This is a genomic window from Streptomyces sp. NPDC046349 (assembly GCF_055587885.1).
Genome location: NZ_JBVJFK010000010.1, coordinates 1 through 113103, shown reverse-complemented (window position 1 = coordinate 113103; position 113103 = coordinate 1). Strand labels below are relative to the sequence as shown.

Sequence of the window (113103 nt, the reverse complement as noted above, 5' to 3'; positions counted from 1 at the left end):
CCGCCACGCGCTCGTCGGGATCGCCGCCGCAGTCGCCCTCGCCGCGCTCATGCGGCCCTCGGACGCGGTATGGCTCGTCCTCCCCACGGCCTGCGCGGCGGCCCTGCTGCCCGGCCCGAACAAGCCCGGCCGCCTGGTGGCGCTCGCGACGGGAGCCGTACTCGGCACCGCTCCCTGGGTGGTGGAGGCCCGGCTCGACTACGGCGGCCTCCTGACCCGCCTGCACCGCGCCGGCGAGATCCAGGGCGGCCTCGGCTGGAATCCCTCGTTCGGCAACCACCTGCGCGCTCTCGGCGGCCGCACCCTGTGCCGCCCCTGCGACATCCCCTGGACCCAGCCGGTCACCTCCCTGTGGTGGCTGGCCCTGCCCCTGCTCGCCACCGCAGGCGTGGCCCTCGCCCACCGGAGCGGCCGGACGCAGGGCCGCGCGGCGGCCGCGGCCGCCGCGACCGGGCTGTCGATGGCGGCGCCCTACCTGCTGTTCGTGGGGTACGCCGCTCCCCGGTTCCTCCTCCCCACGTACGCGCTGCTCTCGCTGCCGGTGGCCGTGGCCCTCATCCGGCTGTTCGAGGCCGCCCGCCCCAGGCCCGTCCTCCTCGGCACCCTCTGCCTCGCGATGGCCGCGCACCTCACACTCCAGCTGATGGTCACCGCCCAACTGGCCGCCCGCAGCCGCACGACCCACACGGCCTTCGGCGCCGTGGCGGAGGCGCTGCGCGGCCAGGGCCTGCGTGCGCCGTGCGTGATCAGCGGTGAGGAGGCCGTCCGGGTCGCCTTCCGCACGGGGTGCGCCTCCCGCCAGCTCTACGGCGGCCACGACGGCAGTATCAGCGCCGCCGCCCTGGCCGCCCTCGCGCGTACCCGGCCGACCGCCGTGCTGGTCGCGGGTGGCGCGCCGGTACCCGCGTGGGCCCGCACCTGGCGCCCGTACGAGCTGCCGGAGCTGCCGGGGAGGGACGGCTACCGCGCCTACCTGGGGCCCGCCGCACGCCCCGGGACCCCGGCGACCGACCGGCCGCCCGGCACCGCCCCCGGCGGCCGCTCGGGACGTGCGGCCGGGCAGCACTCCGAGAGCCCGGGGTCCCGGCACTGACCGTCCCGGCCGGGATCCCTGGCGCACGCCCGGACCGGGTGCCGTCCTCGTCCTGCTCCCGCCCGTCCTGCGGGCCCGGCCGGCGCCTGCGGGGACCCTGTAGCGTGCAAGTGTCACGTGACCAAGATCGGGCAGGGGCGGGTTCCATGGGAAAGCGCAAGATCCAGGACGAGTCGGAGGTGATCCGATGGTTCGAGGAAGGGCGCACGTACCAGTGGATGATCGAGGAGTACCGGCGCAAATACAACATCGAGACCGTCGTGTCGATGTGGGGCAACTTCCGGCGCCGGCGAGGACTCGACCGGCGCATCGTGCGGGACGACGACCTCATCCCCTGGTTCGTGAAGGAGGAACACCGCTGGGCCTACCCGCTGACGATGCTCCGGGCCGAGGGCCGGCGCCGCGCCGGCAAGGAGCTGACCGACACGGATGAGGCCCGGCTGGCCTCCTGGCAGGACATGCTGCGAAGGAACGGCTCGGTCGTTCGCTATGACCCGGACACCGGTGAGGGATTCTCCTACGTCCCCCGCCGGGCAGGCGACGACGACATCATCCGTCGGCCTGACACGAAGACCACGCCGCGCCCCAATGCCGACAGAGGATGGACCGGGCCGGCCCCCGACGGATCCCGGGCACTGCTGCGCCCCACGCACGCCGAGGTGGGCGAGGGCGGCGAGCCGGGCCGGGCCGAGCCTGCCGGGCCGGTCGCCGGTGCTCCGTGACGGTGGGCTCGCGGCCTCGATGAAGGGTCGGATCAACGGCTGCTGCCGCCTCCAGGGCCACGCCGCCACGCCCCGGCTGGGCGGCGTGTCGCTCAGCGGCACTACGGCCAACTCCGCGGACAGGTGGTGTCCGAGCGGGGCCAGGCCCACCGTGCCGTCCCGCAGCACCGCCTGCACGCACTCCCGGACGGCACGCACCACCGAGGCCTCGCGCGGCCTGCCGCCGTTCCGGTAGCACTGCCGGACAGGGGCCTGCCCCGCGGGAACTGCAACCGGCGTGGTCACCCAGGGGGCCGGTCGCAAGCCCTCGCGGGGGCCGGCGCACCGTCGGCGCGCAGGACCCCGCCCACCCGCATCGGTCTGGCTTCGATCACTTCCTGCGACAGCTCTGCCCTGGCCGAGACCCGTGGGGGAGACACCAGGCCGGGGGCATGGACAGCGACACGCTCCATCGTCCCGCCAACCGACCGGAGCCCTGCGGGATACCGGCTCTACGGCCACCCGGAACGCCGAGGACGCGACCCGATGCCGTCCTCGCGGACCGCGCGTACTCATCGCGCGCGGAGTCGCCTCCGCCGACGCGGTATCCGCGCAGTCATCCCATCCCCCGGCCCTGCGACCAGGCCGGCCACCGGCTGCGGCGCGGCCGCGCCGGCGGCCGCCCGCCCGCTTTCGACGCCGAGGCATACAAGCAGCGCAACCCGGTCGACCGATGCATCGACCGGCTCGAGCAGTGGCGCGGTCTGGCCACGCCGACGACAGGCTCGCCATCGCCTATCAGGCCGCACTCCACCTCGCTGCCGTCCTGATGTGGACCCGACGCTGATGAGCGACGAGGAACTAACCGCAGGTGCTGGGCAGCCAGCTGGTAGCGCCCAGCACCTCGCGCGCTATGTCCACCACTGAACGCCCGTCGGTCGCCACCCGCACCGTGTCCAGAGGCGTCTGCTCATCCAGAATCCGCGCCTTACGGGCGCTGCTCTCCAGCTCCTGCTCCAGCTCCGAGCCCAGTTCCCGACCGGTCAGCCGCTCACGAGCGGTGGTGTCGGAGGCGGTGAGCACAACCCGCACGATCCTGACATCCGCACCCATGGCGCGCTGGAACATGTGCTCGTTCTCAGCCAGCACGCTCACCGTGTGCGTGTAGATCAAGCGCCGGTACCCGAGCTCGGCGTAGTTCGACCAGAGTGCCGTCAGATTGCGCTCCGCGATCTTTCTGCGCCGGGGGTCCCCCTCCGGCGCAGGATGTGCCTGCCCCATGAAGTCGCCTTCGACGACGCAGTGAGCAACTCTCGCGGCGCGCAGAAGCGCCGAGACCTCCCACCCCACTGTCGTCTTGCCGACGCCCGCGCGTCCTCCGATGAGCAATACCTCTGCTTGATCCATAACGGCACCCTGCCACCGGGGGTCGAACTGCGCGAACCAGATGTGCGCGGATCAAGGAGCCAGGCCCTGGCCGTCAGCGCTGGGCGGATCGTCACCGCCCGACGGGGTGACGCCAACGTCCAGGTGCGAGTCGTGCAGTGTTGGCGAAGTCGTGACAAGGAGATCGCCGGCGCTTCGCCGGGGCCGTCGGCCTCAGCAACTGAGCACCCCGACCTTGCCGTTCCCGACAAGTCGGGCCGGCGGGTTGCGACAGGGCTGTCACAAGCTTCGAAGATCTCTTGACCTCGTCCCGGAGGGGGAGACGACAGTGTCTCTGTCGATCACATGAGCGGGCGGTCTGCGCGCGCTGGTCAGGGACAAGAGGGGGAGTTCGCGTGGCCGCGACCTGCGTCATTCTCGACATCGGCGGCGTGCTGGAGATCACGCCGGAAACCGGGTGGGTGCAACGGTGGGAAGAGCGCCTGGAGCTGCCGATCGGCACTGTGCATGAGCGGATGCGCGACGTGTGGCGAGCTGGGAGCGTCGGGAGCATCAGCGAGCGAGAGGTCCACGAGCAGGTGGCGGTTCGTCTGGGGCTCGACGCCCCGCAGAGGGAAGCCTTCATGGCTGATCTCTGGACGGAATATCTGGGGACGCCGAACGAGGAGCTCATCGACTATGTGCGCGGGCTGCAGGGACGTTGCAGGCTGGGCATCCTGAGCAACAGCTTCGTCGGCGCCCGGGAGCGGGAGACGGCGCTGTACGGCTTCGACGAACTGGTGGAGCAGATCGTCTACTCCCACGAGATCGGCATGGAGAAGCCCGACCTGCGTGCCTTTGGGGCCGCATGCGCCAGCTTGAACGTGCAGCCGGAGAACTGCCTGTTCATCGACGACGTGGCAGTCAACGTCGAGGCCGCCAAGGCCGCGGGCATGCAGGCGCACCTGTTCGAGGACAACGCCCGCACCATCACGCGCATCGTGGCTCATTTGGGCGCCGGGCCCTTGGTCCCAGAGCCTATTCCGCTCGCGTGACGTCGGCTGCTTTCGGCGGCTGCCGGACGGGTATTGAAGTGGTCGCCCAGCCCGCTGTGGTCTGCTCCGCTCGTGCCCTTCTGCCGGCAAGGCGGTAGGAGTCGGCGACGGTCTCGACGGTGGTGCCGGGCTCCCACCACCCCGCGGGCCGGGCAGACCGGACGCGCGTGCGGGGATCTGCTCACGGCAGCCCCCCTCGCGCCCGATGGCGTTCTGGGCAGCGGGCGGTCGGCTGAGGCGGAGAAGCCGCGGTAGACGGCGGAAGACGGCGCAGCCGCTCTGAACGGCTCCTACGTGCTGCCGCCAAGCTGGCCACGAGCGCAAGGCGGGGCGCGGCTCGGCTTCGCCGCATTGCCGCAACACACTCCGCCAGCGCCGGTCCGCTGTCAGAACCGTTCGGGCGGGAGCCCGGCCATTGGCGGGACAGGTCCCAGCGGGCGCAGGTTATTCGCCGGTCAGAGGGACACCAGCCAGTCCGCGGCCTCTTCGGGGTGCCCGAAGCGGACCGTCAGGAGAGGCGCGAACGCGGGTCGCGGACACGACGCCCGACTTCGCGGCGGCGGTCGCGGTGCTGGGACCAAGCCCACCAGGCTGGATGCTCCCGGCTCAACCAGCCCACCCAGGTTTCCCTGTTGCCGCCGAAGAGAACCTCGCGCTTGACGGTGCGCCGAAGGGACCGGCGCAGGATGCGCGGCATGATGACGCGCTGGGGATAATCCAGCCAAATCACGGTGTCTTCAAGGCGTTCGCCGAGCAGGGAAAGGACGTCCGCGAAGCGAAGGGCTGATCTGCGTTTCGTACGGTGGCGTCGACAGCGTCGGGACCGAGGTCATCCGCACCGCGCACGCAACGTCCGGCCTCTGACGGTGCGTTCGGCCGGCGGGCGGGCCCGCTCGCCGGCGGCGGGCGCGAAGTCGGGGCCGGTGACGCGGGCTCCCCGGAGCCGGGAGGGTCAGGAGGGCCAGGAGGGCCAGGAGGGCCGGGAGGACCAGGACGGTCCGAACGGCGTGTACGGGCTGTGCCGTTCGGGCACTGCGCACCCTCCCGCCCGTACGCGCTGCGCGCCCGGCCACCGTATCCGCCCACCTCCTGAGAAGGCCCCGGCCGACACATCCCGCCGGCGGACTGTGGTGTCCGCGCACATGGGAACGGGCCCCGGCCTCGCCGATGATTCCCGCCATGACGAGCCCCATCCCTCCCGACCACCACGGGACAGCCGCCGCCGCAGGCATCGACCTGGCGGGCCGTACCGCCCTGGTCACCGGGGCCGGAAGCGGGATCGGGCAGGCGTGCGCCACCGCCCTCGCCGCTGCCGGGGCCCACGTGCACGTGGTCGACGTCGACGCCGCGGCGGCCGGGGCCGCCGCCGAGTCGATCGGCGGCCGGGCCCACGTGGTCGACCTGGCGCAGGCCGCCGCCGTCCGGGAACTCCCCGCCGAGGTCGACATCCTGGTCAACAACGCCGGACTCCAGCACGTTGCGCCGCTGACCGAATTCCCGCCGGACCGGTTCGAACTCCTCCAGCGGGTGATGGTCCACGCCCCGTTCCTCCTGCTCCGCCGGATCCTGCCGCACATGTACGGCCGGGGCTGGGGCCGCGTCGTGAACATCTCCAGCGTGCACGGCCTGCGCGCCAGCGCGTACAAGGCGGGCTACGTAACGGCGAAGCACGCCCTCGAAGGGCTGAGCAAGGTGACCGCCGTCGAAGGAGCCCCGCACGGTGTCACCAGCAACTGCGTCAGCCCCGGCTACGTCCGCACCCCACTGGTGGAGCGCCAGATCGAGGCCCAGGCGGCCGCTCACGGCATCGACGCCGACCGCGTCGTCACCGAGGTGATGCTAGGCCGCTCCGCCGTGAAACGGCTGATCGAACCGGAGGAGGTGGCCGCCGCCGTCCTGTGGCTCTGCGGCCCCCACACCGGCTACCTCACCGGAGCCTCGATCCCCCTGGACGGTGGCTGGACCGCGGCGTGAGCGGAGCGCGGAGCCCGCGCCGCCACCGTGCGCACCAGCCGTGGCGTGACGTGGGATGACAAATGTAATGGCCTGTCAAGGTGCTTCTCCCTCTGGAGGTTGATGCCTCTTTCGTCCTGGCGGAGGAAGTTCCGCCCCGGGCCGGCGCCAAGAATCGAGGTGTACCCACCACCGGCCCACCGGGCCCGCGTCGAGGAGCCGCCATGAGCCACCCCCGTCCCCTGGACCGCCCCGCACGGCGACTGCGCCGCGCGGCCTCGGCGACCGCCGTCGCCGCGGCCCTGCTGGCAGGTCTCGCGCCTGCCGCCAGTGCCGCGGGCCCCGGTGAGCAGGCCGCCCGGGCAGCGTCCGCCGACGGTCGTATCGACCGGGCCGCGCTCCAGAGCGGGCTCGACGCGGTCCGGGACGCAGGCGTGTACGGCGTCTTCTCCGCGGCCCGCGCCGGCCGCGAGCGCTTCGACGGGGCCGCCGGCGTCGCCGACCTGTCGACCGGGCGTCCGGTCCGCGCGGACCTGCGCCACCGCGTCGGCAGCGTCACCAAGACGTTCACCGCCGTCGCCGTGCTCCAGCAGAACGCGAAGGGACGCATAGACCTGGACCGGCCGGTCGGCGACTACGTGCCGGAACTCCTGCCCGGCGAGCGCGGCCGCAAGGTGACCGTGCGCATGCTCCTCAACCACACCAGCGGCATCGAGGACTACATCGCGGACGCCTTCCCCTCCCTCCAACAGGGCACCACCGCGAGCCTGGACGACCACCGCTTCCGGACGATCCGCCCCACCGAGCTCATCGGCTACGGCGTGGCCCGGCCACAGCGGTTCGAACCCGGCACCGAATGGAGCTACTCCAACACCAACTACGTGCTGCTGGGCGAGATCCTCCGCAAGGTGACCGGCCAGGACCCGGAGCGGCTCATCGCCCGGGACGTCATCCGGCGGGCAGGCCTGCGGGACACCTACTTCCCCGGCACCGAACCCCGCATCCGCGGTCCCCACTCCCGCATGTACGAGAGCTTCCACGGGCTCATCGACCCGCCGCGCGACTACAGCGTCTACAACATGACCTGGGCCGGCACCGCGGGAGCCCTCGTCTCCACCCCGCAGGACCTGAACACCTTCTACCGGGCCCTGCTCGGCGGCGACCTCCTGCCGCGCCGCCAGCTGGACCAGATGCGCACCACGTACGACGTCAAGAACGAGGAGGGAACGGTGGTCCTGCGCTACGGCCTCGGCATCTACTCCCTGGACACGCCGTGCGGCCCGGCCTGGGGCCACGACGGGGGAGTCTGGGGCGCCGGCACCCAGGCCCTGTCCAGCCCGGACGGCACCCGGCAGTTCGCCCTCGGGTACAACCTGATGAAGTACCAGCGCATCAACGAGGCGGGTACGGCGCTCGAGCCGCACCCGGCCGACGCCGCCATGATCGACTACCGCGACCAGGCCCTGTGCGGCAGGACCGTGCCGAAGCAGCCGCAGGCCCCGCAGGCCCCGAAGGCCCCGAAGAACGATGCCGTCCAGGGCCCGGCAGCCCTGCCCCCGGCTCTGCCGTCGCTCCCCGCGCCCCCGGCGGCCCTCGCGCGCTGAGCCGGCGTACGCATCACCTGGCGGCTCCCTCGAGGGGCGGCCGGAGGCGCAGACGCTCGGCGAGCACGGCGGCGCGTCGGCGTGCTGCGCGTCGAGGCCGACGCGGACCGCCGCCACGACGCCCGCGTCCCCGCACCCGGCCCGCGTGCGGAGGGCGGTGAGCCGGGCCATCCGGCTCACCGCTCCCTGGCCGCTGGTCCCCGGGGGACGTGTCGGTGTCCTCGCCGCGGCGCTGGAACAGGCCCCGTACCCGGCGCTCGCGTACGCGGCCGTACCGCGTCCGGGGTCGACCCCGGACGACGAGGCAGGCAGCGGGGCGGCGGTCGTCCTCCGCGGCCGACAGCGCGTTCAGTCGGCGCGGTACGGGGAGCGGGGAGCGGGGCGAGGTCGCGTGGCGGCCGCCTCGCGCAGGACGGAGCGTGTGAACCGCTCGAGCCGAGCCCCGCACTGCCGTCAGTTCGCCGGCCGTCACACAGTCGGCGAACTACCGGACACCCACCGCGACAGGACCGGCTGACGCTGACAAGGCACTACTGGGCACCGTCCGCCTCGAGCACGGAGAGGACGTTCCCGGCCGGGTCCTTGAACCAGGCGATCGGGGGGCCGCCCTCGTTGCGGGAGACGCCCTTCGCGTCCTGCCCGAAGCCGTCGTAGCGCTCGAAGGCCACACCGCGCGCACCGAGGTCGTCGACGGCCCGGTCGATGTCGGGCACCGGGAAGTTCAGCACGGTGAAGGTCGCCGGGGCGTGATCTTCCTTCGGATACACCAGCACGACGGCGCCCCCACCCAGATGGAGGGAGAGCATCCCGTTGTCCTCGGAGACCCGCAGACCGAGGGTCGAGCCGTAGAAGTCCTTCGCGGCGTCGATGCTGTCGACCGAAAAACCGCTGAATGCCCTGCTGTCTCCCAGCATGTTCTCTCCCTCCACCTGTCCGGTCCCGGCCGATCACGGCCCTCCACGCCCCATGGTCCCCTTGAAAGCGGGCCGCCGCATGGCCAACCGGCGTCCCCGGGCTGACGGGGGCGCCCGCGTCAGACCGCGGCGTCCACGGGCTCGCCGCCGCCCATGTCGAGACGGAACGGAGGGTATGCGTCTGTCATCAGTGAGGCGTAGGCGGTGACCCGGAGCACCCACCGGTTGAGGCCGATGACCAGGTCGAAAAGGTCGCGCGGGTACTTCTCGGTGAAGGCCAGGGTGACGACAGCTATCAGGGCGAGGAGCCCGATCAGCCCGCCCGCCGACCAGTAGCTGTGCACGGCGCCGGTGAAGATGCCGATCACGAGGTACTGCGGGATGGCGAGCAGCCACCACTTCACCAGAACCAGGCCGCGGGAGAGCCGCTCGGGGTAGACGACGTCCAGCCGGGCCGGGTAGTCGGGCTCGGGGCCCAGGCTGAAGGGCGGGTACCGGTCGGTGCCGAGGGCGCCGTAGGCGTAGTAGGAGACCCGCCATGACCAGCGGAGCACCCCGAGGTTGAAGTCGAACAGCGCACGCGGGTAGCGCTCGGTGAAGAGGATCGCGAAGAACGCGATCACGCTGATCACCAGGAACGCGAGCCACAGGAAGGCCAGCACGACGTAGTGGGGGATCGCGAGGAGCCACTTGACCAGCCACAGCCAGCGCGAGAGCGGTGCGTCCAGCCTGGCCGACACCGTGACGGGCGGGTAGGGGGTCTGCATGGTCATGCCGCTCACCTCATCTCGTCGCCCGGCCCTCCTCCATCTTCCGTCCCGGCCGCGCGCCCCGCACCGCGCGGGGCCTGGCGGCGCACCGGGCTGCGTGGAGGGCCGCCGGACCGACATCCCCTACTCGTGCATCCCCTGTCGTGCCGGCGGGTGGCGGCGCCTCGGGCAGGTCTGGGCGGCGGCGAGCAGGAGCTGGATCTGCTCGCCGACCCGGGACGCCTCCTGCACGGGCGCGGGGAAGGGCAGGCGCACATCGCGCTGGTTGCGGGCGTATTCGCAGCGCAGGGTGATGCCGTAGCGGTCGACGGCGAGGGGCAGGACGCGGAGGACGCCGTGCAGGAGCCAGGGGTCGGCCAGCCGGGTCAGGCGGGTCACCGCGTCCTGGTGGGCGTCGGCCAGGTGCGTCAGCAGCGAGCCCTCGTCGACGGCGAGCGGGTCCGGCCGGGCGAGGACGAGTTCGTCGAGGCCGACCTTCACCGTCGCCTCCCGCGTCGCCAGGGTGGCGCGCGCCGCGTCGAGGCGCAGGTCGACGTCGTCCGTCGAGGTGTCCTGCCCGGACCGGGTGAGCCAGCCCGACAGCGTCACCCGGGCCCGCACCCGGTCGCGTACGGCGACGGGCGCGATGTCGGTGAACTCCACCAGCGCCGCCAGGGCCCCGCGGGGTGCGCACGCCACGTGCGCCGCCGGCAGGCTGTCGGCCGGCAGCCGCAGCCGCACCTGGCCTCTCGCGTTGACGGAGTGCAGGCCGACCAGGTCGTAGCGGAGCCCGTTCGTGGTGACGGTCAGCGAGACCGCCCGGGCGAGCACGGAGCGGGTCTGCTCGGCGAGGGTCGCCTCGGCCGCGGGCAGGGCGGCAGCACTCATCACAACCTCCGGGTTAGGTAAGGCTTGCCTAATCTAACGGATGGATGGTGGTGTGACCAGCCGCGAAAGTCAGCCGACGCCCGCGGCGATCGCGGGAGAGGCGCCCCGGGGCGTGTGCGCCGGCGTACGCCTCGAGCCGCACGTCATGACGTCGCACACGGGGGCGGGCCCACCCCCACCAGTCAGCGCATGGCGCCGCGCCGATGTTCTTCCGTGCGCCCCCCATGTGCCCCTTCGGTGGCTCCGGCCCTCGCGCGTACGGTTCCGGGCCATGAGCGGATACGCGATGGAATCGGCCACCCCGGCGGAAATCGGCACCCAGGTCCTGCCTCGCTCCGATCAGTGGTCCACGGCTCCCGTGGTCCCTGCGCCAATGTGTCGCTTCGAGAACTTCCTCGGCGCGGAACGTGCCGGCGCCCTCCTGTCGTACGCGATCTCCCGGGAAGCCGACTTCTACGCGGGGACGGTCCTCGACCCGCTGTCGGGCCAGGTCTCCCACAAGGGCCGCAGCTCCCTCGTCCTCCCCGTGACCAGCCCCGTGTTCAGCGCGCACCTGGCGGACTGCCTGCCGCTCGTCCAGGAGATCCTCGGCCACCGGGCGGCACTCACGCAGACCCTGACGGTCCTCACGTCGCACGGCGAAGGCGGCCACTACGGCATCCACACCGACGCCTCACGGGTCCGCGACGTCGGCACGGCCCTCTCCGCCGTGTACTACCTCCACCGCAAGCCGCGCGGCTTCGGCGGCGGCCGGCTCCGGCTGCACGACACCCTGCTCGCCGACGGCGGAGCCCGGCCTGCGGAGTCCTACCGCACCATCGAGCCCGAGCACGACAGCATCGTGTTCTTCCCGGCCGGAGCGTTCCACGAGGTCGTCCCCTCCACCTGCCCCAGCGGGAACTTCGCCGACCACCGCTTCACCCTCACGACATGGATCAGCGGCACCGGCGCCGCGGCGACGGTGTCCGACGACCCGTTCCGGATCTGGCCGTGGCTGGCCCATGCGGCCGAACGCACCCGCCCGCTCGCGGATGTGGAGCACGACCACGACGGTGCCAGCCCCATCGCCCTCCCGGCCGCGGACCCGGCCACCCGTCTCACCCTTCCCCTGCCCCGCCGGACGACGTAGCGGCGGAGCCGCGCACGCGGCGCCGCACCGGCACGGATCCACGACGGCCGACCCCGCCCGCGCCGCACTGCCGCCGGGCAGCGGCGTTCCGACTCGCCCGAAACGTCCCGGGCGCGACAGCATGGAGGGAGATCGGGCGCTCGGCGGACCGGCCTCGGGAGGAGGCGACACGGACAGTGACCAGACATCGCTTCGCGTTCTGCGGGGCTCAGCTCGCCGCCGTCTACGTCGCCGCCGACCAGGACCGGGAACTCCACCTGGCCGAGCTGACCGGAAACCGGGGGGTCCTCTACGGCCTGCCCGCCATCCTCGCCGTCGCCGGCCATTCACCCGCCGCGAACGCCTTCCGCTCGGGCCGCCCCCTGTGGCTGACACCCAAGGAACTCGCCACCTTCGTCGAAGAGGACCCCCACCACTTCCCCACCCGGGTCGGGGACGGCACCCCGAACTCGCCGGCCCGGATCTCGCTGGGCGCCCTGCCCCTGGGCCATGGCGACCAGGAGCTCGGCTGCCTGATCGTCGCCGGCGAGGTCGGGGAGGGCTTCAGCGCCGACGACCGGAGCCTGCTGGAGCTGTACGCCGACCAGGTGGCCGCCCGCCTCGAATCGGTCGCGGCCCGCTTCGCCGGGCGCAGGGCCCCGCAGGCACATCTCGTCCAGTCCCTGGTCCCCGACCAGGGCGGCGCCTTCATCCTCGACCTGGGCACCGGCCGCATGGAGGCCCACGCCCACGTGCTGGAACTGCTGGGCCTGTCTCCCGAACAGTTCGACGGGCAGGTGGAGACCCTGCTCGCCTGCGCCGTCCCCGACGACATGCCCGCGCTGATGGCGGTCGTGGAGCCGGACCGGCTGGCCGCCGGCGGGCAGCAGCTGGCGTTCCGTATCCGCCGGCCGGGCGGTGAGCTGCGCTGGCTGGGCCTGCGCTGCCGGGTGGAGGTGGGCTCCGACGGCACACCGCAGCGTGTCCTGGGCGTGGTTGCCGACGCCTCCTACCTGCGGCCCAGCGCCGACGAGGTGTCACTCGTGCAGCGGCTGTCGGCCACCCTGGCGGGAGCGGCGACCATCCGGGAGGTCAGCCGGCTGGCGGTCGAAGCCCTGCGCGAGCCGCTCGGCGCCTCCCGCGTCGCGGTCGGTGAACTGGAGCCCGAGCGCCTCATCGTCACCGCCCTCGTGCCCCCGGAGCCCGATGCCTGGCCCGAGGTCTGGCGCGCGGAGTGGCGCTCCGAGTGGCCCGACGTGCCACTCGGCGATCTGCCCACTCTGCAGAGCGCGCTCCGCGCCGGCCACATGAGCCTGTGGCCGCCGGGCGCCGTGCTCGAGCCCGGCCTCCTGGGCGTCGGGCCCGGCGGCCTCGCGGTGCTGCCGCTGCCCGCCGAGGGGAGGATGATCGGGGTGTGCCTCGTGGGCTGGGACGAGGAGCACCGCTTCGCACCGGAGGAGCGGTCGTTGCTGACCGCGACGGCGGGGCTGGTGGGGCAGGCCCTGGTACGGGCCCACGCGCTGGACGCGCGCCACGAACTCGCCACCATGCTCCAGCGCAGTCTGCTGCCCCGTAAGCTCCCGGAACTGCCGGGAGGGGTCGCCGTCGCCCGCTACCTGCCCGCGACCGCGGGACTGGAGGTCGGCGGAGACTGGTACGACGTCATCCCGCTCGGCGACGGTCACGTGGCGTTCGTCATCGGGGACGTACAGGGGCACAGCGCCGGAGCCGCCACCATCATGGGCCAGATGCGCACGGCCGTCAGGGCGTACGCGGTGGAGGGCCACCCGCCCGACGTGGTGGTCGCGCGCGCCAATCGTCTGCTCGTCGGCATGGAGACCGACCTGTTCGCCACGTGCACCTACGTGGACCTCGACATGGAGGAGGGCATCGCGAGGGTCGTTCGGGCCGGTCACCTGCCGCCGGTACTGCGCCATCCCGACGGAGTCGCCGAGGAGTTGGCGGTCGAGGGAGGACCTCCCCTGGGCGTGCTCGCCGAGGCCGAATTCCCGATGACCGAGACGGGGATGCTCCCCGGCACCCTGCTCGTCCTGCTGACGGACGGCCTGGTCGAGTCCGCCAGGTTGCCTCTGGAGGAAGGCATGCGGCGGGTCTGCGACGCGCTCGCCGAGGCCGACCCGGTCGATGCCGGAGGGGTCGCCGACGACCTGGTCGCGGGGGTGGGCCGCCGCGACGACGACGTGGCGTTGCTGCTGCTGCGCTACGACGGCACGGCGGGTCGGCCCAAGCGGAGCCACTGGACGGTGTGGCGCCTGCCCAAGGCCGTCCTGCACGCACGCCGCTTCACCGCGCGCACGCTGCGGTCCTGGGGAATGGTGGAGGAGGTCGACACGGCCCTGCTGATCGTGTCCGAGCTGGTCACCAACGCGATCGCGCACACGCAGGGCGAGGTGGGCATGGACCTGACCCTGTCGACGGACCGGCTGCGGATCGCGGTCAACGACGCCTCGCCGCGCAGCCCCGTCAAACCGGTGTCGGTGAGCTGGGAGGCGACCGGCGGCCGCGGCCTGCTCATCGTCGAGGCGACGGCGACGGCCTGGGGCTCGGTGCCGCTCAGCGGCGGCAAGCAGGTCTGGGCCGAGATCCCCTGGCGTGCGCGGACCGCCTGACCCGGCTGCGGGCCGGCCCCGCCCCCGGGCGGCGCCGCCGATCGTCACCGGTCCGGCGAACAGAGGCTGCGAGCCCCAACAGGTTCGTCATGGTGGACTTGTGCCGTAGCTGCCGGAGCTGCCGGGGTCGCTCGGAGTGGGAGCGTCACGCGCCGTCAGCCGGACTCGTGGCGGTCGACGGCGACGAGTTCGACCTCGAAGCCGTCGGCGTTCACCAGGTAGGCGGCGTGGGTCCCATCGCCGCCGGCGTGCGGGTGGCGATCGGGGAACATCAGGCTCCAGCCGTGCCGCCGGCCTTCGGCGGCCAGGCGCTCCACCCTCTCGTGGCCCTCCACATGGAACGCCAGGTGGTTCAGCCCGGGCCGGCACCGGTCGTGGCGGTCGGCCGTGAGGGCCGGGGACTGCTCGAACACCAGATACGTCGCTCCGAGCCGCCAGCTGCGCCCGTCGGTCCAGCTCTGGAACAGCGCGTACCCCAGGGCTTCCAGCAGCCAGCCGAAGGAGGCAACGGCCCGGCCGAGGTCGGGCACCCAGATCTCGACGTGGTGCAGCATCCCGGTCGCCGTGGACGGCGGCGTGTCGGACATCGCCCGCCCCTCCCTCCCCGGACGCCCGTGGCGGCGCCGCCGCCCATGATGGCGTACGCCGCCGGACGGACTCTCGGCAGCCCTCCGGCCACCGCGACCCCTTCCCGCCGCGGCCCGCACGGCGGCCCACGGGGCGTCGCCGCACGGTGTCAGCTGAGGTGGCGGCCGTCGACCGGGATGGCCAGCCGGTCGGCCAGGGTGGTGAGGGCCGCACCCAGGGGGAGTGCGACCCGGGTGACGGCGTGCCGGTCGCCGCGGGTGGGGTCGCGGTTGACGATCAGCACGGGCTTGCCGTCCCGGGCAGCCTGGCGGACGAACCGAAGGCCGGACATCACTGTCAGTGACGATCCAAGTACCAGCAGCGAGGTCGCGCCGTCGACCAGCCGACGGCACTGTTCGACCCGCCCCTGGGGGACCGTTTCGCCGAAGAACACCACATCCGGTTTCAGGACGCCCCCGCACCGTGCGCAGGGCACCACGGAGAAGTCCCGGACCTGTTCGTCGGTGAGGTCGGCGTCACCGTCCGGGTTCAGCCGGGCGGCGACCGGCTCGAAGCCCGCGTTGGCCTCCTCCAGCCGCCGCGCGAGGTCGCGGCGCGAGCCGGGAGTTCCGCAGGTGAGGCACACGACCCGGTCCAGGCTGCCGTGGAGTTCCACCACGTCCGCGCTGCCGGCGGCCTGGTGCAGGCCGTCGACGTTCTGGGTGATCACCCCGGAGAGCAGCCCGTGCCGCTCGAACGCGGTGACGGCCCGGTGCCCGGCGTTGGGCCTGGCTCGGCCGAAGGTCCGCCAGCCGAGGTGGCTGCGCGCCCAGTAGCGGCGCCGGGCCTGAGCGCTCGCGGTGAACTCCTGGTAGGTCATCGGGGTGTGCCGGCGCAGGCTCCCGTCCTCGCCCCGGTAGTCGGGGATGCCCGACTCCGTGGAGATGCCCGCCCCGCTGAGCACCAGCACGCCGCCGGCCCGCAGGGCGTCGGCGACCGGCCCCGGATCCGTCGTCCCGGGCGGCAGGTCCTCGGTGGGCGTCCAGCTCAGAGTGGGGCGCGTGCGCATGCGACCAGCGTACGGAACGGGCCGGACGGACACCGCCCGCCCCGCGCGGCGACGAGGGTGGCCGGAACTCGCCCGGCGAAGGTGAACAGTGGTCTACCTGCTGGTAACTTGCGCGAGTTGATCAAGGTCGGAGGCGGGGCCGACCCGCGCTCCCGGCCCGAGCCACCCCCCAGTCAAGGAACCACATTGGCACGCACCGTCCGTACGACGGCCCTCCTCTCCACCTCGGCCCTCGCTCTCGGCATCTCCCTCCTCGGCGCCACCGCCGCCGCCCCCGCCCACGCCGCGGAATCGCCCACACCGCGCCTGGACTCGATCGAGCAGACCCTGCGGCAGGTCTCCCCGGGCCTGGAGGGCTCCGTCTGGGAGCGCACCTCCGGCAACCGGCTCGGGTCCTCCACGCCCGGCGGCGCCGACTGGCTGCTCCAGACACCCGGCTGCTGGGGCGACCCGGCATGCACCGACCGGCCCGGATCGCGCCGCCTCCTGGACAAGATGCGCCAGGACATCGCAGCCGCCCGGGAGACGGTCGACATATCGACGCTCGCGCCCTTTCCCAACGGCGGCTACCAGGACGCGATCGTCGCGGGCCTGAAGGATTCCGCCCAGCAGGGCAACCGGCTCAAGGTGCGCATCATGGTGGGCGCCGCGCCCGTCTACCACTCCACCGTGATCCCCTCCTCCTACCGCGACGAGCTGCTCGCGAAGCTCGGCCCGGCCGCCTCGGCCAACATCACCCTCAACGTGGCCTCGATGACCACGTCGAAGACCTCCTTCTCCTGGAACCACTCCAAGCTGATCGTGGTGGACGGCAGTTCGGTCATCACCGGCGGCATCAACAGCTGGAAGGACGACTACCTCGAGACCGCCCACCCCGTCGCCGACGTCGACCTCGCGCTGTCCGGCCCCGCCGCCGGATCCGCGGGCCGCTACCTGGACTCCCTGTGGGACTGGACCTGCCGCAACAGGAGCAGCTGGAGCTCGGTCTGGTTCGCCGCATCGCCCGGCGCGGACTGCATGCCCTCCCTGCCCCGGCCCGCCCGGCCGTCGGGCGGCGGGGACGTGGCCGCGCTCGCCGTCGGCGGTCTCGGTGTCGGCATCCGCCAGAGCGACCCCACCTCGTCCTTCCGCCCCGTGCTGCCCACGGCCGGCGACACCAAGTGCGGGATCGGGCTGCCCGACAAGACCAACGCCGACCGGGACTACGACACCGTCAACCCGGAGGAGAGCGCGCTGCGCGCCCTCGTCGCCGGAGCGACCTCGCACATCGAGATCTCCCAGCAGGACATCCACGCCACCTGCCCGCCGCTGCCCCGCTACGACGTGCGGCTCTACGACGCCCTCGCCGCGAAGCTCGTCTCCGGCGTGAAGGTCCGCATCGTCGTGAGCGACCCCGCGAACCGCGGAACCATCGGCAGCGGCGGCTACTCGCAGATCAAGTCCCTCTCCGAGGTGAGCGACGCGCTGCGCGGCCGGGTGGCGGCCCTGACCGGTGACGGCGCCCGGGCGCGCACGGCCATGTGCGAGAACCTCCAGCTCGCCACGTTCCGGGCGTCCGACCGGCCGACCTGGGCGGACGGCAAGCCGTACGCCCAGCACCACAAGCTGGTCTCGGTGGACGGATCGGCCTTCTACATCGGCTCCAAGAACCTCTACCCGTCCTGGCTGCAGGACTTCGGGTACATCGTGGAGAGCCCGGCCGCGGCCGGACAGCTGAAGAGCGACCTGCTGGACCCGCAGTGGCGCTACTCCCAGGCCACCGCGACGTACGACTACGCCCGCGGCCTCTGCCAGGGCTGACGCGGCACGCCACCCACGCCGCCGGGGCGCCTCTCGAGGGCCTCGGCGGTGTGCGCTGCCGCCGCGGCTACAGCGGGGGAGGACCCGTGTGAACCGAGGTGTCGGCGTGCCGGAGTTCGGCGAGCAGCTCGCTCTGCCCGACCAGCAGCTCGGTGAGGATGCGCCGGGCGGCTCTCAGGAGCTCCGCCACATCGCCCCCGGCGAGGGCGTAACTGACCGTCGAGCCATCGCGTATGGAGACCACGATGCCGGATCGGCGCAATACCGCGAGCTGTTGCGAGAGGTTGGACGGTTCGATCTCGATTTCGTTCAGCAGCTCGCGCACGGGTACGGGGCCGTTCTGAAGGAGTTCGAGCACGCGGATGCGGACGGGGTGTCCGAGCATCCGGAAGAACTCCGCCTTGGCCTGGTACAGCGGGACCTGCATGTGGCAACGCTCCTACCCGGGTTCTGACCTTTGGACGGGGACGGCGTCCGGTTCCGCCGGGCCCGCCCCCGGTGACCATGACCAGCCATTCTCCTGTACCCCGGCTCCGCCCCACCCTGCGCTGACTTTATTCGGATGTGCCGAGTTGAAGATTTCTTCAACTCGTGGGCAAAAAAAGAGTCGGGGTACAGGAAGGCGGCTAGAGCTCCAGGTCCGCTTCGATGCGCTTGAGCTGGTGCCGGGCCATGGCCAGGTTCGACTTCGCCTTGTCCAGGACGATGTAGAGGAACAGGCCGTTGCCCCCGCGCCCCTTGAGCAGCCGGATGAGGTGGTACTGGCTGCCGAGGGTGATCAGTACGTCCTCGATGTCCTCCTTGATGCCCAGCATCTCCATGGTGCGGGCCTTCGCCCGGATCACATCGGTGTTCCCCGCGGCGGCGACCGTCAGGTCGAGGTCCTTGCCGCCCCCCAGCGTGCCGAGGGCCATGCCGCTCGTGTAGTCGACCAACGCCGCCCCCACGCTCCCCTCGATCGAGGTCATCGCCTCTTTCAGGGACGTCTCCACGTTCACCATCGTTGCAGCCTCCTCGTTTTCACGGCCCTGGCCGGCTTCACGTCTCCGGTCAGGTTGCACGGGGGACGCTACGCGCTGGAAGCCAGGTACGTGGCGAACATCAGGTATTCCGGCAGGATATGGACCTCCATCCGCTAGGGTGCGAGCCCGCGATCACCCGACTGCCCGAAAAGGAACGGCAGTCGGCGCCGCACCGGGAGCCCGCCCGCCCCGCGGGGCGCGGGCCCCGAAAGGCACGTCCGTGCAGCCCGGAGCCGGTCGGCGGGCGGGAGACGATCCCTCGCGTACCCACGTCACCTGCGCAGCCCTGCGATTGACGGGTTTGGCCGACGGGTGCCGGCCACCGCCGTCGACCTGGGTCGGAGTGGCTCCTGCCTACGCCCGCGAGTTGTCAGTGGTGATCGGTACGGTCGGCACACTTGATCGCTGAGGAGCGCCCACCATGAGATCTCCGGCCGAGCTGGACGACGTCAACTGGCATGACCTGACCCACGCCTACGGCCCGGCCGCGGACGTGCCCGAGCTGATCAGGGCGCTCTACGCACACGACGACGACACGGCCGGCGAAGCCATCGACGAGCTGTACGGCAACATCCACCACCAGGGCACCGTCTACCCGGCCTCCGCACCCGCCGTCCCGTTCCTCGCTCACGCCGTGCTCCATGCCCCCGGCAGGCGCGACGAGTTGCTGATGCTGCTCGCCGTCCTGGCCGACCACGACCCGCAGGACACCGAATCGCCCTCCTGGACCGGCAGTTCGCTCGCCGCGATCTGCACCGAGCTCGCGCGGGTGCTCCCGGACCTGCTCCCCTGCCTGGGGGACGACGAGCGCAGGGTACGCAGGGCCGCGCTGCGGGTGGTCGCCGCCGTGGCCGGCCGGCTGCCGGCAGAGGCGCGCGCCACGGCCGAGCGCCGGGTCGACGAGCTGTACACCAGCGATCCCGTCGCCGCGGTACGCGCGGACGCCCTGGTCGTCCTCGACCGGTTCGGCCGCCGGGCCGAGGCAATCGACAGCCCGTTCCCCGAGGTCCGGCTGGCCGCCGCCCTGCTCGCCGCCGAACGGTCCGGGCCGCCCTACGGGAAGCGGCTGGTGGACGTCCTTGCCGAGGACGGGGCCGAACCGGATCCGGGAGAGGACGGCTTCCCCTGGGCGGACACCAGGTCACAGGAGGACCGGATCACCGAGTTGCTCACCCGGGACGTGGACGCCTGCCTCTCCGTGGCCGCCCGCTGGATCGCGGCCGGAGACCTCGGTGGGCGCGGGTCCCGGCTCGCCCGGCAGGCCGCGGAGACCTGGCGCGACCGGGAACCCCAGGTGCTGGCCCTGATGCTCGCCGCCTTGCCGCACCAGCGGGACTCCAGCGCGTCGGCCCGCTGCCTCACCGCCGTCGGCGAATGGATCGAGCGCCTGCCCCAGCCCGGCGCCGACCTCCGGGACGTGCTGTACGACCACGCCCGTACGCCGGGGGAGACCGCGGCGCCCGCGCTCCTCGCCCTGGTGCGCTCACGCGACCCCCGCGCCCTGGACCTGGCCCTGCGCCACCCCGGCCCGGAGACCCTCAGGGCGGCCGCCGCGTCCTTCCCCGATGCCGCCGACCGGCTGATACCCCTGATACGCCGCACACTGTCCGCCGGCGCCACGGGGAACGATGCCATCGCGCTGATCGGTGCGCTGGCGCAGTTCGGCGCCGCCGCGCGGCAGGCGCAGCCGGAACTGCTCGACTGCCTGCGCACCCGGCGGGCGGCCGTCGTGGCCGCCCGCCGGATAGGCGGGGCCGGTGTCGTGACGCCGGAGGTCACCTCGCTGCTCCAGGAGGCCGTGCAGAGCACCGACCCCTCCCTCAGCGCCGCGGCCGCCGTGGCCCACCACCAGCTGACCGGCGAGGCGGAACCGGCACTGCGCGTCTTCGAGGGCCTGCTCGCGGGGCAGGGCCCCGTCCACTGGCACCTCATCAGCCTCCGGCCGCTCGGCAGTGCCGCCGCTCCACTGCTGCCGCTCATCGAGCCGCTGCTGACGGCCCGGTACGAGTGGACCCGTACGGCGGCCGCCGAGGCCCACTGCACGATCACAGGCTCCCCGGCGCGGGCCGTCCCGATCCTCGCCGCCCTGGTCGGCCCCACACCGGTCGGCCTGTGCGCCCTCAAAGCCCTTGCCCGCATCGGCCGGATCCCCGAAGAACTGCGCCCGACACTGGAGTCATTCGCCTTCTCGCCGCTGCGCCTGCTCTCCGCGACACCTTTCTCGGAAGTCCACCCGGACGAAGAACTCCGCGCCCTCGCCCAGTGCTTGCTCACGACCGACTGAACACCCGTGCCGGCCCGGACGCACACGCGTACGCCGGTGCGCAGCCGGGCACCCCCCGTGCGGCGGCAGGGGTGCAGGATGCGGAGCGAGCAGCGCGTGGCGCAGCGAAGTGCCCTTCCTTCACGGCTGCTTGCATTACCGGCCGTCTGGCGGCCGCGGCCTCGGTGCACACGGCGGCCGCCTGCCGTGCTGCGGCCCCGGTTCTCACGCGGCGGGATCCACGTTCCATGCCGGGGGCAGATCGCTGCCGCAGAAGACGCAGACGAAGTCGTGCTCGCGGACGATGTTGTGCTCCTGGCAGCCGGGGCAGCGCCGGAACACCACCTCGTGCGTGAAGCGGGATGGCCGCCGGAGCCCTGCAGTGTCCAGAGCGTGGGCGACCGCCGTCCAGGAGGTGACATCCGGGCAGTACCCGGTGGACTGGTTGCTGACCCCGCTCACGGTCCACCGGTCTGCCTCGGTCATGAAGCTGATCTCCCCGGCACCCACAACCATGTTCCCGCCGGCACAGGCCACGTGCTCGCTTCGCCGCGGCGCCAGCCGGAGCACACCGTCCATACCGACCACGAAGGTGAACGGTTCGGCCAGATCCGCCACCGATTGCTCCCCGACCCAGCCGTCGAAGTCGGCTGTCGAGCCGATCCGGCGCCCGCCCTCACCCGGGCGGACGGCACCCTTCAGCTCGACCGGCCCGACATATCGATAACCCCGCCCCCGCGCCCTCACATCAGCCAATCTAGAGCAACCTCCGACAACCCCCCGAGGGCGAAACGCCCGAGGGCCCCGGACGGCGTGCGATCACCGCAGGGAAAGGAGCGATGGAAGCATGCAGCGCAGAAGTCCCCCGCAGCCCCCGGTACCCGACGACCGCCCACGTCGGGTTCAACGACACCGCGTCGGTGTGTCTGAATGCCCCTTCCCGGGGGCTGCACCTGGGCGGGTTCCCGGCGCAGGAGTCGGTGGGACGTCCGCGTCCCGTGTGCCGCTCTGCACGAGTGACGGAGCCCGCCTCGACGTCACTGAACGTGTTTAGAGCGCCCGATAATGGAAACGCTGAGTAGCCATAAGGTGTCAAGGTCAAGGCGAAAGGCGGGATTCATGTCTGTGAGCATTGCAATCATCCTCGTCGTGGTGGCGGCGTCCATCGCTGCGATCGCGCTCGTCCCGGCGGTTGCACCCGCGCAACCCGACCAGACCGCAGCCCGATCCGGTGACGAGGATCCACGCAGGACCGACCCGGGTCGGCCCCCTGCCCGCCGACTGCGCAACATCCCACCGCAGCAGACCAGGGAACACCGGCGAAGCTTCGGGTGATTCGACGGCCCGCCCGGCCCACTCCGGCCGGGCGGGCGGGGCGGGGGCGTTACGCCGCCGCGCGGGGGCCGGTGGACGGGGCCCGGCGCAGCGCCAGCAGGCTCAGCCCGAACATCACGACTCCCAGAGGGACATGCAGTCCCGGCATGTGCGCGATCCCGAGGACCACCTGAAGCGAGGCGAGTGCGAGGAAGCCGGAGGCGTACAGGACGGGCCGGGGCGATCCGCCACCCGGCCGCCACGCCAGAATCGCCGCGAGCACGTACAGCATCGACGCGCCGTACATCACCCGTGCTCCGACACTGTGCAGCACCTCGCCGTAGGACGTGGACAGCAACAGCCCCGCGGTGACCGCCTGGAAGAGCAGCGACAGGGTCTGCAAGGCGATCGCGACACCCTGGAACGTGGGCCTGCCCGGTGCTGTCGTCGTCTGCGCGGCCATGATGTGGTCCCCTCTTCTGCCCTGCGGCTGGTGATCATTGACGTCTCGACGGTCCGACGACGTGGGCCCGCGAAATGTCAGGCGCGGCCCGCCTCACAACGCGGGGCCGTGTTTCGTCGTAGTGGCGAGAGAGAAGCGGACGAGACGAGCGAGGGAGCAGCCGCGACCATGAACACCCCATCCGGGCCCGCACACCACGAGTCCACGCGGGACCTGAACGCGATCGTCGGCGAGCGGCGTCAACTGATCAATCTCGGTTACCGCCTGCTGGGTTCACTGGCGGAGGCCGAGGACGTCGTACAGGAGACGTACACGCGCTGGTACGCGATGTCGCGGGAGCAGCAGGAGGCCGTCGAGTCGCCCGGCGCCTGGCTGACGAAGGTCGCCGGCCGCATCTGTCTGGACGTGCTCGGTTCGGCGCGGGCCCGGCGCGAGCGCTACGTCGGCGCGTGGATACCCGAACCGCTGCCCGACCGAGGGGAGTGGTTCGCCGGGCGGACGGGCGGCAGCGGTTCCGAACCGGCCGACCCCGCCGACCAGGTCACCCTGGACGAGTCGGTGAACATGGCTTTCCTCGTCATCCTGGAGTCGATGACGCCGGCCGAGCGCGTGGCATTCGTCCTCCACGACGTTTTCCGGTACCCCTTCGCCGAGGTCGCCGAGATCGTCGGCCGCACGCCCGCGGCCTGTCGGCAGCTGGCGTCGTCGGCCCGGCGGCGGATCGGCGTCGGGCGCCCTTCGGCGGTCCCGGCCGCCGGCCACGCCACTCTCGTGCGGCACTTCAAGCAGGCCTGGGAGTCCAGGGACATCGAGGCCCTCGTCGGCCTCCTCGACCCCGAAGCCGTCATGACCGCCGACGGCGGCGGCATGGTCGGCACCGTCCTGCGCCCCGTCGAGGGCGGCAGGAACATCGCCCAGTACCTGATCCACATCGCCGACAAGGCCCGCGGCCTGGAGCTCCTGGAGCGCACCGTCAACGGCCGCCCGGGCCTTGTCGCCCAACACACCGGTGTACCGGTGACGGTGGCCGCCTTCGAGATCACCGACAGCCGCGTCAGCCGTATCTGGGCGGTCCGCAACCCGGAGAAGCTCCGCGCGTGGACGGAGAGCTGAACCGGGAGCCTTCCCACGGGGGTGTGGGGGTCGGGCAGGTGGTGGGCCCGCGGATCGGCGCCGGCCCACCACCCGTCCGCCGGCTACCTCGTGGGGCCCAGGCGCGGAGGCGTCGGGCGGAGGCCCGTCGGAGGCCCGAGGGATGGCCGTGCCGCCGCGGCTGCCGCGCGCAGGAGGCGCTCCACGGCTCGGGAGCGTCGGGTGAGCCTGAGGCGGCGTCCCTGTCGGGGCCACCGGTCGAGAGCGGCCAGGAAGCCGGAGTCGCAGAAGGTGACCCGCGAGCAGTCCAGCACCAGGCCGGTATGGCCTTCGTCGGCCGCCGAGGCGAGTAACGCCCGCAGTGGAGCGGCGCTGAAGTGGTCGATCTCGCCCGCGAGGTGGACGACCAGGGTGGTGCCCAAGGTCGTGCAGGAGTGGATGAGTATGACGCCGGGCGCGCTGTCCGCGCCCGAGTCGTGCACGGTGAGCGGGGCCTCGGTCGCGAGGGGGACGGACAGTATCGGGGCGGTGCTTGAGGTATTCACGTCCCCCTCAACGCCTCCCGCGGGGGGTCGGGAAACGAAGGGCGCGTCCCATTCACCCCATGTGACCAGCAGGGATCCCCGGTCGGGGGAAAGATTCCACCCGGACGGGGCAGACAGGTGCCCGTGCGGACCGCCACCCGTCCGGTCACCGCAGCGCGGTGCGGTGACGCTGGCGCGCCCGGACGGGTGAGGAACCCGCGATCCGGGCCGGACCCGCGGTCCGTGGCGGTGCTCCGGCACCGAGCCGCCGTCCGGATGTCGGCGGCTCGACTCCGGCCGCAGCCGTCAGGTGTGCGCCTCACCGCAGTCGGCCGGCACCAGCGGATCGGCCGGCGTGGTGCCGTCCTGCGCTGCGGCAGACAGCCGCGGCTGCCCGTGGCGGCTGGCCGGCCCGGACCTGGCCGGCCCGGCCCTGCGGCCGGCGCCGGTCGCGGCGGACTGCGGCGCGGTCCAGGTGACGGAGGGCGGGGTCGTGCTGCGCCGGCGCCGGAGAGGTGCCGACGTGGACGCGGGGCGGAGCCGCCGGCCCGGCGGAAGGGACTTCGGAACCGGGCGCGGGACCGGGCGCTCGCACTCGACCTGCCCGCCGGACGTCCGCGGTGAAGCCGGTGCGGCCGGGCGGTCAGCACTCCTGATCTCCTCTTCACCCGGCCCGGCGATGCCATAATCTGCCGAACGGGGGCGCGGTCCGCCTGGGGAGCCGATACATCGATGGCGGGGGTCGATGACACATCGAGAGAAGGCCGGTCCGCCGGCCGGCACCACCGGAGGCAGGGCGACGCCGCGCGCGGGCGCCACCTGGGACTCGACCTTGTCGAGCGAGGAGTTCGCCGCGATCGGCGGTGTCGGGTTCGAGCCGGTCGGACAGGTGCTCGGCACGGCCGTCTTCAACGTCGGGTACACGGGTGTCTGGGGCTGCCCGGGCACGTGGGCGGCCACCGGCGACCACAGCGCGGCGCCTTCGCCGAGATGGGCGTCCTCCTTCTCGCAGCTGGCGCGGACGATGTACGCGGCGCGCAGGACCGCTCTGGCCCGCGCGGTGACCGAATGCGGTGCGCTCGGCGGCGACGGGATAGTCGGCGTGGAACTCCGGGTCGGTGAATTCCCGGCAGGTGGACTGGAGTTCACCGTGCTCGGCACCGCGGTCCGGGCCCGCTCGCGTATCCGGCCGCGGGCGCCCTTCACCTCACACCTGAGCGGTCAGGACTTCGCCAGGCTCGTGGAGGCCGGGTGGGTTCCCGTCGGGCTCGCCTTCGGTGTCGCCTTCGTGATCGGCCACGACGACTGGCGCACCTCCTCCCGGATTCCCCTCATCGCCCGCAACCAGGAAGTCGACTGCTACACCCAACTGATCGGCCACGCCCGCCGGGAGGCCCGCAGGCAGCTGGTCCTCGACACCGAGAGGCACGGCGCCGACGGGGTGGTGGTGGACGACGTGGACCTGCAGGTGGAGGAGACCGAGTGCCCGGGGTACGGATCGACGCGCGACCTCACCGTCGAGGCGGTCTTCGCCGGCACCTCGATCGCCCGGTTCGGCCGCTCCGAAAGGCCCGCCGGACCCAGACCGCCACTGACCATCATGAGACTGGAGCGAGAGAGCTGAGATGACGGAACGAACGGGGCGGGACGTGATCGGGGAAGCCGCGCAGCCGGCGGCACAGCACGCGGCCGAGGACGCCATGCGCCGGCTCGCGCAGCTCCAGCCGGGTGCGGGCGGAGGGAAGGGCTCGCTCTTCACCTCGGACCTGACGGTGAACGAGTTCCTGCTGGTGCGCGAGGCCGGCTTCCGCCCGCTCGGCCTGGTCCTCGGCTCCTCCGTCTACCACGTCGGCCTCCAGCTCGGCCGGTGGTCGAAGAATCAGGAACTCACCAAGCTGTCACAGGCCATGTACCACGCCCGCGAGCTGGCGATGACCCGGATGGAGGCCGAGGCGAGCGCCCTGGGAGCGGACGGGATCGTCGGCGTGCGGCTGGACATCGAGTTCAAGGAGTTCGGGTCGGACATTGCCGAGTTCATCGCGGTCGGCACGGCGGTGAAGGCGGACGGCGCGGACCCGGGACCGGGCGGGACATGGCTCAACAACAAGGGCAAACCCTTCACCTCGGACCTGTCCGGCCAGGAGTTCTGGACGCTGATCCGGGCCGGCTACGCGCCGCTGGACCTGGTCATGGGATCGTGTGTCTACCACGTGGCACACCAGCGCTTCACCCAGGTGCTGAGCAACGCGGGCCGCAATGTCGAGATCGAGCCCTTCACCCAGGCGCTCTACGACGCACGTGAACTGGCCATGAGCCGCATGCGGGCGGAAGGCGAGGCCCTGGAGGCCGAAGGCATCGTGGCCGTGCAGCTGAAGCAGCACACCCACGGCTGGGGCGGGCACACCACCGAGTTCTTCGCCGTCGGGACGGCGGTGCGCCCGCTGCGCGACGACCACGTGATCGACCGGCCGACCGTGGTGGTGAGCCTCGATGGCTGAGGCGGACGTGGAACTGCTGGCAGCGGCGTTGCGGCGGGACAGCGCGGACCTGGACGTGTACGCGCAGGTGCTGTCGGCGAACCTGGCGGATTCGCTGCCGAGCGGAGCCGTGCGGGTCCGGCGCCGGCGCTCCCTCGCGGAACGGCTGGCCGGGCGCGAGGGTTGCGTCGTGGAGCTGGACGTGGCGCTCGGAGAGCAGAGGCTCACGCTGCGGCTGGAGCGTGGGCGGGTGGTCGGGGAGGTGCTGCACGAGGTCCGGGGCATCGTGCTCTCCCGCCGCCAAGTGGAACTGGACGAGTGGGTCGACGCCCTGGCCCGGTCCCTGGCGCGGGCCGCGGACTCGAATGCCCGTGCCCGCGAAGCCCTGGAGCGCTTCCTGACCTGAGCATCGCCCGGCACGCACGGGTCCGGCCCTCCACGGGGAGCTCCCTTCCCGGGAACCCGCAGGGCCCTGACCATAAAGCGCGCAAGGGCCCCAAGCCGTCGCCGACCGCTGCCGCCGAGGTGAAACGGAATCCGCATGAGGCCCGAGTCCGCCCTCGTCTCCGCGCGCGCGGACGTTCTGAGAGAGCAGGCCGGGGCTCTCAGGCGGCGAACGTGTCGGTGTGGCCGGGCAACCGCTGCCCGGGGCGCAGGAACCGCCGGCTGCCCCGTCCGTCGCGCACCGCGAGGAACCCGGCGGCCGTCAGTCGCTGTGCGATCTTCCTGCGGCGGTTCTCGCCCACCGTGAACGCCACGGTGAAGAGCAGTGCGACCGCCCCGCCGGAGGCGAGCGCTTCGACCGGCGACCTGTCGACGAGCAGGATGCCGGTCAGGACCGCGCAGGCGAGGTAGCCCTTCACCTTCTGGCTCCGGTCGGCGATGTACAGGGCCATGACATCGAAGGTGATGAGGTCCTTCAGCACGGCCACGGCACCGGCCGCTTCGGGGACCGGCTTCAGCGAACCCGGCTCCAGCCCCGGTACCGCCCCGCCGTTGCCCGCCTGCGGATGGGCCGTGATGGTGGCCGCCTCGCGGACGCGCGCGTCGGGCCGCGGGTCCCGGTGCATCCGCACCTGGACGAGCGAGTTCTTGAACCCGGTGCGGTACGCCATGCCGTACGTGTAGCCGTACTGCTCCGCCACGTGTGCCAGGGCGGCCGCCTTCGCCGTGGAACCCTGGGGGGCGATCTCGACGATGCCCTGCTGACGGGCGATCTGCTGGAGCAGCCCCGCTGTGTGACGTTCTACGGACATCCTGTTCCCCGCCCCCGGACCCCACGCCCGGGGCCGACCCGCGGTCAGCCTAAGGGGTGCGCCGCCGCGCCGTCGACGACGCCAGGACCGGCCCGCGCCCCCACGGCCCCGAACTCGTCGGTGGGATCGCCCGTTTCGAGGACAGCCACCGGTAATGCCTCCTCCGCCACCCGGAGGGCGTCATTGTCGGACCGGCCGAGCAGCTGGACCGAGCAGCCGTCCAGGAGGACCCGCGGGCACGATCCGGCTGAGCCCTGACCGGGACGGGCGAGCGCGGTGCGGCAGCCGGCGATCACCCGGCGGCCGGACCTCACCTCACCGGCGCACCAGGTCGAGCTGGCGGTTCATCTCCGCGAGGAAGCGCACGACGGTGGCGAGTTCGTCCGCGGTGAACCGGCTCCGTGCGCTGTCGGTGGCCTCGGCGAGGGGGCGGAAGTAGTCACGGGCCGCGGTCCGGCCGGCCTGGGCGTAGTGGAGATGGACCACCCGGCGGTCGTCCTCGGCGCGGACCCGGTGGATGTGGCCCGCGCTCTCGAGCCGGTCCAGACAGGCGGTGACGGCACCGGAGGTGAGGTTCATCCGCTTGCGCAGCCGGCCGGGGGTCATCGGGCCCGGTTCGGCGTCGTCCTGGTCGGCGTCGAGGATGGCGATCAGGGCCTGTACGTCGGTCAGGTGCAGCCCCTGCGCCTGAGCGAATTCCTGGGTGATGCGGTTGAACTCCGCGTTCATGCGACGCAGCAGGACGGCGAAGGACTGCAGCCCGCCCGGGTCCTGGGGCGGGGGCGGAGGTGTCTGGGAGGCGGTGTCGGCGCTGCGCATACCTCAGCATAAGATCTCTCAATGGTTGAGATACTTTATCGCTGACATAGTCGGTGCGTTCTGAGGACGGACATGGTGAGAACATCGCGCTGGGTACGCTTGACGATCCCCCTCGTACTGGTGGTCGTCTGGCTGGCGATCGGAGGGATGCTCGGCCCCTACGCGGGCAGGCTGGGCGAGGTCGCGACCAACGACCAGGCGGCGTTCCTGCCGCGCAGCGCCGAGTCCACCCGGGTGCTCCAGGCCCGCAAGCCCTTCGAGCAGTCCGAGACGGTGCCCGCCATCGTGCTGTGGACCGCCGCCTCCGGCCGCGTCACGGAGGCCCAGCAGCAGGCCGCCACCCAGGCCGTCACGGCCCTGGCCGGGCGGCCGGGGATTGCCGGAACGCCCTCCCCGGCCGTGGTCTCCGCCGACGGCGCCGCCCTGCAGGCCGTGGTACCGCTCGCGCCCGACCTCGACGAGGAACTGCCCGCCGTCCTGGAGGACGTCCGCGCGGCGGCCCGACAGGTGCCCGCCACCAGCACACAGATCGCAGGCCCGGCCGCGAGCCGGGCCGACCTGGCGGACGCGTTCTCCGGGATCGACGGCCTGCTGCTCGGGGTGGCGCTCGGAGCGGTCCTGCTGATCCTGCTGCTGGTCTACCGCAGTGTCCTGCTCCCCCTGGTGATCATCATCAGTGCCGTGTTCGCCCTCGGTCTGGCCTGCGCGGTGGTGTACTGGCTGGCCGCACAGGACATCGTCCGGGTCGACGGCCAGGTCCAGGGCATCCTGTCGATCCTCGTCATCGGCGCGGCGACCGACTACGCGCTGCTCCTGGCCGCCCGCTTCAAGGAGGAACTCGCCGAGCGCGCAGGAAACCGTACGCGGGCGGCGTGGACGGCGGTACGCCGCTCGGCCGGCGCGATCACGGCCAGCGCGGCCACCGTGGCCCTGGGCCTGCTGGCACTGCTCGCCAGCGATCTGACCAACAACCGCGCACTGGGCCCGGTCGGAGCGATCGGCATCGTCTGTGCGGTGCTGGCCACCCTCACCTTCCTGCCCGCTGTCCTGTTCCTCACCGGCCGCGCCGCCTACTGGCCCGCCACCCTCGGGCCCGCGTCCGCCGAAGGCGGCGGCCGCGGTGTGTGGCGCCGGGTGGCCGCCCTCATCGACCGGGCTCCGCGCCGCGTGTGGGCATCCACCACGCTGGTCCTGCTGGCCCTGGCCGCGTTCGCACCCGGCCTGTCCTCCAAGGGAGTTCCGCTGGACGAGATCTTCGTCAGCGACGCGCCCTCGGTCAGTGCCCAGCAGACCCTGGGCCGGCACTTTCCCGGCGGCTCCGGCAATCCGACGGTCATCATCGCCACCGCCGACAAGGCGGCCGAGGTCACCGCGGCCGCCCGGGACACCGACGGAGTCGCCTCCGCCGCCCCCGTCACCACCACCGGCCGGCCCGGCCCCGGAACCCCCCTGGTGGTGGACGGCCGGGTGAGGATCGACGCGACCCTGGCAGCGGCCGCGGACAGCGACGCCGCCAAGGACACCGTCCAGCGTCTGCGTCAACGCCTGCATGCCGTCGACGGCGCCGACGCCCTCGTCGGCGGCTACACCGCCCAGCAGTACGACACGCAGACGACCGCCGCACGCGACCGCACCGTCATCGTGCCGGTCGTCCTCGCCATCATCGTCCTCGTCCTCGTCCTGCTCCTGCGCTCCCTGCTCGTCCCGGTCCTCCTGGTGGCCACCGTGGCCCTCAACTTCGCCGCCACCCTCGGCGTTTCGACCCTCGTCTTCGAGCACCTGCTCGGCTTCAGCGGCACCGACGCCTCCGTCCCCCTCTACGGATTCGTCTTCCTGGTCGCACTCGGCGTCGACTACAACATCTTCCTGATGTCCCGCGTACGGGAGGAGGCCCTGACCCACGGCACCCGCCAGGGAGTACTGCGCGGGCTCACCACCACCGGCGGCGTCATCACCTCCGCCGGCGTCGTCCTCGCCGCGACCTTCGCCGCCCTGATGGTGATCCCGCTGGCCTTCCTCGTCCAGATCGCCTTCATCGTCGCCTTCGGCGTCCTGCTGGACACCCTCGTCGTGCGCTCCCTGCTCGTCCCCGCCCTCGTCATCGACATCGGGCCGCGCGCCTGGTGGCCCAGCGCGCTGGCCCGCCCCGCCAACCAGCCGGTGCGGGCACGCCACTCCTGACGACGAGCCGGCCTGGCCGCGACGGGTGCCCGGTCCGACCGGCGCCGGGGGCCGAAGACGGGGTCGTTCACCACAGGCCGCTTCTGTTCGTCAGCAGCCGCCCGAGCGGCCGGGTCGTGATCAGCCGGGCCGCTTCCCGGCAGGCCGTTCCGTGCCGCCCGGGCTCTGCCGGAGCAGTTCGGGGGCGTGGCGCCGGTGTCCACGGCGAAACCGCGGCCCGCACGAGGAGGTCGTCCGGCGCGCCGTGCCTTGCGGGCGACGTGCAGATGGTGGACCTCCTCCGCGGCGGTACGGGGCGAGGCACCCGGCCTCGGGGCCGGTGCCCGCCGGAGTCGGGCCCTCACCTCGCACCAGCCGGGGTCTACCCGGTCGCGCACTCGCGGACGGCACGGGTGGTCAGGGTGTTCCGGCAGCGCAGGGAGCGGGCGGACTGACGGCAGGCGGCGAGTCGCCCATCCGGGGGCGGGTGAGCTGCTGGGTGACGGCCGAACGACGGCGGTTTCCCTGCCTCACACGGCCTCAGTTGCAGGCGGACGGCACTCCTGCTGTGCGCCCGGCCCGGCCGCCGCATCCGGGTGGGAAGGATTCCAGAGCCGGTCGGCCTCACCGCGGACGACGTGATCCTGGTAGACGCGCACCTTGTGGCAAATCACGTCCAAGGCCTCCTGGAGTTCGCGGATGCGCGCCTGCACGTTGCTCTCGTGCCGGCGCAGCAAGTCCAACCGCTCGGCTTCGTTGCCCGGTCCCCGACGGACCAGCTCGATGTACTGGCGGATCATCGCCAGCGACATGCCGGAGGCACGCAGCCTGGTGCAGATCGCCAGCCACTCCAGATCCTCCTGGTGATAGATCCGGCGGCCGTTGGACAGCCGGCGCACAGGATTGGCGAACAGGCCCTCCCGCTCGTAGAACCGCAGGGCGTGAACGCTCAGCCCACTGCGCTCCGCCACTTCGCCGATGCTCAGGTCCACAAGCGACTCCCGTCACACGCCTCTTGATCTAGACCGGACTCTAGCTTCTAGCGTGAAGCCGCTGGCCAATCGGCGATCGGAGTGGGGAAGAAATGAGCGTTTGGTTTGTCACCGGTGCATCGCGCGGGCTCGGCGCGGAGATCACCCGTGAGGCTCTGGAGCGAGGGCACAGTGTGATCGCCACGGCGAGGGACGCATCGGCCGTGCTCAAGGCGTACCCGGAGAAGCCGGACGGATTGCTCGCGGTGAACGCTGACGTGACCGAACCGGAGCAGGTGGCGGCCGCCGTGCAGGCCGGCCTCGCGGAGTTCGGCCGGATCGACGTCGTGGTGAACAACGCCGGCTACGGCCTCGTGGGCGCTGTCGAGGAGACCTCCGACCAAGCCGCCCGCGACCTGTTCGACGTCAACGTGTTCGGTCTGCTCAACACGTTGCGGGCGACACTGCCGACCTTGCGTTCCCAGCGATCGGGACACGTGGTGAACATCGGCTCCGTGGGCGGCTTCGCCACAGCTCCGGCGGTCGGCCTGTACGGCGCGTCGAAATTCGCCCTCGAGGGCATCTCCGAAGCACTGCACGGCGAACTGGCTCCGCTCGGTGTCCACGTCACGATCATCGAACCCGGCGGCTTCCGCACCGACTTCCTGGGCCACTCCAGCATCCGGGTCGAACCGGCCGCCATCGCCGACTACGCCGCCGGCGCGGGCCCGGTGCGCGAGGCGCTGGCCAGGAACGACGGCCTCCAGCCGGGCGATCCGAAGAAGGCGGCCAAAGCCGTCGTCGATGTCACCGAGGCCGTCCGGCCGCCGCTGCGCCTGCAGTTGGGTGCGGACGCGGTCGAGCGCGTCGAGGCGAAGCTGGATCTGGTACGGCGCGAACTCGACGAGTGGCGCCACGTGGCTCTCTCCACCGCCCTGTGACCGCTCGGCCGCTCAGCCGGAGCGGGGGAGGATCAGCGAGGTGACCACCGTGCCGGCGGACAGTACCACTATCCAGTTGCGCGCCAGTGCCGCCCGCAGGCCGCCGCCGGGCCCGTCCGGGTTCGTCGTCGGGCCGGTACCGGGGCGCCCCAGATCCCGGCACCACGTGCATTCGGGGCCGTGTACGAGGGCGTCGCGCCATGTCTCGCCGTCGAGCGGGGCCTGAGCGAACGGCAGTGCATCGTCTTCCACGACGCGAGCACGCCCCTGCCGCGGCAGGCGTTATCGGCAGGAGGCGGTTCGAGACCGAATCGTTGACTCCCACGCTGTCATTGCGGCCCGGTCGTGCAGCCCGGACCGGTCGGCGCAGCCTTGCTCAGGCACCGGCGGCCCGCCCCCGACGGCGGCGCCCCCCGGGCCAGGACGCCCGCCGTCATGCCGACGTAGGGGTCCTCACCCATGTGAGAGCCACATGGTGAGCAGCCGGTCGGCTCCCAGGCCGGTCCGTGCCGGGCACGGGCCCGTCCTGTCGGCCGCTCGGTTATGCGTTCTTGGCGTCGATCTCCGCGATCAGGCCCTCGATGAGGCCCTTGATCTCGTCGCGGATGGGGCGGACCGCCTCGACGCCCTGGCCGGCCGGGTCCTCCAGCTGCCAGTCGAGATAGGTCTTGCCCGGGAAGTACGGGCAGGCGTCGCCGCAGCCCATGGTGATGATGTAGTCCGACGCCTGAGCGGCCTCCGGAGTGAGGACCTTGGGCTGCTGGTCGGAGATGTCGACCCCCAGCTCGGCCATGGCTGCCACCGCGGAGGGATTGATCTTCTCGCCGGGCATCGAGCCGGCGGAGCGGACCTCGACGCGGTCGCCTGCGAGGTGACGTAGGAAGCCGGCTGCCATCTGGGAGCGGCCGGCGTTGTGGATGCAGACGAACAGGACGGACGCGAGCGGGTACGCGGACATCGGCTTTCCTTCACGGCAGGCGGCCGCGGGGCACCAGGGCCGCGGCACGGTTCAGCAGAGACTGGTATCAGCCCCTGCTGATGTGACAGTATCAGTGGATGATGACATCAGTCGACACTGATCTGATCCGGGTTCTGGCCGACCCGCTCCGGCTCAGGATCGTTGCCCTCCTCGCCCAGGAGACGCTCTGCACCACCCACCTCATGGAGGAGACGGGCGCGAAGCAGACGAACCTGTCCAACCACATGAAGGTGCTGCGCGAGGCCGGGGTCGTGGAGACGGAGCCGTGCGGCAGGTACATCTACTACCGGCTGCGCCCGGACGTCATCGAAGCCCTCGCCGGTCGGTTCGCCGACCTCGCGGCGACCGCGCGCGCCACCGCCGAAGCGAACCTCAAGCGGCCCTGCCCCTAGCCTCCGCGGCCTGTCCGCCCTCCCTCACCTGCCCGAGGAGATCCCCGTCTTGACCGCCACCGAGCCCGTCGGCACCGCCCCCGAGTCCCAGCCGGCCGGAGCGCCCCGGCCCGCCCCCGGCGCCACCCCGCCCAGCACCCCCCTTCTCGCCCGCGCCTCCGCCGAGCTGATCGGCACCGCCGCCCTGGTCACGGTCGTGGTCGGGTCCGGCATCCAGGCCACCGAACTCACCGATGACGTAGCCCTGCAGCTGCTGGCGAACTCCACGGCCACCGTCTTCGGCCTCGGCGTCCTCATCGCCCTCCTCGGCCCGGTCTCCGGCGCCCACTTCAACCCGGCCGTCACACTGGCCGAGTGGTGGACCGCCCGCCGGGGCGGCGCCGGAGTCAACGCCCGCGAGCTCGCCGTCTACGTGCCGTCGCAGATCGCCGGTGCGATCGCGGGAGCGATCCTGGCCGACGCGATGTTCGGCGAGCCGCTGGTCAAGTGGTCCACCCACGACCGCTCCGCCGGCAACCTGCTCCTCGGCGAGGTCGTCGCCACCGCCGGGCTGATCCTGCTGATCTTCGGTCTGGCCAAGACCGACCGGCTCCGCTTCGCCCCCGTCGCCGTCGCCTCCTACATCGGAGCGGCGTACTGGTTCACCTCCTCCACCTCCTTCGCCAACCCGGCCGTCACCATCGGTCGCGCCTTCACCGACACCTTCGCCGGCATCGCCCCCGCCTCGGTACCGGGCTTCGTCGCCATGCAGCTGCTCGGCGCCGTCGCCGGTCTCGCGCTCGTCGCGCTCATCTTCATGCGCGGCAGGACCGGCCAGTCAGCGGCATGACGCGGCAGACGGACGTGGTGGTGGTGGGCGGGGGCCAGGCCGGGCTCGCCGCCGGCTACCACCTGCGCCGGCAGGGCATCGACCACGTCATCCTCGATGCCGCTGCGACGCCCGGTGGAGCCTGGCAGCACACGTGGGACTCCCTGCGCCTGTTCTCCCCGGCCGACCACTCCTCCCTCCCGGGCCGGTTCATGCCCGTCCAGACAGGGCAGCTCCACCCCGGCGCGGCGCACGTCGTCGACTACCTGACGGATTACGAGAAGCGCTACGAACTCCCGGTCCAGCGCGGCGTACGGGTCTCGGCCGTCCATATCGACGGCGCCCATCTGCGGCTGGAGACGGATTGCGGTGACTGGCGGGCCCGCGCCGTCATCAGCGCCACCGGCACCTGGACCCGCCCCTTCCTGCCCGCCGTCCCCGGCCGGCGCATCTTCACCGGCCGTCAGCTCCATACCGTCCAGTACCGAAGCCCTGCCGAGTTCGCCGGGCAGCGCGTGATCGTGGTCGGCGGCGGGAACTCAGGCGCGCAGATCGCCGCCGACCTCACCGGCCACGCCCACGTGACCTGGGTGACCCGGCGGCCCCCGCGCTACCTGGCCGACGACATCGACGGCCGCGCCCTCTTCGACGTGGCGACCGCCCGCCGCCGCGCACTCGACGGAGGCCGCACCGACACCGGCGGCGTCGCCTCCCTCGGCGACATCGTCGCCGTACCCCCGGTCCGCGCAGCGCGCGACGCCGGACTCCTCACCGCGCAGCCGATGTTCACCCGCCTCACCCGGACCGGCGTGCGGTGGGCGGACGGCACCCGGGGCGAGGTCGACGCGGTCATCTGGTGCACCGGGTTCCGCCCGGCGCTCTCCCCCCTCGCCGGCCTGCGGCTGCGCGGACCCCGCGGGCGCATCGCCGTCGACGGCACTCGCGCCGTCGACGAGCCGCGCCTGCACCTCCTGGGCTACGGCGACTGGACCGGCCCGGCCTCCGCCACCCTCATCGGTGTCGGCCGGCCCGCCCGCGAGGCCGCCCGGCAGATCGGCGACCTGCTGGCCTGACGGGCTCGGGCCGTGACCACCGTCGCGGCGCTGACCCGACGGGCCAGGGCTCGAGACGGCCGGGCGCCCTCCTGAGCCCGGGGCGCATGGCCGCCGCGTTCAGGCCCCGGGGGTCGTCGCACGCACGGATTTCTGCGTCCCGTTCAAGGGCGGTTCCGGCAGCTCTCTCCCGCCGCGCACACCCGGATACGGAACGGTGCAGATCGGCTCACGAAACCGTCGGGCTGCGGCGTTCCAGAAGGGCTACATCCCGCCAGAGGCCGTGGTGGCGGCCGATGCGTTCGCGGGTGCCGATGATCCGGAAGCCGGCCCGCTGGTGGAGGGCGAGGCTGGCGGTGTTCTCGGGGAAGATCCCGGACTGGATCGTCCAGATCCCCGCGGCCTCGGTGGAGGCGATCAGCGTCTCCAGCAGCACGCGGGCGACGCCGCGGCCGCGGGCTTCGGGGTGGACGTAGACGGAGTGCTCGACCACCCCGGCGTAGGCGCACCGGTCGGAGACGGCGCCGGCCGCGATCCAGCCGAGCACCGCCTTGTCCTCGTCCAGGGCGACGAAGCGGTGGTCGGCCAGTTTCGCGGCGTCGAACGATGCCCAGTCGGGCGCCGTGGTCTCGAAGGTGGCGTCGCCCTCGTCGATCCCGGCCTGGTAGATCGTGAGGACCTGTTCGGCGTGCTCCGGCAGCAGCGCGGCGATGCGGACCGACGTCATGCCGTCCTCCCCGCTCCGGCCAGCAGCGTGCCCATGGCGGCGACGACGGAGGGCTCGACCCGGTAGTACACCCAGGTACCCCGGCGCTCGGAGGACAGCAGCCCGGCCTCCTTGAGCTTCTTCAGGTGGTGGGAGACGGTCGGCTGGGACACCCCGACGTCGGAGATGTCGCACACACAGGCCTCGCCGCCCTCGTGGGAGGCGACGGCGGAGAACAGGCGCAGGCGGACGGGGTCGCCGAGGGCCTTGAACATCCTCGCCGCGACCTCGGCCTCCTCGGCCGACATCGGGCGCTCGTTCAGCGGCGGGCAGCACGCTGCGACGGCGTCGGGCTCCAGGAGCGGCAGAACCTTCACATTCGACATACGTCTATGTTGACACATGTCGAAGCAGTGGGGGAGGGGCCCAGGTGCGGGCGGGCCGTCCGAGCGGGCGGCGGGCGGCGCGCTCGGCGTTGCGGCCGCATCCGCCGAGGGGGCGAGGGTGGCTGCGCTGATCCCAGTCCGACGAACGCAAGCCCGGCCTGTGCGGAGGGGCTCCGCGGCGTGGGCGGTGGCGGGGGCGGGGGCGGCCGTTCGGTGTCGGGGGCCCGGTGGCTCGGGCCCGGTGCGGACAGGGCGGGTCGGGCCGGTGGCGGGCGGCCGCAGGGTGGCCGCGTCCACCTTCCTCGGTGCTCCCCTCCGCCCCGGTGGCCTCGTGGGCCGTCGGGCCGGTGAACAGCGGGCGCCCGGTCGGGCGGCCCGGTAGCCGCCGTCGGCCGGGACGGGCCGGCCGCGGCGGGGGGCGGGGCGGCGGCGAGATCCGGATCTGCCGGCCGGGATGCGGATCCCGGCCGCCGTCCGGTCCGAGGCCATGAATTCGACGAATGTCTATGTTGACGTACATCGAAGCAGGTGTCATGCTGATCACGTAAGCCATCGACAGACATCGAAACAACGAGGAGTCGACCGTGAACGCGCCTGCCACCACCGACCTGCCCGTCGTCGTGATCGGGGCCGGCCCCGCCGGACTTGCCGCCGCCGCCCACCTGGAAGACCGCGGCCTGGACTTCCTCGTCCTGGAAGCCGGACCGCACGCCGGAACGGCCACCCGCGGCTGGGCCCACGTACGCCTGTTCTCCACCTGGGGCGAGGTCGTCGACCCGGCCGCCGAGAAGCTCCTCGCCCCCACCGGCTGGGTCAAGCCCGATGCGGCCGCCTACCCCACCGGCGGGGACTGGGCCGACCTCTACCTCCAGCCCCTCGCCGACGTACTCGGCGACCGCGTCCGCTACCAGGCCCGCGTCACCGGCGTCTCCCGCACCGGCCGCGACCGCATCGTCGACGCCGACCGCGACACCCAGCCCTTCCTCGTCCACATCGAGACCGCCGACGGCCGTGAGGAACGCGTCTTCGCCCGCGCCGTCATCGACGCCTCAGGCACCTGGTCCACCCCCAGCCCCGCCGGCGCCAGCGGCCTCGCGGCCCTCGGCGAGAAGGCGGCAGCCGACCGGATCACCTACCGGGTCCCCGACCTCAAGGACCCGGCCGTCCGCGCCCGCTACGCGGGCAGGCGCACCGCCGTCATCGGCTCCGGCGCCTCCGCCTTCACCGCCCTCGCCTACCTCGCCGACCTCGCCAAGACCGACGACGGCGCCGGCACCAAGGCCGTGTGGATCCTCCGCCGCGGCATCTCCGGCTCCACCTTCGGCGGAGGCGAAGCCGACCAGCTCCCCGCCCGCGGCGCCCTCGGCCTCGCCGCCAAGGCCGCCGTCGACGCCGGATACGCCGACGCCGTCACCGGCTTCCGCACCGAGGCCATCGAGCGGGACGCCGAGGGCCGCCTGCTCCTCGTCGGTGAGGACGGCCGCCGCATCGACCCGGTCGACGAGCTCATCGTGCTGACCGGCCTCCGCCCCGACCTCACCTTCCTCAACGAGCTGCGCCTCGGCCTGGACGAGCGCCTCCAGGCCCCCGTCGAGCTGGCACCGCTGATCGACCCCAACCAGCACTCGTGCGGCACCGTCTACCCCCACGGCGTCAACGAGCTCTCCCACCCCGAGAAGGACGTCTACCTCGTCGGCATGAAGTCCTACGGCCGCGCCCCGACCTTCCTCGCCATGACCGGCTACGAACAGGTCCGCTCCATCGCCGCCCACCTCGCCGGCGACCGGGAGGCCGCCGAGCGCGTCGAACTCACCCTGCCCGAGACCGGCGTCTGCGGCGGCGCCGGCCTCTTCGACCAGCCCGAGAGCACCGAACCGAGCGGCGGCGGCTGCTGCGCCGCCCCGGCCACCCTCACCATCGGCGCGCCCGCCTCCTCCGGCGGCGGCTGCTGACCCGCATGACCAACACCGAGGCCGACGTGGCCGCGACCGGGACGGGAGTCCGGTCGCGGCCACGCGCCGCCCTGCCCGCCCTCTGCCTCACGCAGATCACCGGCTGGGGCGTCCTCTACTACGCCTTCCCCGTCCTCAACCCCACCATCACCGCCGACACCGGCTGGAGCCCGTGGGCGACCACCGCGGCGTTCTCCGCCGCTCTCGTCGTCTCCGCGATCGTCGGCATCTTCGTCGGCCGCGTCCTGGACCGCCGCGGCCCCCGCCTCGTCATGACGGCCGGATCGGTCCTCGGCCCCGTGAGCCTCCTCGTCGTGGCCTCCGCCCCCGACCTGACCGTCTTCACCACCGGATGGCTCCTCGCTGGAGCGGCGATGGCCGCCACCTTCTACCCGCCCGCCTTCGCCGCCCTCACCCGCTGGTGGGCTCCCGACCATGTCCGCGCCCTCACCATCGTCACCCTCGCCGGCGGACTCGCCTCCACCGTCTTCGCCCCCCTCACCGCCCTCCTCGCCGGCCACCTCTCCTGGCGCGGCACCTACACCGCCCTAGCCGCGATCCTCGCCCTGCTGACCATCCCCACCCATGCCCTCGCGCTGCGGGCCCCGTGGCCGCACCCGCCCGACGGCCCGGCCCACAGCGCCGACGGAACCGACCCGGCCGCGCGCAGCCGGGGGTTCTGGATGCTCGCCCTGACCTTCACCCTCTCGGCGTTCACCATGTACGCCGTCGTCATCGCCCTCGTCCCCCTGCTCCTCGAACGCGGCTACACCACCACCCAGGCCGCCTGGGCCCTCGGACTCGGGGGCGCCGGACAGACCCTGGGCCGCCTTCTGTACGCCCCCCTCGCCCGCCGCACGGGCGTCATCGCCCGCACCGCCGCCCTGATCGGGCTCGGCGGCCTCACCACGGCAGCCCTCGCGTTCATCCCCGGCCCGTACGCGGTCCTCGTCGTGCTGTCCGTGCTGGCCGGCGTGGTCCGCGGCAACCTCACCCTCCTCCAGGCCACCGCCGTGACCGAACGCTGGGGCACCACCCACTACGGCCGGCTGTCCGGGCTCCTGTCCGCCCCCGCCCACTCCGTCGCCGCCCTCTCCCCATTCGCCGGAGCAGCCCTCGCCGGCCCACTGGGCGGCTACCCCGCACTGTTCGCACTGCTCGCTGCGATCGCCGCCGCCGGGGCCGCCACCGCTCTGGCCACGCGCACGCCCGCCCAGCGTCGGAACGCACCGGCCTCCGAGCGCCCCGGTACGCACGAGGGCGGGACCGGACCGTCGCATACCGCACCCGGCGTATGACGCTCCAGCCCCGGCAGGGGCGGCGGCGCGTGAAGCGCCCTCGGGCAGCCCGCACCGTTCGGCGAAAGGGACAGGCCCCCGCTGCTGCGCGGTGGACGCACCCGCACCCGCTACAATTGCAGAATTGTGCAATTTGCAAAATCTGGATTGGGTGGACGGGACGGGGGTTGCGGTGTGGCCGGGTTCGAGGAAGCGGTGCGGGAACGGGTTCGCTCGGCGCAGGCCCGCCTCCGGGATGCGCAGGAAACCGACGACGCCATCGAGGAGGCGCAGGCCGCCGAAGAGCTGGAGGACGCCCTGCGCATGGCCCGCGATCACGGTGTGGACACCGGCAACGAGGGCAGCCCGTGAGGCGGCGGCGATGAGCCGGCACACCAGCGGCCAGTCGGCTTTGCCGCAGGAACGCCGGCACGCGTGGACGGTGCCGCTGGTGCCGGGCTCCGTGCGGGCCGCCCGCGAGCGTACCGAGCGCTCGTTGGTCCTTTTCGGCCTGCAGAACACCTCGGCCCTGTTCGGAGCGGCACTCCTGGTCGTCAGCGAGCTGGTGGCCAATGCCGTCCGCCATGCCCAGCAGGCCCCGGACGCCGAGATCACCCTCCACATGACGGAGCACCTGCTCGTCGTCGCCGTCGCGGACCTGGACTCGCGCCCTATGGCGCCGGCCGACAGCGGCGGGTCCGGACGGGGGCTGCGCACGGTGGCCGACCTGGCACGCGCCTTCGGCGGTGACCTCCGTATCGAGCCGGCTTCCGCAGGGCGCGGCAAGAGCGTCATCGTCCGCTTCCTCCTGCCGGAAGGCCTGCCGTGAACAGCAGGGAGCAACCCGCCGTGCAGCTCCACCGGATCACCTGTCCGGGCCCCGACGCCCGGCCGGACACCCGTACGGTGCAGGCGGCGGAAGTCCAGGCCGTCATCGCCCCTGCCAGTGCCCACGGGATACAGGTCTTCGTGCGCCCCTACACCCGCCCGCCCACGCCGAAGGACGCCGCGCCATGACGGACCACACCCCTGAGAAGTCCACTCCGGCGAACCAGGAGAGGTGGAAGGAGAAGGGCGTAGCGCTGCGCGCCTTCTTCTACATTTTCGGCACGCACGTCTTCGCCGGGTTCATCTGGCTGCTCTTCCACCTGGGCCAGCACGCCCAGAAGTGACACCGGGCCGGCGGCGCGAACGGTGACCGGTGACGCCCTCCGCGGCTCGGGAGCACTGTCTACGGGGCGGCGGGGCGGCTGGCTCGGAGGTCTGCCAGGAGTTCGGCCTGGCCCTCCAGCACACCGGAGAGGATACTGCGGGCTACCTTCAGGAGTTCGGCGATCTGTGGGTCTATGAGCGAGTAGTACACGTTCGAGCCCTCCCGGCGGGTGACCACCAGGTTGGCCCTGCGCAGGACGGCCAATTGCTGGGAGAGGCTGGCGGCCTCCACCCCGACCTCCGGCAGCATCTCGGCGACTGCGTGCTCGCGTACGGACAGGAGTTCCAGGACGCGGATGCGGACCGGGTGCCCCAGCGTTTTGAAGAACTCCGACTTCAGCTGGTACAGCGGTGTGCTCGCCTGCGTAGCCCTGCCGTGACTGCCCATCTCATCCACCCGGAACCGCTCCTTCGTGGGGCATTCGTTCGCCCCTCCTCACACCTGTGACCTCCACAATTGCAGATCCCTGCAACTCGCGGGACCCGGTGGGCGCCCTGGGAGACGTTCAGTCCACCGACAAGGGTCCGTCGCCGGTCAGGCCCTTTTGACGAACTCGGTCCCTTGACCTGAGGCCTTGACCTTCGTCCATGCCGTTCTCGCGGGGAGAATGGTGCTGGTCCCAGGTGAGCCCGGGTTCCCCGGGTGGCCGTGGGGCAGGCCAGTCATCGGTGCTCCATTGCCGGACCGTACCCTGCGCCCCGTGGGCGGCCAGAGCGGCGTCGAGGTCGCAATGGACCGGGACGGGAGGACCGGCGGCGTCCGGTACGAGGGAGCCGTCTGCGGGGATCGCCGCGAGCTCGAGGTGGCGCCCGCTTTCGGCGAGGCGGCGGGCGGCCTGGGCGACGGCGATCTGCCCGCCGGCGGACCAGCCCAGCAGCCCCGTCAGGTCGAGGATGACCGGGCCGTCGCCCCGGGCCAGTGCCCAGCCGATCGCACCGGTGAACCGGTCGGTGGCGTCCGCGCCGAGATAGCCGGCCAGGGACAGCACACCCAGGTCCCGCCCGGTGGTGTAGCGCCATTCAATCGTCATCGTCACTTCCTACGCTTCACAGGGGGGAGGGTGATCCAGATGGCCTTGCCGCGCCCGTCCGCGTCCGCCCCTACGACGGCGGTGCCGCCGAGCCCCATCGTCTTCTCCGCCACCATGGCCAGGCCGCTGCCCGGCGCGGCGGCCGGCGACCCGGGCAGGGCGGGCCGGTAGGGGTGGCGGTCGCGGACGGCGAGCGCGAACGCACTCGGCCCGTACGCGTGGGTCACGCTGATCACCGAGGGTTCCGCGGCCGAGTGGCGGACGGCGTTGGTGACGGTTCGGCCAGGATCGGCAACGCCGGTCCGACGCTCGGATGCCGAAGCCCCACCCCGTACTCGACCAGAACGAGCTCGGTGGTCTCGCGGGCGATGCGGACGCCGCGCCCATGCCCGGCACGTCCAGGGCGTGCCGGTAGGGCACCGTCTCGACCTGCACGCTCACCGGCCCGCCTCCGTCACGGTGCGGGCCAGGCGGAACCCGGACACCTGCTGCGGGTGCAGGCGCAGCAGGGTGTCGTGCGGGCCGTGGGCCCAGCCGGGCAGGGTGCGCCGGTAGTGGGCGGCCTCGTCCGGGTCTGAGATGACGTCCGCCGGGCCGTGGGCGCTGACCGTCCAGCCGGTCCCGACCGGGCTGCTGATCTCGTCCACCTGGTAGGTCAGCAGCGCTCGGCCGGGGACAGCCGCGGCCTGCACGGGCGCCCGGACGACGAGGCGTCCGTACTCCATCACGTGTGCGGCGGGCCGGACGATGGCCAGGCCCCGTTGGACGTGGACGAGTCGGCCCTGTGCGGAGCCTTCGAGGAGCCACAGGGCCTCGGTCCCGGAGACCTCGATCATGCGGCGGTCGGCGGAGACGGTCATCGTGCGGCCTTCCGGAAACGGTGCGGTCGATGTTCGAGCGAAAGCAGGCCTGCCTGCTCCAGATATGTGCGGGCGCCGGCGATCGCCTCCGGGGTGGTGGCGTAGTCGCGGCCTTCCAGGCGCAGCAGCTTCAGCGCGCCGACGGCGTCGAGGGCCTGGCGCTGGCCGGGCCGGATGCCGGAGGTGAGGACGGCGATGCCGCGCCGGTTCAGCTTCTCCACCGCGTCCTTCAGGACAAGCGCGCCGGTGGCGTCCAGAGTGGTCACCCTCGACATGCGCAGGATCACCACCCTGACGTCGCAGACCTCGGAGAGTTGGAGGAGGAAGCGGTGGGCGCCGGCGAAGAAGAGGGGCCCGTCGATGCGGTAGGCGACGATGTGCTCGGCCAGCAGGGCGTGTTCCTCGTCGCTGTGCCCGCCGGGCAGATCCGGGCGGAGGTCGACCTGCTCCATCCGCGCCTGGCTCGCCACCGCCTTCAAAGCGAGACCACCGGCGACGATCAGACCGATGATCACCGCGTATACGAGGTCCAGGGCCAGGGTGGCCGCGGCGGTGAGGACGAGAACGGCCGCGTCGGCGCGGGTCGCCTTCGCCGTCGCGCGCAGGGAGCCGACCTCCACCATGCGGATCGCGGTCGCCAACAGCACGCCGGACAGCGCGGCGAGGGGGATCTTCGAGACGAGGGGTGCCGCGGCGAACACGATCACCGCGAGCACGGCGGCATGGGTGAGTGCGGCGAGGCGGGAGGAGGCGCCCGTGCGGACGTTGACAGCCGTGCGCGCGATGGCGGCGGTGGCGGGAACGCCGCCGAACAGCGGGGCGGCCAGGTTGGCGATGCCCTGCCCGAACAGCTCCTTGTCGGGGTCGTGCTGCTGCCCCACCGTCATGCCGTCCGCGACCGTCGCGGACAGCAGGGACTCCAGTGCGGCGAGCGCCGCGACGGCGACCGCCGGGGCGAGCAGCGAGCCGAAGGCGGAGGTGTCGAGGAAGGCGAGGGAGGGGGCGGGGAGCCCGGAGGGCAGCTGCCCGATCGGGGCGACCGCGTCAAGGGGGAAGACCTGTGTGATCACGGTGGCTGCGATCACTGCGACGATCGAGAACGGGATCGTCGGCTTCCACCGGGCGCCCGCCAGCATCACTGCCGTGACCCCGGCCGAGAGGCCGATCGCGGTCCAGTTCGGGAAGGCCGCGCAGTCCACGAGCGCCCGCCACGCCACCAGCACGACCTTCTCACCCCCGGACTTGTCGACCCCGAGTGCGTCGGGTATCTGCTGGAGGCCGATCACGCAGGCGATGCCGAGGGTGAACCCCTCGACCACGGGCGCCGGCACGTACCGCATGTACTGTCCGGCCCGCAGCAGGGCGAGAGCGATCAGGAGCACGCCGGCCATCAGGCCGACGGTCAGGACGCCGCCGGGCCCGTACCGGGCGACGATCGGCACCAGGACCACAGTCATCGCACCAGTCGGACCGGAAACCTGGAGATTCGACCCGCCCAGCAGTGCGGCGAGCGCACCGGCGACCACAGCGGTCGCGAGTCCCGCCTCGGCGCCGAGCCCGGAGGAGACACCGAAGCCGAGCGCGAGGGGGAGGGCGACGATCGCCACGGTGAGCCCGGCCAGCAGGTCCCGGCGGGGGCTGCGCCCCATCGCCTTGAAGTCGGCCCGGGCCGGCAGCACCGAGCGGACCCGCGCGAGCGCGGCAGTCAGGGCGGTGTTCCCGGTCACGAGGCCGCAACCCCGGCCGCGCGCAGCTCTTCCAGGAGTTCGCTCTGCCCGGTCAGGACCTCGGTCAGGATCCGCCGCGCCGCCGACATCAACAGCGCGACGTCCCCGCCCGCCATCTCGTAGACGACCGTTGCGCCGTTACGTGTCGACGTGACGATCCCCGAACGGCGCAGGACCGCGAGCTGCTGCGACAGGGCGGACGGCTCGACCTCGATCGCGGCCAGCAGGTCCCGTACCGGCATCGGACCGTCCTGCAGCAGCTCGAGAACCCTTATCCGCACGGGGTGCCCGAGCATCCTGAAGAACTCGGCCTTGGCCTGGTACAGCGGAACCGGCACGGTCTCGCACCCTTCTTCACCACCCCGAGTGGGGCAACACCCATGGCGCTGTACCCGCGGCCACTCACGGACCCAGCCATCACAGCATCTATGAAATTGCATAATTCTGCAATTTGCACAGCGCCCACGGCCTGGGACGGGGAGGTGCCGATCCCGTTGCCGGTGAACGTCCTCACCTCGGCCAGGAGGGCGTTGCGGCCTGGGCGGACGTGACACCGCCTGTGTACGCCGCCCGTTGGCAGCCTGTTCTCCAGCGCTGAACCACACCGATTTCCATCGAGACGCAGGTGTTCACGGGCTTCGCGTCCGAGAACAGCCCCAAGGAGGCGAAGCGGGACGCCGAGAAGACGGCCCGCCAGAACGCCCTGATCGGCGGATACCTGGGCGAACGGTGCGTGCTGCTCTACGGCGACTTCTCCCGGTTCGCACCGGCTACTTCTGGGCCGACGCCGCGATCAGTTGCACCCGCTGATCCACTCACGGTGGCGCGCTTCTTCTTGTCGGCGGAGCGCCTGAGTACGCCCAGTGCTCGGGTGCTCCGCCGCTGTCCGGCCCGGGCCACCGTCGTCGGGACCGGCCGCCTGTGGTGGGATGGCCCGATGATCGCCACGGTGCTCTGGGAGCGCGAACTGCATCAGCGGGGCGGGGCTTCCGTCTTCGCCGTGGGGCCGGACTGCGTCGTCCTGCACGAGCGGCACACCCGGCTCGTCTGCCTGGAGCGCGCCGACGGCGCGGTGCGCTGGGACCTCCCGCTCGGTTCCTGGCCGCGCGGGATCGTCATCGCGGGGGACCGCGTGCTGGTGTTGCCGCAAACGCCGAACCTGCTGTCCTGCATCGATCTGCGGACGGGTGCGTCGCTGTGGAGCGCGCCGACACCGAGGTGGACGGGAAACCTCGCGGTCCACTCGGACACCGTGGTGACAGGCGGTTGGCGCGGTTATACCCCGATGAGCGGCCTGGACCTCGCCGACGGGCGAGTCCGGTGGACGACGCCGTCGCCGGTGACGTCCGTACGGACCCTGGCGTGGGCCGGCGGGATGCTGACCGGCAGCGGATACGAGGCGGTTCTCCTCGATCCGGCCGACGGGAGCGATCTGGCGCGGTGGCGGCTACCGGACCCGCTCGCGGGACCCGACGCGAAAGCGTTCGTTCCGGTGGATGCGGAGCGGGTGGTGGCGGTCTGCGAGACCTCGTCCCTGGTGACCTTCGGACTCGGCGCGGACGAGCCCGCCCGGCTCGGATCATACGATCCGTTCGGGGCGCTCGGATACGTCAACGGGTCGGTCTGGATGCTGCGGTCGGGCAGGGGGTTCCTCGCGGTGGATCCCGCCGACGGGACGTCGCCGTGGTCGGTCGGGGCTGATCGGCAGATGGTGGTCGACCCGCTGCCGTACGCCGACGGCCTCCTGGTAGGGGATGCCAACGGCGGCATCCGGCGGCTGGGGCCCGAAGGCCGGACCGTCGAGGGATGTTCCCTGCCGGGTCGGCGCCTGGACGCGCTGGCCGCCGCCGACGACGGCGGGCTGTTCTTCGCGGCGAAAGGCACTTTCGGCTCCTTCACCGTCACCCCGCAACCGCCCCGGCCGACCACATCCGCAGCCGGCGTGGGAGCCCGCCCCCTCCGCGGGCCCGCTCGGCACGGAGCCGATCCCGCCGCCGGGGGGCCACTGCGACGCCGGGCAGACGGCACCGACGTGCTCGGCGCACCGGGCAGGCCCGGAAATCGGGCCTGACCCGCCCGGGCACGACCTTCGCGAACTGCGCGCGATCGGCGCCGAGAGTCTGCAGGAGAGCTGCTTCACGGACGGCAGAACCCGAGCCGTGCGACGCAGCGACCTCCCGCAGGTGAAGGTGATCACGACCATGCGGGCGATGTTCGCCGGCGGCCCCGGCCGGAGCGTCGATGTGTTCGAGACCGAGGGAAAGGTCGTCAGGCCGCGACGAGTCCGTCCGCAAGGAACTCCTCCACGAACTTCCGTGCCCGACGGTCGAAATCGGTGTACTGCGCCTCCCGCTCGGCGCCGCTGACGGCTTCGCCGACCAGCAGATTGCCCTCGGCGTCGATGCGCTGCGGTCGCTCCTCCGCGTCCAGGAGCAGGCCCACAGTCGAGCGGGAGAAGCCGCAGTAGTAGGCGATGCCGTCGCTCAGGTTGGCCTCGAGGGCGCTCTGCATCGACGGCGCGATGGGGTCGTCGGCGGTGGCACCGGCCAGGGCCAGCCACAGCATGCGTTTGCCCGTCAGGCGGGGCTTGCTGCGGCCGTAGGCGAAGCCGTAGTTCCATACGCGGTCGATCCACCCCTTGAGGATGGCGGGCACGCTCTGCCAGTACACCGGGAAGACGGCGACGACGAGATCGGCGCCGAGGATCCGCCGCATGTGGGCGTGCGTCTCGTCCGAGTACGGCTTCTCCCGGTCGCCCCAGTCCGGCTGGTCCTCCACGTTCATCCGCGGGTCGAACCCCTCGGCGTGCAGGTCGAGCAGGTCGATGCGGTATCCGGCGGACTCGAGCCGGGCAGCCGCGCGGCGGGCGGTATGGGCGGTGAGGGAATCGCTGCGGTGGTGCGCGACGACCACGAGGGCGGTCCTGGTCTCACTGCTGTGCTGCGGCACGGTGTCTCCCGAGGCTCGATCTTGCAGTGGTTCCAGTACAACCGCGGCACCGTGGATGATCCATGGGAGAAACTCTTCAGGACATAGGAGATCGTCTACGATCGCGCTGTGGATCCTCTGAGTTCACTGCTGAGCGGCATCCGGGCCGAGGGTTCGGTCGTCAGCCATGCCGTCCTGACGGCGCCCTGGGCCATCACCTTCTCCGACGCCGCTCCGCTCACCATGGTCAGCGTGCTGCGCGGCGGCGGCACGCTGCTGCTGTCGGACGGCACCGAGCGGGCGATCGGCGCGGGCGACACCGCCATCGTCCGGGGGCCGGCGCGCTTCCGCCTCGCGGACGAGCCTGCCACTGTCCACCGCCCCCACACCGCGTACGAGATCAACTGCTTCACCGCGGACGCCGCGTGCACCGGCCAGGAACTCGACGGCATCCACTGGGGCAGCGGCCCGGAGGGAGCGACCGCGCTGATCGTGGGCGCCTACCGCGCCGCGGGGCACCGCCACGAACGGCTCCTGCGCGCACTGCCGCCCGTCCTGGTCATCGCCGAGGACGCCGAGGTCTGTGCTTGGCTGGAGAACTCCGCCGCCGACGCCGCCCGGCTTTCCGCCGGTTCGCAGGCGCTGATGGACCGGCTCCTCGACTGGGCTCTGGTCTGCACCCTGCGCACCTGGTTCGACCGGGCGGGTGCCGACGCGCCCGGCTGGTACCGCGGTCTGGCCGACCCGATCCTCGCCCCCGCCCTGCACGCCTTCCACGGGCGGCCCGCCGAGAGCTGGACCGTTGCGTCGCTGGCCGCTCAAGCGGGCGTCTCCCGGGCGCTGTTCGCCCGGCGCTTCACCGAGCTGATGGGCCGTCCGCCCCTCACCTACCTCACCGAGTGCCGCATGGACGAGGCCGAGGCACTGCTGGCGGACACCGACCTCAGCATCGCCCAGATCGCCAAGTCGGTCGGCTACGCCGATGCCTTCGGTTTCAGCGCCGCCTTCAAACGCCACAAGGGCCTCAGCCCCAGCGCGTTCCGCACCACGGCAGCGTGAGTCCGGGCCGCCGGCCGCGAAGACACGGGTCCCAGGCTCTCCGGACAGCACGCCACCGGGACGTCGTGCCGGCGCAGCAGGCGGTGGGGCAGATCCCTGCGCAGGATGCGCACTCCTCGTCCTCGGACGCGTCGATCGTGCTGCCGATGCGCCGGACCGCCCCGCCCGGCACTTTGCTGCCCTGCTTCGGACGGTGTTCATAACGGACGGAACATGTGCCTCCGCAGGTGTGCGCTCACGGATGACCCTTTTCGGTCAGGGTGCGGTCCGTTACTCAGGGTAAGAGTGGTCGGCCGCCGCCTGGCCGTGACCCCTGTCGCCCCTTGCCCCACCTCCGTCGGCCGGGGGTGGAAGGGGCGGGAATTCACGCCGCCTTACCCCGAGTAGTGCGAAAAATTTCCCGATTCATGTCCGAGGGGCCGCAAAACAAGTCCGAAAGTGACAGGTTTGCTTTGACTCTTGATCGATGGATCCGTGAATGTCGTTCACATGTCCGACACATCCGGAGCTGCCACTGGCAGCCCCATGCGCTTGCGCGACTTCCGACTGTTGCTCGCGGGAGCCGCCACGGGACAGTTCGGCGCCCAGGTGACGCTGGTGGCGCTGCCCCTCGTGGCCGTTCTCGAACTCGACGCCCCCGCCTTCCAGGTGGGTCTTCTGACCGCCGCCGAGACCGCCGCCTTCCTGCTCGTCGGGCTGCCCGCAGGGGCGCTCACGGACCGCATGCGCAAACGGCCGCTGATGATCCGCGCCGACCTGGTGCGAGCAGCGGCCATGGCGAGCATCCCCGCCGCCGCGCTCGGCGGCGTCCTGACCATGGCCCAGCTGTACGCCGTCGCGCTCGTGACCGGTGTGGCGACCGTGTTCTTCGACGTCGCCCATCAGAGCTACCTGCCGCAGATCCTCTCCCGAGACCAACTCGTGGCCGGCAACGGCGCGCTGGAGACGGTCCGGTCCACCGCCCACGTGACCGGTCCCGGCATCGGCGGCGGACTGGTCCAGCTCGTCGGCGCCCAGTTCGCGGTGATCGTCGACGCCATCGGCTACGTACTCTCCGCCCTCTTCCTCCTCCGCATCGACAAGGCCGAGGAAGCACCCGAGCGCACCGCCGGGGCCTCCCTGCGCAAGGAGATCGGCGAGGGCGTCCGCTTCATCCTCGGCCACCCGCTGCTCCGCGTCATAGCCCTCACCACCGGACTCGCCAACTTCTGCACGGCCGTCCTCATGGCGACGCAGACCGTGCACCTCGTCCGCGTCGTGGGCCTGGAGGCCGGCGGACTCGGCCTGGTGCTGTCCGCGTCGGCCGTGGGAGGCCTCCTGGGCGCCCTGGCCGCCGGACCCCTTGCCGCCCGGCTGGGCCAGGCCCGCGTCATCCTGCTGTCCCTCCTCGCCACCGGCCCGTTCGCACTGCTGTGGCCCCTGTCCGGGCAGGGCGGCGCCGGGGCGGTGCTGTTCGCCGCCGGATCTGCGGTCGTCTCCTTCGGCGCCGTCGTCTACAACGTCGCCCAGGTCAGCTTCCGCCAGGGGATGTGCCCGCCACGCCTGCTCGGCCGGATGAACGCCACCCTGCGCTTCCTCATGTGGGGCACCCTGCCGCTCGGCGCGCTCCTCGGCGGAGCCCTCGCCCAGTCGTACGGGTCGCGCACGGCGCTCGCCTGGTGCGCCGCCGGCATCATCGCCGTTCCCCTGCCGCTGCTGCTCTCGCCGCTGCGCCGCATGAGGGAACTGCCGGCTCCGCAGGACGACGAGGGCGCCGACGCCGCCCCCGGGACGCCCCGGGCCACGGCCTCGGCCGATGGCGACGAACGTCCGGCTCCCACACCCGCCGGCTGACCCCCGCACCACGGCGCCCGGGGGAGCGCCGCCACAGCCGCCGCACCGTTCCACGCGACCGCGGCCACGACGAAGAGGACCACGTGCTCAGCATCACCAGCCAGTACCTGGCCCGTTACCGGCGTCTCGCCGGCGACCGGTCCGACACCCTCCTCCCGGTCACCGGGGCCCAGCGCCGCTTCGTGCTGGTGCGTTCGCTGGACCCGACGGGCCGCCCCGACCTGGTGCCGATGTTCTTCGCGTTCCCGTCCGCAACCATCGACCCCGAACGCCTGCTGGCCGCCGCCCGCAGGCTCGCATCCCGGCACACCGCCCTGCGCTCCCGCCCCACCGTGGTCCGCGGCACTCCCGTCCTGAGCGTCGCCGCCGATCCGGACGTCAGCCTGACCCGGCCGGCAGCCCTCGCGGGGGAGTCGCCCGCCGACGCGCTCCGGCGCGAGCTGGCCTCCTGGGATCCGCGAGGGCCCGCGCTGCGCCTCTTCCTCGTGCACGACGAGGAGCGCGAGGAGGACGTCCTCGCCGTCGTTTTGGACCACGCCGTCTGCGACGGCCGGTCGCTGGCACTGATCGTCGAAGAACTCGGCGCCGCCTACGCCGAGGAGGCCGGCGGATCCCTCCCCGCACCGGGGGAGAGGGAAGCCGAACTCACCGCCTACCGGGACGCGGTCCTCGGCCAACTCGCCGCGGAGGACAGGGCGGAGACACCCCGAGCGGCGGCCTACTGGGCGGGCCGGCTGCGCGCCCTGCGCACCCACGCTCCGGCACCCCGCCCGGCACGCGTACCCGACGGCGCGAGGCCCAGTGGTGCCGCGCAGGCCCGGCTGCCCGCGCACGACGGCGGCGGTGTGTCCTTCCCCGGACTGCTCGACGCCTGCCGCTCCGCCGCCCGCGAGCTGTACGGCCCCGACCGCGCGGTTCCGCTCGGCTACCCGTGGGGCGGCCGGCCCGCGGGAGCGGAGCCGGTCGTCGGCTGCTTCCTCAACACCCTCGTCTTCCCGGTCGACACCGGCCACGGCCACGGCCCCGGCCACGGCCCTGGTCCCGGCTCGGAGGTGACCGCCGACGCCTGGTGGGACGACCTCGACCGGGCCGACGTACCGTTCGACGCGGTCGTGGCCGCCGTACGGTCCGCCGGCTCGGGCTGGACCGGCGGCCTCGACGGGCTGCTCACCGTGGACGACGACACACGCCGCCCGCCGCTCGTCCTGGACGGTGTCGAGGGTCGGGAGATCCACGTCGACGGCAGGCCGGTCCGCGGTCCCTTCGCCGTCTCCGTCACCCAAGGAGCCGAGATCCGCCTGCGGATGGTGTGGGACCGGGCGGTACTCGACGACGAGGCCGCGCACCGGGCGTTCGACGCACTGACCCGGGCGCTGCGCCCTTCGGACCATCCGGTGCAGTGATCTTGATGCACCGGCCGCGCGGCCGCCCCCTCCGCGCGGCCGCCCCACACCCCCCGGCCGCCGCCGAAGGACCGAACGCACGACGGCGCCCCCCGCCCGACCGGGAGCGACCCGCACACCTCCGCTCCCGCCGTCCGATCCGACCGCCGCGTCGCAGGCACCCGGCCGCTCCCGGCACCCCCTGCGCCCCCTCCGACCGCGGTCACCGAGCTGCCGCACAGGCCCCCACCGGCGCGGCACCTGACGCCCGCCGCCCGGCGCGTCCGCCGCCGCGCACCCCGAGCCTCCCCCACGGCAATCCCCCCACGCAGAAAACGGCATCGCGCGACCCGCGGAGCCGCCCGCACGACCGCCGGACACGACCGTGGCCGGCACCGGAGACCGACCCGACAACCTCAGGGATCGCCCATGCTTCCCCTCTCCTCCTCGCAGGAGATCGTCTGGCTGCACGAGCAGATGCAGCCCGGCAGTCGCGCCTACAACTTCACCGCATCACTCGACCTGTGGGGCACGCTCGACACCGAGGCACTGCACAAGGGGCTCGCCGCCACCCTGGCGCGCCACCCCGGGCTGCGGCTCGAACTCGTCGCCTCCACCGGATCCGTACCGGCACAACGGGTCGCACCGCAGTGCGCACCGAGACTGCACACGACCGACCTCAGCGCGGAGGTGGACCCCGAGGCGGCCTTCGCCCGTCTCCTGCGCACCGAGGCCGAGACACCGCTCGACACCTTCGAGGCACCGCTGATCCGCTGGACCCTCGTACGGCTGGCCGAGCGCCACCACCGACTGGTCCACGTCGAGCACCACCTGATCCACGACGGGCACTCCTTCGCGATCCTGCTCGACGACGTCTTCCGCGTCTACCGCGCCCATGTCCTCGGCGAGACCCTGGAGCTCCCGCCCGCCTCCTCGTACGCGGACCACGTCCGCGACCGGGCCGAAGCCGGGTACGCACCCGAATCGCTCGACTTCTGGCGTGCCGAACTCCTCGACCGGCAGCACGACATGCCGCTGCCGGGCCTGACCCGGCCCGGTGCCCGACGAAGGCACCACGGCGGACAGCTGCGCCAGACCATCGGCGCCGACCTCGCCGAACGCCTGCGCGGACACGCCCGTTCCCGCGGCCTCACGCCCTTCGCCACGCTCCTGGGACTGTTCGCCGAGCTCCTGCGCCGGCACAGCGGACGCTCCCACATGGTCATCGGCACCGCCGTCGGCAACCGCCCCGTCGGATACGAGGACGCCGTGGGCATGTTCGTCAACACCATCCCGCTGCCCCTCTCCCTGGACGCCGCCGTCCCCGCCCAGGACACCATGGACGAGGTCACCGACACCCTCATCCGGGCCCTGCCGCACCAGGACGTGCCCGTCCAGGAGCTGACCCGGGCGCTCGGCATGCACACCTCCGGCGCCGACAACCCGCTCTTCTCCGTGATGTTCAGCGCCCATGACGCACCGCTGCCCGAAATCGACGTACCCGGCCTCGACATCACCCTCTTCGAGGGCTTCAACACCGGCACCACCCGGTTCGACCTCGACGTGGTCCTGCTTCCGGACGACCGGCGCGGTGTCACCACGCGCCACGGCGCGCCCGGCATGACGCTGGTGTGGGACTACGACATGGACCTCTTCGGGGAAGATGTCGCCCGTCTCGTCTCGAGCCGCTTCCTGGACCTGCTGCGCGCCTATCTCGACAGCCCCGAGACGCCGCTGGCCGACCTGGACCCGACCGCCGTGGAGCCGGCCGCCGAGGCCCCCGCCGTCCCCGCCGACCACGATCCGCTGGACCCGGTGGCCGCGCACCATCCGTCGCTGCCCGCCCTGCTGTGCGGCGCCCGCCGGCTCACCTACGGCGAACTCGACGCACGCGTCGGCTCGCTCGCCGAGCGGCTGAAGACCGCCGGCGTGACCCCCGGCCGGCCCGTGGCCGCGGTCCTGCCCAGAGGAACCGACTCGGTCGTCGCCCTGCTCGCCTGCCTGCGGACCGGCGCCGTCTACTGCCCGCTGTCCCCGTCCGACCCGCCGGCCCGCCTCGGCCTGCTGCTGGAACGGCTCGCCCCGGCGCTCGTCCTCACCGGCGACGGCACCCCGGACCTGCCGGAAGGCCTGCCGGTCGCCCGGATCGACGCTCCGGTACTGCCGCCCGCGCACGGAACCGCCGAACTCCCCGGTACCGCCTACGTCATCCACACCTCCGGCTCCACCGGGACGCCGAAGCCGGTCGCCGTCGGCCACGCGGCGCTGGTGCACCATCTGACGGCCACGGCCGACCGGTTCGGCCTCACCACCTCGGACCGGGTCCTGATGTTCGCCCAGCCGTCCTTCGACGTGGCTCTGGAGGAGGTGCTGCCGACCCTCTACGCCGGCGCGTGCCTGGTCCTGCCCGAGTACGAGGTGCCCACGGGCGCGGAACTCGCCCAACTGCTCGCATCGGCCCGCGTGACCGTCGCCAACCTGCCCACCAGCTACTTCCTCGCCACCCGCGAGGACCTGCGCCCCGCACTGCGCGACGACAGCTGGGCGCCCAGGCTCCTGGTCCTCGGCGGCGAACGCCTCCCCGCGCAGGCACTGCGCGGCGTGCTCGCCGACACCGACGCCACCGTGCTCAACGTGTACGGGGTCACCGAGGCGGCCATCAGCTCGACCGTCCACGAGATCTCCCGGGACGCCCTCACCGAAGGCGCCGAGATCCCCCTGGGCACCGAACTCCCGGGCGAGCGGGTCCACGTCCTGGACGCCCACCACCGCCCGCTGCCGTCCGGTGCGGTCGGTGAACTCGCCGTCGCGGGGCCCGGTCTCGCCGAGGGCTACGCGGGCAACACCGACGCGACGGCCGCCCGGTTCGTCACCGTCGACGCACTCGACGGTCAGCGCGTCTACCTCACCGGCGACCTCGGCTACCGCGGCCTGGACGGTCTGCTGTACTTCCTCGGGCGCCGCGACAACCAGATCAAGCTGCGCGGTCACCGCATCGAGCTGGAGGAGATCGAGGCGGCGGCGTCCGCGGTGCTGGGCGGCCGCTCCTGCGCCGTCGTACTGGACCGGGAGAGCTCCGGCGGGCCCAGGCTCGTCGGCTTCCTCGAAGAGGCAGCCGACGGCGAGGCCTTCGACGAGAAGGCGCTGCACGCCGAGCTGAGCCGCCGCCTGCCCGGCCCCCTCGTGCCGGCCCGGTGGGCACGGCTCGACAGCATGCCGACCCTCGCCGGCGGCAAGCCCGACCGCACGGCCCTGTCCCGCCGCGCGGCGGCGCTCGACCCCGACGACACCGTGACGCCCGCGTCCGGCACCGCCGCCACCGGGCCCGGAGCCGCCACCGGCAGTGCCGCCACCGAGCCTGAGCCCACGGCCGACGCCGCCGCCGCTTCCGACGATCCGATGACGGCTCTGCTCACCGAAGGCTGGCGCAAGGTCCTCGGCCACAGCCGCTTCGACGCCCGCTCCCACTTCTTCCACAGTGGGGGCCACTCCCTGCTCGCCGCCGAGCTGGCCGCCTGGCTGGAGCCGCGTCTGGGGGAACGCCCGCCGCTGAAGGTCCTCTTCCGCAACCCGGTGCTCGCCGACCAGGCCGCAGCCCTCGCCACCACTGCCCTTTCCACGGAGTCGTGATGACCCAGTCCCCGACCGCAGCCGCCCTCACCGCCACGCGCCCCGACACCGGCCACCCCGCCGGCCCCGACACCGGCCCCGGCACCGGCCCCGACACCGCGCCGAGCATCGCCCACGGTCCCGCCGCCGAACCGAGCAGCGTGCTCGCGCGCTTCGAGGAATGGGCCCGGCGCACCCCGCAGGCCCCGGCCGTGATCGACTCCACCCGCACCTGGACGTACCAGGACCTCGACGCGGCCGCCGCGCAGGCCGCGGCCGCCCTGCGCGACCGCGTCCGGCCCGGTGACCTGGTCGGCGTCTGTCTCGACCGTTCCGCCGCGCTCGTGGTGGCCGCCGTGGCTCTCGCCCGGATCGGTGCCGTCTACCTGCCCCTCGGACCCCGCCCCGGCGAACGCCGCACCCAGGCCGTCACCGAGGACCTCGACGTCGCCTGCCTCATCGGCGACCCCAAAGTCCTGCCCGCGGACCACCGCGGCGGGGAACACATCCTGCTGCCGCTGCCCACCGACGGGGTCAACGCCCCCGCCACCGCCGTGGCGGCCTTCGCCGACGCCGTCCGCGGCATCCGGCGCGCACCCGAGAGGGCCCTGTACGCCGTCCTCACCTCCGGTTCCACCGGCCGCCCCAAGGCGGTGGCCGTGGCCGAGGCGTCGCTCTCCGTCGCCCTGGACTGGTACCGGGCCGAGACCGGCCTGGCACCGGGCGACCGCCAGTCCCTGCTCATCGGTGTCGCGTTCGACCCGCACCTGCTGGAACTGTGGGCCGGCCTGACCTCGGGAGCCGCCCTCGTCCCGGCCCCGGACGACACCCGCTGGGACTCGCACGTCCTCACCGACTGGTGGCGTGACGCCGCCCTCACCCACGCCGTGGCGGCCACCCCCACCGTCGAGCCGCTCCTGGACCGGCCCTGGCCGGACGGCCTGAAGCTGCGCCACCTCGTCGTCGGCGGCGACCGTATGCGCCGCCGCCCCGGCGCCGACGTCACCGCCACCGTCCACAACGCGTACGGCCCGGCGGAAGCCACCGTCCTCGCCACCGCCCACACCATGCGCGGCACCGACCCGGAGGCCGGTGACCAGGCCCCGCCCCCCATCGGCACCGCACTGCCAGGCGTCACCCTCGTCGTCACCGACGACGAAGGTCGCCCCGTCGCCCGCGGGCAGGAGGGCGAACTGCGCGTCGGCGGCCACTGCCTGGCGCTCGGCTACCTCGACCCCGAACTCACCGCCCGCCGGTTCACCCCGCCCCCGCGCGATCCTGCGCTGCCCGCGATAGACCGCCTCTACCGCACCGGCGACCGCGTACGGATGAACGCCGACGGCAGCCTGGACTTCCTCGGCCGCCTCGACGACCAGGTGAAGATCAGCGGAGTGCGGATCGAACCGGCCGAGGTGGAAGCCGCCTTCGAGCAGGACCCCCGCGTGCGCACCGCCGTCGTCACGGTGCTGCGCGACGGCTCCGGCCACGGCCGCCTCGTCGCCCACGTACGGCCCGCCGACGGCGGCGCCCCGGAGCCCGCCGAACTCCTCGACGGGGTCCGCTCCTGGCTCCCCGAGCAGGCCGTCCCCACCGCCGTCCGGATCGTGGACGGCTTCCCGCTCGACGCCAACGGCAAGGTGGACCGACCCGCCCTGGCCGCCCTGGCGGCCGAGGCCGCGTCCGTCCGGACGCGCCGGACGGACGCCGAGGCGGACGACCCGGCCGGAGCAGGCGCCGTCGCCGACGACGCCACCGCCACCGAGCTGCTCGTACTGACGACCGTGCGCGACCTCCTCGGCCGGCCCCGCACCGGCCTCGGCGACAACTTCACCGACGCCGGCGGCACGTCCATCATCGCCGCCCGGCTGCTGGCCACCCTCGAACGCGAGACCGGGGTGCGCCTGCGCGCCCCCGAGCTGCTGCGCAGCCCCGACCTGCGGGCCTTCGCCGCCCTCATCGACCACCGACGGACCCCGCGCCCGGAAGGAGCCTGACATGACGACGCTCGACACGACCCCGGCAGCCTCGCCCCCGGCGACCACCCTGCCGGCACTCGTCGCGCGGCACGCCCGGCTGAGCCCTGACGCCCTCGCCGTCGTGGACGGCGACACCACCCTCACCTACGGCCGTCTCCTCCAGGCCGGCCACGCCCTGGCGGGCCACCTGCGCGAACACGGGGTGGCCCGCGGCGACCGAGTGGCGCTGCTGACGGCGCGTTCCCACCGCACGGTCGTGGCGCAGCTCGGGCTCTGGCTGTCCGGAGCCGTGTGCGTACCCCTCGACCCGGCCCAGCCCCGGCCGCGCACGGAGGCGGTGATCGCCGACGCGGAGGTGACGCTCACCGTCGGCGACGCGAAGCTGCTGGACGCCGCCGCCTTCCCCGGCCCCGTCCTGGCCCTCCCCGAGGAGCCGCTCACGAGCGGCCGACCGGTCGACGGGTCCGATCCGGACAGCCCGGCGTTCATCATGTTCACCTCCGGCTCGACGGGCCGCCCCAAGGGCGTCCTCGTGCCGCACCGGGCCGTCGCCGAGCTGGTCACCGCGCCCGACTACGTCACGCTCACCGGCCGCGACCGCGTCCTGTTCCACTCGCCCATGACCTTCGACGCCTCCACGTTCGAGGTCTGGGTCGCGCTCGCCAACGGCGCCGCGGTCGTCGTCTGCACCGAGCAGCGGCCCTCCCTGGAGGACCTCGCCCGGCACGTCGAACGGCACGGCGTCACCGTGGCGTTCTTCACCACGGCCCTCTTCCACCAGCTCGCCGCGCGCCGCTCCCGGGTCTTCGGCCAGCTCCGCTCCGTCGTCGTGGGCGGTGAGGCGATGGCCGCCGCGCAGGCCCGCGAAGTACTCACCGCATTCCCCTGGCTGGAGCTCGTCAACGGCTACGGACCGACCGAGACGACCACCTTCGCGACCGCCCACCGGGTCACCCCGCAGGACTGCGAGGCACAGATACCGATCGGCAAGCCCATCTGCGGGGCCACGGCGCACGTCCTGGACGCCTTCGGCCACCCGGTGGCCGAAGGCGAACGGGGCGAACTGTGGATCGGCGGCAGCAGGCTCGCCCACGGGTACACCGGCCTGCCCGAGCTCACCGCGGAGCGGTTCGTCGAGCATGCCTCAGCCGGAGGCCGCCTCTACCGCACGGGCGACATCGCCTCCCTCCGCCCCGACGGCGTCCTCCAGTTCCACGGCCGCAACGACGACCAGGTGAAGGTCCGCGGCTTCCGCATCGAACCCGCCGAGGTCGAACACGCCCTCCGCGAGCAGCCGGACGTGGACGACGCCGCCGTCACCGTCGACGGCGCCGGCACCCCCGAGGCGCGCCTCGTCGCGTTCGTCGTCGCCGCGCCCGGCCCCGTGCCCGCCGGCGCGGCGCTGCGGGAGCGGCTCACCGCGGTCCTGCCCGCCCACCTCGTCCCCGACGCGGTCACCGTGCTGGAGAGGCTGCCCCTCACCCCGGCCGGGAAGGTCGACCGGCGCGCCCTGACCGCACGCGCGCACACCGCCGAGACCGGCCCCGCCGACGGGTCGGCGGCACGGCTGACCCCGCTGGAGCAGGCCGTCGCCGAGGTGTGGGGCCAAGCCCTGGGCATCGAGGTCACCAGCGCCGATGCCGAGTTCCTGCTCCTCGGCGGCCATTCCCTGCTCGCCCTCGTCGTCACCGAGGACCTGCGCGAGGAACTCGGCGTGGAGATCTCCCTCGCCGACTTCTTCGCCGCGCCCACCGTCGCCGCACAGGCCGCGCTGGTCGAGCGCGCCCTGCTGACCTCCCATCAAGACCTCCACCCCGAGACCCCGGAGCACAGCGATGCCCACTGACGCCGACTCCGCGGCCCGCGACCGGCAGCAGCTCCAGCGGGAACTGCTGCGCCGGGCCCGCGCCGGAACGGCCAGGCGCACGGCGGCCGAGCCCGCCGACTCCGCCGGCACCACCGCCGCGGCCACGGTCGCGGGCCGGGACGGACACGCCCCGCAGGCGGGCCGTGTCCCCCTCTCCCGCGCCCAGCGCCGCATGTGGCTGATGGAGCGGCTCGGCGGCGCGGGCGACTCGTACCACGTACCGTTCGCCACCCGTGTGCGCGGTCCGTTCGACGTGGCCGCGTTCGCCACCGCGCTCACCACGCTGGTGGCCCGGCACGCCATCCTCCGCACCCGCTACGCGGAGCAGGAGGGCGAGCCCTGCCAGGAGGTGCTCCCGACGCCCCCCACGGTTCCCGTCCACGTCGTCGACACCGGCGAGGAGCAGGCCCCGACGCTGCTGCGGCGCGAGGCGGCCCGGCCGTTCGACCTGGCCGCCGGCGACGCCGTACACGCACTCGTGCTGCGCCACGGCCCGCAGGACCACACCGTGCTGCTGACGTTCCATCACATCGCGATGGACGGCGCCTCACTGGACATCGTGGCGGCCGAACTCGCGGTCCTCTACACGGCGGCCACCGGCGGAATCCACCCGCAGCCGCTCACGGCGGCACCGCAGTACGCCGACCACGCGCGCCGCGAACACGAGGACCTGGCCGGCTACGAGGCCGAACTGAAGCACTGGGCCGACCTGCTGGCCGACGCCGCCCCGCCGCGCCTTCCCCGGCCGGCGGTGGCGGAGCCGCCCGCGGTCGTGCGTCCCGCAGCCGTGCGCAGGGTGCCCCTGGAACCCACCGTGCCCGAGGCTCTGCGGGCACTGGGCGCACAGCGGCAGGCCACGCTCTTCGCGGTGTCCCTCACCGCGGCCTTCGCCGCGCTGCACCGCCTCACCGGCGACGACGACCTCGTCATCGGCGTGGCGGGCACCCACCGCAGCGGCACCGCCATGCGCGGCCTCGTCGGCCTGTGCGTCAACACCCTGCCCGTACGGGTGGACGTCTCCGGCGCCCCGTCCTTCACCCAACTGCTGCAACGCGTCAACGACGCGCTCCTCAAAGCCCAGCGCCACCGGCACATCCCCTTCGACCTCGTCCTCGAGCGCCTCGGCGCCGGCGCGCGCGGCGCCGACGGCACCGCGCTGATCCGCGTCACCTCCGACGTGCTCGGGGAGCCGACGGTCCTCCGGCTGCCCGGCACCTCGGCCGAGTACGTCGACGTACCCTCCGACGGCGCCAAGTTCAGCCTGTCGTACGGGCTCGGCCTGGGCGACCCCGATCGGCCCGAGGCGCTCGTCCAGTACGACGCGAACACGCTGGACGACACGGTGGCGGAGGCGGCGGTACGGGACTTCGCGGCCCTCCTCCACGCGGTGGCGGCGGATCCGGAACTCGCCCTCGGCGGGCTGCCCCTCCCCGCCCCGGAACAGGGCGCCGCCACGCCGGACGGCACGGAAGGCACCGCCGAGCCTGTCGGCGACGGCGACGGCGGCGGGGACGGCGGCGACGGCGGCGGCGATCCGGACGACGGTGCCCCGGCCGGCTCCGCCCAGGAAGGCGATCCCCACCCTGCTGCTCGGGCCCTGCGCGCCCACCCGGAGGTCGCCGACGCCGTGGTGGTCCAGCCCGCACAAGGGCCGCCCGTGGCCTACGCCGTCCTCCACGACAGCGCCGGCCCGTCCGGAAACGAACTCCTCGGCCTGCTACGGCGCTCGCTCGCCCCCGAGGCCGTCCCCGCGGCTGTCACGCCCCTCGACGCGCTACCGCGCACGGCCGACGGCGCGCTCGACCCGGACCGGCTTCCCGGGGCGCCCGTGCCGAGCGCCACCGCCTCCCCCCGGGCCGAGGCGGTGACCGGGACCTTCACCGCCGTGCTCGGGGTCCGGCCGTCGCCGAACGACGACTTCTTCTCCCTGGGCGGCCACTCCCTCAAGGCCGTCCAGCTCGCCGAACGGCTGCGTACGGACCTCGGGCTGCCGCTCACGGGCCTCGACGTACTCCAGGCCCGTACACCCCGGGCGCTGACGGCGCTCCTCGACGAACGGGCGGCACGGCAGAGCGCCGCGAGGACCGCGAGCAGGCCGGCCCCCCGCTCCCGGGACATCCGCCCGGGCACGGTGCTGGTCACCGGCGCGACCGGCGGCGTGGGAGCCTACGTCGTTCGCGAACTCGCCGCCCTGGGCCGCCCCGTGCTGGCACTGACCCGGCCCGAGTCCGCCCACCTGATCGCCACGGAGGGCGTCGACGTCATCGAGGGCGACCTCTGCGACCTCGCAGGACTACAGGACGCCGTCGCTCAGGCGGACGCGGTCGTCCACGCCGCCTGCACCTTCACCCGGCACGACGTGGACCTGGCGGCGATGGAGGCGATGGTCGACGCCTGGCGGCGTGGCCCCTTCGTCTTCGTCAGCAGCGTCGACGCCTACGGCCACCCCGGCACGGACCGGGTCGCCGAGGAGGCGCCGCCCCACGAGCCGGTCAGCCCGTACGGCAAGGCCAAGCTCGACTGCGAGGCCATGGTCCTGCGCGCTGCGGGCAGCGGTGGCCGCGGGGGAGCGAGCGCCGTGCGCTCGCCGATCGTCTGGGGGGCGCACGACCGGCTGCGCGAACAGCTGCGCTGGGGCGCCATCGGCACGCTCTACCAGGCAGCCGCCCAGAGCCTGCCCATCGAACTGCCCCGCCCCGGCACCGGCGGACACGACTGGTACGGCGCGGCCTGGGTGCACGCGGCCGCCCTGGCCCGCGCGGTGACCGAATGCCTGGAGCGGCCGGTGCACGGAGTCGCCAACGCGTGCAGCGGCCACGTCTCGTGGCACGACCTCGCCCAGGACCTCACGGAACTGCTCGGCACCCGGCCGGCCATCCACGAGACCGGGACCGTCCCCCGGGACCTGGACCACCGCTGGCACTACGACAGCGCCCGCCTGGCCCGCCCCCTCCGCCCCAGGCCCGGCGAGGACCGCCGGACGGTGCTGGCGGAGATGATCGCCCCCATGGCCGACGCCACCGCCTGACACACCCGCCGCGCCCTGAGCCCCGCAGGAGGCTCCGGGCGCGGCCGTCACTTCCCGGCGGATTCGAGTCCGGGTTGGCAGCACTCGCGAGGAGAGGCCCGGTCAGGACAGGATCTCGACATACCCGTCGGTGCCGTGCACGCGGATCCGCTGTCCGTCCCGGATCGTCCGGGTCGCCCGCTCCACGCCGACGACCGCCGGCAGGCCGTACTCACGGGCGATCACCGCGCCATGGGTCATCAGACCGCCCACCTCCGTCACCAGACCCGCGACCGAGACGAACAGCGGTGACCAGCTGGGGTCGGTGAAGGCCGTCACCAGGATGTCGCCCGCTTCGAGGTCGGCGTCCGACATGTCCAGGACCACGCGTGCCCTTCCCTCGACGGTCCCGGCGGACACCGGTACACCCACCAGGGCGCCGGCCGGCACGTCGTCGCGCCGGTACGCCCCGGTGAGGGCCTCGCCGTCCGAGGTGAGCACGCGGGGCGGCGTGAGCGCGTGGTACGCGGTGAAGGCCTCCCGGCGCCGCCGGATCAGCTCCGGGTCCTCCAGCCGCTGCGCGCGCACGACATCGTGCAGTTCCTGGAAGGTGAGGTAGAAGACGTCCTCCGCCTCGGCGACCACGCCCGCGCGCACGAGGCGGCCCGCCTCCTCCAGCAGAGCCCGCTTGTAGACGAAGTAGCGGCTGATGATGTCGTACTTCGGATACTCGCGGTACCCGATGAAGGTCCGGACCCGGTCGATCATCCGCTTGGCCTCGTCGGCCTTGCGGTTCCCGTCCGGCAGGTCCCGCAGGCGGGACAGTACCTCCTGTTCCTTCCGCCGGGCCTTCTGCGCGCCCTGCTCGAAGCGCCGCCGGGCGGCGCCCGGTTCGAAGTTCCGCACGTTGTCGAGGAGCACGGGCAGCAGCATGGCGGGCCGCTCGCCCCAGCGCGGCCTCGTGATGTCGATCTCGCCGACGCAGCGCATGCCGTACCGGTCGAGGTAGTCCCCGATCGCGTCGCGCGCCTCGGTGCCGCCCGGAAGCTTCGCCAGTTCGTCCAGGAAGTTGTCGTCCTCGACGTCCAGCAGGAATGCCACCACCTCCGCGTGGGGGCGGATCACGTCCGCGACGTCCAGCAGCGCCAGGCCCATCTCCGAGGTGATGTTGTGGGGGGCGGACAGCGTCAGCGTGTCGGCGGCGTTCTTCTCGCCCAGCCACTCCTGCAGCTTGTCGCCCAGCCAAGCCGTGGCGTCCATCCCCGCCATGACCGCCTGCATGCTCAGCCGATCACCGAGGACCCGCTTGTGCTCCTCGAAGGCCTCCGACAGGAAGTCGAAGAGCGCCGGCCCGGTCTTCGTCCGGATGTCCCGCTCCAGCGCTGCGACCGACTCCCGGCTGCGCTCGATCAGCTCGGCGACGATGCCCGGATCGGTCTCGATCGGGGCGGGCGCCCCACCGCCGTCCGGTGGTACGACGGGACCGGGGTCCGGTAGCGACGGGACGAAGCCGTCCCGCCCGATGACCGTCTCCAGGGCGTCCCTCACCAGCGGGTCGGCCTTCCCGAGGGCGTCCAGGAGAGCGGCGCGGCTGGCGGGCGAGGCCAGGCGCCGGGTGACATCGACGAACAGCCTTCCGCCGGCCTCGTGCATCGGCACCATGGCGGTCAGCTGCCACATCGAGTACCCCAGCGGCCTCATGGGGTCGGTCATCATCTGCCCGTGGCCGACGGAGACGTAGACGTGGTTGTCCCGGTCGCCGGTGTCGGGAATCGGGAAGAGCGTCGTGATCGGCCTGCTCTGAACGATCTGGAAGCCGCCGTCGACCAGACACCACTCGATGTCCTGCGGGCGGCCGAAGTGCGCTTCGATGCGCCGTCCGAGCCGGACGAGTTCCACGGCCTGCGCATCCGTCAGCGCGGGCTGCTCCTGCCGCTCCGGCTCGACCGCCACCTCACGCGTACCGCCGTCCGGCAGGGCGTGTACGGCACGCTGCTTGGCGGAGATCGCCCTGTCGACGACCTCCCCGTTCCGTACCGTGAACACGTCCGGGTTCACCAGGCCGGAGACCAGGGCCTCGCCGAGGCCGAAGCCGGCGTCCACGGTGGCGGTCCTGCGGTCGCCCGTGACCGGGTGGGCCGTGAACAGGATGCCGGACGCCTGCGAGAAGGCCATCCGCTGCACGACCACGGCCATGTGGACCGTGTGGTGGTCGATGCCGTTCCTCCTGCGGTACGTGACGGCCCGTTCGGTGAACAGCGAGGCCCAGCACCGGCCTACGTGCCGCAGGATCGCCTCGCGACCCACGACGTTGAGGTACGTGTCCTGCTGGCCGGCGAAGGAGGCCGTCGGCAGGTCCTCCGCCGTCGCGCTGGACCGCACGGCGTAGGCGGCCTGCTCGCCGTGCCGGGCGAGCGCGCCGGTGATCGCGGCCGCGAGATCGTCCGGTACGGCGATCGCCTCGACGATCCGGCGGACCTGTGCACTGAGGGTGCGGACCGCCTCCCGGTCGTCCGGGTCCACCCGGGACAACCGGCGGAGCAGGGCGTCGAGCGACGGGGCCCCCGACACGACCCGCCGGAAGGCCTCCGTGGTCACGCAGAAGCCGGGCGGCACCCGGACTCCCTCGATGCGCGACAGTCCGCCCAGGTGCGCTCCCTTGCCGCCGACGACCGAGACCTGTGTCTCGTCGACTTCCTGAAGGTCCCACACATACCGTTCGTGCGCTGCGCCCCCTTCGACACGCACGTCCTCATCCCGCTCATCCCGCCGATTCCGCTCATCCCGCACTTCATGTCCCCGTTTCCGCAGGTCGTGGCTTCGATCGGTGATTCTGCGCCATGGCCCGGGCCTTGCGGCAAGCCCCCCGGCGCGCTATAAATTGACAGTGGCGAGGAGAGCGTTCTCCTCGCCTTCGTCGTTTCCGGCCCAGGTTCGAGCGACCCGGGGCGCGCGCGGACGAGACGGCCGCAGGGGGAACTCGCCCACCTGGGGGAGCGTCGTGAGTGGGCCGGCGGCCATGCCGCCCAGCCCCCGCCCTCCACCGCTTCCTGGTTCTCAGGGCCCGCCTGCACGGCGCCCTGTCACCGTAACTCGCCGACCCTTTCGCCGGCATGGGCTTCGGCCCCACCCCGCTCTTCGCCGCGGACCTCGACGGCCTCTGCGACGGCCGGTCGCCGCGCGCCGCCGCCCGCGCCCAGAACTGATTCTCGTACCATCGCCCTCTCGGGCGAACGCCGAGGACTATTCACCCGGCATAGGTGAAGGGGTGTGTTTCGGCCGAGTTGAACCGGATCGAATCTGCCGTGGATGAACGGGAATGCAAGATTCCTGCTATTGAATGATCATATCTCAGATGTGTTCAGCATCATGCGCCCCACGGGTTCGTTGGCCTTTCCGGCGTCACGCGGCCGAAGAGAGTCCCCCTGGAACAAAAGTAGGCGGCATTGCGCCCTTACGCCCGCCTGCCGGATATTTCCATCCTTTTTTCTGCCATTTCTGCAAGATCTCTCTCTAACCTCTTGATTGCGCCGGAGGAGCGACCGCCGGTGAAACCTATCCCCTCGGAGGAAAAGATGAAGGGATCCATGCGCGCCCGTATCGCGAGCATCGCCGTTGGCGCTCTCGCCCTCGGCGGCTTCGCCGTCGTCTCGGCCCCGCCCGCCCAGGCCGCGCCGAGCGACTGCACCACCTACCTCGCCGCCTTCGGCTTCTCCAGCACCGACATCAACCTCGCCTGCACGATCGGCGGCTCCGGCCTGCCGGCCGACTCGGCCCTGTGTCGCCTGCTCCTCACGAGCGTCTCGGCGGTTCCGCCGGCGCTGGCGCAGACGGCGTGCTCGCTCGCCAAGGTGTGACCCGTGACTGACGGCCAGCCCGTCAGTCACAAACCCGGCGCTCCGGGAAGACGCCCGAAACGTCTTCCCGGAGCGTCTTTCGATGCTCCCCCTCGGGGGTCGTGTACGCAACCTTCCTGCGGCCGCGTCTGACACCGCGTTACGGTTGCCGGTTGCCGTGGCTGAGCGGGTGTCAGGTCGGCCGCGCGCCCGGAGACGGCTGTGGGCCCGAGCTGCCTGCCCGCGTAACTCTGGCTTCGCCGTCCCGACCTCATCACCGAAAGGACCGCTTCCTGTCGGTCGGAGGCCGTCGACGCGGGCCCCAGGGGTCCGGACGGGCGGCGGTCGGGCCGCCGGCCGGTGTCGCATCCGAGCCCGGGCGATACGCGGAACACAGTGGAGGGGCGGCACGCGCCGCACCGACACGGGAGAGAGGTGGTCGTATGTCCGCACCCCTGGACGCGACGGACGTACTGGTCGTCGGGGCCGGTGTCGCCGGGCTGGCGTGCGCCCGGGACCTGCTGGCGGCCGGCATGGGCGTACGGGTGGTGGAGGCGGGCGACGCGGTCGGCGGCCGGATGCGTTCGGACCGGATCGGCGGCTTCTTGGTGGACCGAGGGTTCCAGGTGTTCAACACCGCCTACCCCCAGCTCCGGCGCAGGCTCGACCTGAAGGAACTCCGACTGCGGCCCTTCACACCCGGCTTCCTCGTCCACACTCCGACCGGCCGGCTCAGCTTCAGCGATCCCACCCGGCGGCCGCGCGCGCTTCCCGGACTGCTCTCGGGCCGCCTCGCCGGCCCGCGTGACCTGGCCGCCCTGGGCCTGCTGTCCGCCCGTGACATGCTGCTGCCGCCAGGCCGGCTCAAACGGCGTCCGGACACCACCGCCCGCACCGCGTTCGCCGACGCGGGGATCTCCGAAGCGTTCGTCGAGAGGTTCTTCCGCCCCTTCGTTTCAGGGGTTTTCCTGGAGGACGAACTGGAGACCTCGGCCCGGGTGTTCCACCTGGTCTGGCGGAGCATGCTGCGCGGCACCATCTGCCTGCCGACCGAGGGCATCGCGGCGGTCCCGCAGGCCCTCGCGGCTGCTCTGCCACGGGACACCGTACGCCTGGAGACCGCCGTTGCAGCGCTCACGGGCGACGGTGCGCTGACCGCCGGGGGACAGGAGATCCCCGCGCGCGCCGTCGTGGTCGCCACCGGTCCCGGGGCCGTCCCCACGCTGCTTCCGGAGGTCGCCCTGCCCGCCTACCGGATCGTGACGACGTACTACCACGTCGCTCCGCGGTCCCCCCTCGGCGAGCCGACGCTGCTCGTGGACACCCGCCGCCGCTTCCTCAACACCTGTGTCCTCAGCGACGTCGTGTCCTCCTACGCCCCGCCCGGCCACGCCCTCGTCGCCACGTCCGTCCTCGGCCGGGACGGGCAGGGCCGCGAACGCGGACTGCGGGCCGCTCTCGGCGAGGCGTACGGAACCGATACGGACGACTGGGACCTCCTCACCGTCCGCACCATCGAGGACGCGCTGCCCGCCATGGCCCCGCCGCACCCGCTCACCCGCACCACGCGCGTGGCGCCGGGCCGGTACGTCTGCGGGGACCACCGCGCCACCGGTTCCGTCCAGGGCGCGCTGGCCTCCGGCGCGCGGGCCGCTCGTGAAGTGCTGACCGACCTGCGGCGCTGAGGGGCGGGACGGGGTCAGGCGATGCAGGTGATGGAGAAGGGGACCGGGTTGGAGAGGGCGCGGGTGGGACTCTGGAGTTCCACGGCCATCCCCGTGGTCAGGGTGCCCGTCTTCGCGTAGGTCGCCAGGCGTATGGTGTCGCGTCCGGTGGGGTTGGCCTTGTCCCCGATCGACATGGTGCGCCACTGGGGATCCACCACCGAGCCGTCGCCGGACACCCAGCGGTAGGAGATCAGCGTCGGCGCGGGCGCGGTGAACGTCGCGGTGAACGCCGGGGCCCGGCCGTCGGGGGTCGGGCAACTGCCGCTGTAGGTCGTGTTCGTGCCCGTCACCGACACCCGCACGCCCGAACCGGACGCGGTGCCCCCGCCGTCGCCGTCGCGGGTGAGGGCGTAGGCGAGCCCGCCGGCGATCAACAGGCAGGCGGCCGCGCCGGCGGCGACGAAGGCAGCCGTCCGGCGCCGGCGGGGCGGGCCCGAAACCACCAGGGGCTCGGCAGGGGGGTCGGGCAAGGGTTCCGCCGCCATGGTGGCGGCCGGCTCCTCGGGGAGGCGGGTCACGGCCGCCGCCGTCGTCACAGAGGCGGTCGTGGTGGCATCCGGCCCGTGCGCGATGTCCCTCAGGGCCTGGGCGACTTCGGCGGCGGGCGTCCGCTCGGCCGGCTCCTTGCGGAGCAGCCCGGCGATGACGGGGGTGAGCGGGCCGGCCCGGTTCGGCGCAGGAGGTTCTTCGTCCACCACGGCCCGCAGGGTGCTCAGCGCGGTGTCCTGCCGGAACGGGGAGGTCCCCTCCACGGCCGCGTACAGCATCACGCCGAGGGACCACAGGTCGGACTCGGGCCCCGAGGGGCGGCCCAGCGCCCGCTCCGGCGGCAGGTACTCGGGGGAGCCGACCACCTCGCCGGTCATGGTCAGGGCGGTGCTGCCCTCGACCATCGCGATGCCGAAGTCGCTGAGCACCACCCGCCCGTCCTCGGCGAGCAGCACGTTCGCGGGCTTCACGTCCCGGTGCTCCACCCCAGCGGCGTGCGCGGCGCGCAGCGCGCCCAGTACCTCCGCGCCGATGTGCGCGGCGTGTCGCGGGGTGAGCGGTCCCTGGGCCCGCAGCAGATCGGCCAGCGACTGTCCGCGGATCAGTTCCATCACGATCCAGGGCCGGTCGTCCTCCATGACCACGTCGTGCACCGTCACCACGTTGCGGTCGGGTATTCGGGCGGCCGCCCACGCCTCACGCTCCAGCCGGCTGTACATCCGCGCGATGTCACCGGACCCCAGGCCGGCCGGGGCCCGTACCTCCTTGACGGCGACCTCCCGGTGCAGGGTCTCGTCGTGGGCCCGCCACACGGTGCCCATGCCGCCCTCTCCGAGCCGGGACAGCAGGCGGTAGCGGTTGGCGATCAGCACGCCGCCACCCGCCGTACCCGCTGTCGTCACCGCAGTGTTGGCGGTACCTGTGCTGGTCACCGCCGTGGTGGCCGCGAGCGCGGTCTCCGTCAGGGTCTCGGATTCTTCGTTGTGCATGGGGGCGGGTCTCCCTCGTATCGCCGGCCGACGCGAACATCACGTACGGACCCGGCTCCCGGTTCAGCGGTACTCGGAAGTTTCTCGAAATTGGTTGAACCGAAGACCTTCTCTGTGGCGTGTTGTCGTCGTACGAGGATTCAGCGGCATCGTTTTCAAGGGGTGTGCAGTGGCATCGGTCATCGTTGGGTGCACGGGTCCGTTCACCGGGCAGAGCGTGGTCCTGGGCGGCGGGCCCCTCAGCTTCGGGCGCAAGAGCGACAACAGCGTCGTGATCGTCAGCCCCAGCGCCTCCCGGCTGCACGCCGAAATCCTCACGGAGGACGCCGGGTTCGTGCTGTACGACCGGGACAGCCGCAACGGCACGTTCGTCAACGACCAGCGCATCACCCGGCACGTACTGCGTCCGAGCGACTGCATACGGATCGGTGACGAAACGTTCCTCTATGAAGCGCAGGACTCCATGGAGACGGTCATGGACCTCTCCCTCATGGACTTGCCCCGAGCGGGCGCCGCCGACCCCGGGACCCTGCGGGTCACCGTCACCGGCGGCGGCCCCGTGGGCCTGGCCTTCGCCCTCGCGCTCGACGAGATGCTGCCCGGCCGGAGCGCCATCACCGTCTACGACGGGCGCTGGACCAGGAAGGGCACCGCGGTCGTCTGGAAGGACGAGACCCAGGGCAACTTCCGCCGCCAGCAGGTCGTGACCGTCCAGAGCCGGCAGTACCTCGCCCTCTCCGAGGAGGTCCGCGGCGCGCTGTTCGACGACGCGGGCGCCTACAGCGAGATGTGGCCCGTCGGTCCGGACTCCGTCGACGGCCACCCGCCCCGCAACATCAGGATCGCCCACATCGAGGACCGGCTCCTGGAACTGGCGAACCGGAGGCCGGCGATCCGGCTCGTCGCCAAGCGCTTCGACGTGACGGAGCAGCAGAACCGGATCACCCAGGAACACGTCCTGGTCGTCGGCGAAGGCGGCCGCTCCCGCACCCGCGAGCACTACGCCGACCGCTTCGGCGCGGCCGACGCCTCGATCTACTCCCTCGACGGCGAGCACCTTCAGGACATCGTGCTGGGACTGCGGGTCAAGTCGAAACTGCCGGACCCGATGAGCGTGCTGCTGACGGTGTCGCAGAACCGCTTCCTCCTCAACTCCCTGCGGGGCGAAGGCTTCCTGAACATGCGGCTCACCAGGGAGGAGGCCAGGAACGTCATCGGCATCGACCCGGTCCGCCACGTCTTCGAGGAGTGCATCGCGTCCCGCCCCTGCCTGATGAGCCGGCAGGAGGAGGACAACGAGTTCCGCTGTCCCACCCACGGCACGCTCTTCCTGCCCGCCCTCCTGCGCGGCTCCCCGCTGTGGAAGGAGATCCGGCAGGGCCTCGCCCTGTTCGGCGTGGCCGAGGACGACCTGACGGCGATCACCTCGTTCCGGCTCGACATGGTGCAGCGCCCCCGTTTCACCGCGCAGCTGCACCGGCCCACCGCGACCGCCCCCGGCACCTACGGCTTCCTGCTGGGCGACGCGGCCAACGCCATCCACTTCTGGCCGGGCCGCGGCCTCAACAGCGGCCTCGCATCGGCCACTTCGCTGGCGCGTTCACTCAGCCGGGCCTGGCAGGGCAGACCCCTGCGGGATGCCGACTTCATCCGGCACGAGGCCGCCATGTCCATGCTCCAGTACCGGCACAAGAGCCGGGCCTGGAACGCCATGGTCACCACGGACGAACACGGCGTCACCCGCGCCATCAAGGACATCATCGCGCGCAGCGCGGAAGCCGGTGGCGCCGCCGATGCCGCCGGTTCCGACGCCCCGGGCGGGAGCGACCTGGACGTGCTGCTCGACCGGATGGCCGGGATCCGCGACCGGCTGGCGTCCCGGCTTCCGGGCCTGCCCACGGACGGGGAACTCCGCGCCCACCTCGCCCCGATCGCCCCCGCCACCCTGCGCACCCTGCGGGAGAGCGGCGCCTGGGACACCCTGATCGTCGGGGGAGAGGAGGCGGACATCGACCTCTTCTACCAGTCGGACTCCCCGGTCTACGTTCCCCGCCCGGCCGACCCCCGCAGCCTCCTGGAGCCGCTGGCCTGAGGGCGGTCCCGTAAGCACCGGCGGGCGCACGGCGACAGCTACGGCGCCTCGCTGCCTTGTCGGAACGCCCGGAAGCACCCGGTACGAGGTCGCTCCTCCGCCTTGCGGGGCACCGCATCCGACGCCGCGCTGACCTGCCGGGATTGCGGGACAGCCCTCGGCCTTCCGAGACTTGGGCCCTGCTGCGGACGTGCAGGCTCGGTCCACGGCGCGGACGGGGCGGTCGAAGGCCGGGGCGGCTGTGTCGGATGAGGGGCGGGCCGCACCGGAAGGGCGGTGCGGCGTCGTTCCGGGCCGCGGGCGTCGCTCTGCGGTGCCGAATCATCCCCCGGCCGCGCGAGTGGGGCGTCCCGCAAGGGTGTCACTGCCGAGCTGGGCTCACTGCCGGGGCCGGGGCCGGTGGCGGGCCTGTTCGGTCCAGTACCGGATCGCCGGTGGGCAGACCGGGCGGCGCCCGGGCGGTTGGACCGCGGTCGCCCACGTCACGACGCCGCCGGCCGGTCGGTGCACCATCGGCCCGGCCGGGGGGAGGCGCACGGCCGAGGGCGCGCACGGCCGGGTACGGCCGCGGCCCGGCTCCGGCCGCCGGGGCCTCGGCCGTACGCCGAACGGCAGGGCCCGCGCCGGAGCGCGAGGGAGTGTGCGCGTGCTCCCGTACGCCCGGCGCGCACCACCGCAGGGCCGCGGAATCGGGCAGTGGGTCCCAGGGTCAGAGGGCAGAGGCGGCCATGCCGATTGTCACTCTATTCCCGCCTTCGGATGGCTCGGGTAGGTCTGTGGATCTTGGCGTGCTTATGCTTCACCCGTTATGACGGAAAGTCACACCTCCCGCACGTCATGTGAATCTGCCGACGTGGTCGTCCTCGGTGCAGGCCCCGCCGGGCTCGTCGTCGGGGTCCTGCTGCAGGCCGCCGGAATCGACTGCGTCATCCTGGAGCGCGCCTCCCGCACCCATGTGCAGACCCGGGCCCGCGCCGGGTTCCTCGCTCCGAACACCGTGCGGATCCTCGAACGCCACGGGCTCGCCGACGGTCTGCACCGCAACGGCCGCCGCCACGGCACGTGCGAGTTCCGCACGGAGGACGGCCGGTTCCGCCTCGACTACGGAGCACTCGGCCAGGGCGGCCTGCACCACGTCTACCCGCAGCAGCACCTGGTCACGGACCTCCTGACCCGCTACCTCGACATCGGCGGACGCATCCGCTTCCGCACCGAGGGCCTCGCCGTGCGCGACGCCGACAGCGCCCGTCCGTCCGTCACGACCCGCGAGCCCGACGGCCGGCCCACCCGGTGGACCGCCCGGTACGTCGCCGGCTGCGACGGCCGGCACGGAGCGGCCCGCCGCTCACTGCCGCCGGGCGCCGTACGCCACCACCATCACGACCACGGCGTGACCTGGCTCGGCCTGCTCGCCGCAACCCCGCCGAGCCTTGACGCCGTCGGATACGCCATCCACGCCCGCGGCTTCGCGGGACACATGGCCCGCAGCGCGGAGGTCACCCGCTACTACCTCCAGTGGCAGCGCGGCACGCCCGCCGACGCCTGGCCCGAGCAACGCGTCTGGGACGAGCTCGACGTCCGCATGCGCGCCGCGGACCACGGCCCGCTGCGACGCGGCGGACTCCTGGAGCGCGGGGTCTTCGACCTGACCTGCGACGTCGTCGAACCGCTGCGCCACGGCTCGCTCTTCCTTGCGGGCGACGCGGCGAGCCTGCTCGCTCCGGCCGCCGCGAAGGGCGCCAACCTGGCCGTCCTGGAGGCCGAGATCCTGGCGGGAGCCCTCGTCGATGCCCTCGCCCGAGGGGACACCGCGGGGCTCGACGCGTACTCGGACCGCTGCCTGGCACACATCTGGCGGGCCCAGGAGTTCACCGGGTGGATGACCCGCCTCCTGCACGCGGTGCCCGAGCAGGACCAAGGCACCGGTGGCGGATCGTTCTTCCACGCCGCCCTGCAGCGTTCCCGGCTCGACTCGCTGCGCACCTCACGCATCCACCAGGACTGGTTCGCCGAGAACTACGTCGGCGTGTGACGCACCGCGGCGCACCGATCCCTCAACACCGCCGGACGCGCCGCCCGCCACCGGCTTCACCCCGACCCGCCACCGGCTTCACCCCGCCCCGCCCAGCCCAGCCCCGTACCGGCCCGAGGACACCCCCACGATGACGACGACCCTCCCCGACAAAACGTTGCTTCTGGACGACATCGCCTGCCTGCGCGAGGCCGCCCGGTTCGTCCGCGAGCACGACAGCGCCGCGCTGCTCCCTCTCCTCCTGCCCGGCCTCGAAGGCCCGGATCTGCAGGCGCTGGCCGGGCACTGCCGCTTCGCCCACGCGGGGTTGCTGCTCTTTCCGCCGGACGCGGACAGCCTCCGGGCCCAACTCGCCGCCTGCGGCCTGGACGTCGACACCCCCTCGCACCCCAGCGTGGTGGTCCGCGAACGCCTCGCCCGGCGCCACGGACGCGACCCGGCAGAACTCGACGTCCGGATCCTGCGCCCCCGGGTGTACGGCTCAGCCGGGCAACGGCGCGCGGTCGAGGTGTTCGCCCTGACCGTGCCCCCGCACTCCTGCCTGGAACCGATCGCCGCCTACGAACGCGCCCGCCGGCACGAGGCCCACCTCGCCTTCGAGATCGAGCGCCCGGAGCCACTGGCGCTGCGTGGCCTGTGCGCCATCCTGGTCCGCCACGGCGCGCGGCCCGACGGCGGCGGCTACAACCCGCACGAGGACGGCACTGTCCTGTACTTCACCCTTCCCACCGCCGCCGCCTGCGACTACGGGCGGCTGGAACTGTACGCACGGGGCGACCACCGCGACACCCTCGCCACCCATCTGGACCACCCCGGCCGGTGCGACCGCCCCCTCCATGACGCGCGACAGCCGGCCGAAACACTCCTCCACCTCCTCACCGGTGCGTGGACCACACAAGCTCTCGCCGCCTTCGCCCGGCTGGGCCTGCCCGACGCCATGGACACGCGTACCGCGCAGCACGCCGAGGACCTCGCCCGGCCGACCGGCACCCATCCCCGGAGCCTCGCCACGCTCCTGCGCTACCTGGTCATGCTCGGAGCCGTCGCCGAGGAGCAGGAAGGATTCCGCCTGACGCAGCTCGGCGCCCTGCTGCGTACGGACACGCCCGGGTCGATGCGGCCGCTGGCCCTGATGTACGGCGGCCCCTTCTACCGTTCCTTCGGCGCGCTCGACCACGCCGTGCGGACCGGAGAGCCGGCCTTCGACCGGATCCACGGCGAGAACCACTTCGACCACTTCGCCCGCGACCCTGAACTCGCCTCCCTCTTCGACCAGTCCATGGCCGCGAGCTCACGGATGTTCCAGCCCCTGCCCACTCATCCGGTCATCACCGCCGCCGCCCAGAAGCCCGGGCCCGCACCCGCGACCGTCGTCGACGTCGCCGGGGGCAACGGAGAACTCCTCGGCCGGATCCTCACCGCACACCCGCGCCTGCGCGGCGTCCTGCTCGAACGCCCGCACGCCATCGAGGCCGCCCGGCGCCGCCTCGACGCCGCGGGCTGCGGGGCGCGCTGCGCGTACCGCACGGGGGACTTCGCCGACGTGCCGCCCGGCGGCGACGTCTACGTCCTCTCCCGCGTCCTGCACGACTGGGACGACGACCGCTGCCGCGAGATCCTGCACCACTGCGCCCGGGCGATGCCCGCCCACGCGGACCTGCTCGTCGTGGAACGCCTCCTGCCCGTCGACGGCTCCCCCTCGCTGGCCACCGCCTGGGACCTGCACATGCTGTGCAACGTGGGGGGCCGCGAACGCAGCGCCGACCACTACGCGCGCCTGTTCGCCGACGCGGGCCTCGAGCTCGTCGGCCACCGCCCCCTGCCGCTGGACGCGCACGTGCTGCACGGCCGCGGAGCAGCGGCAGCGCAGGCCGTCACGGGGCGGTGCTGAGGCGGCACCGTTCGCACCAGCGCCACGTGGAACTGTCCGCTCCCGGACCGCTCCGCAATCTGCGGCGAGGGTGGGCGCGGACGGTGCCCCGGCGCGAAGCCGCCGGTCCGGGCCGGCCCACGGCCAAGGCCCGGGCCGTCACGCCGGCCGTAAGGCTCCGGCTCGGTGCGGACCATCCGCCGGGGCCGCCCGTGGGCGGTGTCCGGCAGCGGGTCGGATCGCCGGCCGACGGTCGGGGTCCACGGCCGGCGGCGGCCGGCGGCGGCCGGCGAGCGCCCGGCCAGGGACCGTCCCGCCGCCGACGGCGATCCGCCACCGCGGTGGCGACCCGGGACGCCCGGCCGGGGGCGGCCGGTCAGTCGAGGACGGCGACGGCTTCGAGCTCGACCAGGTGCTCCGGCACGTCCAGGGCCGCCACGCCCAGGAGGGTGGCCGGCGGAGCCGGTGCGACGCCCAGCTTCCCGGCCGCGCGGGTGATGCCCTCCATCAGCATGGCCATTTTGTCGGGGGTCCAGTCGACGACGTGGACGGTCAGTTTCGCCACGTCCTCGAAGGAACCGCCGGCCTCGGCCAGGGCGATGCCGACGTTGAGGTAGCACTGTTCGACCTGCGCGGCGAGGTCGCCTTCGCCGACCGTGACGCCATCGGCGTCCCACGACACCTGCCCGGCGATGAATACGAGCTTCGACCCGGTCGAGATCGACACCTGCCGGTAGGCGTCGACCTTCGGCAGTCCGGTGGGGTTCATCAGGGTGATGGCCATGTCGTCCGTCTCCTCTGGCTCTCTTGTGGTTACTCGGGAACCGTAGGAGAGTGTGTGCCGACGTGGAAGTACGCACTTTTCAGTGACTGGGGAACCTCGTGGTTACCAAGCAGTTCACAGGCTCGCCGGACGACGCGGATCTGCGGCGCGCGGACTCTTTGGCGCGGGAGATCTTCTCCGACATCGCCAACAAATGGGCTCTTCTGATCATCGAGGCCCTGGGGGAGCGGACCCTGCGCTTCAGTCAGCTGCGCAACGAGGTCGAGGGCATCAGCCACAAGATGCTCACCCAGAACCTGCGCATGCTGGAGCGCAACGGGCTGATCGAGCGGACGGTGTACCCGGTGGTGCCGCCACGGGTGGAGTACGCCCTCACCGAACCGGGGCGGGCCCTGCTGGTGACGATCGACGCGCTGTGCGACTGGACCCACCGCCACCTCGGTCACATCGAGGCCGCCCGCCACCGCACGGACGCGCCGGAAGCCGGGTGAGCACGGCCGACGAGCCGCGCGGTACGTTGAAAGATCGACTTCCCGGCGGACGGCCGCCCCGCGAAGATGAGGGGGGGACAGGCCACCAGGAGGCTGAGGCGTGTGATGGCGGATCCAGAGGACGCACTGACCATCGGCGACGTCGCCGAGCGGCTGATGAAAGCGCACCCGCAGGTCGACGCCGGCCTGGTGCAGAGTTCCGTACAGACCGCGTACGAGGAGCTGAGGTACGCGCGGGTCCGCACCTACCTGCCGGTACTGATGGAACGCAGGGCGCAGGACCTGCTGCCTGCCGACGAATAGCGGCTGCGGACGACCACCTGGGTGACAGAATGAACCTCGTGACCAAACCGCCTGCGTCGGTGGAGGCCAAGCCGTGCTGTCGGCACGACAGGTCCTACCTCTCCCTCTGGTCCAAGGACTCGGTCCTGTCGATCGGGTCCGTCGGCTCGGTCCTGTCGATCGGATCGGTCGGCTCGGTGCTGTCCGTCGGATCCGTGGGCTCCGCCCTCTCCGCCGCGTCCATCGGGTCCTCCCTCTCACTGCTGTCCGCCGGTTCCTGGCTCAGCCTGGGGTCGGTGCTGTCCGCGCAGTCCCGTTGGTCGGTGCTCTCCTGGCGCTCACGCGACGGCCTCATGGCCGCGGGGATCGCCGCCGCGGCCACGGCCGCTGTCGCCCTGCACGCGACGTACCGCGGCGGCCGCGGGGGCGGCGGAGCCGGCAGCATGGCCGGCTGAGGCCCGGAGGCGGAACGGGTCCCGCGGCCGCTCCCGGGATCCCGGCGGGCCTACGCGGCGGTGGCCCCGCCGGCCTCGCCGTCCCGGCCCGCCCGGGCGGTCCGGCTCACTGAGCCTTGAGCAACTGGTCGACCCGGGGCACCGACAGCCCGGTCAGTTCCGCGACTTGCTTCGGGGTGCGACCCTGCTTCAACTCGCCCATGGCGGCGCTGCGTATGAGCTTGGCCTGCTTGGCGCCGGTGAGCATGTCGTCGGTGACCAGCCGGGCGCCGCGCTCACGTGTGAGCGGGGACTCGATCTCGGCGAGGCGTGCACGGACGGCCTGCATGTACTGGTCCGTCAGGGCGCGCAGGTCGGCGTACACCTGCTCGTCGTTTGTGCTGGTATCGGTCATGCGGGTCAGCGTACTTCGGGAAGGAGCCGCGTCCGGCTCCTTCCCGGCACAGCCCTTCGCGAGGCTGATTCCCTTCGCTACGAGGCCAATTGGGGCTCACCCGCGCCAGTGCCGCCAGTGCCGTCAGTGCCGTCGGCGGTGGCTCGTCAGGGGGTCGGAGTCGTACCCCGTGCCGGCCCGGGCCCCGTCCCGCCGCGCCCGCCGCCTCATGAGTTCCACCGGTGCCCCGGCGGCTGGGGGCGGCTGCCGGGGCGGGGTGCAGGAGCTCATGGGGAGGCCGACGAGCGCCCGTCAGTCGATCGGCTCGCGGCTTCCGTCGGGCAGGGTGCAGGTGTCGCCGCCGTAGGGGATGGACGTCACCTGTCCGCCCGCGGCCGTGCACTCCTCCCTGGTGAGGGTGGGGGACGGGGCGGCCTGGGCGCTGACGGCTCCGACCGCGCCCGTGCCTGCAAGGGTCGCTGCGGCCAGGATGAGGCCCAGCGTTCTGCGGATGCGCATGGCTTCCTCCTCTCGGGCTCGCCGCTCGGCCCTGTGGGAGGACGGGCCGAAGGTGCCCTGCCTACCAGCATGGGCGCCGCCCGGGAGCACCGCGAGGCGGGCCGGATGCCTCGCGGGGACACGGCCGTCCGACCCGCGGCCCGAGGCGGCTCTTCACCGGGGGTCCGAGCCCCCGGAGACCGGCTCCTGGGCCGCAGGTGCCGGGCGCGGGCTGCCCGGTCACCTCTGCACGACAGCCGAGGCGGCGTCCATGTCCGTGGTGCGCAGGGCCGAGCGCCCCTCCGCCCAGGCGCCGAGGAGGTGGGCGCCCAGGCGTTCCTCCAGCAGGACCGTCGCGGCGCAGCCGAAGGCGATGTCGGGCTCCAACTCCGGCTCGTCGGCGAGGAGGCCGCCGACCACCTCCCGCCGGACCACCTGCTCGTGCACGGCGTCGGCCTCGACGTGTTCCGCGTAGAAGTGCTCGGCCGCGGGTCCGGCGCCGCAGCGGCGCATCGCCGCGGCGAGACGGCGTGATCCGGGCGAGGAGGTGATCTCGACGCAGGCGAAGTGACCCACCAGGGCCCCGCGCAGGGCGCGGTGCAGGCCGAAGAGGGACATCAGGTTGACGGTGGCCAGCAGTACGGCCGGCGCCCGGTCGAGGTGGGCGCCGTACGACGTGTCCAGGCCCAGGTCCGCCATGAGCGCGGCGAACAGCCGTGCGTGGACGCGTTCGGCCCTTCCGGCGCCGAACTCGTCGTACTCAACCGCCACCATGCCCGCCTTGGCGCGGCCGGTCAGCCGGGGTACGACCCACAGGTGGGGGTCGGCCTCCTTCAGATGGTAGAGAGAGCGCAGGGCCGCGTACTCGCGCAGCTGCCACAGCTCGCCGTCGGTCTCGAGGTAGCGGCTGACGCTGCCCGAGAGGTCGACGGGTTCGACGAGGAGGGGTGCGAAGGCCTCCTCGACGGAGCGCGGCGCGTCCTGGAGCTCGGCCCGCAGGGCGTGCAGGAAGCGGGTCTCCAGCGCCCGGCGCAGCCGGAGCAGGTCCGGATCCCATTCCCGGTCGTCGTCGACGCCCGCGAAGCCCCGGTAGTGGAGCTCGTAGAGCAGGTGCAGGGCCAGCTGCAGATCCTCGCCCCAGGGGTCGGCTCGCAGGAGCGCGGCGGGATCGTGCACGGGCGGCCGGCCGGTGCGCAGGGCATCGACCACGACGGCCGAGACATCCCCCCGGCCTTCGACGAGCGCCGGCGCCGGCACGGTCGTGGCGCGCGGGGGAGCGGACGCGTTCACGGGCGGCCTCCTTCCTCAGGGGTGTGTTCCGTCGCGGTGCGGTGTTCGCGCCGCCGGTGACTGGTGTCGCACCACGGGTAGGTTCGGCTGCGGCGGCAGGTGCACAGCGCGACCGCGAAGCGGTCGGACCGGACCACGGTGCCGTCCTCGAGCACGACTTCGACCGGGCCTTCCACCACGACGGGGCCGCCCCGTTCCATGGAGACGCGCCGGCTAGCGGCCGGGTCGTTCGGCACGGACGACCACCAGCCCTTCCCGGTCCTCGCCGGCGCCCACGAGCCCCTGCTCCTCGAGCCAGGCCCGGCGGGAGCGCAGCACGGGTCCCCAGGGCACGACCGCCCGCATGGTGATCTGTGCGGACAGTCCCCTCCGGCGCAGGTCCTCCACCGTCGTCCGGGATCCGCACAGGGCGGAATGCACCATCAGCAGGACGCCCCCCGGGCGCAGCAGCGCCGCGGCCCGCTCGCAGATCCTGTCGATGACCTGGCGCCCGGCCTCGCCGCCCTCCCATGCGCGCTCGGGGCCGTGCCCGGGCAGGCGGGCCCGGGGCGAAGGGACGTACGGGGGGTTCGCCAGGACGATGTCGAAGCGCCGGCCGCGGGTCACGGCGGCGAAATCGCCATGGAGCACGCACAGGGGCAGCCCGAGCCGGATGCCGTTCAGGCGGGCTGCCGCGACGGCCCTGCGTGAGACGTCGACCGCCGTGACACGGGCTCCTCTGGACGCGGCCAGGAGCGCGAGGGCGCCCGATCCGGTGCCGATGTCCATGACGTCCGTGCCGGGACCGATGCCCTCGTGTGCCAGGGCCCGCGCGAGCAGTCCGGTGTCGGCCTGCGGCCGGTAGACCCCGGACGGGACGTAGAGGCCGGCGGGCGCGGCCGGTCCTGCTGCCGTGAGTGCGGACGCCATCGATGATCTCCCGGGTCGGTCGTGCTCTACCGGTGCCGGCGGGCACGTTGTGGCTGGTGTGTTTGCTGTGGCGGCTACCCGCAGACGGACGCTCTACCCGTGGCAGCCGGTGGGCCTCTCGTCCGGGCCGGACCCCCGGGCGGCGCCCCGGGCCCCCGCAGTCGTCATCCGTCCCCAGGTCAGGCCGAGGGGGCCGCCGCCGTCCCCGCCGGGGGGAGGAGCCGGCGACGCTCCTGGGGCGTGAGGCCGCCCCAGACACCATGCGGCTCCTGCGTGGCGAGGGCATGACGCAGACAGGCCTTGACCACCGGGCAGGACCCGCACACCGCCTTCGCCTGCCGGTCGCGTTCCTTCCGGTCCCTGCGTCCCTCCTCCGCCGGATCGAAGAACGGCTCCGACCCCACCTCACGGCAGACCGCTTCGGCTTGCCAGGCCCAGTTCTGCAGCAGGGGGTCCGGGAGGCGGGAGGGATTCGGCATCGCTGGCTCCTTGACGTCGGTGTCCTGCGCGCACGTCTGTTCGCGTTTGCGCCGATGAAACCCACGAGTCGGCGCAGGCTCCGGTCCTCCCACGACACGAAATGGCATGAACCAGGACAGGCCGGCATGAAACGGCATGCCGCAGCAGGCGCGGACGTCGGTGCGGACGCATGAAACGGGGCTGGTGAAGCATGCGCGGACCATGGATTGCGTCATATACGACCAGACCTCAGGCCTGTCGGAGCATGTCGAGTGCGAGCTGCCGGAAGACACATGCCAGGCCGCTCTCAAGCGGTTGCGGACCTTGGGCGACGGCGAGTTCGCCTGGGTGCGCGTGGCAGACCCGTCGGAAGCCGAGCTGGTCCGGCTGGCCGAGGAGCTGGACCTGCACCCGCTGGCCGTCGAGGACGCGCTCCATGGGCGGCAGCGACCGAAGAGCGAGCGGTTCGGCGACGTCCTGGCCGTGGCGCTCAAGACCCTCCGCTACGTGGAGGACGGCACCGCCGTGGAGACCGGCGACGTCATGGTCTTCGCGGGTCCCCGCAGCATCCTCACGGTGCGCCACGGGCCGATCGATCCCTGCACCGAGGCGGCCCGGCGGCTGCACGGCGACCCGAACATGCTGCGCCTCGGCCCGTGGGCCGTCCTGCACGCCGTCCTGGACGCCGCCGTCGATGCGTACAGCGACGCCGCGCGCAGGGTACGCGCCACCCTCAACCGACTGGAGGACGAAGTCTTCTCGACCTCCCGCGTGGACCACACCGAGGGCATCTATTCCCTCAAGCGCGAAGTCCGCGAGTTCCGCGACGCCGTACAGCCGCTCGTCCCGGTGGCCCAAGGCCTCCTGAGCGGCCCGGCCAAGGAGTACACCGACCCGGAGATCGCCCCGTACCTCCGGGATGTCGCCGACCACCTGCACCGCACGGACCTGGAGGTGCGGACCCTGGACGAACTGCTCGACTCGGTCCTCGGCGCACAGCAGGCCCGCGTGGGCACCTGGCAGAACGACGACATGCGACGCATTTCCGCGTGGGCGGCGATCTTCGCGGTCCCCACGATGGTCGCCGGCGTGTACGGGATGAACTTCGAGCACATGCCGGAACTCGGCTGGACCTACGGCTACCCGCTCGCCATCGCTCTCATGGCGCTCGCTGCAGGGGGCCTCTACCGTGCCTTCCGGCGCAACGGCTGGCTGTAGGACCAGGTTGAGGTCGCCCCGGGAGCCCAGGGCCGGCGAATGGCGGGCCGGAGCGGGGACAGAAGCGGTGCGTGCTGACGATACTTCCCCTGCTGCTCCCAGGCGCCGCCGCGGGCGCCGCGGTCGCTGCCGCCCTCACCGAATCGCCCTGGTGGTGGGCCGCCGCCGCGCCCCTGCTGCTGCTCCTGCTCACGGCGCTCCACGACGTCCTGCAGCGCCGCCACTCCATCCTGCGCAACTATCCGCTCCTCGGGCACATGCGCTTCGCGCTGGAGGCGCTGCGTCCCGAGATCCAGCAGTACTTCATCGAACGGAACTTCGACGGCCGCCCCTTCGACCGCGAGACCCGCAGCCTCGTCTACGAGCGGGCCAAGGGAACCGACGCCGAGGAACCGTTCGGCAGCGAACGCGACCTGTACGCGGCCGGCAGCGAATACCTCGCCCCCTCGATGGCACCGCGCCCCCTGTCCACCGGGACACCGCGGGTCCGCGTGGGCGGCCCCGACTGCACCCAGCCGTACGACATGGCCCTGCTCAACGTCTCCGCGATGAGCTTCGGCTCCCTGTCGGCCAACGCGATCCTGGCGCTCAACACCGGCGCGCAGCTGGGGGGCTTCGCCCACGACACCGGCGAGGGCGGCCTGTCGGACCACCACCTGCGGCCCGGCGGGGACCTCGTCTGGGAGATCGGTACCGGCTACTTCGGCTGCCGGACCGACGACGGCGGCTTCGACGAGCGTCAGTTCGCCCGCAAGGCCGCTCACCCGCACGTCAAAGCGGTCTCGTTGAAGATCAGCCAGGGAGCCAAGCCCGGGGTGGGCGGCGTCCTGCCCGGTGCCAAGGTCAACGCGGAGATCGCCAGGGTACGAGGGGTGCCGCAGGGGCGCACGGTCGTCTCCCCGCCCTATCACCGCGTGTACTCCACGCCGCGCGAGCTGGTCCGCTTCCTGGCCCGGATGCGGCAACTGGCCGACGGCAAACCGGTCGGCTTCAAGCTGTGCGTCGGCTCACGCCGTGAGTTCCTCGCCGTGTGCCGGGCCGCCCTGGAGGAGAATACGGCCCCGGACTTCATCGTCGTCGACGGAGCCGAAGGCGGCACGGGCGCGGCACCCCTGGAGTTCGCCGACATCGTCGGACTGCCGCTCGGCGAGGGGTTGATGACCGTCCACAACGCGCTGGTCGGCACGGGCCTGCGCGACCGCATTCGCGTGGGGGCCGCCGGCAAGGTCGCCACCGGCGGCGACATCGTCAAGCGACTGCTCCAGGGAGCCGACTACACCAACGCCGCCCGCGCCATGATGTTCGCCGTCGGCTGCATACAGGCGCAGCGCTGTCACACCAACACCTGCCCGGTGGGCGTCGCCACCCAGAGCGGGCGGCGCGCCCGCGCCCTCGACGTCGGCGACAAGGCGCAACGGGTCCGCCGGTACCAGGAAGCCACCGTCAGGAGTGCCCGCGAAATCATGGCCGCGATGGGCGTCGAGGACGCCCACGGCCTGCGCCCGCACATGCTGCTCCAGCGCGTCGACCCGCACACCGTCCGCTCCTACGCCGAACTCCACGAGTGGCTCGCACCGGGACAGCTCCTGGCATCCCCGCCCCGATCGTGGGCAACCGACTGGTCGGCGGCCGATCCCGACCGCTTCACCCGCTGAACCCGCACCGGAGGTCCACATGGCACGCACCGTCGCCCGGGTCATCATCGACGCACTCCAGGAACTGGGCGTCGGGCACGTCTTCGGCGTCGTCGGGGACGCACTGAACCCGCTGACCGAGGCCATCCGCACCACCGACGGCCTCGAGTGGATCGGGTGCCGGCACGAGGAGGCCGCGGCCTTCGCGGCGGGCGCCCGGGCCCAGCTCTCCGGAACCCTCGGGGTGTGCATGGGCACGGTCGGACCGGGCTCCGTGCACCTGCTGAACGGTCTGTACGACGCCGCCAAAAGCCGCGCGCCCGTCCTCGCGGTCTGCGGCCAGGTTCCCCTCGCCGAGATCGGCAGCGACTACTTCCAGGAGGTCGACAACGACCTGCTCTTCCGTGACGTGGCCGTCCACCGGGCCACCGTCACCTCCCCGGACCAGATGCCGCGCGCGCTCGAAACCGCCGTCCGGGCCGCCGTCACCCGCGGAGGCGTCGCCGTCCTGACCGTTCCCGGCGACCTCGGCGACCAGGAGGTGCCCGAGGACCGGCCCGTACGCTTCGCCCTGGACCGCGCCGTGACCCGCCCCGACGACCCCTCCCTGGCGCGCGCCGCCGACCTGCTCAACGCCGCCTCCCGGGTCACCCTGCTGGTCGGCCGGGGAGCACGCGGCGCCCGTGCCGACGTCCTGCGGGCCGCCGAAGCACTGGCCGCTCCCATGGTCCTGACGCTGAAGGCCAAAGAGGGCTTCGAAGGGGACAACCCCTTCCAGGCCGGACAGACGGGCCTCATCGGCAATCCCGCGGCCGCCCACGCCTTCGACACGGCCGACGCCCTCCTGATGCTGGGCACGGACTTCCCCTACCGCGACTGGTATCCGCAGGACGCCAAGGTCGTCCAGGTGGACACCCGCGAGGAGCACCTGGGACGCCGCACGCCCGTGGACGTGGGCCTGGCCGGTGACGTCGGCGCCACGCTGCGGGCACTCCTCCCGCTCCTCGAGACCGGCCGGGACCGTACGCACCTGGACGACGCCGTCGAACGGTTCGCCGCCTGGCGGGAGCGACAGCTGCGGCTGGCCGACCCGGTCCGGGAGCACCGGCCCGCCAGGAGGCTGCGCGCAGCCCTGGACAACCGCGACCACGACATCCGCCCCGAGGCGCTGGCCGCCGCGGTGGACGCTCACGCCGACGACGACGCCGTCTTCACCTCCGACACCGGAATGGCCACCGTGTGGCTCTCCCGCTTCGTCACCATGCACGCGGACCGGCGCCTGCTCGGCTCCTACAACCTCGGCTCGATGGCCAACGCCATGCCCCAGGCCCTCGGCGCCCAGCTCTGGGCACCCGAGCGCCAGGTCGTCGCCTTCTGCGGGGACGGCGGACTGAGCATGCTGCTCGGCGACCTCATGACCATCAAGACCTACCGGCTCCCCGTGAAGCTCGTGGTCTTCGACAACCGCCGCCTCGGCATGATCAAGCTGGAGCAGGAGCAGGTGGGGCTGCCCGAATTCGGCACCGAACTCGACAACCCCGACTTCGCGGCCGTCGCGACCGCCCTGGGCGTCACCGGCATCCGCCTCACCGACCCGGCAGAGCTCGACGAGACCGTCCGCCGCGCCCTGGCCACCCCCGGACCGGTCCTCCTGGACGTGCTGACCAACCCCGAAGAGATCGCCGTCCCCGCCAAGCCCACCCTGGCCCAGGGCTGGGGCTTCGCCGTCGCCAAGGCCAAGGAAATCCTGCCCGGCCGGTAGCGGCCCGCAGCACCACCGGCGCCCGGTCCGGGCGCCGGTCCAGGGCCCCCGCTACGCCGTGTCAGACGGGCGACGAGCGGGGGCCTCGGGCAGGATGACGGGGGACAGGGCCGGCCGACCAGGTCGGCGTCCGGTGGTGCCGCCGAGGATCGGAGCGATGCGCTGGAGGACGCGACCGGGGCCGGACCCGTACGCGTGCCGGCCCGCGCACACCTGGCCCCGGCCCATCAGATGCCGTCCCTCATCGATGAGGCCGTACGGCGTCCGGGCGCCGTCGGTGCGCGCCGCTACGTGGCCGATCTGCAGCAGGTCCGGCTCGTGGCGCTGCACAGCCCCGACATCGCCCGCGATCCGGAACCTCTCGCGCACCGGAGGAGCAGGCGCCGCGACGACGCCATGCTCAGGCTCGCGCAATGGCATCCCATACCCGGCTGACGGCCGTGCGCCCGTCCCGCAGGCCCCACCTTTGGCAGCACAGAACGCAGCAAGCTCGGCCATTTCGGTTTATCCCGGTCCAGAGGGGCAGGCGCAGCGGAGGGGAACCACCGCCCCCACCCCCTGCCCCCTGCCCCCTCCAGGGAGAGAACATGGCCACGGAAAAGTCCGACAGCACCGCCGGGTCCCCGCAGCCCGTGGAGCCGCTACCGCCCGCTCCGGACCAGCAAGGACCCGAGACGGTGAGCCCCACCGGTCAGCCGACCGGAGCCGCCCCGGCCCGCTTCTCGCAGAGCGGGGCGTACCTGACCACCGCCCAGGGCGCACGGCTCTACGACACCGACCACTCCCTCAAGGCGGGGGAGCGGGGGCCGGTCCTCATCCAGGACCACCACCTGCGCGAGAAGATCACCCACTTCGACCACGAGCGTATCCCCGAGCGGGTCGTGCACGCCCGTGGCGCGGCCGCGCACGGCGTCTTCCAGGGGTACGGCACGGCCGGAGAGGTGTCCAAGGCCGCCTTCCTCGGCAAGGACGTGGAGACCCCCGTCTTCGTACGGTTCTCGACCGTCCTGGGCTCGCGCGGTTCGGCGGACACGGTGCGGGACACCCGCGGGTTCGCGACGAAGTTCTACACCGAGGAGGGCACGTTCGACCTCGTCGGCAACAACATCCCGGTGTTCTTCATCCAGGACGCGCTCAAGTTCCCCGACATCATCCACGCCGGCAAGCCGCACCCCGACCGGGAGATCCCCCAGGCCCAGTCCGCACACGACACGTTCTGGGACTTCGTCTCCCTGCACACCGAAGCCACCCACCACACCCTCTGGAACATGTCCGACCGGGGCATCCCGCGCTCCTACCGCATGATGGAGGGCTTCGGAGTCCACACCTTCCGCCTGGTCAACGCGGCCGGCGACAGCGCGCTCGTGAAGTTCCATTGGAAGCCCAGGCTGGGCGTGCACTCCCTGGCCTGGGAAGAAGCCCAGCTCATAGCCGGGGTGGACCCCGACTTCCACCGCCGCGACCTGCACGACGCCATCGAGGCCGGCGCCCACCCGCAATGGGAGCTGGGCATCCAGGTCTTCCCGGACACCCCGGAGCAGGCCTTCGAGGGCATCGACCTCCTCGACCCGACCAAGATCGTCCCGGAGGAGCTGTCACCGGTCCAGCCCATCGGTCTGATGACGCTGACCGCCAACACCACGAACTACTTCGCCGAGACCGAACAGGTCGCCTTCCATCCCGGCCACCTCGTACCCGGCATCGACGTCACCGACGACCCCCTGCTCGCCGGACGCCTTTTCTCGTACCTCGACACGCAGATCAGTCGGCTGGGAGGCCCCAACTTCGGCCAGATTCCGGTCAACCGGACGCACGCCCCCGTCAACGACATGCTCCGGGACGGCATGCACCAGACCGCGGTGCACACGGGTGTCGCGCCGTACCGTCCCAACAGCCTCGACGGCGGCTGCCCCTTCCTCGCCGGAACGGACACCGCGGCCTTCGTCGAAACACCCGTAGCCCTCCCCGAGACGCGCAAGGTCCGTGCGGCACCGGCCTCGTTCTCCGACCACTTCAGCCAACCGCGCCTGTTCTGGCTCAGCATGACCCCGCCCGAGCGTGAACACGTCATCGCCGCCTACACCTTCGAGCTGAACAAGTGCCAGGCGCAGACCGTGAAGGAACGCACCTTGGAGGTGCTGGCGAACATCGACCCGGACCTGTGCGCCGCGGTCGCCGAGGGACTCGGGCTGCCGGCCCCTGCCGCCGGCGTGCCGCTCGCCGCGGCCGACCCCAGCCCCGCCCTCTCGCAGCTGGGCGGGACCTGGCCGACGGACGGCCGCGTGATCGGCATCGTCGCGGACACGGCGGCCGACCTCGACGGCGTACGCAGGGTCCGGCAGGCGATCCAGGACACCGGCATGACCCCCCTCGTCATCGCACCGACCGGCGGCGCCCTCGACGGCGACGGCGACCCGCTGCCCGTCCAACGCACCTACGCCACGGCCCGCTCCGTCGAATTCGACGCCCTGCTGTTCTCCGGCGCACCCGGAGCCGCGGCCGACGCCCTGGGGGCCCGGGACGCCAAGGCGGGAACGCCGGCGCCGCAGGATCCCGACCCCCGGGTGCTGCTCCTGCTGACGGAGGCCTACCGGCACGGCAAGCCCCTCGGCGGCTGGAACGGCGCCGACCGGCTGCTCGCCGCCGCCGCCGTCGACAGTTCCGCCCCCGGAGTCGCCCTCGCGGACGACGCCACCGGTGCCCTGGACGCCGTCGTCGCCACGCTCGCCCGGCACCGCGCATGGGACCGCTTCCCGCCCGCGGCCTGAGCCACCTCAGGACAGCGACGTGCACCGCTCGGGAGACCAGGGCGGGCGGCGGCCGGGTGGGCGGCGGCCGCCCCGATGTGACCGGCGGCTGCCCCGGCCGGCCCCGGCGCAACGCCCTGCGAAACGGGGGCGAGGTCCGTTTCTCCCGCGGACGCGGGGGCAGACGCCGCTGACAGCCGGAGCACCTTCCGAAAGGCGGGAAACACCATGACAGACCTGTACCTGTCCTCCTTCCACCCATCCGAACAGCTCTCCGCCGGCGCGGCCGGCACCGGACTCCTGGCCGTCGGCGTCGTGGTCGCCCTGCTCCTCATCGCGGCCGTCTGGTGGGGCATCCGGCGCCGCGCCGCGGAGCCGCCCCCGGGCGCGCCTTCCCGGCGTACGGCCCGGCGGGCCCACCACGTCGAAGAACCCCGCGAGGCCGACCCCCAGGCGTTCCCCGAGGACGGCGGCAGGCTGTCACCGCACGAGATGAAGGGCTACGGGAACCTCGGCTCCCGTCGTGAGGGCGGCGACGGCCCCCAAGAGGGGAACCGGTGATGACGGGTGCCGGCCGGAAGGACCGCCGCAGGGACCGCCGGGACCAGAAGGAGACGACGGGCCGGCACCTGGAGCAGGCCATACTGAATCTGCTCGAGCACCGCGGCCCGACCGCGACGATCTGCCCCTCCGACGCCGCGCGAGCGGTGTACGAGGGGGGCGACGACGGCTGGCGCGACCTCATGGAGCCCACCCGGCGGGCCGCCCGCCGACTGGTCACGGCCGGCGAGGTCGAGATCACCCAGGGCGGCCGCACGGTCGATCCGGCCGCAGCGCGCGGTCCCATCCGCATACGGCGCGCCCGCCGGCGGACGAAGCGCGCCGACGGCGCGTCGGCGTAGGCGGGCCCCATGCGTCACCACGATCTCGTCGTCATCGGCGCCGGATCCGGAAACGCCGTCGTCGACGACTCGTTCGCGGACCTGGACGTGGCCGTCGTCGAGGAGCGCTGGTTCGGCGGGACCTGCCTCAACGCCGGATGCATCCCGAGCAAGATGCTCGCCTACACCGCCGAGGTGGCCCGTACGGTCCGAGAAGCCGGAACCTACGACGTGGACGCCGAAGCGGGTGGGGTGCGCTGGCGCGCCGCGCGCGACCGGGTCTTCCGGCGGCTGGACGCCGAACGCGAGAAGGGCCGTCTGGGCCGCGAGGGCCAGGACTTCATCACCGTGTACGAGGGCCGGGCCCGGTTCACGGGACCGAGGACCCTCCGGATCGAACGTTCCGACGGCGGCACCCTCGACGTCGGCGCCGACCAGGTCGTCATCGCCGCCGGCGGCCGACCGCTGGTCCCCCCGGCCGTGGCCGACTCGGGCCTGCCGTACGAAACCTCCGCCACCGTCATGCGCATCGACGACCCGCCACGGCGCCTGGCGGTCCTCGGCGGCGGCTACATCGCTGCGGAACTCGCCGAGGTGTTCGCCGAGACGGGCAGCGCCGTCACCATCGTGGAGAAGGAGCAGAGCCTGCTGGGCCCGCAGGACGAGACGGTCGCCCAGCGGTTCACCGAGCTGGTCCGGCCCCGCTACGACCTCCGGCTCGGCCGGGAGCTCACGAGGGTCGGCGGCAGCCCGGGCGCGCTGAGGCTGACCCTCGACGACGGATCGACGGCCGAGGCCGACACGCTGCTCGTCGCGGTGGGCCGGATCCCCAACAGCGACCGCCTGGATCTCGCAGCGGCCGGCGTCGCCACCCATGACGACGGCCGCGTGATCGTCGACCAGCACCAGCGCACGAGCGCGGAAGGCGTCTTCGCCCTCGGGGACATCTGCACGCCGGTGCCCCTCAAGCACGTCGCCAACCGTGAGGCGGAGGTCGTCGCACACAACCTCCGCCACCCGGACGACCTGATCACCTGCGGCCACGAGCAGGTGCCCGCGGCCGTCTTCACCCAGCCGCAGATCGCGTCGGTCGGTCTCACCGAGCGCCAGTGCCGCGACCGGGGCCTGGACTACGCGGCGGGAACCGCCGGTTACGCCGACACCGCCTACGGCTGGGCCATGGAGGACACCACCGGCTTCTGCAAGGTGCTCGCCGAACCCGGCTCCGGCCGCCTCCTGGGCGCCCACCTCATGGGTGCCCAGGCCGCCACTCTCATCCAGCCCCTCGTCGTGGCCCTGACCCTCGGCATCGACGCCGCCACCCTCGCCGGTTCCCCGTACTGGATCCACCCCGCGCTGACCGAGGTCGTGGAGAACGCTCTCCGCGACCTCGACCGGTGAGCGTTTCGGGGGCCCCGCAGCGGTAAGGCGCACGACATGGTGCAAATCGGATACACGATGATGACCGAGCAGGCCGGGCCCAGGGAACTCGTCGGGCACGTGATGGGGGCGGAGCGGGCCGGATTCGACTTCTCCGTCATCTCCGACCACTTCTTCCCCTGGCTGGACGCCCAGGGACACGCCCCGTACGCCTGGAGCGTCCTGGGCGCCGCCGCGCAGGCCACCTCCCGGATACCGCTCATGACGTACGTGACCTGCCCGACGTTCCGCTACCACCCCGCGGTGATCGCCCAGAAGGCGGCCACGATGCAGCTCCTGTCCGAGGGACGCTTCCGGCTCGGCCTGGGCTCGGGCGAGAACCTCAACGAGCACATCGTGGGAACCGGCTGGCCCGCCGCCCACGTGCGCCTCGAGATGCTCGAAGAAGCCGTGGAGATCATCCGCTCTCTGTTCGCCGGAGGCTACGTCACCCACCACGGCACCCACTTCGACGTCGAGAACGCCAAACTGTGGGACCTCCCGGACGACCCGCCTCCGATGGGCATCGCCGTCTCCGGAGAACGGTCCTGCGAGATCGCGGGCACGTCCTGCGACCTGCTGATCGCCACCGAACCCAAGCAGGAGCTGCTGACCGCGTTCGACGCGCACGGCGGCACGGGCAAACCGCGCGTCGGTCAGCTCCCGGTCTCCTACGACCCCGACCGCGATGCCGCAGTGGAACGGGCCCATGCGCAGTTCCGCTGGGCGCTCGGCGGCTGGAAGGTCAACGCGGAACTCCCCGGCCCCGCCGGATTCACCCAAGCCTCACAGCACACCAGGCCCGAGGACGTCGCCGACGCCATCCCCTGCGGCGACGACGTGAACGCCTTCGTCGACGCCGTACGCCCCTACGTCGACGCCGGATTCGACGAAGTCGCCCTCGTCCAGATCGGAGGGGACCAGCAGGAATCCTTCCTCGCCTGGTCCGAGGCCACGTTGCTGCCGGCTCTGGCCCGACTGTGACAACGGCACCGTGAGCAGCGGCCGGGCCGAGCACCGGCGGGCCCCTGGGGCGGCCTGACGCGCCGTGCGGCACGGCGAGGCCGGGGCGCCGCCGACGGGCACGGCAGGGTGGGGAGGGGCGAGCGGGGCGGGCCGTGTGGCTCAGCAAGACGGCTCGTTCGGTGAGAGTACCGCGGGCGGGGCGGGGCAGGCGCGCGAAGGCAGGGCACCGATGGAGTGCCCCACCCCAGGGCCGTGAAGCGGCGGTGACCGCGCCGGGTGCGGGCTCCCACACACACCAGGAGGTTGGACATGTCGCAGGTCAAGGAAACCATCGAGGTCAATGTCCCGGTCCGCACCGCGTACGACCAGTGGACGCAGTTCGAGTCGTTCCCCCAGTTCATGGACGGTGTGCAGCGGATCGAGCAGCGTACGGACACGATGACGCACTGGGTGACGAAGATCGCCGGTGTGGAGCGGGAGTTCGACGCGGAGATCACCGAGCAGATCCCGGACACCAAGGTCGCCTGGGTCACGGTCGGTGGAGAGGGCGAGCAGTCCGGCCTCGTGACCTTCGAGCCGATCGATCCGTCCCATACCCAGATCACCCTGATGATGGACTTCGACCCCGAGGGGATGGCGGAGAACATCGGGGACAAGCTCGGCTTCGTCGACCGGCAGGTCAAGGGTGACCTGAAGCGTTTCAAGCACTTCATCGAGGACCGCGGTACCGCCTCCGGAGCCTGGCGCGGCCAGGTCTGACACCCCGCGCCCACGACGAGGTCCGGCCCCGGCCACCGCCGGTGCGCCGGACCTCGGACGTGGTGCGATCGGGCCGCCCGAAGGGAGCCGGTGCCCCCGGCACGGCCGGCCGCGGACGATCAGGTCGAGGGGGGCGGCGGTCGCACCTCTGCACCGCGCCCCCGCGGCCTCCCGCGCCGACGGTCCCGATCGGCGGCGCCGGCTCCGGAGGACCGGGTGGCCCGGGCGCAGGGCCGGCGACGCGGCCGCCGCGTGGTCGGCTGCGCCGTGATGGTGCGGTCAAGCACCGTCCCTCCAGGCGCTGCGGAGCACGGTGACCCCCGCCGGCCCGCCCACGCGGCTGCGGGGGCCTGCTCGGCGTACGCGCAGCGGCATGCCTGCGGTGACCGCGATGACGGTCGACAATGTCCGGTACCGATGGAGAAGGGCGGTCCCTTGCAGTGGCAACCCATGGCGCCCGGCGAATCCGACGCGCCGAGCCCGCCGAGGCCGGCGGGCTCGAAAGGCTCCAGGAACGCTCGTCGACCCATTGGGGCTACCCGCCGGGCTACTTCGACTGGGCTGGTGGGGCACGGGCGATTCCGGAGGCCTACGTCCGGAGCAACCCGGTGTTCGTCCTGGAGGAGCACGGCAGAATCACTGGTTTCTACAGTTTCACCGAGGAGGGCGGCGGTCTCCTCCTGGACAGGCTCTTCGTCGACGCCGGCGAGATCGGCAAGGGTTACGGCAGACTTCTCTGGGAGCACGCGGTCCGGACCGCGCGCGGGCTCGGGCGATCGGAGTTCATCATCGCCTCGGATCCGAACGCGGCTCCGTTCTACGCAGCGATGGGCGCGGTGCAGTACGCGACGAAGCCGACCGCCGAGCCGTCATGGACGCTGCACATGTTCCGCTTCAGCCTTTGAAACCAGGCGGAGCGTCTCCCACCATCCGAGTGCCTCCCGGGGCCGCCGGCCCCGGCCCCGGCGGCGGCCGGCGCGACCGCCGGGCGGTGCGCCCCTGCCGCGAGTCCGGCGGAGGGAGGCCTCCGCCGGTTGTGACCGTTCCTCAGGGGCACGCCGGCGCAGGAGATCGACAGTGCCGCGCTGAAGCTGTGTCACCACGTGTCGGCGGGCGCCGCGTTGTGGCGCCGCAGCCCGGGATTCTCAGGTCCATGGGAGCGTGCGCCACGGGCTGGCCGGGTCCGTGGTCAGGGCACGGTGGGTCGCGAGGGCCGTCTCGTACCACTCGCCGAACTCCTCCTCGTCGAAGTGGAGGCAGCGGCCCAGGATGTAGGCGGCCGAGAAGTCCTCCCACGAGCGGTAGTTGAGCTGGACGAGACGGCCGGCGCTGACCACGGCAGACTCCGCCTCCTGCAGGGAGCACAGGCGGGCGGCGAGTCCCCAGCGGGCCATGCCGGAGGCCCGGCCGTAGTCCCAGGCTTCGACGCTCCGGACGAAGCCCCCCTCGGGCAGCAGGCCGTCGGCGCGGAACCGCGCCTCGTAGCGGGCGATGCGGCCGATCAGCCGCTGAACGCCGGTCACCTGACCCTCCAGTTCCGCGGCGGAGACCGAGCGGCCCGGGGTGACGCCGTCCGTGGTCAGACGGGGTGCGGCGGCGGCCTCGGATCGCCGGCGCAGCGCGTTCCCCGCGGCCTGGCGCCAGTGGTCGACGTCGACGGGGCCCGCGAAGTCCAGGGCCATGGAGCGGCGAAGTTGCAGGGCGAACTCCCATACCCCGCTGACCATTCCGGCGCGCAGCAGCTGTTCCTGCGTGTCCTGCCAGTCCCCGCGGGTGGTGACGCCCCACCAGCGTTCCAGCGTCCGCTTCTCGCCGCGGTAGCCGCAGCCGTGGTAGGCCATCGAGTTCCAGTAGCGCCCGTTGCGCACGTTGATGTGCGCGCCGACCGCCAGACCGAAGGCGACGGGGCCGGTGCGGGGGCCGCCCACCTCCAGGGTGTGGACGACGTCCTGGGCCAGCCCCGGCCGTTCGACCGGCGCGGAGTGACGCTGCCACAGGGCGCGGCCCTCCGGCCCGGCCGGCAGAACGCCCTCGCAGGGACTGCCGGGGTTGACGACGAGGTAGGGCGGGTCGTTCTCGTTCCAGACTTCGGCAAACCAGCCCAGGTCGTAGCAGTTGTAGACCGGGTCGGCGACGGGCGGTGGCAGCATGCCGCCGGTGTAGACGGCCAGGCACGCGGTCCGGGTCTGCGGGTTCCAGTAGGGGTGGAAGCGGGTGTTGCCCGCGTTCGCGTCGACGTACGCCCGCGACTGCATCATGTACAGGTCGGCCCGGGCGACGAGATCGTAGTAGGCGGGCCAGTCGCCGCGCGCCTTCGCCTCGTACAGCCCCCGCTCGACCGCGCTGGGTGCCTGCCAGCCCCGTGCCGATGCCGTCGGACCGGGCAGGGCTCCTCCCTCGTGACCTGTTGTCAAACTCATGGGTGAACCCTAAAGGCTGATCCGGTGCGGGCGGCCGGTGCGGGCGGCCGGTGCGGGCGGCCGGTGCGAGGTGGCGCGGCTCCGGACCCCACGGGCGACGGTCCGCACGATTCGTGGCCGACCGGCCCGGCGGACGCCCAGCCGGTGTCGGCACGTCCGCCGAAACACCGTGGTGAGAGGCCTTCGGCGGGCGGGCGCCCCGGGCCCTGCCCTCCTCCGCCGGGTCCGGTGCGGACCGGAGGGGTCGCTGCATCTGCCGAAGGCGGTCGACGAAGCCGGCCGTTGTCAGTGGCGGGGGCGAGGATGCGGGCATACCGCTGAACCGGCCACCTTCTGAAGGGTTCTCCATGTCCGTTCCTGTTTCCGTTTCCGGGTCCGCAGCCGACGCCGCGGCCGTACCCTTCCCCACCGGCTGGTGCGCCACGGACCTGGGGAGCTTGCGGCCGTGCGCGTACACCTACGAGGTGTACCCCCTGGAGAGCCTGCCGCCGCTGGAGGCCGCGGACCTCGACGGCGGGTTCGGCTGGCTGGGCGGGGCGGGCGGGCCGCGCTCCGAGCACACCGACCATCTCGAGTCCGTGGGACGGGAACTGGCCGAGGCCGGACTGGTGCTCCCCGAGGGCTTCGCCGCCTTCTACGGCAGCGAGCGCCTCTGCCGGGCCTTCGACGAGGTGTCGGTGACGGCCTGCTGGAGCCACCTTTCCGGTCCGCTGCACAGCCCGGTCGAGGAGGGCGCCCGCCTCGTACGGTTCCTGCGCGACCAGCAGGACTGCGTCATCTGGTACCTGTACCTGCGCCCCTCGGGTGAGGCGTTCGTGGTCTTCTCGCACATCGAACTGGAGTCCGCCGGCTGGTGGGCGGAGGGGGAGCCGAACGAGGAGGCCCGGGTCGCGGTGGCCTCCTCGCTGATGCGGTGTGCCGACACCTTCGAGGAGTTCGCGTACCGCTTCGTCGTGGAGAACGAGCTGTGGGGGCAGATGCACTCCGCGGGCGCCGAGAACCCGCTCGCTCCCCGACTTCGGACGTACGCCGACCACTACGCGTCCGCCGCCTCCTGACCCGGCCGGACCCGGCCGCGGGCGGTCTGCCTCGGGCGAGGACGTTCCGGCCGCTGCCGGTACGGGTGTCGGGCACCGCCCGTACCGGCAGCCGCTATCCGTTCTCCGCTCGCCGCCGGCGACCTGGAGGCGAGTCGGCCCCGGTACCGGCCCCATCAGCCTGGACTGTGAACACCAGGTCTCCCATGAGGCCGAACCGTAGAGGCGTCCCGGCCGTCCGGCGGGACCCGTCCCGCCTACGGTGTGCATGCATCGGTCCGGCGGGGAAGGCGCACCGGGGACCCGTACACCCGAGGAGGGACGGACACCATGGCGCGACCGAGGATTGTGGTTGTCGGCGCGGGCTTCGCCGGCGTCGCCTGCGTACGCCGACTGGAGCGGACGCTGTCACCAGGGGAGGCGGAGATCATGCTGGTCACTCCGTTCTCCTACCAGCTCTACCTGCCTCTGCTGCCGCAGGTGGCCTCCGGGGTGCTCACTCCCCAGTCCGTGGCGGTGTCGCTGCGCCGCAGTCGCCGCCACCGGACCAGGATCGTGCCCGGCGGGGCCGTGGGCGTCGACACCCGGGCCAAGGTCTGCGTCGTCCGGAAGATCACAGGGGAGCTGGTGGACCAGCCGTACGACCATCTGGTGCTCGCGCCGGGGAGCGTGACCCGCACCTTCGACATCCCGGGCCTGGCCGAGCACGGCCGGGGCATGAAGACGCTGGCCGAGGCGGCGCACCTGCGCGACCACGTGATCGCCCAGCTCGACCTGGCCGACGCCGCCGCACCGGGCTCCTCGGAACGGGCCTCGCGGCTGGGCTTCGTCGTCATGGGCGGCGGCTACGCGGGCACCGAGACGGCCGCGTCCCTGGAGCGGCTCACCGCCAACGCCGTAGGCCGTTACCCCCGGCTGGAGCGGCGCGAGATCAGCTGGCACCTCGTGGACGTGGCCCCGAAACTGATGCCCGAGCTCGGCGACCGGCTGGGCCGGGCCGCCCTCGACGTGCTGCGCCGCCGCGGAATCGAGGTCTCGCTCGGCGTCTCCGTCGCCAAGGCGGGTCCCGAGGACGTCACCCTCACCGACGGGCGCGTGCTGCCCTGCCGCACCCTCATCTGGACGGCCGGCGTCGCCGCGAGCCCGCTCATCGCCACGCTGGGCGCCGAGACCGCCAAGAGCGGCAGGCTCGTGGTCGCCGCGGACCTGCGGGTGCCGGGAGCGGACGGCGTGTACGCGCTCGGCGATGCGGCCGCGGTGCCCGACCTCGCCGGCGGCGGGGACGGTGCGGTGTGCCCGCCCACCGCACAGCACGCCCAGCGCCAGGGCAGGGTCGCCGCCGACAACGTCGTCGCCGCGCTGCGGGGCACGCCGCTGCGTTCCTACGCCCACAAGGACCTCGGACTGGTCGTGGACCTCGGCGGCCGCGACGGCGTCTCGCGGCCCCTCGGCATCGGCCTGCGCGGAATGCCCGCCCAGGCGGTCGCCCGCGGCTACCACTGGGCGGCCCTGCGCACCGGCGCCGCCAAGACCCGGGTGCTGACGAACTGGCTCCTGAACGCCGTGGCCGGCGACGACTTCGTCCGGACCGGCTTCCAGACGTACAAGCCGGGGACGCTGCGGGACTTCGAGTACACGGACCACTACCTCACCCCGGAGGAGGTCCGGGCCCGCACGGCAACGGCCGCCGCAGGCAGCTGACAGACGGGCGGCCGGAGCCGTTTGCCGCCGGTGCGGGGTGCCGGAGCGCGGTCTCCGGCCACGCCTCCCCGCTCCGGCCGGCAGGACCCTCGGCCCGGCGGTCCTGTCGCCGGCCGGCGCCGCGGCTCGCTGCTCACACAAGAGGGGCGCAGGACCGTGGCGCCGCGTTCGCGTGCGTGACACCCTGGTGACCGTGATCATCAGGGTGAGTGAGGCACACGTACGTCCTGACCGGTTCGAGGCGTTCCGCGACATGATCGTCTCGGCGGTGCGAGAGTTCCCCGGGCGCTATCCGGGGCTCGTGGACCACGAGGTCCTGCTCGCGCCGCCGGACTCCCTGCTGTACGTCAGTCGCTGGCGCAGCGAGGAGGACCTGGTCGACTACGCCGGCGAGCACTGGCGCAGCCGGCCCGTGGTGCTGCCGGGCGAGGACGAGTACCTCGTGGCGCCGCTGCAGGTACGGCACTTCACGCCCGGGTCCCTGGGGCCGGTGAACGCGCCTCGATCGGAACGGTAGTTCGGGGTGGGACGGCCCCGGGCGGACCGGGGGAGGGCTGCCCCGCCCTGGGCTCGGCCGTGTGGCGCATCTACACGCTCGGGGACGGTGCCGGGGCCACCCGGGCCGGGAAGCAGGCCCACAGCGCGACGCCGATGAGGACCACCTGTTCGGGAATCCGGAACCACAGCGGTGTCGCCGGTTCGCCGGCCAACGGGATGTGCTCGACGGCCGCGTGGACGTTGGCCGGGAGCATCAGGACGAACAGCACGGCGAGGCCGAGCCCGGCCGCCGGGCGGGTGGCCTCCCGGACGAGTCCGGCGGCGCCGAGGAGTTCCAGGACGCCCGTCGCGTACACCGCGAGACGGGGCAACGGCACGAACGAGGGGACCATCGCGACCAGGTCGTGGTGACCGGGCATGGGGCCGAGGGCGGACGGGACGAAATGGGCGCTCGCCGTGAACACCAGCATGACGGCGAGGCCGTGGAGCACGGACACCCGCCAGGTCGTGAACCGTCTTGCGCCGAGCGCGCCGAGCAGCCGGAACAGCACGCTGGGAATGGCGATGAGCATGAGTGTGCCGAACATGAGGAGAATCCCTTTCGGTCGGTCGCGTTCAGGCCGTGGTGAGGAACCGGCGGTCGCCTGCGCCGTACGCCGTGCCCGTCACGGTGTGTGGGCATGGCGAATTGCCCCTGCAAGGTGGTGGGCGGCCGAGCCTCGGAACAGAATGGATAATAGCGTTATCCGCTATCTGTTGACGAGGAGTGGGTGGATGAAGGTGTCCGAACTCAGCCGACGCACAGGCGTGCAAGTGCCGCTGATCAAGTACTACTTGCGCGAGGGGCTGCTGCCCCCGGGGCGGGCCACCGGGTCCAACCAGGCCGACTACGGCGAAGACCACGTGCACCGGCTTCGGCTCATCCGCACTCTGATCGGGATCCGCGGCCTGTCGGCCGGCGCGACGAAGGAGATTTTGGATGCGATCACCGCGGATCAGGGCGATCTGCACCAGGTTTTCGGGATCGTGCTCGGCGTACGCCCGACCACCCTGGAGGGCGGCGCGGGCGCGCAGGGACCCGAAGGGGGGCCCGGGGTCGATTCGACGCCGGAGTCGGGGCCGGGGCCGGCCGGTCTGGCCGAGGCGCGCAGGCTGATCGCCGAGATGGGGTGGGACGTCTCCCCGGGCAACCCGGCGGCGCACAGCCTGGCGGAGGTCTTGGCCGCGCTCTTCGACCTCGGCTCGGACATCGACTGGCGCGGCCTGCTGCCGTATGCCCGACTGGCCGACAGCATCGCCGACCTGGACGTGCGTCAGATGAGCGGTGAGCGCGACCTGCTGGCCCAGGCCGAACGGGCCGTTCTGGTCTCGATACTCCTCGAACCCGCGCTGCTGGCCCTCCGCCGCCTGGCCCAGGAGTCGAAGTCGTCCCGGCACTTCGGCGGCGGGTCGGTCGCGCCCTGAGGAGGTTGTCCATTCCGCGTGGGCAGTGGCGTCGGGCCGAGCCCCGGCCGGGGTCTGCCGGGGCGCTGCTCGGCGCCCCGGCAGACCCCGTGGGGCCGGGTGTCTGTTTCCCGGTGATCCGCCGGCTCCGACGGTCGGCTGTGCGGTGTCAGAACGCGTACACCGGGTTCCCGTTCAGGGTCGCGGACATCACGCACGTGTTGGAGAAGGTGTGCTTCCAGGCGACGCGCCTGCCCTGCAGGACGCCGTCCGCAGTGACCGTGACGGGGTCGAAGTACATCGGGCAGGCGCGCGACGTGTCCGGTGCCGCCAGGAGGCGGTTCAGTTCGCCATCGGTGGCGTTGAGGGCGTCGCACGCGGCCCTCGGGGCGGGGTGGGTGCCCTCGGCGGTGTAGCCGCAGCTCAGGGTGGACGCGCGCACGACGGTTTCCGTGTCGGTGGGGGCGCCGGAACCCCGGACGACGGTGAAGACCATCGCGGAGGGGCTGTGCGCCCCGGCGGGTTGTGCCTGCGCGAGGCCCGTGGTGCCTGCAAGGCAGAGGAGGCTGAGGGTGGACACGGCGATGATGTGATGACGCATGACAAATTTCGCCTTCGATCCAAAGTTGACTGTGGTTCACTACCTGTGATCTGACGTGCAACTGCAGACGAGCCTGGCAGGTTCCCAGGGGGGTCGCCAATGGGGGGTCGATTTACGGACACATCGTGCGCATATCGGATCGCCGATGGGTGTCCGCAGCTGGCGAGGCGCGTTGCAGGCTCAGCGCGGCTCGGGAGCCGGGTGCGCCGCCCGCCGCGACGCGCCCCGTTGCTGGTGGCGGCGGTGTGCGGTTCGTCGCATTGCCGTACAGGGTGACGGGATGAATGCGGTCCCACCGCCCCCGAAGCGCAGGCGGGGGCGCGCATCCCTCACCGGCCGGCGGTGACCGAGGAGTTCAGCACGTTCCGCCGGGACACGGCTGGTCGGTCGACGAGGTCCCGGAGCAACTGGCCCTGTCCTGCCGGTACGTGACGGTCCGGGTCGCAGGAGGTCCTCGGGCCCGGTCCCCGTCACCTGTGGGAAGAGCCGTAGGGCTGCAGGAGCTGGTCGACGGGTGCGTAGTCGTCGGTGAGCAGTCGAGCATCACCGATCCACGAGGTGAGGTCGTCACCCGTGGCGATCTTCCAGCTGTTCCCGCGGGTGTCCAGCGCCGCCTGGGTCGCGCGGAGGTCGACCGGTCGGTCGGAGGCGAGCACGACGAGATTGCCTCCCTCGGGCACGGCGGTCGGGTCGAGGCCGATGTCGGACGGCTTGCCGACGACGGCGACGTGCTCGAAAACCTCGCTGAGGGTGGCTACTTCGGCGCGTGCGAAGGCCAGACGGCCGTGATCGATGAGGTTGGCGACGTACAGGCCGTCCTCCTTGAGCACCCGCCGTACGTCGGTCATCGCCTCGACCGTGGTGAGGTGCCACGGCACGCTCACGCCCCCGAAGGCGTCGCCGACGACGAGGTCACGACTGCCGGTCTCCAGCCTCCGCAGGCCGAGCCTGCCGTCCTCGACGCGTACCCCGACTCCGTCTTCCGATCGCACACCCAGTCGGTCGCGGTCGATGCGCACGACCCCGCCGTCGATCTCGGACACGAGGCTTCGCGTCCCGGGCCGGGTGGCCGCGAGGTAGCGGGGAACGGTGAGCCCGCCACCGCCCACGTGGTGGGCGGCCAGCGGCTCACCCTGGGGAAAGGCGGCATCGACCACCGACGCGATGGCCCGCACGTACTCGAACTGGAGGTGGGTCGGGTCGTCGATGTCGACGTAGGAGTGCCGCACGCCGTCCAGGACGAGCGTGCGACCACCGTCCCGCTCGGGATCCGTGACGACCCGCGCGCAGTGGTACCTGGTCTCCGTGTCGCAGCCGCCGGGCGCGACGGTGGTGGCGAGGCCGCCGGCCACGAGTGCGGCGATGAGGGCCGGGGTGCTGCTCCACCCGCGCGTTCGCCACTCGACCAGCGCCGAGCCGACCACCAGCAGCGTCCCGAGGCCGATCAGGATGCCGCTGACCGGCAAGCGCGCGATGAGGACGAAGCCGGTGAGGATCGTGCCCACGATGGCGCCGACGGTGCCTACGCCGGACAGTCGGCCGACAACCGTCCCGGTCTCGGCGAGGTCGGTGAGACGCAACTTGGTCACGATCGGCGTCACCGCGGAGAGCAGCGCGCCCGGCAGGAGGATGGTCAGGGACGCGATCAGCAGGAGCACCGCCGGCGCCCACTCCGCGGTGGTGCGCAGCACGGCAGGAGTGAGCGCCACGGCCGCTCCCGACACCCCGAGCGAGGGGCCGATGAGCCTGCGTGGATCGACCTGGTCGGCGATGCGCCCACCCAGCCAGGAGCCGGCGGCGATCGCGGTGAGGGCGATACCGATCACCATGGTGCTGGTCTCGAGGGTGAGGCCCAGGTAGGGAGCCAGCAGCCGCAGAGCGACGATCTCCACCACCAGGACCGCGGCCGACGACCCGAACACGAGCACGGCAGCGGTGCGGGGCCCCATCCCGCGGTTGCGGGGCGTGCCCTCGGCGACAGGCGAGGAGGACGATCCGGTCACGGGCGACATCCTTGCACGTGGCTCGTCGTCGGCACGGCGAAAGAGTGATTCCGTTGCTCGCGGAGCCCCCGGCGCAGAGGAGCCGTTCGGCGACAGGCGGGTCGCGGGGAGCGGTACGAAGGGGGAGCGCTCGCCCCGCCAGGAGGTGATGAGAGTGCGCGCCATGTCGATCGCGGCCTGACGGTGGCGGGCTCGCGGCGGTGCGCAGCCGCGCGGTGAGCAGGGCCGTCCGGTGCTGTAGGCGGGGGTCCAGGGCCTCGTGGAAGGGGCACGCCCCAATGAAACAACGGAACATTGTTCCATTGGGTCGTGGCATAGGATGACGCCATGTCGGACGACACCCGGACCACCGCACGCCGTCGGCCTGCCGCCCCAGCGGGCCGGCCGTCGGCCGATGACGCTCGTTCGACCCTTCCGTCCGCCGATGGTGCCCTCACGGAGGGGCTGCGGAGTGACGCCGCCTTCCTGGAAGGGGTGTTGACAGCCGTGGTCGGGAGCGGCGGAGCAGGACAGCCCCACGGTGCTTCGGACGAGGACGTCGCCGCTGCCCTGGGCCTGTTCGAGGGCATGCGTACGGCGCTCGACCGGCTGGAGGCGCAAGTCGTCATCGAGGCCCGCCGGCGCGGGATGGAATGGCGGGAGATCGCCGGCCACCAGGGGATGAAGTCGTCCCAGGCCGCTTCGCAGCGCTACCAGCGCCTGGTGACCCGCCTCGAAGAGATCCGCCAGGGCATCCGCTAAGACCAGGCAGGAGACACCCCTTCCATGAGCAGCCAGCCTTCCGACCCCCTCGCCGCGGTCGACGCCCTCCTCGCCGCCGTCGAAGCCGGCCACCTTCTCCCGGCCCCTGCGGAACGAGTCCGTCTGCGTGAAGCGGCCGGCCTGACCCAGGCCGCCGTGGCCCAGGCGCTCGGCGTGCGCATCCCCAGCATCCAGGCGTGGGAAGAAGGACGTGCCGAGCCGAAACCCGAACGCCTCCAGGCCTACCGCCGTCTCCTCGAGGGCCTGGCCCAGCGCTACCCGGCCCCAACCCCCACCCCCGCCTCACCGCCGCTGGACGCCCCGCCTCCGGCCGGCACCGGCCACCCGCCCGCGGCGGCCACGGACACCATCCCGTCCGCCGGAAGGCCCGCCGCCCACACCCCCCGTCGTCGCGCTGCGCACAACGCCGCCGCACCCACCACCGCGGCAGATCCCCGGTTCCCGCACGGCCCGCTCGCCGTCCTCGACGGCGACGGCAGCGCCTACGGCGTCGACGGGATCGTGCTGGAGTGCCCCGCCGCCACCGTCATCGAGCTGGTGGAGTGGACGCTGAAGGAGTCCGGTCTCGGCGCTGCGCGCCTGAACCGCAACGGCAAGGACTCCGACCCGCTGGTCGTGCTCACCGCCTCCGCCGCCGTGAAGCTCGGCCTCCCGGAGCGGTTGGAGGGCCGTGAGGAGCGACGCTCCCTGCGCCTGGCCGACGACCACCCGGTCGTGCAGCAGATCGGGAGGGCGAAGTGGCAGCTCACCCAGCGCGGTTTCGGCCCGTGGGCGCGCGTCTACCGCAAGGCCGAAGGCAGTGCCCGGCAGTGCGTGCAGCTCGCGGTCCTGTCCTGGGACGCTCTCGACACCCGCTCCTGGCCGGGCGTCGCCGCCATGCATCCGGCCGACATCGCCCGTGTCCTCGGCGTCTACGCCCGGCGCGTCATCACCCCGCGCGGCTCCACCGCCGTGTCCGGACTGGAGCTGATGACCGCGCTGCGCCCGCCCACGAAGGCCGTTCAGGTGAACGGGGCGTGGGTGTCGGGCCACAACCCGGGCAGTCTCGGATCGCAGCCCACGGACCCGGCGCCGCCGGAGGCCATCGCCGAACACCCCGTGGTCGTGAACTCCGGTTGGAGCGGGGGTTTCCTGAGCGAGGAGGCCTACCAGTGGGTCCGCGACCCCGCGCTGCTCTCCGACGAGGAGTGCCTGCTGCCGTACGCGGTCGGCCTGGATCTGAACACGGCCTTCCTCGCCGCGTCCGCGCGCCTCACGGTGGGCCTGTCCGGCCCGGACCACTTCCACCGGCCGGTGTTCGACAAGAAGATCCCCGGCTCCTGGCTCGCCGATCTCACCCACATCGAGCTCGACCCCCGCCTGCCCTCGCCGTTCACCCCGGACGGCACCCGGCCGACGGGACCTGCCTGGTACCAGACCCACACCCTCGCCTACGCCCAGGAACTCGGCCACGACATCCACCCCCTCGAGGCCTATCTGCGTCGCGAGACCGGCGCGTACCTCGACCCTTGGCACGACCGGCTGAAGACCGCCTACCTGGACACCCTCGCCGACCTCGGCGTCACCGCCGACCTCACCGACGCCGACTTCCTCGAGGCCATGGAGGTCCACCAGCAGGCCGACCCGGCGATGGCCGCCGTCCTCGCTGCGATCAAAGCCACGGTCAAGGGCGGTATCGGCAAGCTCCGCGAACGCCCCCAGGGCCGCAGCTACCGCGACGGCGACCCCTGGCCCGCCATGCAGCGCCCGACATGGCGTCCCGACATCCGGGCCGCCGTCATCTCCAAGGCCCGCGTCAACATGCACCGCAAGCTCGCCAACATGGTGAAGCTGACCGGTCTCTACCCCCTCGCGGTCCTCTCCGACTGCGTCGTCTACTCCAGCCCCGGGCCGTCGCCGCTGGACTTCTTGCCCTACGACGCGTCGGGCAAGCCGCTGATGGGCGGCTTCCGCCTCGGCCCCACCCCCGGTCTGGCCAAGCTGGAAGGGGTCCAGGAGATGTCCTGGGCGGTCGACCTGATGGAGAAGGGCCTCAACCCCGCCCGCCACATCAAGGGCGGCGATGCCGTCCTCGACGACGGCGAATAGAGCCGGCCGCCGCTCGGGCAGCATGACCGAGACCCCCTCGCCGAGGAGCTGAACCGCTGTGGGAGAGATCGAGGACGCCATCGTCCGCGCAGACCAGGAGGCCTTCACCAAGCAGCCCCCCAAGACCCTCAAGGGCAGGATCAACTTCCTGCTCAAGCGGCTCAAGACGACCAAGGCCGTCGCCGCGGAGCTGGGAGTCAGCCAGCGGTCGGTGGAGCGCTACCGCAAGGGCGACCGGAAGACGCCGCCCAGGCCTGTCGCGGACCGCATCGACACGGCCGTACGCGCCCGCTGGCAGCCCGTGGTCCGCGGTCGCCGCCGCAAGGAGGCCGCCACCAGCACCGGGATCACGGTCGAGACCCGTGCCCGCTTCGGCTACACGGCCCCCGTCGGCACCACCGACGACGGCCGGGTCCGCCGCCTCACCGTGCACCTTCCCGCCGCATACGCCCAGCGCCTGTTCGACGCCCGCGCCCGGGGCGCCGACGACCGCGAACTGCGCGCGATCGTCGCCGAGGGACTGCAGGAGATCTACTTCAAGGACGGTGGAACGCGGGCCGACCAGCTCCGGGTCGAGTTCACCGACATCGACTACTTCGACGTCTCCTTCTGACCTCCCGCCGCCGCGACGGCCAGCAGGCGGAACCGCGCCGGAAGTTCGTCCTCTCGACTCTTGACGGCCTCTGCGATCTGCCCGGCGCCCCGGGCGGGGGTCAGGTGCGCGGTGTCGGCGACCTCGGCCTCTGCGTACAGCCAGGTGCGGGCCGCCCCGGCGTCGGCGTCGGCGCCGGCGTCCGCGTCGGCATGGCCGTGGCGCGGGCCCTGGGCATCGTCGCGGCAGACAGGCACGCACGCCGCGGGCACCCGCACCCCCCGCCGCGAACCGGCAGCCCCTGCGCTCCCGGGGGGCGTAGTTCACCGTCCGTCCGGGCCACCGAGCGGCGCGGTGAACCGAGGCCGCCAGCCTGCCCCCGTCCGCTCGACCACCTGGACCGCCGCCGCACGGGTGTGCAGCGGCAGCAGACGCCCGACCGCATCGCGGACGCAGGCGGCTACCGCCGGGTCGTCCGCGCCCATGGCGACCGTGACATGCGCGGCGGGCCGCGTCCCGAAGCGGCCGACGTACGGGCGCAGCCCGGACCACTGGGCGCGGAACGCATCGACGACCGGCTGGAGTCGCGGCACGGAGACGGCGATGAAACCGGACGCCGTCACGACGTCCTCCAGGAGCAGATCGGCTGCCGGAAAACGTGCCGCCAGGGAACGGAGGTCGTTCTCGTCCTGACCGGTCAGCGCCGATTGCGGCAGGAAGGGGTAGAGGAGCGAGACGTGCGCCGGCACCCCGAACCGCACCAGGGTTGGATCGACACGCCGTGCCGCATCGAGGAGTGGGGCGGCGTCGGGCAGAACGATGACGACGGCGGTGGTCCCTGGCTCTGGCATTGCATCATCGTCGCAGGTCAGGTGTGGGACCCGCGCTGTCGGAGCGGCGCGTGTGCCGTCCCTCGGTCCTGGGCGGGGATGTCCAGGGCGGTCCCGTACAGGCGGGTGACCCGGAGCAGGATGGTCACGCGCCGGTCGGGGAGCGGCTGCTCGCCGGGGGCCGCCCCGTCGGCCGGGTCCGCTATGTCGACTTCTCCTTCGGCGACGGCGAACGACCATACGTTCGGGCCGCTGACGTGCAGTGAGGCGTGCGGGTCGCGGCGCAGCTGGCGGACCTTGAGGCGGTCGGCGGTGGAGGAGACCCGGAGTACGCGTTCCCCTGCGTCCCAGTCGTACAGGACGGTGGACAGGTGCGGGTGGCCGGTGCTCCTGACGCTCGCGAGCACCCCGAACTGCTGCCGGCTCAACAGCTGGGAGAGCTCCTGGTCGGTGAGCCTGCGGGGGGACGGGCCGTCGTTCGGGGTGGTGGCGGTGCCGGCGTCGGGGCCGGTGGCGGTGGTGGTGTGCTCGCTCATGGGGATCAGCCTCGGTGGTCGGAGTGGGACGGGGGTGGGGCGGCCTGGAGGGCGGGCAAGACGGCTTGAGGAGTGCAGCGCACGCCCCTGCGGTCGACCGACGCACAACAAGTACCGTAGCAGATGGTTTTGTTGTAGACGATATTGGGGTGGCGCCCCGACGATGCGCAACCGCTACGCTCCGCGGCCCGCTTGGGCCTGTTGTCACAGTCGGCGGCTACCTTGCAGCTCGGCACACGGTCACAGCGGGGCGCAGGAGCAGGGAGCGGCAATGGTCGTCGAGGTGGGGTACGCGCGGGCGTGGGACTTGGAGGCCCGTGCGCCGTGGCGGCCGATGTCCGCCGGGCAGGCCCGGGAGCGGGATGCCGCCGGACTTCCGTACGTGGTGGTGTACCGGGAGCCGGGCCGGGAGGCTCCGCTGGAGGTCCGGCTCGTCTCGTGGCGGGACCACTACGTCGGGCTGTGCGTGTACAACGCCCAGGGCCGCCGTACCCACGACGTGGACATGCGGCTGCTGGACGAGCCGTCACGGCTGCTGCGCCGACACACCGTCAGCCGGCACTGCACCGGCCCGGAAATGCCGGAGTCCGACGAGGAGTGCCCGCGCGTGGGGATGCCCGAGCTGCTCCCGGAGCTGGACGGAGCCACCGCCGATGCCTGAGACGACATACGTGACCTTCGAGGAGTCCTGGGACGCGGCGGCCCGTACCGGTGTTCGCGCCCTGTCCCGCGAGGAGGCGCGCGCCCGGGATGCCGCCGGCCTTCCGTACGCGGTGGTCTACCGCGTGACGGGTCGCGAAGTCCCCCTCGGGGCGCGGATGGTGGCATGGCGGGCGGGCCTTGTGGATGCCTGGGCGTACGACGAGCACGGCCGCCGGACCGCCGAGGCCGAGCTGCGGCTGCGGGACGACGAGGGCCGGCTGTTGGTCCGGCGCCTGTTCGTGCGGCGGTATCCGGACGCGCGGACGGGGGAGTTCGACGTGCACTGCCCCCGGACGGCGGTGGACCTCTCGGCCGACGGTACCGCGCGCATCTCGCACCAGCCCGAAGGCATGCGGGGCGCCTCCCTGGAGGTCGACGTGGCGGTTGCCGAGGAGCACCTGTGGACGGCCCGCCCAGGCTTCGACGACTGGCCGGGGCTCCCGGTGGCGGACTCGCTCCCGGACTGGGTCGCCGCACAGCTGGATCCTGCGGCGCCCGGTTGGCGCAGCGAGCCCTCCCGGCTGCTCGGGTCCATCGACTTCGACCGGGTCCACCGGCCCGGCATCCGCCTTCCCGGGCTGACGGTTCTCGATCCGGTCCCGTGCGGCAGCGTGCGCGTGCCGAGCGGGGTGTTGGCGGTCGCCTGCCCGCAGAGCTGGGGGGAGGAGCCGGACATCACGGTGGTCGTGCCTCCCGGTACGTACCCGGTGAAGGCGGCCCTGGTCGAGGTGGCGGACAGGGGATACGGGTCCTACGAGGAGGTCGCGGCCGTCCGGCTGCAGATCTGCGATGCCCCCGTGGCGGCCTGGGAGATGGCGCTCGGGCCGGGGGACGACACGCTCCGGCTCCGGGCGGGAGAGGCCTTCGGCTTCGGGACGGACGGGGCGACGGGCGCTTTCGGTGACGCCGGGGTCTGGCAGGACCTGCGGGACCGGCTCGAGCGGGCGAACCGGCAGGGTTCCCCGGAGGCCGACGGGCTCACCGGTTCCGCAGCCGGGATGCACCTCGACGGCGGCAGCCTGGGCGCGGACCTGGCGGTCTTCTGCACCGCCGGCGACGGCGTCCACCCGGTGTGGGTGGGCCGGTCCGCCTCCGGAGAGGTGGTCTGCGTCGACGTCCAGACGGCCTTCGACCTGAACCTCGAGGCCTGAGCCCGGCCGGCGGCCCCGCATGACAGACGCGGTCGAGACCCGGCGGGCTCGGCCGTCCCTGACCGGCCCCTGACCGGCCCCTGACCGGTCGCGGGGGCGCCTGCGGGGGCGGCGGGTTCGCGTCCACGGCGTCCCGACCGCCGCATCGCCCCCTCTTTTCGTCCTCTTGACGATATGACGGGGGTCCTTTATCGTCGCACTGACGAAATGAAGGGGGTCCGTCATGGCCGACATCACCCGGCGCTTCGGCTGGCGCCATCTGCGCTCCGCGCCCACCACCCACATCCGCCACCACCGGCGCGGGCGACTCGTCCATGACGGGCGGGGGCTCAGCTTCTGGTACCGCTCGCTGTCGGCGGCGCTGTCCGAAGTGCCGGTCGACGACCGGGAGCTGGCCATGGCCTTCCACGCCCGCACGTCCGACTTCCAGGACGTCGCCGTGCAGGCCACCGTCACCTACCGCATCAGTGACCCGGCCGAAGCCGCGGCCCGACTCGACTTCTCCGTGGACCCGGACACCGGGAGCTGGCGCGGGTCGCCCCTGGAGCAGATCGCCACTCTCCTCACCGAGACCGCGCAACAGCACGCGCTGGACGTACTGGCCCGGACCCCGCTGGCCGTCGCCCTCGTGGACGGCGTCTCCTCCGTGCGGACGAGCGTCGCCGACGGTCTCGCCGCCGAGCCCAGGCTCCCGGCCACCGGCATCGACGTCGTGGCCGTGCGGGTCGTGGCGATCCGCCCCGAGGCCGAGGTGGAGCGTGCCCTGCGCACCCCGGCCCGCGAGCAGATCCAGCAGGAGGCGGACCGAGCCACCTACGAGCGGCGGGCCGTCGCCGTCGAGCGCGAGCGCGCCATCGCCGAGAACGAGCTGGCCAGTCAGATCGAACTGGCCAGGCGCGAGGAGCAGCTCATCGACCAGCGCGGCACCAACGCCCGCCGCGAGGCCGAGGAGAAGGCGGCCGCGGACGGCATCCGGACCGAGACGGAGGCGGCCCGCAAGGTCCGTCTGGCCCGCGCGGACGCCGAGGCGGAGCGTGAGACGGGCGCGGCACGCGCCGAGGCCCAGGCCGCCTGGCTGCGCGTGCACGACGAAGCCGGCACGGGTACGTTGCACGCCCTGGCGGCGACCCGGCTCGCGGAGAACCTGCCGCGCATCGAGAGCATCACGCTCTCTCCCGACGTCCTCACCGGCCTCCTCACCAGGCTCGGACGTCAGGAAGGCGGCGCAGGGACATGAGCCTGGCCCCGCGGGCGGTGCTCGTGCACCGCAGGACCGAGTACGAGGAACTGCTCGCCCGGCACGGGACGCACGGGCAAGCCTCGTTCTTCCTCTCGAGCCGCGGCCGGTCGATCGACGAGGTGCTCCGCCGTCACGAGCGCACGCGGCACGCGCTGCGGGAGGTGGCGGCGGCCGTACCGCTCACCTGGCGCACCTCCCGGGTGGAGCGGGCCGACCTGGACCGCTTCCTGTTCGCCCCGGAGGACGTGGTGGTCGTGGTCGGCCAGGACGGGCTGGTCGCCAACACCGCGAAGTACCTGGACGGACAGCCTGTGGTGGGCGTCGACACCGACCCCGGGCGTAACCCGGGGGTCCTGGTCCGTCACCGCTGCACCGACGCGGCCGCCCTGCTGCGCGCGGCGACCACCGCCGGGAGCCGGAGGGAGGAGCTGACCATGGTCGAGGCCATCGCCGACGACAGCCAGCGCCTTCTCGCCCTGAACGAGATCTACCTGGGCTCGCCCGGCCACCAGACGGCCCGCTACCGCCTCGGCTCCGACGGCGACGCGGACCCGGGCGAGGCCCAGGCGTCCTCCGGGGTGCTGGTGGGCACCGGCACGGGCGCCACCGGCTGGCTGCGTTCCCTCTGGTTGGAGCGCGGCAGCGCCGCGGACCTGCCCGCGCCCTGCGAGCGGCGGCTCCTGTGGTTCGTACGGGAAGCCTGGCCCTCACCGACATCCGGAACGACCAAGGTCGCCGGTGAGCTGGGGCGGGGGCAGGGGCTGCAGCTGACCGTGGAGTCGGACCGGATCGTGGTGTTCGGTGACGGGATGGAAGGCGACGCCCTGGAGCTGACCTGGGGTCAGAGCGTACGGCTGGGCATCGCCGGAACGTCGCTGCACCTGGTGACGTAGGAGCGTTGCCCGAGGGCAGCACCGGCCCGGCCGCCGTCGCCGCCGCGGACCCGCGGGCCCGCCGGCCGGAGACGCCGCACCCGGCCGCTTCCATCTCGCCGTCGAGGCCTCAGGCCCGGCTCACGCGGGCAGGGTGGCGAGCTGCGCGGCCAGGGCCGCGGCCGGTGGGAAGGTGGCGCCCACGGCCGTGACGTGTTTCCAGTGCAGGCGGCCGCCCGCGTCGAGGATGAACACCGAACGCCTCAGCCCGATGAGGGGCATGGTGATGCCCAAGGACCGTGCCACGGCCCGGTCCCCGTCGGACAGGAGCGGCATCCGCAACTGCCTGGCCCGCGCGAACCGCTCGTGGCTGTCGACGTCTTGGGCGCTGATCCCCCACACCACCGCCCCCGCGGACTGCAGCTGCTCCAGTCCGTCGGAGTAGGAGCACAGCTGTGCGGTGCAGACGGGAGTGTCGTCGCCCGGGTAGAAGGCGAGGACCACGGGGTTGCCCCGCTGCTCGCCCAGGCTGTAGTCACCCCGGTGCCACGTCTCTCCGGTGAGCTGTCCGCCGGGCAGGTGGAATTCGCCGAGGACGTCACCGACCTTCGGGGTACCGGGCATGCGCGCTCCTTCTGTGTTCCTGCTGCCGCCGGTCGTGGGACTCGGCGACCTCACGGTGGGTCGGATGGGTCCGAACGGTTCTTCGAAGCGGACGTGCGTGCATGGGAGGGTACTTCGTCCCGCAGGCGCCCGCTCGCTCCACGCGGATGTATCCGCCCGCCAGGACCCGGCCGCGGCCCGGGTCGTTCGGTTCCTCGTCGGCCGTGCGGGCCTCTGGACGGCCGGGGCAACCTCTGCCCGCGGGACAGCCGTTCCGGTGACAGGCCAATCCGCCTGCCGGGTGTCGCCGAATGCCCGTCGTGAGCAGCTTCCGCACCACCCTCACCCGGGCCGGCCTCGGGGCACTGTCCGGCCTGCTGGCGGGTGTCACCGCGCTGGCGGTGGCCGAGCTGACCGCCGCCCTGGTACGGCCGGCGGCCGGACCGGTGACGGTGGTCGGGGGAGCGGTCATCGACCGGACCCCGGCCGCGGTGAAGGACTTCGCGATCCGCACCTTCGCGGAGAACGACAAACTCGTCCTCCGCCTCGGCATCCTCGTCCTGCTGGTTCTGTTCGCGATCGCTCTGGGCATTCTCGCTGTCCGCTACCGGCGTGTCGCGGCGGCCGGCGTGCTGGTGTTCGGGGTCATCGGCGCGGCCGCCGCCCTGGGCCGCCCCGACGCCGCCGGAACCGCGGACGCCCTGCCCTCCGTGGCGGGCGCGGTGGCAGGCGCTGTGGTGCTCCACCTCCTGGCGGGCAGGGCCGACACCACCGGCTCGCCGAACCGAGCCGACCGCCGCGGGCCCGGCCCGAGCCGGCGGGGCTTCCTCAACGCCGCTGCCGCCACCGCGGCCGTGGCGGCCACCGCCGGAGCGCTGGGCCAGGTGCTGTCCGCGCAGCGTGGGCAGGGAGCCGTCACGTCGCGCAACGCCCTCCGCCTGCCCGCCCCCGCCTCTCCCGCTCCCGAGGTCCCGGCCGGCGCCCAGCTGAAGGAGCCCGGCCTCAGCGCTTTCATCACGCCCAACCGTGATTTCTACCGTGTCGACACGGCGCTCTCCGTTCCGATGGTCGACGCCGGAACGTGGCGGCTGCGCCTTCACGGCCGGGGTGTCGCCGGGCCCCGTATCCACACCCTCGACGAGCTCCTGGCCCGCCCGCTCATCGAACGGGACATCACCGTGACGTGTGTGTCGAACGAGGTCGGCGGCCCCTACCTGGGCA

The 113103-nt window shown here is 72.7% G+C and carries 106 protein-coding genes and 1 pseudogene (1 of these 107 only partly in view); 65 read left to right on the top strand and 42 right to left on the bottom strand.

Going from position 1 to position 113103, the window contains the following annotated elements; all coding sequences use genetic code 11:
- The 3 genes and pseudogenes from ACZ6JS_RS23870 to ACZ6JS_RS23860 all read left to right on the top strand — a co-directional run.
- Window positions 1-1093 carry the 3' portion of a hypothetical protein gene (locus ACZ6JS_RS23870; protein WP_469300726.1) on the top strand. 515 nt of this gene lie to the left of the window's left edge, so only the last 1093 of its 1608 coding nucleotides appear in the window; the start codon falls outside the window, past its left edge; its stop codon occupies window positions 1091-1093.
- A 146-nt stretch (window positions 1094-1239) separates the two neighbouring features.
- Window positions 1240-1815 (top strand): hypothetical protein, encoded by a 576-nt coding sequence (locus tag ACZ6JS_RS23865; protein ID WP_469300725.1) that lies wholly within the window; start codon window positions 1240-1242, stop codon window positions 1813-1815.
- Window positions 1816-2318: 503 nt separating this feature from the next.
- Window positions 2319-2641, top strand: a pseudogene (locus ACZ6JS_RS23860) (transposase family protein); the annotation flags it as partial.
- A 14-nt stretch (window positions 2642-2655) separates the two neighbouring features.
- Here the strand turns inward: ACZ6JS_RS23860 and ACZ6JS_RS23855 are convergent.
- Window positions 2656-3201, bottom strand: a complete 546-nt coding sequence (locus ACZ6JS_RS23855; RefSeq protein ID WP_469300723.1) for an AAA family ATPase — start codon at window positions 3199-3201, stop codon at window positions 2656-2658.
- Window positions 3202-3575: 374 nt separating this feature from the next.
- On the opposite strand from ACZ6JS_RS23855, the gene ACZ6JS_RS23850 reads away from it, so the two are divergent.
- From ACZ6JS_RS23850 to ACZ6JS_RS23840, 3 genes are all read left to right on the top strand, one after another.
- On the top strand, window positions 3576-4214 hold the full coding sequence (locus ACZ6JS_RS23850) for an HAD family hydrolase (protein ID WP_469300722.1): 639 nt from the start codon (window positions 3576-3578) through the stop codon (window positions 4212-4214).
- Window positions 4215-5393: 1179 nt separating this feature from the next.
- Complete coding sequence (locus tag ACZ6JS_RS23845) at window positions 5394-6188, top strand: 3-hydroxybutyrate dehydrogenase (RefSeq protein WP_469300720.1); 795 nt, start codon at window positions 5394-5396, stop codon at window positions 6186-6188.
- 203 nt (window positions 6189-6391) lie between these two features.
- Window positions 6392-7771, top strand: a complete 1380-nt coding sequence (locus tag ACZ6JS_RS23840) for a serine hydrolase domain-containing protein (protein ID WP_469300719.1) — start codon at window positions 6392-6394, stop codon at window positions 7769-7771.
- A gap of 530 nt (window positions 7772-8301) precedes the next feature.
- On the opposite strand, the gene ACZ6JS_RS23835 is transcribed toward ACZ6JS_RS23840, so the two are convergent.
- The 3 genes from ACZ6JS_RS23835 to ACZ6JS_RS23825 all read right to left on the bottom strand — a co-directional run bounded on the left by ACZ6JS_RS23835 (window position 8302) and on the right by ACZ6JS_RS23825 (window position 10322).
- The gene (locus ACZ6JS_RS23835; protein WP_469300717.1) at window positions 8302-8685 is read right to left on the bottom strand and encodes a VOC family protein; all 384 of its coding nucleotides are present in this window, start codon (window positions 8683-8685) and stop codon (window positions 8302-8304) included.
- 119 nt (window positions 8686-8804) lie between these two features.
- Window positions 8805-9458: a DUF4389 domain-containing protein gene (locus tag ACZ6JS_RS23830; RefSeq protein ID WP_469300716.1), complete on the bottom strand. Its 654-nt coding sequence runs from the start codon at window positions 9456-9458 to the stop codon at window positions 8805-8807.
- A gap of 120 nt (window positions 9459-9578) precedes the next feature.
- The gene (locus ACZ6JS_RS23825) at window positions 9579-10322 is read right to left on the bottom strand and encodes a DUF2470 domain-containing protein (protein ID WP_469300714.1); all 744 of its coding nucleotides are present in this window, start codon (window positions 10320-10322) and stop codon (window positions 9579-9581) included.
- A 373-nt stretch (window positions 10323-10695) separates the two neighbouring features.
- Here ACZ6JS_RS23825 and ACZ6JS_RS23820 point away from each other — a divergent pair, with 373 nt between their 5' ends.
- Window positions 10696-11451, top strand: coding sequence for a 2OG-Fe(II) oxygenase (locus ACZ6JS_RS23820; protein ID WP_469300712.1), 756 nt, complete (start codon window positions 10696-10698; stop codon window positions 11449-11451).
- A 176-nt stretch (window positions 11452-11627) separates the two neighbouring features.
- A complete protein-coding gene (locus ACZ6JS_RS23815; RefSeq protein WP_469300710.1) occupies window positions 11628-14060 on the top strand; it encodes a SpoIIE family protein phosphatase in 2433 nt (810 codons plus the stop codon).
- A gap of 155 nt (window positions 14061-14215) precedes the next feature.
- On the opposite strand, the gene ACZ6JS_RS23810 is transcribed toward ACZ6JS_RS23815, so the two are convergent.
- Both ACZ6JS_RS23810 and ACZ6JS_RS23805 read right to left on the bottom strand, forming a co-directional pair.
- Entirely contained in the window at window positions 14216-14647 is a 432-nt protein-coding gene (locus tag ACZ6JS_RS23810) for a VOC family protein (protein WP_469300708.1), read from the bottom strand.
- Window positions 14648-14796: 149 nt separating this feature from the next.
- A complete protein-coding gene (locus ACZ6JS_RS23805) occupies window positions 14797-15696 on the bottom strand; it encodes an NAD-dependent protein deacetylase (RefSeq protein WP_469300706.1) in 900 nt (299 codons plus the stop codon).
- A gap of 186 nt (window positions 15697-15882) precedes the next feature.
- Here ACZ6JS_RS23805 and ACZ6JS_RS23800 point away from each other — a divergent pair, with 186 nt between their 5' ends.
- Window positions 15883-17496, top strand: a complete 1614-nt coding sequence (locus ACZ6JS_RS23800) for a phospholipase D-like domain-containing protein (RefSeq protein WP_469300704.1) — start codon at window positions 15883-15885, stop codon at window positions 17494-17496.
- Between the two features lie 67 nt (window positions 17497-17563).
- On the opposite strand, the gene ACZ6JS_RS23795 is transcribed toward ACZ6JS_RS23800, so the two are convergent.
- Together ACZ6JS_RS23795 and ACZ6JS_RS23790 are read right to left on the bottom strand one after the other, a co-directional pair.
- Entirely contained in the window at window positions 17564-17923 is a 360-nt protein-coding gene (locus ACZ6JS_RS23795; protein WP_031157605.1) for an ArsR/SmtB family transcription factor, read from the bottom strand.
- Between the two features lie 199 nt (window positions 17924-18122).
- Entirely contained in the window at window positions 18123-18497 is a 375-nt protein-coding gene (locus ACZ6JS_RS23790) for a hypothetical protein (RefSeq protein ID WP_030848047.1), read from the bottom strand.
- 442 nt (window positions 18498-18939) lie between these two features.
- Between ACZ6JS_RS23790 and ACZ6JS_RS23785 the strand changes: the two genes are divergently transcribed.
- The gene (locus tag ACZ6JS_RS23785) at window positions 18940-20802 is read left to right on the top strand and encodes a hypothetical protein (RefSeq protein WP_469300703.1); all 1863 of its coding nucleotides are present in this window, start codon (window positions 18940-18942) and stop codon (window positions 20800-20802) included.
- 204 nt (window positions 20803-21006) lie between these two features.
- On the opposite strand, the gene ACZ6JS_RS23780 is transcribed toward ACZ6JS_RS23785, so the two are convergent.
- Window positions 21007-21528 carry a hypothetical protein gene (locus ACZ6JS_RS23780; protein ID WP_469301048.1) on the bottom strand — a complete coding sequence of 174 codons (522 nt, stop codon included), beginning with the start codon at window positions 21526-21528 and terminating at the stop codon, window positions 21007-21009.
- A 378-nt stretch (window positions 21529-21906) separates the two neighbouring features.
- On the opposite strand from ACZ6JS_RS23780, the gene ACZ6JS_RS23775 reads away from it, so the two are divergent.
- Window positions 21907-22116 (top strand): hypothetical protein, encoded by a 210-nt coding sequence (locus tag ACZ6JS_RS23775; protein ID WP_469300701.1) that lies wholly within the window; start codon window positions 21907-21909, stop codon window positions 22114-22116.
- 49 nt (window positions 22117-22165) lie between these two features.
- Here the strand turns inward: ACZ6JS_RS23775 and ACZ6JS_RS23770 are convergent, their stop codons facing one another.
- Window positions 22166-22558, bottom strand: coding sequence for a hypothetical protein (locus tag ACZ6JS_RS23770; protein WP_469300699.1), 393 nt, complete (start codon window positions 22556-22558; stop codon window positions 22166-22168).
- Window positions 22559-22726: 168 nt separating this feature from the next.
- Between ACZ6JS_RS23770 and sigJ the strand changes: the two genes are divergently transcribed.
- Window positions 22727-23671, top strand: coding sequence for an RNA polymerase sigma factor SigJ (sigJ, locus tag ACZ6JS_RS23765; protein ID WP_469300698.1), 945 nt, complete (start codon window positions 22727-22729; stop codon window positions 23669-23671).
- An 83-nt stretch (window positions 23672-23754) separates the two neighbouring features.
- On the opposite strand, the gene ACZ6JS_RS23760 is transcribed toward sigJ, so the two are convergent.
- Window positions 23755-24195 (bottom strand): STAS domain-containing protein, encoded by a 441-nt coding sequence (locus ACZ6JS_RS23760; RefSeq protein ID WP_469300696.1) that lies wholly within the window; start codon window positions 24193-24195, stop codon window positions 23755-23757.
- A gap of 724 nt (window positions 24196-24919) precedes the next feature.
- Between ACZ6JS_RS23760 and ACZ6JS_RS23755 the strand changes: the two genes are divergently transcribed.
- The 3 genes from ACZ6JS_RS23755 to ACZ6JS_RS23745 are packed head-to-tail and all read left to right on the top strand — an operon-like array spanning window position 24920 to window position 27057.
- Window positions 24920-25798 (top strand): heavy metal-binding domain-containing protein, encoded by an 879-nt coding sequence (locus tag ACZ6JS_RS23755; RefSeq protein ID WP_469300694.1) that lies wholly within the window; start codon window positions 24920-24922, stop codon window positions 25796-25798.
- 1 nt (window position 25799) lies between these two features.
- Complete coding sequence (locus tag ACZ6JS_RS23750) at window positions 25800-26672, top strand: heavy metal-binding domain-containing protein (RefSeq protein WP_469300693.1); 873 nt, start codon at window positions 25800-25802, stop codon at window positions 26670-26672.
- A complete protein-coding gene (locus ACZ6JS_RS23745) occupies window positions 26665-27057 on the top strand; it encodes a hypothetical protein (protein ID WP_469300691.1) in 393 nt (130 codons plus the stop codon). The genes ACZ6JS_RS23750 and ACZ6JS_RS23745 overlap by 8 nt, the downstream gene beginning before the upstream one ends.
- A 199-nt stretch (window positions 27058-27256) precedes the next feature.
- Here the strand turns inward: ACZ6JS_RS23745 and ACZ6JS_RS23740 are convergent, their stop codons facing one another.
- Together ACZ6JS_RS23740 and ACZ6JS_RS23735 are read right to left on the bottom strand one after the other, a co-directional pair.
- Entirely contained in the window at window positions 27257-27907 is a 651-nt protein-coding gene (locus ACZ6JS_RS23740; protein WP_469300690.1) for a hypothetical protein, read from the bottom strand.
- 315 nt (window positions 27908-28222) lie between these two features.
- Window positions 28223-28726, bottom strand: a complete 504-nt coding sequence (locus ACZ6JS_RS23735) for a MarR family winged helix-turn-helix transcriptional regulator (protein WP_469300688.1) — start codon at window positions 28724-28726, stop codon at window positions 28223-28225.
- A 72-nt stretch (window positions 28727-28798) separates the two neighbouring features.
- On the opposite strand from ACZ6JS_RS23735, the gene ACZ6JS_RS23730 reads away from it, so the two are divergent.
- Complete coding sequence (locus ACZ6JS_RS23730) at window positions 28799-30907, top strand: MMPL family transporter (protein WP_469300686.1); 2109 nt, start codon at window positions 28799-28801, stop codon at window positions 30905-30907.
- 509 nt (window positions 30908-31416) lie between these two features.
- On the opposite strand, the gene ACZ6JS_RS23725 is transcribed toward ACZ6JS_RS23730, so the two are convergent.
- Window positions 31417-31878 (bottom strand): MerR family transcriptional regulator, encoded by a 462-nt coding sequence (locus tag ACZ6JS_RS23725; RefSeq protein ID WP_469300684.1) that lies wholly within the window; start codon window positions 31876-31878, stop codon window positions 31417-31419.
- A 92-nt stretch (window positions 31879-31970) separates the two neighbouring features.
- Between ACZ6JS_RS23725 and ACZ6JS_RS23720 the strand changes: the two genes are divergently transcribed.
- Window positions 31971-32798 (top strand): oxidoreductase, encoded by an 828-nt coding sequence (locus tag ACZ6JS_RS23720; protein WP_469300682.1) that lies wholly within the window; start codon window positions 31971-31973, stop codon window positions 32796-32798.
- A gap of 12 nt (window positions 32799-32810) precedes the next feature.
- Here ACZ6JS_RS23720 and ACZ6JS_RS23715 read toward each other — a convergent pair whose 3' ends face one another.
- Together ACZ6JS_RS23715 and ACZ6JS_RS23710 are read right to left on the bottom strand one after the other, a co-directional pair.
- Entirely contained in the window at window positions 32811-33050 is a 240-nt protein-coding gene (locus tag ACZ6JS_RS23715; RefSeq protein WP_469300680.1) for a hypothetical protein, read from the bottom strand.
- Between the two features lie 289 nt (window positions 33051-33339).
- Window positions 33340-33756, bottom strand: a complete 417-nt coding sequence (locus ACZ6JS_RS23710) for an arsenate reductase ArsC (protein WP_469300679.1) — start codon at window positions 33754-33756, stop codon at window positions 33340-33342.
- Window positions 33757-33854: 98 nt separating this feature from the next.
- Here ACZ6JS_RS23710 and ACZ6JS_RS23705 point away from each other — a divergent pair, with 98 nt between their 5' ends.
- Genes ACZ6JS_RS23705 through ACZ6JS_RS23695 form a run of 3 tightly spaced genes read left to right on the top strand, consistent with a single transcriptional unit; the run spans window position 33855 to window position 36050 of the window.
- On the top strand, window positions 33855-34169 hold the full coding sequence (locus ACZ6JS_RS23705) for an ArsR/SmtB family transcription factor (RefSeq protein WP_469300677.1): 315 nt from the start codon (window positions 33855-33857) through the stop codon (window positions 34167-34169).
- 49 nt (window positions 34170-34218) lie between these two features.
- Window positions 34219-34998: an aquaporin gene (locus ACZ6JS_RS23700; protein ID WP_469300676.1), complete on the top strand. Its 780-nt coding sequence runs from the start codon at window positions 34219-34221 to the stop codon at window positions 34996-34998.
- A complete protein-coding gene (locus ACZ6JS_RS23695; protein WP_469300674.1) occupies window positions 34995-36050 on the top strand; it encodes an ArsO family NAD(P)H-dependent flavin-containing monooxygenase in 1056 nt (351 codons plus the stop codon). Before ACZ6JS_RS23700 ends, ACZ6JS_RS23695 begins: the two co-directional genes overlap by 4 nt.
- A gap of 208 nt (window positions 36051-36258) precedes the next feature.
- Here ACZ6JS_RS23695 and ACZ6JS_RS23690 read toward each other — a convergent pair whose 3' ends face one another.
- Together ACZ6JS_RS23690 and ACZ6JS_RS23685 are read right to left on the bottom strand one after the other, a co-directional pair.
- Window positions 36259-36756, bottom strand: coding sequence for a GNAT family N-acetyltransferase (locus ACZ6JS_RS23690; RefSeq protein WP_469300672.1), 498 nt, complete (start codon window positions 36754-36756; stop codon window positions 36259-36261).
- Window positions 36753-37121, bottom strand: a complete 369-nt coding sequence (locus ACZ6JS_RS23685; RefSeq protein ID WP_469300671.1) for an ArsR/SmtB family transcription factor — start codon at window positions 37119-37121, stop codon at window positions 36753-36755. The genes ACZ6JS_RS23690 and ACZ6JS_RS23685 overlap by 4 nt, the downstream gene beginning before the upstream one ends.
- A gap of 584 nt (window positions 37122-37705) precedes the next feature.
- On the opposite strand from ACZ6JS_RS23685, the gene ACZ6JS_RS23680 reads away from it, so the two are divergent.
- The 6 genes from ACZ6JS_RS23680 to ACZ6JS_RS23655 all read left to right on the top strand — a co-directional run bounded on the left by ACZ6JS_RS23680 (window position 37706) and on the right by ACZ6JS_RS23655 (window position 41522).
- A complete protein-coding gene (locus ACZ6JS_RS23680; RefSeq protein ID WP_469300669.1) occupies window positions 37706-39073 on the top strand; it encodes an FAD-dependent oxidoreductase in 1368 nt (455 codons plus the stop codon).
- 5 nt (window positions 39074-39078) lie between these two features.
- A complete protein-coding gene (locus tag ACZ6JS_RS23675; RefSeq protein ID WP_469300668.1) occupies window positions 39079-40371 on the top strand; it encodes an MFS transporter in 1293 nt (430 codons plus the stop codon).
- A 174-nt stretch (window positions 40372-40545) separates the two neighbouring features.
- Window positions 40546-40722, top strand: coding sequence for a hypothetical protein (locus ACZ6JS_RS23670; protein ID WP_469300666.1), 177 nt, complete (start codon window positions 40546-40548; stop codon window positions 40720-40722).
- 10 nt (window positions 40723-40732) lie between these two features.
- The gene (locus ACZ6JS_RS23665; protein WP_469300664.1) at window positions 40733-41179 is read left to right on the top strand and encodes an ATP-binding protein; all 447 of its coding nucleotides are present in this window, start codon (window positions 40733-40735) and stop codon (window positions 41177-41179) included.
- The gene (locus tag ACZ6JS_RS23660; RefSeq protein WP_469300663.1) at window positions 41176-41367 is read left to right on the top strand and encodes a hypothetical protein; all 192 of its coding nucleotides are present in this window, start codon (window positions 41176-41178) and stop codon (window positions 41365-41367) included. The genes ACZ6JS_RS23665 and ACZ6JS_RS23660 overlap by 4 nt, the downstream gene beginning before the upstream one ends.
- Window positions 41364-41522, top strand: coding sequence for a DUF6126 family protein (locus tag ACZ6JS_RS23655; protein ID WP_469300662.1), 159 nt, complete (start codon window positions 41364-41366; stop codon window positions 41520-41522). The genes ACZ6JS_RS23660 and ACZ6JS_RS23655 overlap by 4 nt, the downstream gene beginning before the upstream one ends.
- 59 nt (window positions 41523-41581) lie before the next feature.
- Here the strand turns inward: ACZ6JS_RS23655 and ACZ6JS_RS23650 are convergent, their stop codons facing one another.
- From ACZ6JS_RS23650 to ACZ6JS_RS23625, 6 genes are all read right to left on the bottom strand, one after another.
- Entirely contained in the window at window positions 41582-41950 is a 369-nt protein-coding gene (locus ACZ6JS_RS23650; RefSeq protein ID WP_469301046.1) for an ArsR/SmtB family transcription factor, read from the bottom strand.
- A 118-nt stretch (window positions 41951-42068) separates the two neighbouring features.
- Window positions 42069-42593: an STAS domain-containing protein gene (locus ACZ6JS_RS23645; RefSeq protein WP_469300661.1), complete on the bottom strand. Its 525-nt coding sequence runs from the start codon at window positions 42591-42593 to the stop codon at window positions 42069-42071.
- Between the two features lie 2 nt (window positions 42594-42595).
- Window positions 42596-42829, bottom strand: coding sequence for an ATP-binding protein (locus tag ACZ6JS_RS23640; protein WP_469300659.1), 234 nt, complete (start codon window positions 42827-42829; stop codon window positions 42596-42598).
- A 201-nt stretch (window positions 42830-43030) separates the two neighbouring features.
- Window positions 43031-43453, bottom strand: a complete 423-nt coding sequence (locus ACZ6JS_RS23635; protein WP_469300657.1) for a pyridoxamine 5'-phosphate oxidase family protein — start codon at window positions 43451-43453, stop codon at window positions 43031-43033.
- Window positions 43450-45180: a SulP family inorganic anion transporter gene (locus tag ACZ6JS_RS23630; protein WP_469300656.1), complete on the bottom strand. Its 1731-nt coding sequence runs from the start codon at window positions 45178-45180 to the stop codon at window positions 43450-43452. Before ACZ6JS_RS23630 ends, ACZ6JS_RS23635 begins: the two co-directional genes overlap by 4 nt.
- Window positions 45177-45518 carry an ArsR/SmtB family transcription factor gene (locus ACZ6JS_RS23625; RefSeq protein ID WP_469300654.1) on the bottom strand — a complete coding sequence of 114 codons (342 nt, stop codon included), beginning with the start codon at window positions 45516-45518 and terminating at the stop codon, window positions 45177-45179. The genes ACZ6JS_RS23630 and ACZ6JS_RS23625 overlap by 4 nt, the downstream gene beginning before the upstream one ends.
- A gap of 287 nt (window positions 45519-45805) precedes the next feature.
- On the opposite strand from ACZ6JS_RS23625, the gene ACZ6JS_RS23620 reads away from it, so the two are divergent.
- Window positions 45806-47251 (top strand): outer membrane protein assembly factor BamB family protein, encoded by a 1446-nt coding sequence (locus ACZ6JS_RS23620; RefSeq protein ID WP_469300653.1) that lies wholly within the window; start codon window positions 45806-45808, stop codon window positions 47249-47251.
- Window positions 47252-47448: 197 nt separating this feature from the next.
- On the opposite strand, the gene ACZ6JS_RS23615 is transcribed toward ACZ6JS_RS23620, so the two are convergent.
- Complete coding sequence (locus tag ACZ6JS_RS23615) at window positions 47449-48129, bottom strand: NAD(P)H oxidoreductase (protein ID WP_469300651.1); 681 nt, start codon at window positions 48127-48129, stop codon at window positions 47449-47451.
- 108 nt (window positions 48130-48237) lie between these two features.
- Between ACZ6JS_RS23615 and ACZ6JS_RS23610 the strand changes: the two genes are divergently transcribed.
- The 7 genes from ACZ6JS_RS23610 to ACZ6JS_RS23580 all read left to right on the top strand — a co-directional run bounded on the left by ACZ6JS_RS23610 (window position 48238) and on the right by ACZ6JS_RS23580 (window position 62862).
- Window positions 48238-49167, top strand: coding sequence for an AraC family transcriptional regulator (locus ACZ6JS_RS23610; RefSeq protein ID WP_469300649.1), 930 nt, complete (start codon window positions 48238-48240; stop codon window positions 49165-49167).
- 489 nt (window positions 49168-49656) lie between these two features.
- On the top strand, window positions 49657-51000 hold the full coding sequence (locus ACZ6JS_RS23605; RefSeq protein ID WP_469300648.1) for an MFS transporter: 1344 nt from the start codon (window positions 49657-49659) through the stop codon (window positions 50998-51000).
- An 83-nt stretch (window positions 51001-51083) separates the two neighbouring features.
- Window positions 51084-52403, top strand: coding sequence for a condensation domain-containing protein (locus ACZ6JS_RS23600; RefSeq protein ID WP_469300646.1), 1320 nt, complete (start codon window positions 51084-51086; stop codon window positions 52401-52403).
- Window positions 52404-52811: 408 nt separating this feature from the next.
- Entirely contained in the window at window positions 52812-56012 is a 3201-nt protein-coding gene (locus ACZ6JS_RS23595) for a non-ribosomal peptide synthetase (protein ID WP_469300644.1), read from the top strand.
- Window positions 56012-57985 (top strand): non-ribosomal peptide synthetase, encoded by a 1974-nt coding sequence (locus ACZ6JS_RS23590; RefSeq protein WP_469300642.1) that lies wholly within the window; start codon window positions 56012-56014, stop codon window positions 57983-57985. The genes ACZ6JS_RS23595 and ACZ6JS_RS23590 overlap by 1 nt, the downstream gene beginning before the upstream one ends.
- A 1-nt stretch (window position 57986) precedes the next feature.
- On the top strand, window positions 57987-59813 hold the full coding sequence (locus ACZ6JS_RS23585; protein ID WP_469300641.1) for a non-ribosomal peptide synthetase: 1827 nt from the start codon (window positions 57987-57989) through the stop codon (window positions 59811-59813).
- Window positions 59803-62862 (top strand): condensation domain-containing protein, encoded by a 3060-nt coding sequence (locus tag ACZ6JS_RS23580; protein WP_469300639.1) that lies wholly within the window; start codon window positions 59803-59805, stop codon window positions 62860-62862. The genes ACZ6JS_RS23585 and ACZ6JS_RS23580 overlap by 11 nt, the downstream gene beginning before the upstream one ends.
- Window positions 62863-62964: 102 nt before the next feature.
- Here the strand turns inward: ACZ6JS_RS23580 and rph are convergent, their stop codons facing one another.
- Window positions 62965-65553 carry a rifamycin-inactivating phosphotransferase gene (gene rph, locus ACZ6JS_RS23575; protein ID WP_469300637.1) on the bottom strand — a complete coding sequence of 863 codons (2589 nt, stop codon included), beginning with the start codon at window positions 65551-65553 and terminating at the stop codon, window positions 62965-62967.
- Between the two features lie 863 nt (window positions 65554-66416).
- Here rph and ACZ6JS_RS23570 point away from each other — a divergent pair.
- Both ACZ6JS_RS23570 and ACZ6JS_RS23565 read left to right on the top strand, forming a co-directional pair.
- Window positions 66417-66698, top strand: a complete 282-nt coding sequence (locus tag ACZ6JS_RS23570) for a hypothetical protein (RefSeq protein WP_469300636.1) — start codon at window positions 66417-66419, stop codon at window positions 66696-66698.
- Window positions 66699-67120: 422 nt separating this feature from the next.
- Window positions 67121-68362, top strand: coding sequence for an NAD(P)/FAD-dependent oxidoreductase (locus tag ACZ6JS_RS23565; RefSeq protein ID WP_469300634.1), 1242 nt, complete (start codon window positions 67121-67123; stop codon window positions 68360-68362).
- A gap of 14 nt (window positions 68363-68376) precedes the next feature.
- Here ACZ6JS_RS23565 and ACZ6JS_RS23560 read toward each other — a convergent pair whose 3' ends face one another.
- The gene (locus ACZ6JS_RS23560; protein ID WP_469300633.1) at window positions 68377-69882 is read right to left on the bottom strand and encodes a serine/threonine-protein kinase; all 1506 of its coding nucleotides are present in this window, start codon (window positions 69880-69882) and stop codon (window positions 68377-68379) included.
- Window positions 69883-70051: 169 nt separating this feature from the next.
- Between ACZ6JS_RS23560 and ACZ6JS_RS23555 the strand changes: the two genes are divergently transcribed.
- The 3 genes from ACZ6JS_RS23555 to ACZ6JS_RS23545 all read left to right on the top strand — a co-directional run bounded on the left by ACZ6JS_RS23555 (window position 70052) and on the right by ACZ6JS_RS23545 (window position 75897).
- Window positions 70052-71974: an FHA domain-containing protein gene (locus ACZ6JS_RS23555; protein ID WP_469300631.1), complete on the top strand. Its 1923-nt coding sequence runs from the start codon at window positions 70052-70054 to the stop codon at window positions 71972-71974.
- Window positions 71975-72782: 808 nt separating this feature from the next.
- On the top strand, window positions 72783-74006 hold the full coding sequence (locus ACZ6JS_RS23550; protein WP_469300629.1) for a 4-hydroxybenzoate 3-monooxygenase: 1224 nt from the start codon (window positions 72783-72785) through the stop codon (window positions 74004-74006).
- Between the two features lie 130 nt (window positions 74007-74136).
- Complete coding sequence (locus ACZ6JS_RS23545) at window positions 74137-75897, top strand: methyltransferase (RefSeq protein ID WP_469300628.1); 1761 nt, start codon at window positions 74137-74139, stop codon at window positions 75895-75897.
- Between the two features lie 355 nt (window positions 75898-76252).
- Here the strand turns inward: ACZ6JS_RS23545 and ACZ6JS_RS23540 are convergent, their stop codons facing one another.
- Window positions 76253-76660, bottom strand: coding sequence for a RidA family protein (locus ACZ6JS_RS23540; protein WP_469300626.1), 408 nt, complete (start codon window positions 76658-76660; stop codon window positions 76253-76255).
- A gap of 98 nt (window positions 76661-76758) precedes the next feature.
- On the opposite strand from ACZ6JS_RS23540, the gene ACZ6JS_RS23535 reads away from it, so the two are divergent.
- From ACZ6JS_RS23535 to ACZ6JS_RS23525, 3 genes are all read left to right on the top strand, one after another.
- Window positions 76759-77151 (top strand): winged helix-turn-helix transcriptional regulator, encoded by a 393-nt coding sequence (locus ACZ6JS_RS23535; RefSeq protein ID WP_469300624.1) that lies wholly within the window; start codon window positions 76759-76761, stop codon window positions 77149-77151.
- A gap of 105 nt (window positions 77152-77256) precedes the next feature.
- Window positions 77257-77454 (top strand): three-helix bundle dimerization domain-containing protein, encoded by a 198-nt coding sequence (locus ACZ6JS_RS23530; protein WP_469300622.1) that lies wholly within the window; start codon window positions 77257-77259, stop codon window positions 77452-77454.
- A 38-nt stretch (window positions 77455-77492) separates the two neighbouring features.
- On the top strand, window positions 77493-77888 hold the full coding sequence (locus tag ACZ6JS_RS23525) for a hypothetical protein (protein WP_469300620.1): 396 nt from the start codon (window positions 77493-77495) through the stop codon (window positions 77886-77888).
- Between the two features lie 106 nt (window positions 77889-77994).
- On the opposite strand, the gene ACZ6JS_RS23520 is transcribed toward ACZ6JS_RS23525, so the two are convergent.
- From ACZ6JS_RS23520 to ACZ6JS_RS23495, 6 genes are all read right to left on the bottom strand, one after another.
- The gene (locus ACZ6JS_RS23520; RefSeq protein ID WP_469300619.1) at window positions 77995-78282 is read right to left on the bottom strand and encodes a hypothetical protein; all 288 of its coding nucleotides are present in this window, start codon (window positions 78280-78282) and stop codon (window positions 77995-77997) included.
- A gap of 291 nt (window positions 78283-78573) precedes the next feature.
- Window positions 78574-78780, bottom strand: a complete 207-nt coding sequence (locus ACZ6JS_RS23515) for a hypothetical protein (RefSeq protein WP_469300617.1) — start codon at window positions 78778-78780, stop codon at window positions 78574-78576.
- Window positions 78781-78999: 219 nt separating this feature from the next.
- Entirely contained in the window at window positions 79000-80049 is a 1050-nt protein-coding gene (locus ACZ6JS_RS23510; protein WP_469300615.1) for an iron-containing redox enzyme family protein, read from the bottom strand.
- Window positions 80046-80285 (bottom strand): CDGSH iron-sulfur domain-containing protein, encoded by a 240-nt coding sequence (locus ACZ6JS_RS23505; protein WP_469300613.1) that lies wholly within the window; start codon window positions 80283-80285, stop codon window positions 80046-80048. The genes ACZ6JS_RS23510 and ACZ6JS_RS23505 overlap by 4 nt, the downstream gene beginning before the upstream one ends.
- Complete coding sequence (locus ACZ6JS_RS23500; protein WP_469300611.1) at window positions 80263-80958, bottom strand: HemK2/MTQ2 family protein methyltransferase; 696 nt, start codon at window positions 80956-80958, stop codon at window positions 80263-80265. The genes ACZ6JS_RS23505 and ACZ6JS_RS23500 overlap by 23 nt, the downstream gene beginning before the upstream one ends.
- A gap of 179 nt (window positions 80959-81137) precedes the next feature.
- Complete coding sequence (locus ACZ6JS_RS23495) at window positions 81138-81437, bottom strand: WhiB family transcriptional regulator (protein WP_469300609.1); 300 nt, start codon at window positions 81435-81437, stop codon at window positions 81138-81140.
- A gap of 202 nt (window positions 81438-81639) precedes the next feature.
- Between ACZ6JS_RS23495 and ACZ6JS_RS23490 the strand changes: the two genes are divergently transcribed.
- The 11 genes from ACZ6JS_RS23490 to ACZ6JS_RS23440 all read left to right on the top strand — a co-directional run bounded on the left by ACZ6JS_RS23490 (window position 81640) and on the right by ACZ6JS_RS23440 (window position 93708).
- Window positions 81640-82635, top strand: coding sequence for a magnesium and cobalt transport protein CorA (locus tag ACZ6JS_RS23490; protein WP_469300607.1), 996 nt, complete (start codon window positions 81640-81642; stop codon window positions 82633-82635).
- A gap of 71 nt (window positions 82636-82706) precedes the next feature.
- Window positions 82707-84290: an FMN-binding glutamate synthase family protein gene (locus ACZ6JS_RS23485; RefSeq protein ID WP_469300606.1), complete on the top strand. Its 1584-nt coding sequence runs from the start codon at window positions 82707-82709 to the stop codon at window positions 84288-84290.
- A gap of 19 nt (window positions 84291-84309) precedes the next feature.
- The gene (locus tag ACZ6JS_RS23480) at window positions 84310-86031 is read left to right on the top strand and encodes a thiamine pyrophosphate-dependent enzyme (RefSeq protein WP_469300604.1); all 1722 of its coding nucleotides are present in this window, start codon (window positions 84310-84312) and stop codon (window positions 86029-86031) included.
- Window positions 86032-86226: 195 nt separating this feature from the next.
- Entirely contained in the window at window positions 86227-86466 is a 240-nt protein-coding gene (locus ACZ6JS_RS23475; protein ID WP_469300602.1) for a hypothetical protein, read from the top strand.
- A gap of 152 nt (window positions 86467-86618) precedes the next feature.
- Entirely contained in the window at window positions 86619-88799 is a 2181-nt protein-coding gene (locus ACZ6JS_RS23470; protein ID WP_469300600.1) for a catalase, read from the top strand.
- 207 nt (window positions 88800-89006) lie between these two features.
- Window positions 89007-89339, top strand: coding sequence for a DUF6479 family protein (locus tag ACZ6JS_RS23465; protein WP_469300599.1), 333 nt, complete (start codon window positions 89007-89009; stop codon window positions 89337-89339).
- Entirely contained in the window at window positions 89339-89680 is a 342-nt protein-coding gene (locus ACZ6JS_RS23460; RefSeq protein ID WP_469300597.1) for a DUF3253 domain-containing protein, read from the top strand. Before ACZ6JS_RS23465 ends, ACZ6JS_RS23460 begins: the two co-directional genes overlap by 1 nt.
- Before the next feature lie 9 nt (window positions 89681-89689).
- Window positions 89690-91060, top strand: coding sequence for a mycothione reductase (locus tag ACZ6JS_RS23455; RefSeq protein ID WP_469300596.1), 1371 nt, complete (start codon window positions 89690-89692; stop codon window positions 91058-91060).
- A 36-nt stretch (window positions 91061-91096) separates the two neighbouring features.
- The gene (locus ACZ6JS_RS23450) at window positions 91097-92062 is read left to right on the top strand and encodes an LLM class F420-dependent oxidoreductase (RefSeq protein ID WP_469300594.1); all 966 of its coding nucleotides are present in this window, start codon (window positions 91097-91099) and stop codon (window positions 92060-92062) included.
- 291 nt (window positions 92063-92353) lie between these two features.
- Window positions 92354-92803 (top strand): SRPBCC family protein, encoded by a 450-nt coding sequence (locus ACZ6JS_RS23445; RefSeq protein ID WP_469300592.1) that lies wholly within the window; start codon window positions 92354-92356, stop codon window positions 92801-92803.
- Between the two features lie 440 nt (window positions 92804-93243).
- On the top strand, window positions 93244-93708 hold the full coding sequence (locus ACZ6JS_RS23440; RefSeq protein WP_469300591.1) for a GNAT family N-acetyltransferase: 465 nt from the start codon (window positions 93244-93246) through the stop codon (window positions 93706-93708).
- 240 nt (window positions 93709-93948) lie between these two features.
- Here ACZ6JS_RS23440 and ACZ6JS_RS23435 read toward each other — a convergent pair whose 3' ends face one another.
- The gene (locus ACZ6JS_RS23435; protein WP_469300589.1) at window positions 93949-95223 is read right to left on the bottom strand and encodes a DUF1266 domain-containing protein; all 1275 of its coding nucleotides are present in this window, start codon (window positions 95221-95223) and stop codon (window positions 93949-93951) included.
- 347 nt (window positions 95224-95570) lie between these two features.
- On the opposite strand from ACZ6JS_RS23435, the gene ACZ6JS_RS23430 reads away from it, so the two are divergent.
- From ACZ6JS_RS23430 to ACZ6JS_RS23420, 3 genes are all read left to right on the top strand, one after another.
- On the top strand, window positions 95571-96281 hold the full coding sequence (locus ACZ6JS_RS23430; protein WP_469300588.1) for a hypothetical protein: 711 nt from the start codon (window positions 95571-95573) through the stop codon (window positions 96279-96281).
- A gap of 309 nt (window positions 96282-96590) precedes the next feature.
- Entirely contained in the window at window positions 96591-97961 is a 1371-nt protein-coding gene (locus tag ACZ6JS_RS23425; RefSeq protein ID WP_469300586.1) for an NAD(P)/FAD-dependent oxidoreductase, read from the top strand.
- Window positions 97962-98154: 193 nt separating this feature from the next.
- Window positions 98155-98478 carry an antibiotic biosynthesis monooxygenase gene (locus ACZ6JS_RS23420; protein WP_469300585.1) on the top strand — a complete coding sequence of 108 codons (324 nt, stop codon included), beginning with the start codon at window positions 98155-98157 and terminating at the stop codon, window positions 98476-98478.
- A 70-nt stretch (window positions 98479-98548) separates the two neighbouring features.
- Here ACZ6JS_RS23420 and ACZ6JS_RS23415 read toward each other — a convergent pair whose 3' ends face one another.
- Window positions 98549-99046 (bottom strand): DoxX family protein, encoded by a 498-nt coding sequence (locus ACZ6JS_RS23415; protein ID WP_469300583.1) that lies wholly within the window; start codon window positions 99044-99046, stop codon window positions 98549-98551.
- 187 nt (window positions 99047-99233) lie between these two features.
- Here ACZ6JS_RS23415 and ACZ6JS_RS23410 point away from each other — a divergent pair, with 187 nt between their 5' ends.
- Window positions 99234-99923, top strand: a complete 690-nt coding sequence (locus tag ACZ6JS_RS23410; protein ID WP_469300582.1) for a MerR family transcriptional regulator — start codon at window positions 99234-99236, stop codon at window positions 99921-99923.
- Between the two features lie 148 nt (window positions 99924-100071).
- Here the strand turns inward: ACZ6JS_RS23410 and ACZ6JS_RS23405 are convergent, their stop codons facing one another.
- Together ACZ6JS_RS23405 and ACZ6JS_RS23400 are read right to left on the bottom strand one after the other, a co-directional pair.
- The gene (locus ACZ6JS_RS23405) at window positions 100072-100503 is read right to left on the bottom strand and encodes a subtilase-type protease inhibitor (RefSeq protein ID WP_469300580.1); all 432 of its coding nucleotides are present in this window, start codon (window positions 100501-100503) and stop codon (window positions 100072-100074) included.
- A 470-nt stretch (window positions 100504-100973) separates the two neighbouring features.
- On the bottom strand, window positions 100974-102515 hold the full coding sequence (locus ACZ6JS_RS23400) for a fused MFS/spermidine synthase (RefSeq protein WP_469300579.1): 1542 nt from the start codon (window positions 102513-102515) through the stop codon (window positions 100974-100976).
- A 468-nt stretch (window positions 102516-102983) separates the two neighbouring features.
- Between ACZ6JS_RS23400 and ACZ6JS_RS23395 the strand changes: the two genes are divergently transcribed.
- Genes ACZ6JS_RS23395 through tpg form a run of 3 tightly spaced genes read left to right on the top strand, consistent with a single transcriptional unit; the run spans window position 102984 to window position 105969 of the window.
- Complete coding sequence (locus tag ACZ6JS_RS23395; RefSeq protein WP_469300577.1) at window positions 102984-103247, top strand: hypothetical protein; 264 nt, start codon at window positions 102984-102986, stop codon at window positions 103245-103247.
- 24 nt (window positions 103248-103271) lie between these two features.
- Window positions 103272-105356, top strand: coding sequence for a telomere-associated protein Tap (gene tap, locus ACZ6JS_RS23390; RefSeq protein WP_469300575.1), 2085 nt, complete (start codon window positions 103272-103274; stop codon window positions 105354-105356).
- Window positions 105357-105414: 58 nt separating this feature from the next.
- Window positions 105415-105969: a telomere-protecting terminal protein Tpg gene (tpg, locus tag ACZ6JS_RS23385; protein ID WP_469300573.1), complete on the top strand. Its 555-nt coding sequence runs from the start codon at window positions 105415-105417 to the stop codon at window positions 105967-105969.
- Here the strand turns inward: tpg and ACZ6JS_RS23380 are convergent.
- The 3 genes from ACZ6JS_RS23380 to ACZ6JS_RS23370 all read right to left on the bottom strand — a co-directional run bounded on the left by ACZ6JS_RS23380 (window position 105948) and on the right by ACZ6JS_RS23370 (window position 107314).
- On the bottom strand, window positions 105948-106205 hold the full coding sequence (locus tag ACZ6JS_RS23380; protein WP_469300572.1) for a hypothetical protein: 258 nt from the start codon (window positions 106203-106205) through the stop codon (window positions 105948-105950). The two genes, tpg and ACZ6JS_RS23380, sit on opposite strands and share 22 nt — an antisense overlap.
- 66 nt (window positions 106206-106271) lie before the next feature.
- Window positions 106272-106799 (bottom strand): 2'-5' RNA ligase family protein, encoded by a 528-nt coding sequence (locus ACZ6JS_RS23375; protein WP_469300570.1) that lies wholly within the window; start codon window positions 106797-106799, stop codon window positions 106272-106274.
- A gap of 17 nt (window positions 106800-106816) precedes the next feature.
- Complete coding sequence (locus ACZ6JS_RS23370) at window positions 106817-107314, bottom strand: pyridoxamine 5'-phosphate oxidase family protein (RefSeq protein ID WP_469300568.1); 498 nt, start codon at window positions 107312-107314, stop codon at window positions 106817-106819.
- A 271-nt stretch (window positions 107315-107585) separates the two neighbouring features.
- Between ACZ6JS_RS23370 and ACZ6JS_RS23365 the strand changes: the two genes are divergently transcribed.
- The 4 genes from ACZ6JS_RS23365 to ACZ6JS_RS23350 all read left to right on the top strand — a co-directional run bounded on the left by ACZ6JS_RS23365 (window position 107586) and on the right by ACZ6JS_RS23350 (window position 111300).
- A complete protein-coding gene (locus ACZ6JS_RS23365) occupies window positions 107586-107975 on the top strand; it encodes a hypothetical protein (RefSeq protein ID WP_469300566.1) in 390 nt (129 codons plus the stop codon).
- Complete coding sequence (locus tag ACZ6JS_RS23360) at window positions 107968-109167, top strand: DUF4241 domain-containing protein (RefSeq protein ID WP_469300564.1); 1200 nt, start codon at window positions 107968-107970, stop codon at window positions 109165-109167. Before ACZ6JS_RS23365 ends, ACZ6JS_RS23360 begins: the two co-directional genes overlap by 8 nt.
- A 223-nt stretch (window positions 109168-109390) precedes the next feature.
- Window positions 109391-110404 carry an SPFH domain-containing protein gene (locus tag ACZ6JS_RS23355; RefSeq protein WP_469300562.1) on the top strand — a complete coding sequence of 338 codons (1014 nt, stop codon included), beginning with the start codon at window positions 109391-109393 and terminating at the stop codon, window positions 110402-110404.
- Window positions 110401-111300: a hypothetical protein gene (locus ACZ6JS_RS23350; RefSeq protein WP_469300560.1), complete on the top strand. Its 900-nt coding sequence runs from the start codon at window positions 110401-110403 to the stop codon at window positions 111298-111300. Before ACZ6JS_RS23355 ends, ACZ6JS_RS23350 begins: the two co-directional genes overlap by 4 nt.
- Before the next feature lie 120 nt (window positions 111301-111420).
- Here the strand turns inward: ACZ6JS_RS23350 and ACZ6JS_RS23345 are convergent, their stop codons facing one another.
- Window positions 111421-111903: a peroxiredoxin gene (locus ACZ6JS_RS23345; protein WP_469300558.1), complete on the bottom strand. Its 483-nt coding sequence runs from the start codon at window positions 111901-111903 to the stop codon at window positions 111421-111423.
- A 290-nt stretch (window positions 111904-112193) separates the two neighbouring features.
- Between ACZ6JS_RS23345 and ACZ6JS_RS23340 the strand changes: the two genes are divergently transcribed.
- Window positions 112194-113103 (top strand): molybdopterin-dependent oxidoreductase (locus tag ACZ6JS_RS23340; RefSeq protein WP_469300557.1); only part of this gene is annotated, 910 nt, incomplete at its 3' end.

Coding starts and splice junctions, on each gene's coding strand:
- ACZ6JS_RS23865 (WP_469300725.1), top strand. CDS start 1,240: ATGGGAAAGCGCAAGATCCAGGACGAGTCGGAGGTGATCCGATGGTTC.
- ACZ6JS_RS23855 (WP_469300723.1), bottom strand. CDS start 3,201: ATGGATCAAGCAGAGGTATTGCTCATCGGAGGACGCGCGGGCGTCGGC.
- ACZ6JS_RS23845 (WP_469300720.1), top strand. CDS start 5,394: ATGACGAGCCCCATCCCTCCCGACCACCACGGGACAGCCGCCGCCGCA.
- ACZ6JS_RS23840 (WP_469300719.1), top strand. CDS start 6,392: ATGAGCCACCCCCGTCCCCTGGACCGCCCCGCACGGCGACTGCGCCGC.
- ACZ6JS_RS23835 (WP_469300717.1), bottom strand. CDS start 8,685: ATGCTGGGAGACAGCAGGGCATTCAGCGGTTTTTCGGTCGACAGCATC.
- ACZ6JS_RS23830 (WP_469300716.1), bottom strand. CDS start 9,458: ATGACCATGCAGACCCCCTACCCGCCCGTCACGGTGTCGGCCAGGCTG.
- ACZ6JS_RS23825 (WP_469300714.1), bottom strand. CDS start 10,322: ATGAGTGCTGCCGCCCTGCCCGCGGCCGAGGCGACCCTCGCCGAGCAG.
- ACZ6JS_RS23820 (WP_469300712.1), top strand. CDS start 10,696: ATGTGTCGCTTCGAGAACTTCCTCGGCGCGGAACGTGCCGGCGCCCTC.
- ACZ6JS_RS23810 (WP_469300708.1), bottom strand. CDS start 14,647: ATGTCCGACACGCCGCCGTCCACGGCGACCGGGATGCTGCACCACGTC.
- ACZ6JS_RS23805 (WP_469300706.1), bottom strand. CDS start 15,696: ATGCGCACGCGCCCCACTCTGAGCTGGACGCCCACCGAGGACCTGCCG.
- ACZ6JS_RS23795 (WP_031157605.1), bottom strand. CDS start 17,923: ATGCAGGTCCCGCTGTACCAGGCCAAGGCGGAGTTCTTCCGGATGCTC.
- ACZ6JS_RS23790 (WP_030848047.1), bottom strand. CDS start 18,497: ATGGTGAACGTGGAGACGTCCCTGAAAGAGGCGATGACCTCGATCGAG.
- ACZ6JS_RS23785 (WP_469300703.1), top strand. CDS start 18,940: ATGAGATCTCCGGCCGAGCTGGACGACGTCAACTGGCATGACCTGACC.
- ACZ6JS_RS23770 (WP_469300699.1), bottom strand. CDS start 22,558: ATGGCCGCGCAGACGACGACAGCACCGGGCAGGCCCACGTTCCAGGGT.
- sigJ (WP_469300698.1), top strand. CDS start 22,727: ATGAACACCCCATCCGGGCCCGCACACCACGAGTCCACGCGGGACCTG.
- ACZ6JS_RS23755 (WP_469300694.1), top strand. CDS start 24,920: ATGACACATCGAGAGAAGGCCGGTCCGCCGGCCGGCACCACCGGAGGC.
- ACZ6JS_RS23750 (WP_469300693.1), top strand. CDS start 25,800: ATGACGGAACGAACGGGGCGGGACGTGATCGGGGAAGCCGCGCAGCCG.
- ACZ6JS_RS23745 (WP_469300691.1), top strand. CDS start 26,665: ATGGCTGAGGCGGACGTGGAACTGCTGGCAGCGGCGTTGCGGCGGGAC.
- ACZ6JS_RS23740 (WP_469300690.1), bottom strand. CDS start 27,907: ATGTCCGTAGAACGTCACACAGCGGGGCTGCTCCAGCAGATCGCCCGT.
- ACZ6JS_RS23735 (WP_469300688.1), bottom strand. CDS start 28,726: ATGCGCAGCGCCGACACCGCCTCCCAGACACCTCCGCCCCCGCCCCAG.
- ACZ6JS_RS23730 (WP_469300686.1), top strand. CDS start 28,799: ATGGTGAGAACATCGCGCTGGGTACGCTTGACGATCCCCCTCGTACTG.
- ACZ6JS_RS23720 (WP_469300682.1), top strand. CDS start 31,971: ATGAGCGTTTGGTTTGTCACCGGTGCATCGCGCGGGCTCGGCGCGGAG.
- ACZ6JS_RS23710 (WP_469300679.1), bottom strand. CDS start 33,756: ATGTCCGCGTACCCGCTCGCGTCCGTCCTGTTCGTCTGCATCCACAAC.
- ACZ6JS_RS23705 (WP_469300677.1), top strand. CDS start 33,855: ATGATGACATCAGTCGACACTGATCTGATCCGGGTTCTGGCCGACCCG.
- ACZ6JS_RS23695 (WP_469300674.1), top strand. CDS start 34,995: ATGACGCGGCAGACGGACGTGGTGGTGGTGGGCGGGGGCCAGGCCGGG.
- ACZ6JS_RS23690 (WP_469300672.1), bottom strand. CDS start 36,756: ATGACGTCGGTCCGCATCGCCGCGCTGCTGCCGGAGCACGCCGAACAG.
- ACZ6JS_RS23685 (WP_469300671.1), bottom strand. CDS start 37,121: ATGTCGAATGTGAAGGTTCTGCCGCTCCTGGAGCCCGACGCCGTCGCA.
- ACZ6JS_RS23675 (WP_469300668.1), top strand. CDS start 39,079: ATGACCAACACCGAGGCCGACGTGGCCGCGACCGGGACGGGAGTCCGG.
- ACZ6JS_RS23665 (WP_469300664.1), top strand. CDS start 40,733: ATGAGCCGGCACACCAGCGGCCAGTCGGCTTTGCCGCAGGAACGCCGG.
- ACZ6JS_RS23655 (WP_469300662.1), top strand. CDS start 41,364: ATGACGGACCACACCCCTGAGAAGTCCACTCCGGCGAACCAGGAGAGG.
- ACZ6JS_RS23650 (WP_469301046.1), bottom strand. CDS start 41,950: ATGGGCAGTCACGGCAGGGCTACGCAGGCGAGCACACCGCTGTACCAG.
- ACZ6JS_RS23645 (WP_469300661.1), bottom strand. CDS start 42,593: ATGACGATTGAATGGCGCTACACCACCGGGCGGGACCTGGGTGTGCTG.
- ACZ6JS_RS23635 (WP_469300657.1), bottom strand. CDS start 43,453: ATGACCGTCTCCGCCGACCGCCGCATGATCGAGGTCTCCGGGACCGAG.
- ACZ6JS_RS23605 (WP_469300648.1), top strand. CDS start 49,657: ATGTCCGACACATCCGGAGCTGCCACTGGCAGCCCCATGCGCTTGCGC.
- ACZ6JS_RS23595 (WP_469300644.1), top strand. CDS start 52,812: ATGCTTCCCCTCTCCTCCTCGCAGGAGATCGTCTGGCTGCACGAGCAG.
- ACZ6JS_RS23590 (WP_469300642.1), top strand. CDS start 56,012: ATGACCCAGTCCCCGACCGCAGCCGCCCTCACCGCCACGCGCCCCGAC.
- ACZ6JS_RS23585 (WP_469300641.1), top strand. CDS start 57,987: ATGACGACGCTCGACACGACCCCGGCAGCCTCGCCCCCGGCGACCACC.
- ACZ6JS_RS23580 (WP_469300639.1), top strand. CDS start 59,803: ATGCCCACTGACGCCGACTCCGCGGCCCGCGACCGGCAGCAGCTCCAG.
- ACZ6JS_RS23570 (WP_469300636.1), top strand. CDS start 66,417: ATGAAGGGATCCATGCGCGCCCGTATCGCGAGCATCGCCGTTGGCGCT.
- ACZ6JS_RS23565 (WP_469300634.1), top strand. CDS start 67,121: ATGTCCGCACCCCTGGACGCGACGGACGTACTGGTCGTCGGGGCCGGT.
- ACZ6JS_RS23560 (WP_469300633.1), bottom strand. CDS start 69,882: ATGCACAACGAAGAATCCGAGACCCTGACGGAGACCGCGCTCGCGGCC.
- ACZ6JS_RS23550 (WP_469300629.1), top strand. CDS start 72,783: ATGACGGAAAGTCACACCTCCCGCACGTCATGTGAATCTGCCGACGTG.
- ACZ6JS_RS23545 (WP_469300628.1), top strand. CDS start 74,137: ATGACGACGACCCTCCCCGACAAAACGTTGCTTCTGGACGACATCGCC.
- ACZ6JS_RS23540 (WP_469300626.1), bottom strand. CDS start 76,660: ATGGCCATCACCCTGATGAACCCCACCGGACTGCCGAAGGTCGACGCC.
- ACZ6JS_RS23530 (WP_469300622.1), top strand. CDS start 77,257: ATGGCGGATCCAGAGGACGCACTGACCATCGGCGACGTCGCCGAGCGG.
- ACZ6JS_RS23520 (WP_469300619.1), bottom strand. CDS start 78,282: ATGACCGATACCAGCACAAACGACGAGCAGGTGTACGCCGACCTGCGC.
- ACZ6JS_RS23515 (WP_469300617.1), bottom strand. CDS start 78,780: ATGCGCATCCGCAGAACGCTGGGCCTCATCCTGGCCGCAGCGACCCTT.
- ACZ6JS_RS23500 (WP_469300611.1), bottom strand. CDS start 80,958: ATGGCGTCCGCACTCACGGCAGCAGGACCGGCCGCGCCCGCCGGCCTC.
- ACZ6JS_RS23495 (WP_469300609.1), bottom strand. CDS start 81,437: ATGCCGAATCCCTCCCGCCTCCCGGACCCCCTGCTGCAGAACTGGGCC.
- ACZ6JS_RS23490 (WP_469300607.1), top strand. CDS start 81,640: ATGGATTGCGTCATATACGACCAGACCTCAGGCCTGTCGGAGCATGTC.
- ACZ6JS_RS23480 (WP_469300604.1), top strand. CDS start 84,310: ATGGCACGCACCGTCGCCCGGGTCATCATCGACGCACTCCAGGAACTG.
- ACZ6JS_RS23470 (WP_469300600.1), top strand. CDS start 86,619: ATGGCCACGGAAAAGTCCGACAGCACCGCCGGGTCCCCGCAGCCCGTG.
- ACZ6JS_RS23465 (WP_469300599.1), top strand. CDS start 89,007: ATGACAGACCTGTACCTGTCCTCCTTCCACCCATCCGAACAGCTCTCC.
- ACZ6JS_RS23460 (WP_469300597.1), top strand. CDS start 89,339: ATGACGGGTGCCGGCCGGAAGGACCGCCGCAGGGACCGCCGGGACCAG.
- ACZ6JS_RS23455 (WP_469300596.1), top strand. CDS start 89,690: ATGCGTCACCACGATCTCGTCGTCATCGGCGCCGGATCCGGAAACGCC.
- ACZ6JS_RS23450 (WP_469300594.1), top strand. CDS start 91,097: ATGGTGCAAATCGGATACACGATGATGACCGAGCAGGCCGGGCCCAGG.
- ACZ6JS_RS23445 (WP_469300592.1), top strand. CDS start 92,354: ATGTCGCAGGTCAAGGAAACCATCGAGGTCAATGTCCCGGTCCGCACC.
- ACZ6JS_RS23435 (WP_469300589.1), bottom strand. CDS start 95,223: ATGAGTTTGACAACAGGTCACGAGGGAGGAGCCCTGCCCGGTCCGACG.
- ACZ6JS_RS23430 (WP_469300588.1), top strand. CDS start 95,571: ATGTCCGTTCCTGTTTCCGTTTCCGGGTCCGCAGCCGACGCCGCGGCC.
- ACZ6JS_RS23425 (WP_469300586.1), top strand. CDS start 96,591: ATGGCGCGACCGAGGATTGTGGTTGTCGGCGCGGGCTTCGCCGGCGTC.
- ACZ6JS_RS23415 (WP_469300583.1), bottom strand. CDS start 99,046: ATGTTCGGCACACTCATGCTCATCGCCATTCCCAGCGTGCTGTTCCGG.
- ACZ6JS_RS23410 (WP_469300582.1), top strand. CDS start 99,234: ATGAAGGTGTCCGAACTCAGCCGACGCACAGGCGTGCAAGTGCCGCTG.
- ACZ6JS_RS23405 (WP_469300580.1), bottom strand. CDS start 100,503: ATGCGTCATCACATCATCGCCGTGTCCACCCTCAGCCTCCTCTGCCTT.
- ACZ6JS_RS23400 (WP_469300579.1), bottom strand. CDS start 102,515: ATGTCGCCCGTGACCGGATCGTCCTCCTCGCCTGTCGCCGAGGGCACG.
- tap (WP_469300575.1), top strand. CDS start 103,272: ATGAGCAGCCAGCCTTCCGACCCCCTCGCCGCGGTCGACGCCCTCCTC.
- ACZ6JS_RS23375 (WP_469300570.1), bottom strand. CDS start 106,799: ATGCCAGAGCCAGGGACCACCGCCGTCGTCATCGTTCTGCCCGACGCC.
- ACZ6JS_RS23370 (WP_469300568.1), bottom strand. CDS start 107,314: ATGAGCGAGCACACCACCACCGCCACCGGCCCCGACGCCGGCACCGCC.
- ACZ6JS_RS23365 (WP_469300566.1), top strand. CDS start 107,586: ATGGTCGTCGAGGTGGGGTACGCGCGGGCGTGGGACTTGGAGGCCCGT.
- ACZ6JS_RS23360 (WP_469300564.1), top strand. CDS start 107,968: ATGCCTGAGACGACATACGTGACCTTCGAGGAGTCCTGGGACGCGGCG.
- ACZ6JS_RS23355 (WP_469300562.1), top strand. CDS start 109,391: ATGGCCGACATCACCCGGCGCTTCGGCTGGCGCCATCTGCGCTCCGCG.
- ACZ6JS_RS23350 (WP_469300560.1), top strand. CDS start 110,401: ATGAGCCTGGCCCCGCGGGCGGTGCTCGTGCACCGCAGGACCGAGTAC.
- ACZ6JS_RS23345 (WP_469300558.1), bottom strand. CDS start 111,903: ATGCCCGGTACCCCGAAGGTCGGTGACGTCCTCGGCGAATTCCACCTG.